This window comes from Shewanella sp. 10N.286.51.B7, assembly GCF_002873615.1.
Lineage (GTDB): Bacteria > Pseudomonadota > Gammaproteobacteria > Enterobacterales > Shewanellaceae > Shewanella > Shewanella electrodiphila.
In genome coordinates, this window is the sequence record NZ_MCUF01000021.1 from 1 (window position 1) to 115,343 (window position 115,343).

Below are 115,343 nucleotides of genomic sequence, written 5' to 3' on the forward strand. Positions count from 1 at the left end.
AATAATACCAAAATTACATTTTGGTATTATTTATCTCGTTGAAGAGCACGGTGCTTTTCAATTCTAGTTCATCCAGGAAGGATAAAGTCTCCAAGGAATCGAGTAAGTAAGTTGTCTCAATGGATTGAGAAAAGTAAGTTCCAAGGAACCGAGCCCAGCAAGACTAGGTTTTAAACAACTTTATTTGGAGTATGTACTATGTCTTATACAGGCAATCAATATATTTATTGGCAAAACACTTGGTTAAGTTCAGATGCTTTATCAGGTGGTTTATATGCCATGACATTCAAGGGCTAACCCATCCTTGATTGAAGCTTTACCCGTATCAACCCTTTTTTCTGTCGCCTCACGGCGATCTTAGACAACAATAAGCTAGTTCTCTATTGCTAGTTTATTTTGAAGTTTTATCACTTAATGGTGATTCAGTTTTCCTATCCCCATACCGGAAAACGATTAAACTTGTCAGCCTACTCATTGAGTAGGCTTTTTTTTACCTGTATTTCACGTTTCCCTCAGTAATCAGTTTATTAAATTGTCTTGCTAGCGAATATGAGTGTTTATATTGTGAATATGGTTAAGCTCCTTATAAATACCTATAATCCTTGTCACTAAAATGTCACCTGTATCAGTTCCTTATCATAGTGAGTTGATCAAGTAAGGCGTGACAACAGCCGTTCCATTCCCTTTTTCAAGGATTAAAGTTTCATGTTAGAGAAACTGTTCAAACTCAAAGAGAATCAATCAAATATAAAACAAGAAGTGGTTGCAGGTATCACGACCTTTTTAACCATGGCCTATATCATTTTTGTTAATCCGATGATGTTGGCGGATGCGGGCATGGATCAAGGCGCTGTTTTTGTGGCGACATGTTTAGCGGCTGCAGTAGGTTGTTTAGTGATGGGCTTTGTTGCCAACTATCCAATCGCGTTGGCACCTGGAATGGGATTAAATGCTTTTTTCACTTACACCGTTGTTGGTGAAATGGGCTATAGCTGGGAAACGGCATTAGGCGCGGTATTCATGTCGGGTATTTGTTTCCTTATTCTGTCTTTAGTGAAAATTAGAGAGTGGATTGTCAATAGTATTCCGATGAGTTTACGTTTGGGTATTGCTGCTGGTATTGGTTTATTCCTTGCCTTTATTGGCCTTAAGGCTGCAGGCATTGTTGTCGCAAGTCCTGCAACCTTAGTGACCATGGGCGACATTACGGCATTTCCAGCTGTGATGGCTGCACTCGGTTTCTTTTTAATTATTGCTATGGTTCAGCGAGGGTTAAAAGCTTCAGTAATTTTAAGTATTTTTATCGTCACAGCGCTGGGGTTAGCGTTTGGCGACGTTAGTTATAATGGCATTGTATCAATGCCGCCATCTATTGCGCCCACTTTCATGAAAATGGACTTATCTAGCGTATTAGAAATCAGCATGATTTCAGTGATATTTGCTTTCTTATTTGTCGATCTCTTTGATACTTCAGGGACATTAGTTGCAGTGGCTCAGCGCGGTGGTTTCTTAGATGAACAAGGCCGTTTACCGAGAGTGAAGCGTGCATTAAGTGCTGATAGTTTGGCAACTATTGCAGGTGCGAGCTTAGGTACCTCTACAACAACCAGTTATATTGAAAGTACTGCGGGTGTGAGCGCTGGTGGCAGAACTGGATTAACAGCGGTTGTGGTCGGTATTTTATTTATCCTTGCATTATTCTTTGCGCCACTCGCGGGTATGGTGCCTGCGTATGCAACAAGCGGTGCATTATTTTATGTGGCTATTTTGATGATGTCTGGTTTGGTGAATGTTGAATGGGAAGACCTCACTGAAGCTGCGCCTGTGGTGATTGTTTGTTTACTGATGCCACTGACTTTTTCTATTGCTAACGCAATTGGCTTTGGATTTATCTCTTACGCTGTCATTAAAGTATTGACTGGTCGCTTTAAAGATTTGAATCTAGGCATTGTATTTATTGCGGTCTTATTCTTAGTTAAATTTATATATGGTTAAATCGTTGAGATGTTGGGTTTAAGTTAACTTTTTGCGTTGATTTTACTCGTTTGCTTTGGATTTTAATCCTCAGCTATTGTTTTTACAGGCTTCATTAAATATATCTTGTTAGCTAAAATAAATCGGTTTATTGATTTTTTGTTAAGGGTTATGCATTGCATAGCCCTTTTTTATGCAGGATCATAATCTATGTCATGAATTTCTTTTAACATAGTTAAGCATTGCTATTATTCTTTAGTCTAATTAGGTATAAAAATCTTCCACTAAAATTGTTTTGTTTGGAAAGGTACCAATGTCTTACCAGCGGGTAGTAGTAAAATTAGGCACCAGTGTGCTGACATCAGGCAGTAATAAGCTTGATAAAGCGCACATGGTTGAATTAGCACGACAAATATCAGCGTTAGTGCGTTCAGGCGTTGAAGTTGTGCTTTGCACATCAGGCGCAATAGCTGCAGGACGAGAGCACCTCCAATACCCCGAACTCCCCGATGACATACCCAACAAACAACTTCTTGCAGCAGTAGGCCAAAGTCAGTTAATTCTTGCTTGGAGTGAAGTGTTTAGCATTTATGGTTTGCATGTCGGTCAACTGTTGCTTACTGGCGCTGATTTACATGATCTTGAAAGATACATGAATGCAGGCGATACGATTAACGTCTTGTTAGAAAACAACATCATTCCAATCATTAATGAAAATGATGCGGTTGCGACTAGTGAGATCAAAGTGGGGGATAATGATAATTTATCTGCCAGAGCTGCATTGCTATGCGAAGCCGATCTGTTAGTGCTACTGACGGATCAAAAAGGTTTGTTCGATGCAGATCCGAGATCAAACCCCAATGCCAAATTAATCACTACCGTAGCCACCATTGACGACAACTTACGTCAGTTAGCTGGCGGCGCTGTATCTGGGCTTGGCACTGGTGGCATGGCGACTAAATTAGAAGCCGCAAACATCGCTAAAAGAGCTGGTGTTGAGGTTGTAATTGCTTCAGGCCATCATCCAGAAGTCCTGACTAAAATTGCTAAAAAAGAAGCAATTGGCACTCATTTTAGTGCGATTAAAAACCCACTAAGTTACCGTAAACAATGGATTTTGGTAGGACCTGCAACAGAAGGGCGATTTAAACTTGATGATGGTGCATGTCATGCGGTGGTTGAAACTGGCAGCAGCTTATTACCGAAAGGTATAGTCAGTGTTGAAGGCGAATTCGAGCGTGGTGCGATTGTGTTATTGACCGATCAATCTGGCAATGAAATAGCTAAAGGCTTAAGCCGTTACTGTTCACGTGCGCTGAAGCTTATTGCCGGCAAACATTCTAACCAAATTGAAGAATTAATTGGTTACGACTATGGCGCTTCTATAGTACATCGAAACGATATGGTTCTATTAGACTGCGAACAATTTAAAGGAAGCAAACATGCCTCATAAAGAATATTTACACACATTAGGCAAGCAAGCGAAAGCGGCAAGTTTTGCCCTAGCGAATTTATCTAGTCAAAAGAAATCTGAATTATTACATTGTATTAGTGAGCAGTTATCACTTAACAGCGAAGCTATTCTTACTGCCAATGCTAAAGATGTCGCAGCGGCTAGAGAAAATGGTTTAACAGATGCCATGATTGACCGCTTGTTATTAGATAACGATAGATTAAGCGGCATAATTGCAGATATTGATAATGTGATTAATCTTGCCGATCCCGTTGGAAGTGAATCAAGCAGTCAGCTGTTAGATAACGGTTTACGCTTAACTCAACGTCGCGTGCCACTAGGTGTTGTGGGAGTGATTTACGAAGCAAGACCAAACGTGACAGTTGATATCGCAGTACTTGCATTAAAAACGGGTAATGCAGTTATTTTGCGTGGCGGTAAAGAAACACTAACTTCAAACCAGGTATTAAGCGACGTCATTCGTAAAGCATTAACCTTGCAAGGCTTACCTGAGAATGCGGTTCAACTTATTAACTCAACCGACAGAGATTTGGTAACTGGTTTATTAACCTTAGATCAATACGTCGATATGATTATCCCGCGTGGTGGGCAAACGCTGCAGCGTTTATGTGCTGAAAAAGCCAGTATCCCGGTGATCTTAGGTGGTATTGGTATTTGTCATTTATACCTAGATAAAATGGCCGACCTGAGCCGCAGTGCAGAAGTGATTATTAACGCAAAAGTTCAGCGCCCAACAGTATGTAATGCGTTAGATACTTTACTGATACATGAAGATGTTGCTGCTGAATTTTTGCCAATCTTATTCAAGCAAATGTCAGCATTAGGTGTCAGTTTTTATACTTGTGATAAAACCAAAACCTTAGTGGATACTCAAGCTTTTGAAATCCATTCAGCTACTGATGAGAGTTACTCAACAGAGTGGTTATCACTGACCTTAGGTGTAAAAGTGGTTACTGACATTGATCAGGCTATCGAACATATCCGCCAGCATTCTAGCGGACACTCTGAAGCGATTTTATCTGACGATATTAATGCCACTTGTCATTTTATGAATCAAGTCGATTCAGCTGCGGTGTATGTGAATGCAAGTACACGCTTTACTGATGGCTCGCAATTTGGACTAGGCGCTGAAGTTGCTGTTAGTACGCAGAAGTTACATGCTCGTGGACCAATGGCACTTGATGCGTTAACCACATACAAATGGTTAGCAACAGGTGACTACACTGCACGTGGATAGTTAGTCTGCTTCTTTTTTACTTAACGTTTGTGATTGATAGTTAAAAAGCACTTCGGTGCTTTTTTGCTTTCTGCCATCTGCCAATTAGTAAGCTTTACTACAAGCCATTAGGGATGTTGTATCAGGTTAGCTGTTATTGAGTAAAAATGAGATGACTTGGGATAGGTGGAATTGATAAACGTAAATACGTGGCATAGCACCAAACGGCAAAACTACTGAGTGTCATTATTATTGCAGCAATCCTTGTCGCTTGGACATATTCCTTCATAAATGGGAAGTATTTGGTTTGAATGCGGTTAGTAAAATAGACCGCTGGAAAAATGAAAACGCAAATATACATGGCTGGGTATTGTGTTGAACTGTCACCGTTGAAATATTCATAAACCATAATCCCTACCGTTATCAATAGACAGGTAATACGTATTCTGGTTTCGACGGCATCACTAAAGTTCCAACGCGGCATTCCCATTGCCAATATCTCCATTGCTTTCTTTTTACTTGTAACATATTAATAACAATTAATCTGCTGCCTGACAACCAGCTTATTGAGTATATGCATGATAGTGCAATATATTAGCAGCTAACTGGCATATTTTACTTTTGAGAAACGATTCAATTTAGGCAGCAGTTTTGGCAATATTTTTTGTAGCATTAAGCCAGATAATATAAAGCACAAGCCAATATAAGTGCTCACAGTTATATGCTCTTTTAATATGACAGATATTAACCCAACAGATAATACTGGGGTGAGGAAAACCAGCGTGGTGATATTGGAAGTCTTATCAGTGGTTTTAAGTGCCATTAACCAAAGCACGAATGTTAAACCCATTTCAAATAAGCCAACATACATCCCAGCCACGAGCGCTGACCAACTGATCGCTTCAATGGGTTGGTGCAGCATCATTGCGGCTGTAACAAAAGGCAAGCCGATTAAAAAACTCAGTAATAAACTAACAATCGCATCGCCGTCATCTTTCGTATTAATCACCCAGTAAAAGCACCAAATAACAGTACTACTTAACACAAATGCGATACCTGTAGGGCTGTCAAAATTAAAACTGGTGAGGTTCCCGCCGCTAGCAATAACGTAAACCCCGCTGTACGCAATAATCGCTGCAAGTACATCTATTTTAGTTAATTTATGGCCAAGTAAAGGTACGGCTAAAATGGGTAATAAAATAGCCCATGTGTAGTTCAGGGATAAGGCTTGTTGAGCGGGCAATAAATCATAAGCTTCAAACAATACGTAATAGTATAAAAACGGATTCAATAGGCCAGTGAATAAATAAAAGAGAGGGCGTTTGATAAATTGCTTAGCGATTAAGCCAAATTTACCTTGGGCGATAACAATGATACCTAAGGCGAAAATAGAGGTGATGACGGCAACAAAAACTAACTGTAATGGGGTGAAATAACCCAACGCTATTTTAAAAGCTGTCGCGACAGTTGACCATAACAATACGGCCAATAGGCCATAAATATAAGCTAGAGAAGTATTCGACACTGTCTTTCCTAATTGAAAATAAAACGTAGGCTAAATAATTTCCGAGATTGTATGCAATATACAAAGTGGATGCACTACTTATTTTCTCATTGCTTAAGATATTTTTAATAAAATTTACGATCTCGCCCTTGTAATTTAGCTCGCTGTCCCAATATATGCAGTAAGGCTGATATGAGAGGTTAAAAAATTAGGACTTGAAATTACAAATCCTGACCCCATATCAACAACCATAAGCAAATTTAGAAACACTAAAATTTATATTTCGGAGATCCTCATGGGCAAAATTATTGGTATTGACTTAGGCACAACGAACTCTTGTGTTGCTGTCCTTGATGGCGACAAAGCTCGCGTAATTGAGAACGCAGAAGGCGAACGTACTACATCATCAATCATCGCATACACTGAAGATGAAACATTGGTGGGTTCACCAGCTAAACGTCAAGCTGTTACCAACCCAACTAACACTTTCTTCGCGATTAAGCGTTTAATCGGTCGTCGTTTTAAAGATGACGAAGTTCAACGTGATGTTGACATCATGCCGTTCAAAATCATTGGTACAGACAATGGTGATGCATGGGTTGAAGCTCACGGTAAGAAAATGGCACCACCACAAGTTTCTGCTGAAATCTTGAAAAAGATGAAAAAGACTGCAGAAGACTTCTTAGGTGAAGAAGTAACAGAAGCAGTTATTACTGTTCCTGCATACTTTAACGATTCACAACGTCAAGCAACGAAAGATGCTGGTCGTATTGCTGGTCTTGATGTTAAACGTATCATCAACGAACCAACTGCTGCTGCATTAGCTTACGGTATCGATAAGAAGCAAGGCGACAATGTTGTTGCTGTATACGATTTAGGTGGCGGTACTTTCGATATCTCTATCATTGAAATCGATAGTAACGATGGCGACCAAACTTTCGAAGTACTTGCAACTAACGGTGACACTCACTTAGGTGGTGAAGATTTTGATAACCGTCTAATCAACTATTTAGCTGATGAGTTCAAAAAAGAGCAAGGTCTAGACCTACGTAATGACCCGCTAGCTATGCAACGTGTTAAAGAAGCTGCAGAAAAAGCGAAAATTGAACTTTCAAGCACCACTCAAACTGAAGTTAACCTACCTTACATCACTGCTGATGCAACAGGTCCTAAGCATTTAGTGGTTAAAATCACTCGTGCTAAGTTAGAGTCTTTAGTAGACGACTTAATTCAACGTTCTTTAGAGCCACTAAAAGTTGCTCTAGCTGATGCTGACTTATCAGTTTCTGATATCAACGAAGTTATTCTTGTTGGTGGTCAAACTCGTATGCCTAAGGTACAGGCTGCAGTAACTGATTTCTTCGGTAAAGAGCCACGTAAAGATGTTAACCCTGATGAAGCTGTAGCTGTAGGCGCGGCAATTCAAGCAGGTGTTCTTTCTGGTGACGTAAAAGATGTATTGTTACTTGACGTTACACCACTATCATTTGGTATTGAAACCATGGGTAGCGTAATGACTAAGCTTATCGAGAAGAACACCACTATCCCGACTAAAGCGAGCCAAACGTTCTCAACTGCTGAAGATAACCAAAGTGCAGTAACGATTCACGTACTTCAAGGTGAGCGTAAGCAAGCTAGCTACAATAAATCTTTAGGTCAATTCAACCTTGAAGGTATTGAGCCTGCTCCACGTGGCCAACCACAAGTTGAAGTGTCTTTTGATATCGATGCAGATGGTATCTTAAACGTATCAGCAACTGATAAGAAAACCGGTAAAGCGCAAAACATCACCATTAAAGCTAACTCTGGTCTAAGTGACGAAGAAGTAGAGCAAATGGTACGTGATGCTGAAGCACATGCTGACGAAGATGCTAAATTCGAAGAGCTAGTTCAAGCGCGTAACCAAGCTGATGGCATGGTTCATGCGACTAAGAAGCAAATCGAAGAAGCTGGCGAAGCACTACCAGCTGAAGAAAAAGAGAAAATTGAAGCTGCAATGGCTGAAGTTGATGCCGCAACTCAAGGTAACGACAAAGAAGCGATTGATAAAGCAACTCAAGCATTAATGGAAGCGTCAGCTAAGTTAATGGAAATTGCTCAAGCGAATGCACAAGCGCAACAAGGTGAAGCTCCTGCACAAGATGCACAAGAAGCTAAGCCTGAAGATGACGTTGTTGATGCTGAGTTTGAAGAAGTAAAAGACGACAAAAAGTAAACTAATTAGTTAGTTAACTTTCAGGCGGGCGTTGAGAGAAATCTCTAACGCCCGTTCGTACAATACCTGCTTGAGAAAACTGAGATTATGTCAAAGCGAGATTATTACGAAGTTCTAGGTATCGGTCGCGATGCTAGTGAACGAGAAGTCAAAAAAGCCTATAAACGTTTGGCGATGAAGTTTCACCCGGATCGTAATCCAGGTGATGAAGAAGCTGAAGCAAGCTTTAAAGAAGTTAAAGAAGCTTACGAAATTCTAACCGATGCCAATAAAAAAGCCGCTTATGACCAATTTGGTCATGCTGGTGTTGACCCTAACCGCGGTGGCGGTGGTCATGGTGGCGCTGGCGATTTCGGTGATATCTTCGGTGATGTGTTCGGTGATATTTTTGGTGGCGGTCGTCGTGGCGGTGGTCAACGTCAAGCAGCAAGAGGCAGTGACTTACGTTACAACCTTGAGCTGTCGCTTGAAGAAGCGGTACGTGGCTTATCAAAAGAGTTACGTATCCCTACACTCGCATCATGTGATACCTGTGATGGCAGCGGCGCTAAAAAAGGCACCTCTGCAACGACTTGTGGCACATGTCATGGCCAAGGCCAAGTACAAATGCGCCAAGGGTTTTTCGCTGTTCAACAAGCGTGTCCGACTTGTCATGGTCGCGGTAAGATCATTAAAGACCCATGTAAGAAATGTCATGGTGAAGGTCGCGTTGAGAAGAGCAAAACATTATCAGTTAAAATTCCTGCTGGTGTTGATACGGGTGACCGTATTCGCTTATCTGGTGAAGGTGAAGCGGGCGAATTTGGCGCACCTCCAGGCGATTTATACGTACAAGTGACGGTACGCGAACATAATATCTTCGTTCGCGATGGCAACAACTTATATTGTGAAGTGCCAATCTCATTCAGTAAAGCAGCCTTAGGCGGCGAAATTGAAGTGCCAACACTTGATGGCAAAGTGAACTTAAAGATCCCAGCAGAAAGCCAAACTGGCCGTATGTTCCGTTTACGCGGTAAAGGTGTTAAATCAGTTCGCAGTCATGCAGTCGGTGATTTGCTTTGTAAGGTTGTGATGGAAACACCAGTTAACCTTAATGAAAAGCAAAAAGAATTACTGCGTGAATTCGAAGCAACGTTGACAGGCGAATCTAAGAAACATAGCCCTAAAGCTGAAGGTTTCTTTGATGGCGTTAAAAAGTTTTTTCACGATTTAAACAGTTAATCGTTGTAAACACATTACGCTGATATTTTGAAAGGCTGATTACCTATGGTAAACAGCCTTTTTTATTGCAATAAAATCACCTTATTGAGCACTTATTAAAAGCGTGATTCAATGAGTTCACATGTTTAATTAGGCGTAATCATATGTCGTTTTCATCATTTTCACTTAACCCTAAACTCGTCGATGCTTTACCTGCTTCAGTGTTGAAACCCAGTGAGATTCAAAAGCAGACAATACCTAAAATCATCCAAGGGCAGGATGTAATGGCATTAGCGCAAACTGGTAGTGGCAAAACCTACGCTTTTGGTTTACCTATTTTGCATAGTATGAGTCAAAAGCCAATTCAGAAACTGAGCCAGAAACTATTGGCTTTAGTTATTGTGCCAACCCGAGAGTTGGCCACGCAGGTGGCTGGGGATTTATCTAGAGTAGGTGCAGACTTAGATCTTCGAGTAGAGGTGGTATGTGGTGGCGAAGATACAGAACTACAAATTGAACGCTTATCAACGCCTGCAAATCTGATTGTTGCGACGCCAGGAAGACTACTGGCGTTAGTTAATCAAGGTGCTGTGGACTTTGCAGCACTAGAACACCTAGTGCTAGATGAAGCTGACCGTTTATTAGATATGGGCTTTATCGCCGATATTAAGTCACTTATTGCACTTATGCCCACAAGACAAACCTTGTTGTTTTCAGCCACCATGCCAGAACCTTTGCTGCAATTTACTCAGCAGATATTAGCTAGAGATGCTATTAGGCTGGAAGCTAATGTGGTTAATACAGCGGTTGAAGATATTACTCAAACCATTTATCACATCAATAAGGGCAGTAAGGCAAAAGCAGTCATTGATCTGATTAAACGTAATAACTGGTCTCAAGTGTTGGTGTTTGTGAATGCTAAAGGTGACGCTGATGCTTTATGTAAGAAGATACATAAAGCAAAACTGACAGCGGCTTCCTTACATGGCGATAAAGACCAAGCATTACGTACAGATACTTTGAACCAATTTAAGGCAAAGCAGTTAACGGTATTAGTGGCAACCGATGTCATGGCTCGTGGGATCCACATTGACGCATTGCCTGTGGTGATTAATTTTGAATTACCTGAGCAAGCAGCTGTGTACATTCATCGAATAGGTCGTACTGCACGAGCAGGGTTAAGCGGTTGTGCAATATCTTTGATATCTCATGCTGAAATGCCAAGGCTTAATGCTATTCGCGAATTAAGCAAGTTATCCGTGCCGGTAAGTGAACTCGAAGGCTTTCCTGTAACGGATAAACCCATCGATCCTAATAGTAAAAGGCCGCCTAAAGATAAACAGGCTAATCGACGGACGGCTAAAAAACGCAGTGCCAGTCAATTTAGTAAGAAGCAGGTACGCTGATACTGAATTTGAAAGTGGACTGTAATATTGCAATGGACTGTAGCTGTAACTGCAACTGGCTAAAGGTGGTATGGCTAAAGGTGCAATCAACGGGTGGAATAGTTTAAAATAATTGCAATTAGATAGGCTTAACGCGTAAACAAGATATTTAAAGGGATGTAATATGAAAAAACTAGTTCTGACATTACTGCTTCCAGTGTTATTAGCAGGTTGTGCAACGACAAAGTCACCCACGGGGCGAAGTCAGGTACTGTTATTTGATAAAACACAAATGACAGAAATGGGCGGGCAATCGTTTGCTGCGATGAAAAAAGAGCAAAAGGTCAGTACAGATAAACAGAAAATCGCTTACGTAAGTTGCATTGCTGACAGGATAACCGCAGAGCTTCCTGATCAATCCTTGCAATGGGAGGTCGTGGTATTTGACTCTGAACAAGTCAATGCTTTTGCGTTGCCTGGCGGTCATATCGGGGTTTACACAGGCCTGTTAACTGTTGCAAGCGATGAAGACCAGCTAGCAACGGTTATTGGGCATGAAGTGGCACATGTATTGGCAAGACACGGTAATGAGCAAGTGTCTCGTGCTCAAATGACCAATACTGGCATGCAATTAGCGGATGTAGCGCTAGGCGCTGGTGGTGTTTCAAATAAAGACATGTATATGGCAGGCTTAGGACTTGGCGCGCAGGTAGGGATTTTATTACCTTTTGGTCGAGATCAAGAAAGTGAAGCGGATGAACTCGGTTTAGAGTTAATGGCCAAGGCAGGTTTCAATCCAGCCAAGAGTGTTATTTTATGGCAAAACATGGCGAAAGCTGGCGGTGAGCAAGGGCCGGAATTGTTCTCTACTCATCCATCTCACTCAAGCCGTATATCTGATTTACAAGCGCTACAAACTAAGGTGACCCCTTTATATCAAGCGGCAAAAAAACAGTCCCCAACACAATGTAAAAAAGGCTAATGAAAAATAGTCATTATCATCGCAGATTAGCGCCCATAGCGTTATAAAGTGTGCTAAACTGCCCCGCAAATTTTAACTGATGAATTGAGAGTAAATACGTTATGTCAGAGTTCAACACAATGGAACAGCAAGCAAGTTACGGTGTAGGTCGTCAAATGGGTGAGCAACTAGCTGCTAACTCTTTCGAAGGTATCGATATCCCTGCAGTACAAGCTGGTCTAGCGGATGCGTTTGCAGGTAAAGAAAGCGCTGTTGCAATGGAAGACTTACAAGTGGCTTTCACTGAAATCAGCCGTCGTTTACAAGCTGCTCAAGAAGAAGCTGCTGCAGCTGCTTCAGCTGAAGGCGAAAACTTCCTTGCTGAAAATGCTAAACGTGACGGTATTACTGTGACTGAGTCAGGTCTTCAGTACGAAGTTATCGCTCAAGGTGAAGGTGAGAAACCAACTCTTGATTCAACAATTCGTGCTCATTACCACGGTACTTTCATCAACGGTGAAGTATTCGATAGTTCTGTTGCTCGTGGCGAGCCAGCTGAATTCCCAGTTTCTGGTGTTATCGCTGGTTGGACTGAAGCATTACAACTAATGCCAGTTGGTACCAAGCTTAAATTATTCGTGCCACAACACTTAGCTTACGGCGAACGTGGTGCTGGTGCTTCAATCCCGCCATTCTCGGCGTTGGTATTTGAAGTTGAATTGTTAGAAATCGTTTAATGATTAACGCCTAAGTTTAACTTAGGCGTTTTTGTATCACTGGGAGAAAGACATGACTGCAAAAGTAAGAGTCGCTGTTGTTGGTGCCAGTGGCCGTATGGGTCGCACATTGATTGAAGCTGCTAAGCAACATGACATGATATATTTAGGTGCCGCAGTTGAACGCACAGGTTCTACACTGATTGGTGTTGATGCTGGTGAGTTGGCTGGCGTGGGTACTATGAATGTTGCGATTACAGATTCATTAGACATAGCATCAGAACATTTTGATGTATTAATTGATTTTACCTCTCCAGAATCGTCGCTTGTGCATCTTGATTGGTGTTCAAAAAATAATAAGGCGATTGTGATTGGTACGACAGGTTTTAATCATGCTCAAAAAGAGATGATTAATGCGTTTGCTGAGCAAACACCTGTTGTGTTTGCTCCTAATATGTCTGTAGGCGTTAACTTAACGCTGAAACTATTAGAGCTAACCGCGAAAGTCATGGGCGATTACACTGATATTGAGATCACTGAAGGGCATCATCGTTTTAAAAAGGATGCACCCTCTGGTACGGCGTTAAAAATGGGTGAAGTGATTGCTGATACCCTTGGCCGAGATCTTGAAGAGTGCGCAGTTTATGGTCGTGAAGGTATGACTGGCGAGCGTGATAGAAATACCATAGGTTTTTCTACTATTCGTGCTGGTGATATTGTTGGCGACCATACGGTGATGTTTGCCGATATCGGTGAGCGAGTTGAAATAACTCATAAAGCGACCAGTCGAATGACATTTGCTAATGGTGCCATGCGTGCAGCCTATTGGTTATCCGATCAGGATTCAGGCTTATACGACATGCAGCAAGTGTTAGGACTCAATTAATATTTAAAAAAACCACCTTCGGTGGTTTTTTTTTGGAAATAAATTTTCCCAAAATAAAATAACTAAGCATAGACGCTTTAACTTAATTCATATAAAATCGCTGGAATTTGCCAAAATTTCGTAAATTGGTAGATTTGTAAAAATTAAATACAAATAATTTCAGTGGCTTGGCTCTTTTTTTTGGAGGTCGCGTTGACACAGTCTGCCTTACTCGTACTCGAAGATGGAACCGTATTCTCTGGCACAGCAATTGGTGCCGATGGACTCACTGTTGGTGAAGTAGTTTTTAATACTTCAATGACAGGCTATCAAGAGATTTTAACGGATCCGTCATATTCTCGCCAGATCGTAACTTTAACTTACCCTCATATTGGTAATACCGGTACGAATGATGAAGATACAGAATCTGATTCAGTTCATGCTTGTGGTCTTATCATTAGAGATCTACCTCTATTAGCCAGCAACTTTCGTAACCAACAGTCATTAAGCGATTATTTAAAATCGAATAATGTTGTGGGTATCGCGGATATTGATACACGTAAATTGACCCGTATTTTACGTGAAAAAGGTTCGCAAGCCGGCTGTATTATGGTCGGCGATATCGATGAAGCTAAAGCATTAGCTGCAGCGAAGGCATTCCCTGGTTTAAAAGGTATGGACTTAGCAAAAGAAGTCACTACCGAGTCTACTTATCAATGGCGTAAAGCAAGCTGGCGTTTAGTCGGTGGTTTACCTGATGAGACTCCAGAATCAGAACTTAAATATAAAGTTGTCGCTTTCGATTACGGCATCAAACGTAACATCTTACGTATGTTAGTTGACCGTGGTTGTGATGTGACAGTAGTACCAGCCCAAACATCAGCGGCAGAAGTATTAGCGATGAATCCTGATGGGATTTTCCTATCAAACGGTCCTGGCGATCCAGAGCCTTGTGATTACGCTATCACTGCCATTCAAGAAATACTAAAAACTGATATTCCAGTATTTGGTATTTGTCTTGGTCACCAGTTGCTTGCATTAGCATCAGGGGCTAAAACCTTGAAAATGAAGTTTGGTCATCATGGTGCTAACCACCCTGTGAGCGATATTGAGAAAGGTAATGTGATGATCACCAGCCAAAACCACGGTTTTGCTGCTGATGAAGCTACACTACCTGCGAACATCAAAGTGACCCACAAGTCATTATTTGATGGTTCACTTCAAGGTATTCACCTTACTGATAAACCTGCGTTTAGTTTCCAAGGCCATCCTGAAGCGAGCCCTGGACCGACCGATGCGTCACCGCTGTTTGATCATTTCATTGAATTGATTGAGCAATCTCGTTCAAACGCTAAATAGTTAGGTCACTCGGAGAAGATAGAAGCAATGCCAAAACGTACTGATATTAAAAGTATTCTAATCCTAGGCGCTGGACCAATTGTCATTGGTCAAGCGTGTGAATTTGACTATTCGGGTGCTCAAGCGTGTAAAGCGCTTCGTGAAGAAGGTTATCGAGTTATCTTAGTTAACTCTAACCCTGCCACGATCATGACCGATCCTGAAATGGCCGATGCAACTTATATCGAACCGATTCATTGGGAAGTGGTTCGCAATATTATCGCTAAAGAAAAACCTGATGCGATTTTGCCTACCATGGGTGGTCAGACTGCACTTAACTGTGCGCTTCAGCTAGAAGCTGAAGGCGTACTAAAAGAATTTAACGTTGAAATGATTGGTGCGACAGCTGACGCAATTGATAAAGCTGAAGACCGTAGTCGTTTTGATACTGCAATGAAAGCCATTGGTCTTGAATGTCCTCGTGCTGGTATTGCTCATACAATGGAAGAAGCACACGGCGTATTAGACCAAGTTGGCTTCCCTTGTATTATCCGTCCATCTTTCACCATGGGTGGCAGTGGCGGTGGTATCGCATACAACAAAGAAGAGTTTGAGGATATTTGTTCTCAAGGTCTTGAGCTTTCTCCAACTAGCGAATTATTGATTGATGAATCGCTAATTGGTTGGAAAGAGTACGAAATGGAAGTGGTTCGTGACCGCAACGATAACTGTATTATCGTTTGTGCTATCGAAAACTTCGATGCGATGGGCGTTCACACTGGTGATTCAATCACAGTTGCACCTGCGCAGACATTGACGGATAAAGAATACCAATTAATGCGTAATGCTTCTTTAGCAGTATTACGTGAAATTGGTGTTGAGACCGGCGGTTCAAACGTTCAGTTTGGTATTTGTCCAAATACAGGACGTATGGTCATCATTGAGATGAACCCGCGTGTTTCTCGCTCATCTGCATTAGCCTCTAAAGCAACCGGTTTCCCGATTGCTAAAATCGCTGCGAAGCTCGCTGTAGGCTTTACACTTGATGAATTAATGAATGATATTACTGGCGGTCGCACTCCAGCATCATTCGAACCTGCAATTGACTACGTTGTGACTAAAGTTCCTCGTTTTAACTTCGAGAAATTTGCTGGCGCTAATGACCGTTTAACTACGCAAATGAAATCAGTTGGTGAAGTAATGGCGATTGGCCGTACTTTCCAAGAGTCATTACAGAAAGCACTGCGTGGCTTAGAAGTCGGTCGTAACGGTTTTGATTCTGTTGTTGATATTTCATTGCCAGAAAGCATGCAGCAAATTCGTCACGAATTGAAAGAGCCTGGTTGTGACCGTATTTGGTACATTGCCGATGCATTCCGCGCTGGGCTAAGCCGTGATGAAATCTTCAGACTGACTAATGTTGACCATTGGTTCTTAGTTCAAATTGAAGATTTAATTGCTCAAGAAGCAAAAGTTTCAGAAGTGGGCATGTCTGGTCTTAACCAAGAATTCTTACTTAAGCTCAAACGCAAAGGTTTTGCCGATTCACGTTTAGCTGAAATCTTGGGTGTGAGTGAAACTGAAGTGCGTAAAATTCGTGATAGCTACGGTATGCATCCTGTTTATAAGCGTGTTGATACTTGTGCTGCTGAATTTGCTACAGATACCGCTTACATGTATTCAACGTACGAAGAAGAATGTGAAGCTCTGCCTTCAACGCGCGACAAAATCATGATTCTTGGCGGCGGCCCTAACCGAATTGGTCAAGGTATTGAGTTTGATTACTGTTGTGTTCACGCTGCATTAGCATTACGTGAAGACGGTTACGAAACCATTATGGTTAACTGTAACCCAGAAACAGTATCAACTGATTACGATACATCTGACCGCTTGTACTTTGAACCGGTTACGTTTGAAGATGTACTTGAAATTGTGCGTATTGAAAAGCCAAAAGGCGTGATTGTTCAATACGGTGGCCAAACACCACTTAAACTTGCTCGCGCTTTAGAAGCAGCAGGCGTGCCAATTATTGGTACAAGCCCAGATGCTATTGACCGTGCAGAAGACCGCGAACGTTTCCAACAAGCGATTCAGCGTCTTGAAATGAAGCAACCTGAAAATGATACTGTAACAACGGTTGAAGGTGCGGTACTGTCAGCTGCACGTATCGGTTACCCATTAGTGGTTCGCCCATCTTATGTATTGGGTGGTCGCGCGATGGAAATCGTTTATGACGAGCAAGATTTACGTCGCTACTTTAATGAAGCTGTTAGCGTGTCGAACTCTTCTCCAGTATTGCTTGATCGCTTCTTAGATAACGCGATTGAAATTGATATTGATGCTGTTTGTGATGGTGAAATCGTGGTTGTTGGTTCTATCATGGAACACATTGAACAAGCCGGTGTTCACTCTGGTGACTCTGGTTGTTCACTGCCGCCGTACAGCTTAAGTGAAGATGTGCAAAACCGTATGCGTGAGCAAGTTGCTAAATTGGCAATGGAATTACGCGTAATTGGTTTGATGAATGTTCAGTTTGCGGTTAAAGATGACGAAATCTATATGATTGAAGTTAACCCGCGTGCTGCACGTACAGTGCCATTCGTGTCTAAAGCAACTGGTATTCCACTAGCGATGATTGCTGCTCGTGTTATGGCGGGTCAAAGCTTAACGTCGCAAAACTTTACTAAAGAAGTGATCCCACCATATTTCTCAGTGAAAGAAGTGGTCTTGCCATTTAACAAGTTCCCTGGTGTTGACCCAATGCTTGGCCCAGAAATGCGCTCAACGGGTGAAGTAATGGGTGTGGGTGACACATTCGCTGAAGCCTATGCTAAAGCGCAGCTTGGTGCTACAGCTGAAGTGCCTAAGTCAGGCCGTGCATTAATTTCTGTGCGTAACAGTGATAAAGCACGCGTCGCTGAACTTGCTGCTGAGCTAATTGAGTTGGGTTATCAAATTGACGCAACTCACGGTACTGCAGTTATTCTAGGCGAAGCGGGTATTAATCCTCGTCTCGTTAATAAGGTACACGAAGGCCGTCCACATATTCTCGACCGTATTAAGAATGGTGAATACACTTACATCATCAATACGACAGAAGGGCGTCAAGCGATTGAAGATTCTCGTCAAATTCGTCGTGGTGCACTACGTTACAAAGTGAACTACACAACGACGCTAAATGCTGCCTTTGCTACTTGTATGGCGCATTCGGCTGATGACAGAAATAACGTGAATTCTGTACAAGAACTACATGAAAGAATCGCTAAAAATTAATTTTGATTAATTTATTGCTGATTTGATTAAAAAGGCTGCATTCGTGCAGCCTTTTTTATTACTATTTTTTGACAGTCACTAGTAACTAAACTCAAGCTTATGTAAGCTTAGACCATCATCATTAGATGCATCCTCAACGCAAGAAACCACATCATTAAAACATTTATGTTGTAAAGATCGTGCGCTATGCGAATTAATCGAGATTTAACTGTGCTGACTTAGGTTGGCACGGGGTGCTTTTGTTTTTAAAGGAGACATAAGACATTATGAATACCGTCCCTATGACGATTATTGGAGCTGAGCAGCTTCGTAAAGAATTAGATGAATTAAAATTTGAGCGTCGCCCGTCAATTACTTCTGCAATTGCTGAAGCGCGTGAATTAGGCGATTTAAAAGAAAATGCTGAGTATCATGCAGCACGTGAAGAACAAGGTATTTGTGAAGCTCGTATTCGCGATATTGAAGGCAAGTTATCGAACGCTCAAATCATCGATGTGACTTCAATGCCAAATTCTGGCCGTGTGATTTTTGGTACTACAGTGACAATTTTAAATGTTGATACTGATGCTGAATCGACTTATCGCATTGTTGGTGACGATGAAGCTAACATCAAAGAGAATTTAATTTCAGTTAATTCTCCTATTGCTCGCGGTCTGATTGGCAAAAGTGTTGATGACGAAGTGGCTATCACTACGCCAGGCGGCACAGCTGAGTATGAAATTACTGCGGTTGAATATATCTAACTGCATTTAATATCAATATTAATTACGACTTAAGATTGATATTTTATAGTTATAAAAAAACCACTGCTAAACAGTGGTTTTTTTAGGTCAGAATGAACATTTGAATCGTATTGACTGCAAGATGAACCCTAGACCTTAAGTTGTTTGACGAAATTATTTTGCTTTTGGAATGGCAACTTTCATTTCAGCAGACTGACGGAAAATAACTAAGGTGTGTCCGATAAGCTGTATTTTGGTTGATTGAGTTTCGCGAATAATCGCGTCAACGACAGCATTTTTAAGCTCTCTATCAGAAGAGCCTACTTTCACTTTTATTAGTTCATGATGAGTGAGTGCACTATCAATTTCAGCCAGCACACCTTCGGTCAAACCATTAGCACCAAGCAGCACTACTGGCTTTAAGTTATGCGCCAGGCCTTTTAAATGCTGTTTTTGTTTGGTTGTTAAGTTCATTTGTACCAACTTTTTGAATGTTACTGTTGAAAAACGGCTATTCTACCCTTATATAAGCTTTATGTAACTCCAAATCGTTACGGAATTTAAATGGCAACGAAAAAACGTTCGGCAAGTTCAAGCCGATGGATGCAAGAGCATTTTGACGATCACTATGTGAAATTGTCTCAAAAGCGAGGTTTACGCTCTCGTGCTGCATTTAAGTTGGAAGAAATCCAACAGAAAGATAAACTGATTAAACAAGGCATGACAGTGGTTGATTTAGGTGCCGCGCCGGGTGGCTGGTCACAAATCGCTGTTAAGTTAGTGGGTGAAAAAGGCAAATTGGTAGCTTGTGATATTTTACCAATGGATCCGATCGTGGGAGTTGACTTTTTACAAGGTGATTTCCGTGAAGAGAAAGTGCTAGATGCTTTACTTGACCGTGTAGGTGAGGATAAAGTGGATGTTGTACTTTCTGATATGGCGCCTAATATGAGTGGTTCAGATGGTGTGGATCAACCAAGGGCGATGTATCTTGTAGAGTTAGCACTAGATATGTGTCATCAAGTTTTGGCACCTAATGGTAGCTTTGCGGTTAAAGTCTTTCAGGGGGAGGGCTTTGACGAATATATGAAAGCAGTTCGACAAGCTTTCACTACAGTTAAAACACGAAAACCAGATTCATCGCGACCACGTTCACGTGAAGTGTATATAGTGGCGACTGGTTACAAGTTATAGTAGTCTAACGATTAATTATCGTGGGTCTTCAAGAGGTCTAGAAATTTGAGTGACATGGCAAAAAATTTAATTCTCTGGGTTGTCATCGCCGTTGTGCTGATGTCAGTTTTTCAGGGTTACTCCCCCTCTTCTTCGTCATCGTCGAAGATGGACTATTCCGTATTCTTAGATAGCGTCAGAAATGGCAATATCAATTCGGTTGAAATCAAAAGTGACCAGCGAACTATTGAAGGAATCAAACGTTCTGGAGAGAAGTTCACCACTATTATGCCAATGTATGACCAAGATTTAATTAATGATCTTGATCGTAAAGGGATTTCAATGAAAGGGCAGGAAGCTGAAGAGTCTAGCTTCTTAACCCAGATATTTATCTCTTGGTTCCCAATGTTACTGCTGATTGGTGTATGGATTTTCTTCATGCGTCAAATGCAAGGTGGTGGCGGTAAAGGCGCAATGTCATTTGGTAAGAGTAAAGCCAAATTGATGAGCGAAGACCAAATTAAAACAACCTTTGCTGATGTTGCTGGTTGTGACGAAGCGAAAGAAGATGTTAAAGAATTAGTTGATTACTTAAAAGAACCAACTCGATTCCAAAAACTGGGTGGCCGTATTCCTACTGGTGTGCTGCTCGTGGGTCCACCAGGTACTGGTAAAACTCTGATTGCAAAAGCAATCGCGGGTGAAGCAAAAGTACCGTTCTTTACTATTTCTGGTTCTGACTTTGTTGAAATGTTTGTTGGTGTCGGAGCATCTCGTGTACGTGACATGTTTGAACAAGCTAAAAAGTCTGCACCTTGTATCATCTTCATTGATGAAATCGATGCTGTAGGTCGCCAACGTGGCGCTGGTGTTGGTGGTGGTCACGATGAACGTGAGCAAACATTGAACCAAATGTTGGTTGAAATGGACGGTTTTGAAGGTAATGAAGGCGTTATTGTCATTGCTGCGACAAACAGACCAGACGTGTTAGATGCTGCATTACTTCGTCCAGGTCGTTTTGACCGTCAAGTAGTCGTAGGCTTACCAGACGTTCGTGGTCGTGAGCAAATCCTTAAAGTTCACATGCGCAAAGTACCATTAGGTGATGGCGTTAAAGCTAGCGTTATTGCACGTGGCACGCCAGGTTTCTCTGGTGCTGACTTAGCTAACTTAGTTAACGAAGCTGCTTTGTTTGCTGCTCGTGGTAACCGTCGCGTAGTCGGTATGGAAGAGTTTGAAAGTGCTAAAGACAAAATCATGATGGGTGCAGAGCGCCGCACTATGGTGATGTCTGAAGAAGAAAAAGAAATGACTGCTTACCATGAAGCAGGTCATGCGATTGTGGGTTGTTTAGTGCCAGAGCACGACCCTGTGCATAAAGTGACAATCATTCCACGTGGCCGCGCCTTAGGTGTGACATTCTTCTTACCTGAAGCAGATGCAATTAGCCAAAGCCGACGTAAACTTGAAAGCCAAATTTCAGTAGCCTATGGCGGACGTTTAGCTGAAGAGTTAATTTACGGCGGCGAGAAAGTCTCTACTGGTGCATCGCAAGATATTAAGTATGCGACGTCAATTGCGCGTAACATGGTAACTCAGTGGGGCTTCTCTGAGAAATTAGGTCCTGTTTTATATGCTGAAGATGAAGGCGAAGTATTCTTAGGTCGTAGCATGGCGAAATCTAAGAATATGTCTGATGAAACTGCTGGTCTAATCGATCAAGAAGTTAAACAGTTAATCGACAGTAACTATGAACGTGCAAATCAATATTTGACTGATAACATGGATATTCTTCATTCAATGAAAGATGCATTGATGAAGTATGAGACCATTGATTCAGAGCAAATTGATGATCTAATGAATCGCCGTGAAGTGCGTCAACCTGCTGATTGGCAAGCTGATGACTCTATGGACGATCAAGACAAAGGCACTCCGGTAACGCCTGAAGCGACTTCGACTGAAGAAACGACTGAAGAGCCATCTGTTGAAAAGCCAGATACGGAACCGAAAACTGACGAATCGCCTGCAAAGTAAGTTGCTGATTTGAAGTTTTAAAAAGCCCCGAAAGGGGTTTTTTTATATTTGTTGAACTAGTGTCATATATAAGTCATATTTTTATAAAGAGACTTATTAGTGTGTAATTTTTGTAGAGCCGTATTATTTGAGATAGCGCTCTATGAAGAGTCAGTATTGAAAATATTTGAGTGAGGTTGTGTGTTTGAAATTAAATCTGGTGATAAAACCTTATCGCTAACTAGCCCAGTGGTTATGGCCATTATCAATGTGACTCCTGATTCTTTCTCTGATGGGGGCCAGCACGCCACCGTAGAGCAAGCTTGCGCTCAGATTGATAAAGTGGTTTCAGAAGGCGCATTGATTGTTGATATCGGTGGTGAGTCAACAAGACCGGGTGCAGAAGCTGTATCTGTTGAGGAAGAGTTATCTCGCGTTATCCCTGTGATTGAATACACGGCTAAACAGCATGATGTTTGGATTTCAATCGATACCAGTAAACCTGAAGTGATGGAAAAAGCAGTTGCTGCGGGTGCACACTTAATTAATGATGTACGTGCATTACAAGAGCCAGGTGCAGTCGCCATGGCAACAAGTTTAGATGTCCCAGTGTGTTTAATGCATATGCAAGGCCAACCACAAAACATGCAAGATGCGCCTCAATATGAGGACGTGATGCAACAAGTCACAGAGTTTTTATCCTTACGAGTGGATTATTGCCTTGCCGCAGGTATGCCGAGAGAAAATATTATTTTAGATCCTGGCTTTGGTTTTGGTAAAACACTTGAACACAATTATCAGCTGCTAGCGAAACTGCCTGAGCTTCACAGTTTACATTTGCCAGTATTAATTGGTTTATCAAGAAAAAGCATGATTGGCGATTTACTGCAACGCGATACTAATGAACGTTTAGCTGGGAGTTTGGCTGGGGCAATGATTGCAGCGCAGCAAGGTGCACAGATCTTACGTGTACATGACGTAAAAGAAACCGTTGACGTACTTAAGGTTATGTCAGCGACCATGGCCAGTTTACATCAGTAAAGTTTCGGTTTAAGCGTTGTCGATTTAAATAGGTTAAATTAGTGTTGATTCACTTAATGTGAGGTACTAATGCAGGACCATAACCAACAAAATAAAGAGCAGCAAGATAAAGAGCAGCGAGATAAAGGACAGCAACAAAGAAACCTGTTTGGCACCGATGGTATTCGGGGGGAAGTAGGCGCTGGAGTGATGACGCCAGAGCTTGCTTTAAAACTAGGTTGGGCTGCGGGCAGGGTGCTTTCACGCAGTGGTACCCAGAAAGTCATTATTGGTAAAGATACTCGCATTTCTGGTTACTTATTTGAATCGGCACTAGAAGCGGGATTGTCTGCGGCAGGACTTAATGTGCTATTGGTTGGCCCAATGCCGACACCGGCTATCGCTTACTTGACTCGCACTTTTAGAGCTGAAGCAGGCATAGTCATTAGTGCTTCTCATAACCCATATTTTGATAATGGTATTAAATTCTTTTCTGCTAATGGCAGTAAACTTGATGATGAACTCGAACTTGAAATCGAAAAAGAACTCACTAAGCCGCTAGTTTGTGTTGAATCCCACCTATTAGGTAAAGCTGCTCGAATAGATGACGCTGCTGGACGTTACATTGAATACTGTAAGGGGCACTTCCCTGCTGAATTAACCCTTAATGGCCTTAAGTTGGTGGTCGATTGTGCTCATGGCGCGACCTATCATATTGCGCCGAGTGTCTTTCAAGAACTCGGTGCTGAAGTAATATGCATAGGTGTTCAACCTAATGGCTTGAACATTAATGACAATGTTGGCGCGACTTCAATGCAAGCTATTTGCGATGAAGTGCTAAAGCATCAGGCTGATGTGGGCATTGCATTAGATGGTGATGGCGACAGGATCATGATGGTTGATCATTTAGGCAATGTGATTGATGGAGATCAAATTCTCTATGTACTTGCATGTGATGCCATAAAAAACAATGAACTCAAAGGCGGTGTAGTTGGCACTTTGATGTCAAATCTTGGCTTAGAATTAGCTTTGGCAGAACTTAATGTGCCTTTTGTTCGTTCTAACGTTGGTGACCGATACGTGATGGAGTTAATGCGACAATATGATTGGCGCATAGGCGGAGAAAATTCAGGTCATATATTAAACCTTGATCACGGCACAACAGGTGATGGGATTGTGGCAGGCATTTTGATGCTGGCTGCGATGCAAAATCAACAAGCTTCTATCGCTGAATTAGTTTCGCCATTAAAAATGTTACCGCAAGTATTAGTCAATGTCCGTTTTGAAGGTGATTCAAATCCACTTCAATCAGAAATTGTGTTATCAATAAAACATGATGTCGAAACTAAGCTCGGTAAAACTGGCCGAGTTTTATTAAGAAAATCAGGAACTGAACCACTCATTCGGGTCATGGTTGAAGGCCAAGATATTGACCTTGTCACATCCTATGCAAATCAAATTGCAGATGTAGTTAAAAAGGTAGGCTTGCAGCAAAGTTGAATATACAATCGACAGCAGTTTTTATTTATTATTTGGTTATTTATTAATATCTAAAGTCAGCGCGTAAAAAAGCAACATTCTGTCATGTTATGACAAATATTCCTGACTTAGCTATTGTAACTTGTTTGGCGGTTCGTTATTATTCACGCCGCTTTCAAAGGAGACAGTAATGGCACTTAGACGTCCTATGGTAGCTGGCAACTGGAAAATGAATGGTAGTGCGCCTTTAGCGCAAGAATTATTCACCAAGTTTGCTACTAAGCTCCAAAATGATTCTGCAGAAGTAGTTTTATGTCCACCTTCAATTTATCTTGAAAGTGTTAGACAACTGCTTGAAGCAAATAAGCAAACCTTAGATGGTGCGCTTGTAAGAATGGGCGCACAGAACCTGAGTCAACACGACTTCGGTGCCTATACTGGTGAAATTTCCGGTAAAATGCTAAAAGATTCAGGATGTCGATATGTGATTATCGGCCATTCCGAGCGTCGTCGTATGTACGGCGAAACAAGTAATATCGTTGCAGAGAAATTTGCTGCAGCACAAAAACATGGTTTAACGCCGATTCTTTGTGTTGGAGAATCAGGTCCAGCTCGTGAAGCAAGACGAACTTTTGAAGTGATTGCAGAAGAGTTAGACATTGTTATCGAAAAGAATGGCACCATGGCTTTTGATAATGCCATTATCGCTTACGAGCCTTTATGGGCTGTAGGTACTGGTAAAAGTGCAACTCCAGAGCAAGCGCAAGAAGTTCATGCGTTTATTCGTAATAGACTCTCTGAAGTGTCTCCATTTATTGGAGAAAATATTCGCATTTTATATGGTGGTAGTGTGACTCCATCAAATGCTGCAGATATATTTGCCCAACCAGATGTCGATGGTGGATTGATTGGCGGAGCTAGCTTAAATTCTAGCGAGTTTTTAAGTTTATGTTCCATTGCGATGAGCGCTTAATATTATGTATGAAGTTTTAATTGTAGTTTACTTGGTTGTAGCAATTGGTCTTGTAGGACTAATTTTAATTCAACAAGGTAAAGGAGCTGATATGGGGTCTTCTTTTGGTGCTGGTGCATCAGGGACGCTATTCGGTTCAGACGGTGCAGGTAATTTCCTGACCCGAAGCACAGCTGTTTTAGCTATTGCTTTTTTCGCTTTAAGCCTTACTTTAGGTAACTTAAGCGCAAACAATTCTAAAAAAGATGATGCTTGGAACGATTTAGGTTCTGCGGTAGAGCAAGTTGAACAAGCTCCTACACAGGCCGAAACATCAGAGACTGAAATCCCTGATTAATTTGCCTCTTAAAAGAAGCAAATAAAGTAAGACCGCAGTCATTGAGTTATCTTAATTTCCTCAATTAAATATGATAACGACTGCAAAAATTTAGTAGTAAGCGGATGTGGCGGAATTGGTAGACGCGCCAGCTTGAGGGGTTGGTGACTTAGGTCGTGTGGGTTCAAGTCCCACCATCCGCACCACTAAATTTTATTAATCATTTTGAAGTTAATTTGATTAAATATTGCAAGCAAAGACGTAAGTTAATATAATTGCGCAAGTTGTCGCGGGGTGGAGCAGTTTGGTAGCTCGTCGGGCTCATAACCCGAAGGTCGTCGGTTCAAATCCGGCCCCCGCAACCAGCTTATTGTTTTTACTTATTTGCAGTAGTGCAATGTAAAGGCAATTAAAAGGTTCTATATTTAAGACCTCGTTATTACGGGGTTTTCTGTTATATGGAGCTTAGTAACTCCGTGATTTTACGGACTTTTCGAGGGCTATTTGCCCTTTTTTTCGTTTTTGGGGGTCATTTTTGGCAACATTAGAAACTAAACTGACAGAAATGCTGACAGTACCTGTTGAAGCGCTAGGTTTTCAACTTTGGGGTATTGAGTTTGTCCATGCAGGGCGTCATTCAATATTACGTGTATTTATTGATGGTGAAAGTGGTATCAATATTGAAGATTGTGCTGAAGCCAGCCGCCAAGTTAGTGCTGTTCTAGATGTTGAAGACCCAATCTCGACAGAATACACACTAGAAGTTTCATCGCCAGGTGTAGATAGGCCACTATTTACGGCTGCGCAATACGCCGCGTATATCGGCGAAGATGCAAAAGTACAGTTAACGATGCCTGTTGCAGGTAGTCGTAATTTAAAAGGTGCTATCACATCAATCGAAGGGCAAATGCTAACGATTAATGTAGATGGTGAAGATTTGATTGTGGCTTTAGATAATGTGCGTAAAGGCAACGTTATTGCGAAGTTTTGATAGTTTCAAGGTGAACGAGGCAAGACATAATGAATAAAGAGATTCTGCTAGTCGCAGAGGCGGTATCAAATGAAAAAGCCGTCCCACGCGAAAAAATATTCGAAGCGCTAGAAATTGCTCTAGCCACAGCAACTAAGAAAAAGTATGAAGGCGAAATTGAAGTTCGCGTAGCTATCGATCGTAAAACTGGCCACTACGACACTTTCCGTCGTTGGATGGTTGTCGATGACCAAGGTGAAGCTTTAGAAAACCCTTACAGCGAAATTACGTTAGAAGCTGCACGTTACGAAGAACCAGAAATTCAACCTGGCGAATTCATCGAAGATGAAATTGACTCAGTTGTTTTCGACCGTATTACAACGCAAACAGCTAAGCAAGTAATCGTACAAAAAGTACGTGAAGCTGAACGTGCACAAATCGTTGAACAGTTTATTGAACGTGAAGGCGAAATTGTCACTGGTGTTGTTAAGAAAAGCACCCGTGAAAGTGTCGTTGTTGATTTAGGTAATAATGCTGATGGCGTTATTTACAAAGAAGACATCATCAGCCGCGAATCTTTCCGTCCAGGTGATCGTGTTCGTGCATTGCTATATGCAGTACGTCCAGAAGCACGTGGTGCACAGTTATTCTTAACTCGCAGCAAGCCTGAAATGATCATCGAATTATTCAGAGTTGAAGTACCTGAAATTTTAGATGAGATGATTGAAATCATGGGCGCTGCTCGTGACCCAGGTGCTCGCGCTAAAATCGCAGTGAAAACTAATGATAAGCGTATCGATCCAATTGGTGCTTGTGTTGGTATGCGTGGCGCACGTGTACAAGCTGTATCTAACGAATTAAGCGGTGAGCGTGTCGATATCGTAATGTGGGATGATAATCCAGCACAGTACGTTATCAATGCAATGGCTCCTGCTGACGTTGCTTCTATCATTGTTGATGAAGACAACCACTCAATGGATATTGCTGTTGAAGCTGACAGTTTAGCGCAAGCTATTGGCCGTAATGGTCAAAACGTTCGTTTAGCAACTCAGTTAACGGGTTGGGAACTTAACGTCATGACAGTGGAAGAGCTTAATGCTAAGCATCAAGCTGAAAGCGCTAAAATTGTAAACTTATTCGTTGAAACTTTAGATGTTGACGAAGATTTTGCAACTGTTCTTGCTGAAGAAGGTTTCACCTCTTTAGAAGAAATTGCCTATGTACCAGAAGCAGAACTGTTAGAAGTTAACGGTTTTGATGAAGATATTGTTGCTGCATTGCGTGAACGTGCAAAAGCAGCTATTTCGACTCGAGCATTAGCAACGGAAGAAGCACTAGATGGTGCTGAACCGGCTGCTGATCTATTAGCGTTAGATGGTTTAGAAAAGCATTTAGCATATGTTCTTGCAAGTAAAGGTGTGTCGACCTTAGAAGACTTAGCAGAACAAGGAATTGACGATTTAATCGATATTGAAGAATTGACAGAAGAAAAAGCAGGTGAGCTCATCATGGCTGCCCGTAATATCTGTTGGTTTGGCGAAGAAGCATAAGTCGATCAACAGGGGGATTTAATTGATGGCAGATACAAGTATAGATAAATTGGCCGCGGAAGTGGGCAAGAATGTAGACAGACTGATTGAACAGTTTGCCGAAGCAGGAATTAAGAAAAGTAAAGCTGACAATGTTTCTGAAACAGAGAAACAAACTTTGCTAGACCATTTAAAGAAGCAGCACGGCGGCGATAAAGAGCCTCAAAAAATGACTCTGCAACGCAAAACCGTTTCTACTTTAAGTGTAAATGCAGGTGGCGGACAATCTAAAGACGTTAAAGTAGAAGTACGTAAAAAACGTACTTTTGTTAAACGTGATGATAGTGAGCTAGCTGCAGAAGCTGAAGAACAAGCTAAGCAACAACAAGAAGCTGAAGCTGCAGCAAAAGCTGCTGCAGAAGCGAAAGCTGTTGAAGATAAAGCTAAAGCAGAAGCTAAGGCTAAAGCAGACGCTGAAGCGAAAGCTAAAAAAGAAGCTGAAGCTAAAGCCAAATCTGAAGCTAAACCAGCTAAAGCTGAAGACCCAGAGTCTGCAGCAGTAAAAGCTGAAGCTGAACGCATTAAAGCCGCGCAAGAAGAAGCAATGACTAAAAAGCAGAAAGAAGAAGCGGCGCAAGCTGCAGAAACTGCTCGTAAGCTTGCTGAAGAAAACTCTAAGCGTTGGGCTGAAGAAGAACGTCAACGTATCGAAGCTGAGAAAAATAGTGACCACCATATCACTACTTCGAAAGCGGCTCGTGCAGCTGAAGATACTTCAGATGCTGCTGATGAGAAGCGTGGACGTCGTGCTCGTAACAAGAGCAATAACAAGAAACGTGGTGGTAAAGGCGGTCGTGATAACCGTAGCAACCATGCGCGTAACAAGAGTACTGCTCCTGAATCAATGGCACATGGTTTCAACAAGCCTGTTGCTGTAGTAAAAGGCGAGATCCGTATCGGTGAGACCGTTTCTGTTGCAGAATTGGCATCACGTATGTCAATTAAAGCCACTGAAATCATCAAGCAAATGATGAAGATGGGCTCAATGGTAACGATCAACCAAATCTTGGACCAAGAAACTGCGCAAATGATTGCAGAAGAAATGGGCCATAAAGTGGTACTACTTCGTGAAAACGAATTAGAGCATCAAGTACTGGGCGATCGTGATGAAGATGATGTTGTACTAGAGACTCGTGCTCCTGTAGTAACTATCATGGGTCACGTTGACCACGGTAAAACATCATTACTTGATTATATTCGTCGTGCAAAAGTTGCTGACGGTGAAGCCGGTGGTATTACCCAGCACATTGGTGCATACCATGTTGAAACCGACAATGGCATGATCACCTTCTTAGATACTCCTGGTCACGCGGCGTTTACGTCAATGCGTGCTCGTGGTGCTAAAGCGACAGATATCGTTGTATTGGTTGTTGCTGCGGATGATGGCGCTATGCCACAAACGATTGAAGCAATCCAACATGCTAAAGCCGGTAACGTACCGTTAATCATTGCCGTTAACAAAATGGATAAGCCAGAAGCGGATCCAGAACGTGTTAAGAGTGAACTAGCTCAACACGGTGTTATGTCTGAAGATTGGGGCGGCGAACATATGTTCGTTAACGTTTCAGCTAAAGCGGGTACTGGTATCGATGAGTTACTTGAAGGCATTCTTTTACAAGCTGAAGTATTAGAGCTTCAAGCTGTTCGTGAAGGTATGGCAGCAGGTGTTGTTATTGAATCTAAATTGGACAAAGGTCGTGGCCCAGTTGCTACTGTTCTTGTTCAAGAAGGTACTTTACGCCAAGGTGATATCGTTCTATGTGGTCTTGAGTACGGTAAAATCCGTGCAATGAAAGATGAGAATGGTAAGAGCATCACTGAAGCCGGTCCTTCAATTCCAGTTGAGATTTTAGGTCTTTCTGGTGTGCCATCAGCGGGTGATGAAGCGACTGTTGTACGTGATGAGCGTAAAGCGCGTGAAGTTGCACTTTACCGTCAAGGTAAATTCCGTGATGTTAAATTAGCACGTCAGCAGAAATCTAAGCTTGAAAACATGTTTGCCAACATGACTGAAGGCGAAGTACAAGAGCTTAACATTGTACTTAAAGCAGACGTTCAAGGTTCACTTGAAGCAATTTGTGATTCATTAACTAAACTGTCTACTGACGAAGTTAAAGTTAGCATTATTGCTCGTGGCGTTGGTGCATTAACTGAAACAGATGCGACATTAGCAGCTGCTTCAAATGCAATCATGGTTGGTTTCAACGTTCGTGCTGATGCACAAGCGCGTAAGACCATCGAAGCTGAAAGTGTTGATTTACGCTACTACAGCGTAATTTACGACTTGATTGATGAAGTTAAAGCGGCAATGACGGGCATGCTTGCTCCTGAATTCAAGCAACAAATCATTGGTCTTGCTGAAGTACGTGATGTATTTAAGTCGCCTAAGATTGGTGCTATTGCGGGTTGTATGGTTACCGAAGGTACCATCAAACGTAGTGCTCCTATCCGTGTTCTACGTGAAAACGTAGTTATCTACGAAGGTGAGCTTGAGTCGCTACGTCGCTTTAAAGATGACGTTAGCGATGTTCGTAACGGCATGGAATGTGGTATCGGTGTGAAGAACTACAATGACGTCAAAGTTGGCGATCAGATTGAGGTCTTCGAGACGGTCGAAGTGGCCAGAACGCTGTAACACAGAAAGGGCGGCGTTAGCCGCCTTTTTTATTTATACAAAGCTATAAGGTATTAATGTTATGGCAAAAGAATTTAGTCGTACTCGCCGTATTGCACAGCAACTCCAACAAGAGTTAGCGATGATTTTACAGCGTGACATGAAAGATCCACGTATCGGTTTTGTTACCGTTAACGATGTTGATGTTTCTCGTGATTTAAGCTTTGCGAAAGTATTTGTTACTTTTTTCGAAGAAGATCAAGAGTTAGTCGATCAAAAAATTGAAGCGCTTACGGCTGCGGCACCATATGTAAGAACCTTGGTTGCTAGTCGCATGAAATTGCGTGTTATGCCTGAGCTTCGTTTCGTCTATGACAGCTCGCTTGTTGAAGGGATGCGCATGTCTAACTTAGTTAGCCAAGTGATTACACAAGACAAAGCTAAGCAAGACAAAGCAAGACATGAAGAGTTTGGAACTGACGATGCTGACGCATCTGAAGAAAAACCTGAGGATAAAGATTAATGGCTCGTCGTCGCAAAGGTCGTTTTATTAATGGCATTGTACTGTTAGATAAAGGTACTGGCATCAGTTCTAACCATGCTTTGCAACGCGTCAAACGTCTTTATAACGCTAATAAAGCGGGTCATACAGGTGCGCTTGATCCTTTAGCTACTGGCATGCTGCCAGTTTGCTTAGGTGAAGCGACAAAGTTCTCACAGCATCTTCTCGATGCTGATAAGCGTTACTTGGTAACTGCTAAGTTAGGTGAAAGAACTGATACCAGTGACTCAGATGGTGAAGTGGTTCAGATCCGTCCGGTTAAGTTTACTCAAGCACTATTAGATGAATCATTAGAGCATTTTCGTGGTGATACCATGCAAGTGCCTTCAATGTTTTCAGCTTTGAAATATCAAGGTCAGCCTTTATATAAATATGCGCGTGAAGGGATAGAAGTTCCGCGTGAAGCTCGACCTATAACGGTTTTTGAATTGTTATTTGTGAGCCTTGAAGGTGATGATTTAACCCTTGATATTCATTGCTCTAAAGGCACTTATATTCGAACAATCATTGATGATTTAGGTGAAATGCTTGGGTGTGGTGCGCATGTCACCATGTTAAGACGTACCCAAGTCGCTGAATATCCTTATGCCAAAATGGTTACGATTGAGCAGTTAACAGAGCTTGCTGAAGGAACGGATAAAGAAGATGAGTCTACTTTTACCGTACTTGATGAGCTGTTACTGCCAATGGATACAGCGGTTGCGAACTTCCCTGAGGTTAATTTACCTGAGGAAAGTGTGCAATACATTATGCAAGGTCAACCTGTACAAGCATCAGGGTTAGAACCTGATGTATTAGTGCGGATGACATCTGGTGAAGACCGTCAGTTTATCGGCATCGGCACCATGAATGATGATGGTTTATTAGCGCCTAAACGTTTGGTTGTTGATCATAGTGCAGATTAGTTAACAGCTTTTATTAACTGTTCTGTGTTTTTTATTGCGATAGTGTCTGAATATAGTTAGAATGTCGCCCCCTCTGGCTGAGTTAGTGATTGGCTAGAGTTAATTTAATTTTTTCTGGAGATAAATATGTCACTAAGTAATGAACAAAAAGCTGCTATCGTAGCTGAATATAGCCGTGGCGAAAACGACACTGGTTCTACTGAAGTACAAGTAGCTTTATTGACTGCGCAGATTAACCATCTACAAGGTCACTTCAAAGAGCACATCCATGATCACCATTCACGTCGTGGTCTATTACGTATGGTTAGCGCACGTCGTAAACTTACTGCTTACTTAAAGCGTAAAGACGTAGCTCGTTATACTGCTCTTATCCAGAAGTTAGGTTTACGTCGTTAATATCGACGTTTAATTTGGGCATGGTTAACATACTCAAATTCAAACCGTGAAAAAGGAGGCTTATGCCTCCTTTTTTATTAGGTATAATTTACCGAAATGTTTAACGTGAAAGTGCTTAAACTTGCTCGAGTTGCTGTATCGGCATTTCTGTTAGGTATTTAGATTCAAACTCTTCCTGCGGCAAAGGCTTACTGAAAAAGAATCCTTGGCCGATTTGACAGTTATGTTGTTGTAACCATTCAAGCTGTTCTTCGTTTTCAATACCTTCTGCAACAATATCTAAATTGAGCTGCTGACCTAACATTAAGATGGTTGATGCTATTGCTGCATCATGGGGTAAGTCGGAAACAAAACCACGATCAATTTTCATGGTTGTGATTGGTAAATGTCTAAGATAAGACAAGGATGAATAACCGGTACCAAAATCATCCACGGCAATACCGAATCCTGCGCTCTTTAGCTGCTCAAGCTTAGCAATTGCCTGATCTACATCATTCATCAAAGATGTTTCTGTTATCTCTATCTCAAGTAGCTCAGGGCGTATTTGGTAGCGTAAAGCTAATTGCTTGATGTCAGAAACCAAGCTGGCATCAGCAAATTGTTGTGAAGCGACGTTCACCGCTATTGGGATAGCGTAGTTGTATTTCTTTTCCCACTCGCGGATAACTTTACAGCTTTGCTCAATCACCCATCTTCCGATTGGGATAATAATCCCAGTTTCTTCGGCAATGGGGATGAATGACATTGGTGATATAAGCTCACCATTTTTTTGCCAGCGGATAAGCGCTTCACAGCCAATGACTCGATTGGTTCTTAAATCTAATTTAGGTTGAAAATAGAGCAAGAATTCATTGTGTTTTAGCGCGTCATGAAGTGATGCTTCGGTCTTTAACCTAACAGCGGCATTTTCTGTCATCTGTTGTTTAAAGAAGGCCCATTGGTTTGAACCAGCCGCTTTAGCGCTATACATGGCAATATCAGCGTGTCTAATTAAATCTTCTGCGCCCGGGCCATCTTCAGGATAGATTGAAATACCAATCGAAGCCGCAGGGTGTATCGCATGTTCATTGAGTTGCACTGGGGTATTGAGTTGTAGTAGAAGCTTATCGACAAAGTCAGCAGCTTGATCTGGGGTTTCAATATCATCAGCCACAATGACAAATTCATCACCGCCTAACCTGGCAACACTGCCTCTATCGCCGACAACAGTTTCTAATATGCGGGCAACGCGGGCAAGAAACTGATCACCAATCGCATGACCTAATGAGTCATTGACGTTTTTAAAGCGATCTAAATCAATGAACAATAATGCGAAATGTCTTTTGTGAACTCTAGCACGCTGAATCGTGACATTGAGAGTTTCCAGTAACAAGGTACGGTTAGGTAAGCTGGTTAACGGGTCTCTGGTTGCCATCTTTCTAAGTTTATTTTGTGTTTGGCTAAACTGTAATAAAATTTGGTTAAACTTCGATGTTACTAGCCCTAGCTCATCATCTTTATGGGCTGCAGACATAGGTAATAAGTTTTCATCAGGTAAATCAGGATCAATTTTATCTATGGCTTCACTGATCCTTGCAATCGGTTGAGTCAAGAACCGATGGAATACAATGGTCAGTACCAACGTCAGCAATAAGGCGCGAGCGAGAGTAGCAATAAAGCCTAATTGAAGTTGATTAAACAGGTTGTTAGTCATCTCTTGTGTATCGTAAAAGATGGTTAACGTACCAATAAGCTGCTGCTTTTTGTTCCCTTCGAAATAGAATGGTCTATATAAAGGACGTGATATTTCGTTTAAATCATTGAACAGAAAATGGCTTAAGTTGTCATAGTTTTCTGAAAACAACTTAGGCTTATTGCTAGCGGTGACAAATAAACTGCCGTCATCAAGGGTAATCACAGCTGAGCTAATATTATCAATCTTGATAATACCTTCGAGTGTTTGTTCGGTTTGTTTATCGTCTAACGCCCAGACAGCATTAGAGGCAGTTTGTTCTACTGAGTTGAGTAACTCTTCTTGCGAAGCGGTAAGTTGCTGCTTAGTCGTGACAACAACTAATGCAATTTCGACGACAAAAATGGCAATCGCAAAAAACAAAGCAGTAAATACAACTAAGTTTGTTTGCTTCCATGTCAGTGACTTAAACCTTTGCGTCATTCAAACGATTCCATTTGTTTTTATTAAATAATCACAGCTTTTATGGGTAACTGGTGCATTTAACATGTTGAACTCATTTAATGTGTTATTTTTATTTAGGGACAACAACAACTAACTGTAGACAAAATAACATTAAAAGTCATTAATTATAGCTGTTACAACTTATATCAATAGGCTATTTTTGTTCAAACAAAAATGGTGTTTCAAACAGTGGAATCTTGTTAGGTTATCTATTCATTGAGTGATTAGCTGTTTTATCGGCTGATAGAAGATTAATTTTAATTATTTTTTAGCGGTATATTGCGATGCGCTTTAACTATTGTAAAAAATTGCAGTATACTTATGCGCGTAATTTAAAGGTCAATAATTAAGGAATGGGTCAAGTGAATCCAATAGTAAAGAGTTTTGAGTATGGTCAACATACCGTCACCTTAGAAACAGGTGTTATTGCACGTCAAGCAGACGCTGCAGTTTTAGCGAGCATGGGCGACACAACTGTATTAGTTACAGTCGTTGGTAAAAAAGTAGCTGATCCTAGCCGTGACTTTTTCCCATTAACAGTAAACTACCAAGAAAAAACCTATGCAGCAGGTAAAATCCCTGGTGGTTTCTTCAAGCGTGAAGGTCGTCCAAATGAAGACGAAACGCTTATTGCTCGTCTAATCGACCGTCCAATTCGTCCTTTATTTCCGAATGGTTTTAAAAACGAAGTTCAAGTGATCATCACAGTCGTTTCTGTTGATCCTCAAATTGAGCCTGATATGGTTGCTATGATTGGTACATCAGCAGCGCTATCTATCTCAGGTTTACCTTTCAATGGCCCTATCGGCGCAGCACGCGTTGGTTACATTGATGGTGAGTACTTATTAAACCCAACAGTTGATCAAGTTGCTGAAAGTGACCTTGACTTAGTTGTTGCAGGTACTGACTCAGCTGTTCTTATGGTTGAATCAGAAGCTAAATCTTTAGCTGAAGAAATCATGCTAGGCGCTGTGACTTATGGTCACGATCAACAACAAGTTGTTGTTCAAGCCATTGCTGAGTTTAAAGCTGAAGCGGGTAAACCAGCTTGGGATTGGACTGCACCTGTTCAAGATGCTGACTTAGTTGCTCAAATTAAAGAGCTAGCTGAAGAAGGCATGACTGCAGCTTACCAAATCGAAGTTAAGCAAGATCGTTATGCTCAAGTTGGCGCTGTTAAAGCAGCTGCTAAAGAAGCACTAATGACTAATAACCCAGATGTTGATGCTCGCGAAGTTGATGGTTTACTTGGCAGCCTTGAGAAGAAAGTTGTTCGTGGTCGCATCATCAGTGGTAAGCCACGTATCGATGGTCGTGAGCCTGACATGATCCGTGCATTGAATGTACTAGCTGGCGTACTTCCACGTACTCACGGTAGTTCATTATTTACACGTGGTGAAACTCAAGCACTAGTAACTTGTACTTTAGGTACTGAACGTGATGCACAAAAGATTGATAGCATCATGGGTGAACGTACTAACCGCTTCATGCTTCATTATAACTTCCCTCCATACTCTGTTGGTGAAACAGGCATGGTTGGATCACCTAAGCGTCGTGAAATTGGTCACGGTAAGTTAGCTTGGCGTGGTATTAACGCTGTTATGCCTTCTGCAGAAGAATTCCCATACAGTGTTCGTGTAGTATCTGAAATTACTGAATCAAACGGTTCAAGCTCTATGGCTTCTGTTTGTGGTACTTCATTAGCATTAATGGATGCGGGTGTACCAATTAAAACTTCAGTTGCAGGTATTGCAATGGGTCTAGTTAAAGAAGGCGACGATTTCGTTGTTCTTTCTGACATCTTAGGTGATGAAGATCACTTAGGTGACATGGACTTTAAAGTTGCTGGTACTCGTGACGGTATTACAGCGCTTCAAATGGATATCAAGATTGAAGGTATCACTAAAGAGATCATGGACATCGCGCTTCAGCAAGCATACGGCGCACGTGTTCATATTCTTAACGTTATGGACCAAGCAATTGGTGGCGCACGTGAAGATATCTCTGACCACGCTCCACGTATCACGACTATCAAGATTAATCCTGAGAAGATCCGTGACGTAATCGGTAAAGGTGGTGCGACTATCCGTGCATTAACCGAAGAAACTGGTACAACTATCGAGCTTGATGACAATGGTACAGTGAAGATTGCATCTTCAAACGGTGAAGCAACGAAAGAAGCTATCCGTCGTATCGAAGAAATCACTGCAGAAGTTGAAGTGGGCCGCATCTACAAAGGTAAAGTTATCCGTATCGTTGATTTCGGTGCGTTTGTTAACATCTTACCTGGTAAAGATGGCTTAGTGCATATTTCACAAATCAGTGAAGAGCGTGTTGCTAACGTTTCTGACCATCTTGAAATGAATCAAGACGTCGACGTTAAAGTGATGGAAGTTGACCGTCAAGGTCGTGTAAGACTTTCTATCAAAGAAGCTAACGCGAAAGAAGAAGCTGCTGCAGAATAACTTCTGACATCAGTTCAACTTAAAAAGAGACCTTAGGGTCTCTTTTTTGTTTTGTGACATAGAGTAATTTTTTATGCTGATTGGCACTTAATGTTACTTCACTTGTCAAAATGCTAGTTGAATCGCTTTTGCAGCAACTTTCGCTCGCTTTATATTAATTGAAGCTAGTGTAAATTCAGTAAATGAAATTTTATCAGTATCTGCATAGCCCTAATGTAGATAGGTTGATATGATGCAAAGAAATTATAGAACCTGATAAGGTATTTAAATGGAACAGAAATTACGTACCACAGTCGTCGCATTATGTGTGGGTGCCAGTTTATTATTGTCAGGTTGTGCTTCTTTATCTGGAAGTGCTGACAGCGCAACTAGCGGTAAGGTGATGGTTGCACCGAATGTCCCAGATTATAAATTAGAAGTCACCTTGGCTAAGCTAAATGAAATCTTAGGCACAATGGAGTTAACCCCAGAGCAACGAGCTCGTTTCCATTATGACCGTGGCGTTATCTACGATAGTGTAGGCTTGCGTTTACTTGCCCGAATAGACTTTCATCAAGCGATTAAACTTCAGCCTAACTTAGCGGATGCTTATAACTTCTTAGGGATTTATTATACCCAAGAAGGTGAATTTGAAAGTGCATATGAGTCTTTTGATGGGGTACTCGAATTATCACCTGAATACGACTATGCGTATTTGAATCGTGGTATTGCATTGTATTACGGTGAGCGTTACGAATTAGCTGCGCAAGATATGCAAGACTTTTTACGCAAAGAGCCTTCTGATGGTTACCGTGCGCTGTGGCTTTACTTAGTTGACTCACCTAGAAACACTGAAACTGCACAACTCGCATTAGTTGAAAACAGAAAAGCATTGAACGAACAAGCTTGGTCAACGGTATTAGTGGATTACTACTTAGGTACACTGACTAAAGAACAGGTTTTTGAGGCAGCGAAAGAGAACTTATCTCAGCCTAAAGAGTACTCAGAGCGTTTATGCGAAACTTACTTTTACTTAGCTAAAAAAGCAGTCGAGCAACAGGATTATGAGTTAGCGATTGATTATTATCGATTAACGCTAGCAACTAACATTTATGATTTTGTTGAACATCGCTATGCACGTATAGAGCTTGCACAAACACAGCAAAAGTTAGCTGAGCAAGCAGCTAAGCAGCCTTAATTATATACGTTAAACCCAGCGTATTAACGTCAGAAACAAAGCTAGTCTCTATACAGAGGCTAGCTTTTTTATTTTATGTCATCTAATAATGCGAAAAGTATGATCATACTTTATAGGCAAAGTATGATCATACTTCAGTCCGTTCACCGAAAAGTTGTCATACTTCCATTCATTATCCTCATGTCAAACTTACAGTTAAGTTTGCATTTACCTTCTCTTATTCTGAATTTATAAAACCATCATTAATCGTTGGAGTCAGAATAAGGTACTAATAATCAGTGTTTTATGATTTTTTCTTTACCTTGGTTATGAGCAAAAAACTAAAATCTGAACAATCATTCAAACATTGAAAGATAAATTTTCTTTGCTTTTGGAAATAAAGTTTTAGCAGTAAAAGAATGTGGCTGAAAAGTTTGCCAACAAGTGTGCTGAATACTTCATACCTTAAATCAGACTTAAGCTTGGATTTTCTATATTAAAATTCTCACAAGTTATTTACAAAGCTTGTTAATGACAAATTGAAGGACTATTAAGTTCTAGTTGAGTTAAACGTGATGTTTCTACTGCTTATAAGCTAGAGGTAAAAATGGAAAGGTGTGTTAAAGCGGTAATCTGTTTTTTGATCGCACTACTTACATCTTTAACTAATGTTTACGCTAACGACTCTTTAACTTTAAGCATGAGCGGTGTAATTGAAGAACGTTGTGTCGTTGGAATTGTAGATTCAATTCCCTTTGATTTTAGCATTGAGCTATCTCACACAGCGAATCTATCAATTGAATGTAACTTGCCTATGCTCATAGCATTGCGTTCTGATTATGGCGGACTGGAGTTAATAGACGGTTCAGTTGAAACAAGCTTAGTGGCTGAATACCAAGTTGAACTTAATATCGACTCTTTAAATTTTTCATTGAAACAAAAGTCTAAAGAGCTAATAGATGAACAAAGATTTATCACCGGAGCAGATATTCCATTTAATACATCTGGAATGATCAAAGTGAGTTTATTTGAGCCATTGAAGTTTGCAGGTGAATATCAAGATACATTGCATATTGATGTATATCCGAATTTCGTTAATAGCGGAATATAAGAATTCTTCTAATGAAGAGAAGAAAACCACCGATTTGTTGGTGAGAACAAATCGGTGTAGCAAAAAACCAATCTGAATATTAAAAAGGAGTTTTACCATGAAAAAGTATACTTTAGCAGCAGCTGCTGTAGCAACTTTATTTGTAGGTTCAGCAAGCGCAGTAGAAGTTAACCTTAGCGGCAACATTCAAGAAGTCTGTGAAGCGAGTGCTACTCAAACATCACTTAGCGATATGTCAACGACTACAATGTCAGGCTTTTCTTTTGTGTGTAATGACCGTGATGGTGCGACAGTTACGATTACAAGTGCTGAAGGTGGATTACAAGGAATTGACTCAGAAGATCTCGTTATCCCTTATGTAGCGACGCTTTCTGTAGGTGGTTTTGGTGACCTAATCTTGGATTTAACAACTGGTGGTAACACCGGTACTAATGATGCTTCACAATCTCGTGACTTTACTGGTGCACAGCTATTAAATGGCGCAGCAGCAACATTGGAGATTAACTTTGGAGCACTAACTACAGGTACTGGTGCTTGGGCTGGTGCATATTATGATCAGTTAACAATTCAAATCTCAGCAATTTAAGACTTTAACAACCTATGCGGGAGAACATCTCCCGCATTATTACGGAATAAAACTTATGGAAAAGTTATCAAATAAACAGTTAACACTCAGTATATTCATTCTCTTTACTTCTTTGTTTCTTATCAATCCTTACGCGCTTGCTTATCAGGTTCAGCCTATGTCTGCTGAAATAAAACCTGTTGGAAAGCAATCACAGTATTCTCTTCGTGTTGATAATACCGATTCATTTCCTGTTTCATTAGAATTTATTCCATGGCTCGTTACTCAAGATGAGTTTGGTAAAAACACCTTAACTCCTGCAGATAATGATTTACTCGTTATACCTATGACAGCGGTTGTTCAGCCAGGAAAGTCACAAACTATTATGGTTCGTTACTTAGGTGAGCCTGTGATAGAGCAATCACAAACTTATTCTATCGAGATTAACCAAGTTACTGTCGCGATGGAAGATGTTTCAGCGTCTGAACTTGGGATCGCATTTAACTTTAAAACGATGCTGAATGTTACGCCTGATGATTCAAAGGCTGAGTTAAACGCAAAGTCTTTTCAATCTCACGGAGATACCTGGAACATTGAAGTTGTCAATAGTGGTAACCGCTTTGCAAAAATTACTGAAATGGAGTGGGTCGTTTCAGATGGTAATCATTCAGTGACGTTAGATCGCGACAATATTAAGAACTTTGTTGTAGGCAAGATGGTGATGCCTAATGCGTCTCGAATTTTTACAGTCAGTCAAATAGATAAAATTGATATGGGTAATGCCAGCGTAAAAATTAAATGGTTACAACAGTAATTGTCATCTCAAGCATTTCAAAAATAGGTCATTGATCTAGATAATACAAGAGCAGTAATAATGAACCCTAAACGGAGTGATGAGATGATTAACCTTAATACGTTTTCCACCTCAATCACTTTTTTATGCTTGGTGATATCACTGTTTATGATGAGTCACTCGTTTGCATTAGAAATATCCCCACTGACACTTGAGTTAAAGTCGGACTCCAGGCCTCAATATCAACAAATTTTTGTTAGAAACCCTTCAAATAAGACGGTTCCTGTTGAAATAAATTTAAACAAAATTGTATTTAACCCTGCTTCAACAGGTAATTCCTTTTCGCTGTTAGCTGTAGAAAATGATAGTGAATTATTGGTTTTTCCTCCTGCATTAGTATTAGAGCCAGGAGAAGTAAAGTCAGTAAGAGTTCAATGGATAGGGACACATGCTGTGAAGCAGTCAGTAAGTTATTTCGTGCGTTTTAGTCAACCGAGTTTATCGCTGCCTATGTCAGAGGATAATTCTCAGGAAAATACGCAAAGTGGAGTTAAGGTTTTTGTGCATTTCAATGCTGTTGTTCATTTGAGTGCGAATGATTTGTTAGCTGATTTAGCCGTTGTTGAAGGTTCAATAGAGTTCAATGAACAAGAACACAAGCTAGCTTTTGATGTGAAAAATAATGGTCAGCGTTACAGTTATTTAAAACCATACCATTTAGCAGTAGTAAACTCAGATGGCTCGACTACTCCATTACTAAATGAAGCCGCCTTTAGCCAGCTAGGGGATATATTCTTTCCTCCTCAAATGATTAAAAAGGTATCTATTCCCTATGAAAAATTATGGGTTCAAGGTACTAAACTCAAAATCAATAATTCACAAAGAGATTAGGAATGTTTAAGTCATCCGTTATCTCAATTTTAATCATGTTGCTTTGTTTATTAACTACATCAGTTATGGGCTCTGAAATAATAAACCCCACAGGTCGAGATATTACCTTAACGAGTTTATTAAGGTTGCATGATACTGTGATTGGTGAAGTTGAAGTGACTATAACCAAAGAACAGCTCATTTTAATGCCTGCAGAAGCAACAATCACACTGCTTAATGCAACTTTATCGGATGAAGTTCTGAGTTCACTGTCTGAGCAACAGCTAGATGGCATGATTAGCCAAGCTATGTTTACCAAGCTCAATATAGGGTTGAGCTTTGAAATGTCTTCGCTGGAGTTAGTGCTTGATGCAAACTCTGAAGATTTAAAAGTAGGGCAAATTGATTTTGGAGATAAACCAACACAACGTTCATTTTTAACGCCCTCCTTATTCAGTGGCTATATTAATTTATCCGCTGGAGCTTCAAGACTCGAGAATAACACTCCCGAGAATGATGTGGGTGTGCAGTATAGTCACACACTCGATGCTGGCTTCAATTATGAGCGTGCAGTATTAGAATATGAATCTATTTATAATGATTATCAAAATCAAAAAGGACTCTATTCAAGGCAAGGAACCCGAATTAATTATGATTTTCCTGAGCAAGGAACCCGACTGACCATCGGAGATTTCTATTCCAGTGGTGCTACTTTTCAAGATGGAGGCGACATGCTTGGGATAGGGATTGCTAGGGATTTTTCTCTTATTCCAACCAAAAATGTTCGACCGACAGCAGCAAGACAATTCACCCTTCAACGTGCGTCTACTGTAGATCTACTGGTTGATGGTGTTGTGGTACGGCGATTAACCTTGGGTGCAGGTTCTTACAACTTACAAGATATTCCTTTAGCTGAAGGAGTCAGTGACTTAGAACTCATCATTACAGATGCATCAGGAAAAGAAGAAAGGATCAGTTTTTCTATCGCTACAGGGATGGATTTATTAAAAGAAGGTGAGTTTGAATATAATTTTAATGGCGGTATAAAAAGTAATATTAGTGATGCTGAACCAGAGTATGAACGAGAAAAATACCTTATTAATGGTGAATTAGAGTACGGCATAACCCCTGCTTATACATTAGGTGGTAACTTTCAGGTTGGGGATAACAGTTACCAATTAGGTCATAGGAGTTTATTTGCTACAGGTATTGGCATTTTTGATATTAAAACAACTTACAGTTATCAGGATGTGTTAGGTAAAGGACTTGCAGCAAGTGTTGGATATGACTTAATTGGTAGTGCGAGTACCGACAGTACTTTTGAGTTTAGTATTTATTACGATTATTACTCGCAATTTTTCATTGGTGCGAGGAATGATATTCTGGTTACACCAGAAGCCCCAATTAACGCTAATCAACATTTTTTGTCCAGCCGTATTAATTATACATTCAACCCGTTTTTAAAAGTTTCACTTACTGGCAATTATGTTCATGCTTATGATGACGCTCAACGCTACTGGACTTTGAGTCCTTCATTATCTGGTTCTATCTTTGATACAGGTGCGACTTGGAGTGCACGAGTTACCCACAAAGAGTTTTTAGATGATAGTAGCGAGTTTTCAGGGCTGCTGACTTTGAGTTGGCCATTTGGAAGTGAATCTAGGGTTATTTCAAGCTATAAAACCGATAATAAAGAAATTAGTTCAGAATATTCTTACCGTAAAAATGTAGGTAACAGTGGCGGAATTTCTATGTTTGCTGGGGCCACTCACTCCGAAACTAATGATATTGATGGTGATGTCGGTATCGATTACGATGCTAATCGCTTTACCTTGAGGGCTCAACATGTCAGCCGTTATAGCGATTTCTCAGAAGATACCAATAATCATGTTACTCAAGCTAAGCTCGCTACAGGTATTGCGTTCTCTGGCGGTCAATTGGCTTTTGGTCGCCCAGTTAGAGAAAGTTTTGCAGTGATAAAGCAGCATAAAAGCATTGAAGATAACCGAACAGAAATTTCTCCTTCTTCAATGGGCGCTAGAGCATATAGTGATGGGCTAGGCCCAATACTTATCCCAGATCTTGCTGCATACAGTGAACAAGTTATCTCTTATGAGGTTGAAGATTTACCTGCTGGGTATGATTTAGGTGCGGGTGTTTTTCCTGTCTACCCAGGCAATGGTCAAGGTTACAACTTACAAATTGGTTCAGAGGCAGCAATTACCTTAATGGGGACACTGCTTGATAAAGAAACTCAGCAACCGATTACATTAGTCGCAGGAAAAGCGGCTTTGGTCGGGCGTGATGATCTTGAACCATTACAATTTTTTACGAATAGAACGGGTCGTTTTGCTATTTCCGGTGTGAGGCCTGGCACATATAAGATTAAATTAAATACACCTACACCACGATACTTCGAACTGGTTATTGATGAAGATAGCAGCGCGTTATTGCGCTTAGGGAAACTCTATGTCGATTAAGCAATTTAAAAATTTTAATCTGTTATTGGTATGTTTTTCATATCTATGTTGTCCGGTCGCGGCTTTAGCATGCACTGCGAAGATTCAATCATTAGACCTTCAAGCTGGAAGTTATGATGATTACGATGTTTTTACTTCAGAAGCATATGGGTTAACTCAACAATATGAAGCCAAGGTGCTTTTTTCAGATGTCGTAGAAGGGGAGGAATGTCTGTTTTATTTTTCGGCATCTACTTTTGATTCAACAACTAAATTAACTTCCTTAAAGAATGAAAGTTTATTTTTTGAGCCAGTTCCTCAGTCATTAGACAGTGGCGTCCAGAATAATCGATGGTTTGGCAAAGTGTCACCCGCAAGTGACCGCTTTAGATTTCAATTACGCTTTCCAAGTCATCAATTTGGTACATATGGTAACTATGACGCATTATTGGAAGCCAAACTTCATCAATTACCTGACGGTGGTCAGGTGATCGATGAACTGCAACAGTTGATTGCCGCTTCTATTGAACAGGCTGCACAAGTGAGCTTTTATGGCGTATCAGATAATACCTATCATCTTGATCTTGGTTATTTATCAACAGGGAAAGTCATCAATGCTTCACCTAATTTATTTGTCAAAAGTACGACTGACTATTCTTTATCTTTTGAATCTATGAATAAGGGGGTCTTGAAACATCAAAATCAACAAAGCCAATGGGATATTGATTATCAGCTTACATTGAACAATATTGAGATAGATTTATCTCATAATGAAAATCAATTTTACGCTAACTCGGCAACGGTAAGCCAAGGTGAACGTCTACCTCTGAAAATTGTCATTGGTGAGACCGAAGATAAATTAGGTGGTATATATACTGATGAAATACATATATATATTAGTCCTGGCGGTTTTGCAGAATAAAACTTGGCTTACTGTAAGTTCTCTTTGACCCAACTCATTGCTTGCAGTCTATTTTTTACATCAATTTTTTTAAAGACTTTATATAAATGAGATTTCACAGTATGTTCGCTTACGAAAAGAATATCAGCTATTTCAATATTGGATTTGCAAGTTGGTAGTAATGCCAATACATCAAGCTCTCGAGATGTGAGTGCCGTTGTTGGTTGTGCGGATGGTTTAAAGTCAGTTCTATAGTGTTGCAAAAGCTCTGTCATGACACTACGTGGCAACCAGTATTCTCCATTGAGAATTTTTTCCATACCAATAATAAACTCTTTAAGAGGGGTATTATTGGCAAAAACGCCACAGCAATTAGGCCATCTTAAGATTTTTTGTTTGTCATGGAAATCATCAGTATTGAGCAGAATTGTTGAAATGTTGCCAGTGTTAGAGGCTAGAATATTTTGCCAGTGAAGGGTTTCGTCTTCATCTAAGTTATTGACATCAATTAATAACAAGCTGTTTTCAGGGCACGATTGAGCCAAAAGCAATTCACATTTTGAGATACGAACTACTTGGTTAAGGTTATCTTTAATAAATTGGCTTAATATTCTATTTTGAATATTGTCGGAGCCCAGCAAGGTTAAGGTATAGATAGTCATAGTCTTAATTTTGTATTTCACTAAGTATCATAGATTAGTCGAATGAGTCATATCCTCTATAAGTGTTAAATTACCAACAGAAGTAATATCCTCTAACCTAAGAGTGATTATAGTTGTTTTTTTGAGCTAAAAATATCTTATTTATATTAAATTACCATGATACTTAGGGAAAAAAATAAACCTAGATAGACTTTGTTTATGTAGGGTACGCTTTACCTAGCCAACTATCCTTGGAAAAGCTATAATTTGCGCCATTTTTATCATGCCAGGGCAAAGTAACTCATGTCAGCTCACACAGTCGAGGTCGATAAACGTCGTACCTTCGCGATTATTTCGCATCCAGATGCCGGTAAGACCACTATTACCGAAAAGGTACTTTTATTCGGACAAGCTATTCAAACTGCAGGTACCGTTAAAGGCCGTGGCTCTAAGCAACATGCTAAGTCAGATTGGATGGAAATGGAGAAAGATCGTGGTATTTCTATCACGACCTCTGTCATGCAGTTCCCATATAGCGATTGTCTGGTAAATTTACTCGATACTCCTGGTCACGAAGACTTCTCAGAAGATACTTACCGTACCTTAACTGCTGTTGACTCATGTTTGATGGTCATTGACTCCGCTAAAGGTGTCGAAGATCGTACCCGTAAGCTAATGGAAGTGACCCGTTTACGTGACACGCCGATTGTGACCTTCATGAACAAATGTGACCGTGATATCCGCGATCCTATGGAAGTGATGGATGAAGTTGAAAATGAGCTGAAAATTGCCTGCGCTCCGATCACTTGGCCTATTGGCTGTGGTAAATCATTCAAAGGTATTTACCATATTCACCGTGATGAAGCTGTTTTGTATCAGTCTGGCTTAGGTCATATGATCCAAGAAGTTCGCACAGTGAAAGGTATTGATAACCCAGAACTAGATGTTGCAATTGGCAGTGAGCTTGCTGAAATCTTACGTGAAGAGCTTGAACTTGTTGTGGGTGCTTCTCATGAGTTTGATTTAGATGCGTTTCTTAGCGGAAAATTATCACCAGTATTTTTTGGTACTGCATTAGGTAACTTTGGTGTTGACCATGTATTAGATGGCTTAACAGAGTGGGCACCTAAGCCACAGCCGCGTGCGACTGAAGCAAAAGTGATTCAAGCTGAAGATGAAAAATTCAGTGGCTTTGTATTTAAAATTCAAGCGAATATGGACCCAAAGCATCGTGACCGTGTGGCATTTATGCGTATTGTTTCTGGTAAATACCAGAAAGGCATGAAGATGCATCATGTACGTGCCGGTAAAGATGTTCGTATTTCAGATGCATTGACCTTTGTTGCAGGTGATCGTGAGCAAGTTGAAGAAGCTTATCCAGGTGACATCATTGGTTTACATAACCATGGCACTATTCAAATTGGTGACACTTTCTCTCAAGGTGAGAAGCTTAAGTTTACCGGTATTCCTAACTTTGCTCCGGAAATGTTCCGTCGTATTCGCTTGAAAGATCCATTAAAACAAAAGCAATTACTGAAGGGCTTAGTGCAACTTGCTGAAGAAGGTGCAGTTCAAGTCTTTAGACCACTTGATACCAATGATCTTATTGTTGGCGCAGTGGGTGTACTACAATTTGAAGTCGTTGTTGGTCGTCTTAAAAGTGAATATAACGTAGAAGCAATCTATGAAGGCATTAGTGTCTCGACTGCTCGCTGGGTATATTGTAAAGATGAGCGTAAGTTAGAAGAATTCCGTCGTAAGTGCAGTACTAACCTTGCACTAGATGGTGGTGATAACCTAACTTATATTGCGCCAACCATGGTAAATCTTAATTTATCAATGGAACGTTATCCTGATATCGAATTTGCTAAGACTCGTGAGAACTAAGCATTAATTCAATATTGGTATAATTTTAAAGGCGGGTAACCGCCTTTTTTATTGTCTGAATTTTAATAAGTGAGCCAATAGCCAGTAAATGTATGCCATCAGTTTTTCTAAGGGAGCGATATGCCATTGAACACAAATAAAACTCTGATTTTATTGCGCTACCTTTTCTTACCTTGGAAGGCTTATATTCGCTGGTGTGACAAGATGGGGCTGACGCTAGAGAATAAAAGAAGTTGTGCCCCTCGAATTGAAGAGCCCCAGCTGAATGTTGATGTTCTTGCTTACATGAAAAAAAATCGAATAAAACCTGAAAGAACCCAATTGAATTGTAATAACAATGATGAGGGGACTGAGCCTTTGAAGGAGAACCTGCATGATTGATACTCATGCACACCTTGACCTTGAGGATTTTGATCATGATCGCGATACGTTATTTAACGAAATGCGAGCCCATGGCATTACTAACGCAATCATACCCGGTATTAGTGAAACGCAATGGTGCAAACAAATTGCGATTGCCGCTGAATTTAATTGCTACTACGCCTTAGGCATTCACCCTTGGTATGTCCCTAACAATATTGATGATTCATTAACTTTATTAGAACAAAAAATAATCGAACATAAAGATAATGCTCGTTTTGTTGCGCTCGGCGAGTGTGGCCTTGATAAATTAAAGCCAAACTTTCCTATGCAATTAGAGTTACTTTCTGGGCAGTTAACAATGTCTGTCAGGTTTCATCTTCCTGTCATATTGCATGCGGTAAAATGTCATCAAGAGTTAATTGAATTATTAATCCGTAACCCCAACCCTCGAGGCGGTGTGATACATGGTTTTTATGGTGGGCCTGAGCTAGCAAAGCGCTATATTGATTTAGGATATAAATTGGGAATAGGGGGATTATTGATGAACCCTAATGCTAAAAAATTACGCAAAACGATCACAGAAATAGACATCAAACATTTCTTAATTGAAACAGACTCACCGAGTATGACGCCATATAATGCACTTGAAAAACGAAATACGCCGCTTCATTTGCCAAAGTTCGTTTCAGAGATCGCAAATTTACAGAAAAAAACAACTGTTTCTATTTTAGAACGATTGAATAAAAACGCCTCCCAACTGTTTGAGCTGTAATTCTTTTTTTTTAAACACAGTTATTAATTAATATTAATGTTGCATAAGATCCTGAAATTAAACTCTAAAAGTATGATCTAATCCACGATTTTCATCTGCTCCTCAGTTATAATCATTAACGGAAAATAGGTGAGTTAACAACAAATATACAAATCGTTAACATAAATAAGGGTGATGATTAATGGATATACTAATGAGTCTAGTAGGTGTGGTTACCATACTAGCAATCGGTTATGCACTATCAAATAATAGAAAAGCAATTAATGTTCGTACTGTTGGTGGCGCTTTAGCTATCCAAGCGTTCTTTGCTGGTTTTGTTCTATATGTTCCAGTGGGTAAAGACATCTTAAAAGGTGTTTCTGATGCTGTTTCTAGCGTTATTGGCTATGCACAAAGTGGTATTAACTTCTTATTCGGCGATTTAGCCCAATTTAAAGTTGGTTTCATTTTCGCTGTTAACGTTTTACCAGTTATCGTATTCTTCTCTTCTCTAATTGCAGTTCTATACTACTTAGGTATTATGCAGTGGATCATCCGTATTATCGGTGGTGGTTTACAAAAAGCATTAGGCACAAGCCGTACTGAGTCTATGTCTGCTACTGCTAACATCTTCGTTGGTCAAACAGAAGCGCCTCTAGTTGTACGTCCATTTATCGCGACAATGACTAACTCTGAATTATTCGCAATCATGGTTGGTGGTCTTGCATCAATCGCGGGTTCAGTATTAGCTGGTTACGCACAGATGGGTGTACCAATTGAGTACTTAGTTGCTGCATCATTCATGGCTGCTCCTGGTGGTCTTATGATGGCTAAACTAATGCATCCTGAAACTGAAGAAGCTAAGAACGAAATGTCTGAGCTTCCTGAAGATCCTGACAAGCCAGCTAACGTTTTAGACGCTGCTGCTGCAGGTGCTTCATCAGGTATGCATTTAGCGCTTAACGTAGGTGCGATGTTAATCGCATTCGTTGGTCTAATTGCAATGATCAACGGTATCATCGGTGGTGTTACTGGTTGGTTTGGTCTTGAAGGTATTACTTTAGAACTTATTCTAGGTTATATCTTTATGCCATTAGCATTCTTAATCGGTGTACCTTGGAACGAAGCACTTGTTGCCGGTTCATTCATCGGTCAAAAGATTGTTGTTAACGAATTCGTTGCATACCTTAACTTTGCTCCTTACTTACTTGATGCATCAGCTGAAGGTTACCAAGTAGTAGCAGAAACGGGTCTGATGATGACTGACAGAACCAAAGCGATTATCTCTTTCGCACTTTGTGGTTTTGCTAACTTATCTTCAATTGCGATTCTATTAGGTGGTTTAGGTGCTATGGCTCCTAGCCGTCGTCATGACTTAGCTAGACTAGGTATCCGTGCTGTTATGGCCGGTTCACTAGCTAACTTAATGAGCGCAACTCTAGCAGGTCTATTCTTAGCGATTTAATCCTAAGATAGGTTTGACGATGAGCTTATTAAAGGCCGTTATTACTCAGGTAATAACGGCTTTTTTTTGTGTGTTTTAGCTAACTTTAACCAAAGTTTAATCTGTTTTTATTTTGTCTGGCATGTCAGTTGCTATGACAAGTTAGTAGTGATTTATATTGATTTAGTCAAAAATTGCAGTTTATTAGACATAAACGTTCTAAGTTGTTAGTGAAAAGTAGAGATATTGTTCACATTTTGGGATTAAGTATTCGTATTTTTACCAATTCTTATTGAGCTTTTATTCATTAGATGTACAATGCAAACGTTTATAAAAATCGCCACCCTCGAAGGTGGTAAATAAATATATATCAATGGGGTTGATAATGAAAAACGTTAAAACTTTAGCTTTAGCTGCTACAACTATCGCTGCAATGTCTGCACCTGCAATGGCTGCTGACCGTGGTGAAGATATCCGTTCTGGCGATTACAGCTGGATGCAGTTCAATGCAATGTATGCATTTGACGAATTACCAAGTGGTGGTGAAAGTGGTCACGACTACTTAGAAATGGAATTTGGCGGCCGCGCTGGTGTTGTTGATTTATACGGTTACGTTGACGTATTTAACTTATTCACTCAAGATTCTGGTGATAAAGGTTACGGCGAAAACAGAATGTTCATGAAGTTCGCTCCTCGTTTCTCTTTAGATGCAATCACTGGTCTTGACCTTTCTGTTGGTCCTATTCAAGAAGTTTACTTCTCTACTCTATTTAACTGGGGTGGCGGTGCTATCGGTGAAGATGTGAATGCATCTTTCTGGGGTCTTGGTGCTGACGTTATGGTTCCATGGTTAGGTAAAACTGGCATGAACTTATACGCTCATTACGACATGAATGGTAAAGACTGGAATGGTTACCAGTTCTCTGCTAACTGGTTCAAACCAGTTCATAACTTTGACAACGGTACTTTCGTAGCGTTCCAAGGTTACGTAGATTACCAATTCGGTGCTGATGACGAATATGGTGATGAATACGTGCCAATGAGTTCTAATGGTGGTGCTGCATACTTCGGTCTACACTGGCATTCAGATAACTACGCTCTAGGTTACGGTCTAAAAGGCTACAAAGATGTATACCTTCTTGAAGATGGCGCAGGTATCGTTGGCCTAGAAACAACTGGTTGGGCTCACTACCTAACAGCAACTTACAAGTTCTAAATTAAACTTGTAAGCGATTGGAGCCACTGAAATAGTGGCTCCAAATTTATTCTTAAATATCCAAAAAAATCTTAAAATATGTTAGTCTTTACTTAAGTACATCGAAAAGTTTGTTAGAATGTATTTAAATAAATATTAACGTCCAAACAGTGGTTTATTTGAACTAACTTTTGATGATTTCGTCATATATGGTTCAACTTAATAGTTTGGATTGATTTGCGCGCTAAAAGGGATTTTTCGCGGAATGGATGGGACAATGTCATTGTTTCACCTCTTCCGGTCTTCAAGGATTCAAGTCGTGGTACTCGTTATCATATTGAATACTTAGTTCAGTAACTTATGAATTAATTTACTGGCAATGCTCGAAGGCCCGGCCTCACAATTAATTTACTGCCAGCTTTACGCATTGCCAAAACAAGATTTTATTAGGTTTTTGTTTCGGAGAGCAAACATGAGTGATTTAAAAAAAGCAGCACAATTAGGTATCTCTTTAATGGATTTAACGACATTAAATGACGATGACACTGATCAAAAAGTGATTGATTTATGCCACAAAGCTAACACAGCTGCTGGCCATACTGCTGCAATTTGTATTTACCCTCGTTTTATTCCAATAGCTCGTAAAACGTTAAATGAGCTGAATTGTGAAGATATCAAAATTGCAACAGTGACTAACTTCCCACATGGTAATGATGATATTGCAATTGCAGTATTAGAAACTCGCGCTGCTGTTGCTTATGGCGCAGACGAAGTTGATGTTGTATTCCCATACCGCTCGCTGATGGCAGGAAATGAATCTTTAGGATTTGAACTTGTTAAAGCCTGTAAAGAAGCCTGTGGCGATGAAGCAATTTTAAAAGTCATCATTGAATCTGGCGAGCTTAAAGATCCAGCTCTTATTCGTAAAGCTTCAGAGCTTTCAATTGATGCTGGCGCAGACTTCATTAAAACATCTACGGGTAAAGTGCCTGTTAATGCAACGCTAGAAGCCGCTGAAATCATGCTTACAGTCATCAGTGAAAAGAACCGCAACGTTGGTTTTAAACCTGCAGGTGGCGTTCGTGATGCTGCTCAAACTGCTGAATTTTTAGGTGTTGCTGAGCGTTTACTTGGCGCTGACTGGATTAGCCCTGCAAGCTTTAGGTTCGGCGCTTCAAGCCTATTAAAAAGCTTATTGCATACGCTTGAACTGTCTGATGCTCCTCAAGGCGCACAAGGCTACTAAATAGAGAGTGGCTAATTAAAGACTTCAAGTTGATTAATCTCGTCATTAGTTAGCCAAACTTGTTTTAACGGTTTTAATTGATAGCATCGATCACCATCGCATTCATGTGATTGGTGCCATCTTGTTAAGGCGGATTGTACAGACTCTAAATGATTAGGGCTTATACATGATGTTGGAGGAAATAGTATGTTTCTCGCTCAAGAAATTATTCGTAAAAAACGTAATGGTGAAGCTCTCAGCAAAGCTGAAATACAATTTTTTGTAGATGGTATTACTCAAAATACTGTCTCAGAAGGTCAAATTGCCGCTTTCGGTATGGCTGTTTACTTTCAAGATATGAACATGGATGAACGTATTGCCTTAACCACAGGCATGCGCGATTCTGGCACTGTATTAAACTGGGATTCATTGTCATTAAATGGCCCTATCATCGATAAGCACAGCACTGGCGGTGTGGGTGATGTTATTAGTTTAATGCTTGGCCCAATGGCTGCTGCCTGTGGCGGTTATGTGCCGATGATTTCAGGTCGTGGTTTAGGTCACACTGGCGGCACACTAGATAAATTCGATGCAATTCCTGGTTACCAAACCGAACCATCTAGTGAATTATTCCGTAAAGTTGTTAAAGAAGCGGGTGTGGCTATTATTGGCCAAACAGGTGATTTAGTCCCTGCTGATAAACGCTTTTATTCAATTCGAGATAATACCGCTACCGTTGAGTCAATCTCGCTTATTACCGCTTCAATTCTTTCCAAAAAGCTCGCAGCAGGGCTTGATGCTTTAGCGATGGATGTCAAAGTAGGTAGCGGCGCTTTCATGCCAACTTACGAAGCATCTGAAGAGCTTGCTCGCAGCATTACTGCGGTAGCGAACGGTGCAGGCACTAAGACGACCGCTCTACTCACAGACATGAACCAAGTGCTGGCGTCTTGTGCAGGTAATGCAGTAGAAGTGCGTGAAGCGATTAATTTCTTAACGGGTCAATACCGTAATCCACGTCTTTATGAAGTCACGATGGGTTTATGTGCTGAAATGCTGGTATTGGGTGGAATTGCCCAAAATGATGCTGATGCACGTAATAAGTTAAATACCGTATTAGATAACGGTAAAGCTGCTGAGATATTTGGTCGTATGGTATCAGGTCTTGGCGGGCCGACTGACTTTATCGAGTCATATGATAAATATTTACCTCATTCGCAAATCATTCGTCCTGTGTATGCAACCGAACAAGGTTTTGCCCATAGTATGGATACTCGTGAGTTAGGTTTAGCCGTTGTCACACTTGGTGGCGGACGCAGAAAGCCTGGTGACAAATTAGATTACAGTGTTGGCTTAACAGAAGTTTGTGCTTTAGGTGATCAGATTACACCTGATAAACCTATCGCCATGATACATGCACAATCTGAAGCGGCATTTGAAGAAGCTTCAGCCGCGGTTCAAAAAGCGATTCACATTAAAGATTCAGCACCAGAGAAAACGCCTGAAATTTATCGCTATATCCGCGCTTCAGATTTATAAGGGAGTGAGATTATGAAACGTACATTTATTATGATGTTGGATTCGTTCGGTGTAGGTGCTGCAACGGATGCTGATAAATTTGGTGATGTTGGCTCAGATACTTTTGGCCATATTGCTCAAGCATGTGCCGAAGGTAAAGCGGATATTGGTCGTCAAGGACCATTAAAGCTACCTAACTTAGCCAAGCTTGGCTTAGGCCATGCGGGTTATGAAAGCACGGGTAAATTTGCTGATGCGTTTGGCGATAATGTCGAGGTTATCGGCGCCTATGGTCATGCTGATGAACTAAGCTCTGGTAAAGATACACCGAGTGGTCATTGGGAAATGGCGGGTGTACCTGTTCTATATGAATGGGGTTACTTTTCTGACTTAACAAACTCATTCCCACAAGAGTTAACTGATAAAATTTTAGCTCGTGCTGGTTTAACCGAGTTTTTAGGCAATTGCCACGCATCAGGTACTACAATACTTGAAGAGCTTGGTGAAGAACACATGCGTTCTGGTAAGCCAATTTTTTACACTTCTGCTGATTCGGTATTTCAAATTGCCTGTCATGAAGAAACTTTTGGTTTAGAAAACCTTTATCGTTTGTGTGAAATCACTCGTGAAGAGTTAGAGCCTTATAATATTGGCCGTGTTATTGCGCGTCCATTTGTGGGTACTGGCCCTGATGATTTCGCTAGAACAGGCAACCGTCATGACTATGCGGTATTACCGCCTGCTCCAACTGTATTAGATAAACTTAAAGATGCCGGTGGTGAAGTGGTGAGTATTGGTAAGATTGCCGATATTTATGCCAACAGCGGTATTACGCAAAAGTTTAAGGCCACTGGGCTTGAAGAGTTATTTGATGCAACGCTTGAACAAGTTAAGCGTGCAGGTGATAACACTATCGTGTTCACCAATTTTGTTGATTTTGACTCTCATTATGGCCATCGTCGTGATATAGCAGGTTATGCCAAAGCGTTAGAGTATTTTGACCAACGCTTACCTGAACTATTGGCCTTGCTGAATCCTGAAGATTTGATTGTATTTACAGCGGATCATGGTTGCGACCCAAGCTGGCAAGGTACTGAGCATACTCGTGAGCGAGTACCTGTGTTGGCATTAGGCGCTGGTTTAGCTGCAGGTTCATTAGGTCGTCGTAATAGTTTTGCTGATATAGGTCAGTCAATTGCGAGTTACTTTGAGCTTGAGCCAATGGAATATGGTGAATCTTTCATTTAACAATGAAACTTACTGTCTTCTAACGATATTATTGTTAATAAATATAGTAGAATCGGTTTGAGTAATTAAGGGGATGACTTAATTACTCATTTTAAAGATTTAAGATAAAAATATAGGGGTTTTTCATGGCTACACCACATATTAATGCTGTTGACGGTGCTTTTGGCGAAACAGTTTTATTCCCAGGCGATCCATTACGTGCAAAATACATTGCTGAAACGTTCTTAGAAAACGTTGAGCTAGTGACTGATGTTCGTAACATGTTTGGCTACACTGGAACTTATAAAGGGACTCGCATCTCTGTTATGGGTTCAGGTATGGGTATTCCTTCTTGTTCAATCTATGCTCATGAGTTAATCAAAGAATACGGTGTTAAAAACCTGATTCGTGTTGGTACTTGTGGCGCGATTAGCACTGACGTAAAAGTACGTGACGTAATTATTGGTATGGGTGCTTGTACTGACTCACAAGCCAACCGTTTACGTTTCAAAGGTCAAGACTTTGCTGCTATTGCAGATTATGGCCTAATGAGCGCTGTTGTTGATTCAGCTAAAGCTCATGGTACTAACATCCGTGTTGGTAACGTTTTCTCTGCTGATTTATTCTACACTCCAGATCCTTCTATGTTCGACACAATGGAAAAAATGGGTGTTTTAGGCGTCGAAATGGAAGCTGCTGGCCTTTATGGCGTAGCACACGAACTTGGTGCTAAAGCATTATGTGTCGTAACTGTTTCTGACCACATCAGAACTGGCGAAAAGACCTCTTCTGACGAGCGTCAAACTACGTTCAATGACATGATTGTTATGACATTGGATGCAGCAATTACTCTTTAATGTAGAGTCTTTGCTCACTAAAAAGGGATAACGTCAGCGTTATCCCTTTTTTGATGTCTCTTTTTAAGCTATACCCTGATACTTAGCTAAAGTTTGTAGCCTGTTCAACTTAATACAGGCTATCGAGTTTTAGATTTATTCTTACTGCTGGTATCTTCAGCTTGTTCTTCTTTGATGTCAGATAGCTCTTGAAACTCTAGTTTTACTGCTTCGTCTTGGCTAATGTCATTCTTGTCAAACCCACTGTCGTTTAAGTCACTGTCCTTAAAGTCGCTTGCATTTAAGTCACTGTCATTTAAGTCAGTGTCATTTAGCTCATCTTCAGCGGTATTTTCAATCATACTATTTTGTAGCAAGTTGCTATTTTTGCGCCCTTGCTTAGCTCTGGTTTTACGGCGATCAAAGTCTGCACGTTTAAAAGATAAGGCTCTTGAAAGTAATAAGCCGATAATGCCCGCTACAATCAACATTGTTTGCTGCAACTTCATATTTTCTTGATATAAGGTTTTAATTTCATCAAAGAAAATGCGCAGATTTAACCGTACTTCAATATAACCTAAGTTATTTTCGCCCTGAAGCACGTTTTCAATCAGTGGCGGGTAAGGGGAGAGAAGTTGCTTAAGTTCCTTGTCATCGGCGTCTAAGTCATCTTCTGAAACAGATTGAGCAAAGGCGAGTCTAACGCCTTGGGCATCATATATATTAACTGACATGACTTTAGGATCATCAATCAGTGCATTAGCAAGCCATTGAAGCTGTTCATCATTTTGCAAAAACATTGCTGGCGCAGCTCCGTTAGCAGCCTGTTGCGCTAGCAGCCTTGCCATGATCTGGGTTTGCGAATTAAGCAATTGCTGGCCGTTATTGAGACTGGATTTCCACAGGTGTGTTAGCCCTATCAGCAAAATAATCGCCAAGACGATTTGAATTAGCCTACTGATTTTTTGACTTTTCTTAAGACCTTTAACAAAAATCACTTTAATCCTTGGTATTTTTTCTATTTAATTAATACTAATCGAAATATTTAATAGTAGATAGTCGCAATCATTGAGGAAATGCAGTCGATGGAAAGTCAGAAAAATATACAAGCTTTAACTTGGTTATTCTCAGGGTTTGATGCGTCTTTTACTCATAGTGATATAACACTGACTCGTTATTTTGAAGATGAGTTTATTAATAATATTCAGATAAAACAGCCGCATCGATTTCGGGTGATATTTGATGAGTCGGCATTTGATGGGATTAGTCAGTGGTTTGAAGGTTTAGAACAAGATTGTTCTATTGCGGTGTTAATGCGCCACAACAGCCTGAAAGGAGTTGAGATTGCTTCATCTTCTCGATTAACCCAATTAATTGAACAGTTTCCTGCTGACATAAATGCCGAGATACTTGAAGTGACTCAAGCATTACCAAGTTTTTTTAAGCCGGGCTTATTGGTCATGGATATGGACTCAACGGCGATTCAAATTGAATGCATAGATGAACTAGCAGCAATGGCGGGTGTGGGCGATGCTGTTTCAGAAGTCACAGAAAGAGCAATGCAGGGTGAGTTGGACTTTGAAGAAAGTCTGCGATTGCGTGTCGGTAAACTTGCTGGTGCCAGTGAAGAGATTATTACGACACTATGTCAGAACTTGCCATTAATGCCAGGGCTTGAAAGCTTAGTTGCTGAGCTTAAACCTAATGATTGGAAGTTAGTATTAGCATCTGGCGGCTTTACGCCTTTTGTGGGCCACTTAAAAGATCTTTTAAAGCTTGATGCTGCTTATGCCAATGAGCTTGTGATAGAAGACGGCAAGTTAACAGGTGAAGTCACTGGTGAAGTGGTAGATGCGCAATATAAAGCCGATGTGATTGATAAAAGCAGCGCATCGTGGCAAATAGCGGCGGGTCAACGAATGGCCATTGGCGATGGCGCAAATGATATCCCAATGGTTAATGCGGCAGACTTTGGGGTCGCTTTTCATGCTAAACCTAAACTGCTTGCGGCCGCTGATGCCAATATTCAAAAACTAGACTTACGTTGTTTAGTGTTTTACTTACAAGGCTAAGCTATTCAATAAACTATACACAAAACTATACAATAAACTGAACTTATCGCGATGGTGCTTTTTATTGTGATGAGGTTTGCTTGGCAATGAGTTTGTTAGGAAAACTGGTGTGCTCTTGCTGGTGAAGTCGCTCTCTAGCATGAGCGACTTATTCAAATAGATTTGATTAAATCTATTTGGCTGATTAGATTTATTACTCTAATTTACTTGTATTTAACACTCGCTGTGTTTACCGTGGTTATATTCATGATGACGGATATATCAAGACTTGTATGCAGCACTCTCATTACCTTCCTTACCGAAATGGAAAACTTCATCTTCGCCATATCAAAGCAAGCCCTTTATCTCAGTCGGGTAGCGATAGTCGTACCCCCATCTTGATGCTTCATGGTGCTATGTCTAATGGGCGCGTTTTTTATAGCCCTTCAGGTAAAGGATTAGGCTGTTATCTTGCTGAGCAAGGCTATGATGTTTATGTACTGGATACAGCGGGTAGAGGGGCGAGCGAGCCAAGAATTGATGCTGATTATCACATGGGACAAACAGAAGTGATTCTAGAGCAGTTGCCTATTGCCCACGCGTTCGTGCTGCAGCATGCTAAAGCACAAAAGGTGCATTGGTGTGCCCATTCATGGGGTGGGGTGTTAATGGCCAGTAGTTTTATTCGTTTAGCTGCTTTGCGCGATCAAGTGGCGTCATTTGTTACATTCGGTAGTAAAAGAACCATTAAAGTGTCGTCATTTAGAAAAACCATGATGGTAGATTTGTTTTGGAATCGCCTCGCGCCGCTAATGACTAAGTATCAAGGCTATCTTGCAGCCGATAAGTATCGCCTGGGAATGGATAATGAAAGCCGGTTATCGTTATTGCAAACTATTGATTGGGTTAGAGGCGACTGGGTTGATGCAGAAGATCAGTTTAATTATAGCGAGGCGGTACAAAATATTAAGTGGCCGAAAAGCTGGTTTATTGCAGGTAAAAAAGACTTTGTACTGGGTAATCCATCAGACGTTAAAGACATGATGAGTGAGTGTGGACTGGAGCATGCTGACTATACTTTGCTTGCCAAGGATAAAGGCTTCAAACAGGATTACACCCACGCAGGAATGCTCACCGATAAATCAGCTGTGACAGATCACTTTCCGCTCGTGAGTGATTGGTATAACCGTTTTTAGGTTTAAAAGGCTTTATGCAGAGCTTAGCTACACTTAGAAATTGTTAAGTTTAATTATTAATTGAATTTTCTATATGTAGCTCAGGGAAGCGAACCTCTACTTCAGCGGTAATATCTAATAGTTCTCCGCTGCCGATGACCTGCCATAGGCGCTCTTCAAGCTGCTTAGCTCTATGTTTTGCATGGATAGTGATATATTCCATTTCACGTCGTATATAGCTCATATCGGTTTTTTCTGTAGCACCGAAGTAAACGCGTAATGCCATAAAACGTCCAACTGATTGGGCATGGTGAATGAAACTAATTTGTGCATTGCGACTATTAAAATCATTCATCAGTTGCGACTGAATATTAATAGCACCTCTTCCTTGACGAGATATTTGCATGAATATTTCAAAGTATTCCACACCATCAATAGGCTTCATGGCTCTGATAGGGTCGATAATGTGCTGTTTAAACTGGGCTTCATCAAATAATGGTGTGAGGTTAAAGCTAAGTGGTTGCGTCGAACCTGCAGCAAAAAGGTGGCTAATTTCATCGTTTTTAGTACCAATACCAATACAAGCTAGTTGTGCCGATTTTTTGGTTTTTTCAACGAAATAAGGCACACCAACAAGTTGTCTTAATAGTAAATTTTTCATTCCGTCAGCGAGCTCTTTAAGCTCACCTTCATCATCCGATAGTTGCTCAAACTTATCTCGGTTGTGGTTAATAAGCTTATTAATAAACTCAACACCAGCATGAGGCTCGTGGCCAACGATGGCTGATAAATGTAATGTTTGATGATTATTACGACTACGGATTAATTGATATGGCAGGTTCTTTAATTCTGTTTTACCCGCGATAGCTTGCAGCTTTGGAAAGTGTAGACTGACTTCAGCAGGACTTGTAAATTGAGTATTATCTTCAAGGGTAAACTGCAAACCTCGAGTGGATATATCATGGGTTATACCACGGCTCTTTTTGCCTTCTTGCTCAATTTCGATAATGGTTTTAAATGCAAAACGAGCTTCTCTTCTACGCTCACTAAATGGCATAGATAAACGCTTAACGGTATTTTTTTTCAGTTTTAGCTGATTAAATATTTTAAGCGAATTGACGTTGTCGCCTTCATTAAACCATGCACGATAATTAGGCCTGACATCTTCATTAGTTAAATCAACGATCTGTAAGATATAACTAAACCTTGCCAATTGTTGTTCGGTCAATGCCGAATACTGGCTTTCATCGCCAGGAAGGGTAGAGGTTTTATAATTTAATTTATGATCAACCTTTTGTTGCGCGACCTTATAGATCCGCCAGCTCTCTTTTGCTGCGCCAAACCCAAAGAATAGCTGCATGGCATTATGTTGTTTCAGCTCATGCAATGAAGCTGAAAAATACTGGGTCACACCTTTGGCTTGGTGGGTAAAGCAAAAGAATAAACTGTGGTCAGTTTCTTCGGGGTATTTAAGTAGGTTAACTAATCGATTATTGGTCAACATGCTGGGCAGTTGACTCACTTCTTTTTCGTCAAGAAAATACTGCAAAATGGGTTGGTTGCCACGACTTAGCAGCTTGTGACTGATAAAAGGCTTACCGTCAGCTACTGATATATACAGCGGCATGTGTGCCAGCATAGGCAAGTAGTGACGCTCAAAACCTAATCCCGTAGCATTAACGATGACATCATTAACATCCACTTTATACCGAAACTTATAGCCACGGATAAGTTGGGTGAGCACTTTATCTAATTCAACGCTATCACCCATGCGCCGTAAACGCATAATAGCGCTGTCATCTTTATTCTGGATATCGACAATTTGATAGTCGACACCGTTTTGCAGGTCTTCAAAAAAGAATTCTTCGTTAAGTTCTAATAGCTTAATTCGCAGTGGTTTGTCTTGGTCAAAGCGATGCTTAGCTGGCAGTCGAACTCTGGCTCCACCAACGGATAGATCTAAGCTCGCACCGATAACGTCTGCACCGCCATCTTGAGAAGCTGAGATACGAATAGAGTAGTTCATTCGTTCTTCACTGCGATTAAAGTAACTTCCCATGACAACACCAGGTACCACTAACTCTGAACTCTCTATGGCAGGTTCTTGCTTATTTAGGCGTAATTGTTCTTTGCGATGTCTATGTTCATTAAGTACGTGCTCATAAACACCGATTGTGTACTTGTTACGATAAATTTGTAGTGCTTGGGCTAAAGAAGCTTTTGCAGGCTCATCAAGAAAGTGACGCTGTTTAGCCACGCTGACTTCTTCGCAGTGCAATTCTGTTTTATCGCGTAAATCAATTATTCGGGTACATATAGCAGAAAGGCGATTGAGTTCCATTTTGAGCAAAAATCGAGTCGAATTAGATTCGTCGATAGTCAGCTTTTCAAAGACATCTTTGAAATCTGGTTCCATCAGTAGCGGTTTGAGTTGTTCTATTAGCTGACTATGGTCTTCTATGCTCATTGGCTCTTTTCAGTTTTGGTGCGAGAACTAGGTGCTAAATATAAGTCTGACTGGTAGTCTTATCGGCTAGCGAAATACTTACTTTATACAAATTTAATTTATGTGTCTGTTAAAGCAAGTAATAAAACTATTAAAATACCATTTTAATGTAGCTTGGTTGATTATTAACCTAAAACTCTTCTTTTGATTAACTTAATGACAGTGAAGCATGGCAAAGAATAAAACAGCGTTTGTGTGTAATGAATGTGGGCAAGACTTTCCTCGTTGGCAAGGACAATGTAGTGCATGCCAAGAATGGAATACGATTTCAGAGGTGCGTATTGCTGCTGTGAAATCATCATCAACTTCTGTTGCTGGTTATGCTGGCTCTGTAGGTGGTGGCTCTAAAAAATTAGCCGAGGTTGAAGAGTTTGAAGCGCAAAAGCGATTAACCGGGATTGGCGAACTCGATAGAGTATTATGTGGCGGGTTAACGACGGGTTCAGTGAATATTATTTCTGGCGATCCTGGCGCAGGTAAAACAACGCTTTTATCTGATCTGATTGCACGTATGTCTCAAGTTATGCCATCGCTTTATTGTACTGCTGAAGAGTCACTATCGCAGTTTAAAAATCGTGTGAATCGCTTAAAGCTTAATTATAACGAAGATAACTTATATCTAATGGCGGAAACCAATGTTGAAGCCATTATTGCAGAGTTAGAAGCCAAGCAAATTAAGTTTGCTGTTATTGACTCTATCCAAGCTGTGGTCTCAGACTTAGCCAATGGTAGTCCAGGTTCACCATCACAAGTTAAAAGCAGTGCCCAAGCGTTAACTCAATACTGTAAACAAAATAACGTCACCATGTTTTTGGTTGCCCATGTTAACAAAAATAATGAAACCGCAGGGCCGCAAACCTTAATTCATATTGTCGACTGTCTCACCCATATTGAATGTAATGACGGCCAGATAAGAACCCTAAGGGCTAATAAAAACCGTTTTGGCGATGTCGATACTGTCGGTATTTTTAAGATGACAGAGCGAGGCATGATAAGTGTCGATAACCCGAGTGAAATATTCCTTTCGGGCTCGACTACTGAGTCACCAGGAGCCGCAATTACCTGTATTCGAAAGGGTAACCGTAATTTATTGTTAGAGATTCAATGTTTGACCACTGAAACTGAAGGCGAGTTTCCACAGCGTGTCTGTGTTGGGTTGAACATGAACCGAATAAAAATGCTCACAGGAGTGCTTCGAAAGCATACCCGTACCAAAATCTTTCATGATACTTACTTTAACCTTGTGGGTGGTTTGAAAATTGATGAGTCAGAGACCTGTATCGATTTAGCACTTGTGACAGCATTATTAAGCAGTCTGAATGATTTTGTCGTACCACGAACCACTTGTATCATGGGTGAGTTAAGTTTAAATGGTGATGTCAGGCCAATTGATAGCGGTGTTCCAAGAGTTAAGGAAGCAGTGCAACATGGCTTTACCGAAATCTATATTCCTCATCGAAATTATCATAAGTCGATGGAAAACTTAGGGGCTAAAATTCACCCGATTAAAACGGTTCATGAATTACTTGAACTGATAAATTAATACACTTGTTTGAATTTTAACTAGGCAAGCGACATCAGAAACGATATTATTCCTTGCCTAATTATTGTACCCGTTAGGACGTGAGCTTTTGCTGTCTAAATCATATTTGATCTTGTTACAGCATGTTCAGCACATGCTCTTTAGGGGGAGCAAGCAATTGTGATGACATAGCAATTGAGAAAACGAATACTCGTGAAGGGATACTTTTACTAATGGATTATGATGTTGTTGCTTAACTTTAAATTATTGTTGATTGCGCTTATCTGCTTTTTTGTTACAGAAGCCTCTGCCAAATCCTCTTCTCCCCAAGTATTACGTTTATATCAAACTGATTACCATTTTCAGTATCATATTGAACTTCTTAAAATGGCACTTGATAAAACTGCCGCCGATTATCCTGAAGCAAGTTTGCAATTCACTGAGCAGGTCACTCAAGGTCGCGGTTTAAAAATGCTTGAGCAGGGTGAAGTCGATGTGGCTTTTCTAGCGTCCAGCAAACAGCGTGAACAAACCTTTATTCCGGTTAAAATTCCATTATTGAAAGGCTTACTTGGATACAGGCTTTTGTTAATTCATCAAGATAATCAACAAAAATTTCTCCAGGTAAAAAACACTCAAGACTTAGGTGAATCATTTGTCGCAGGCTTTGGCAGCCATTGGGCTGATATCGATGTATTACGTCATAATGCATTACCGACACAGGATATTGGCACTGCAAGTAGTTTACATCGAATGTTGCATGCCAAACGTTTCGATTACTTTCCTCGCGGAATCAATGAAGTATGGCAAGAGCAACAACGCATAAGTAGTAAGTTGCCGGAATTAATGATTGAACCGAATATTGCGCTTGTATATAACTTACCAGTGTATGTCTTTGTGAATAAAGAGCTACCAGAATTAGCTGAAAGAATTGAGAAAGGGCTGAATAAAGCCGCGGATGATTTGTCTTTCCAAGAGTTATTTTTAAAGTATTACAGTGACTCTATTTTGAAAGCGAGGTTATCTGAGCGGCAAATTATTTACCTTGATAACCAAGATTACCCACAGACAGAACCAATAGATACTAGCTGGTGGTTATAGATAAGCTTAGTCATCTGCTGAACCTTTTCCGCTATATGCTCACAAGCTGAGCCAGCTCTCGTTGCAGTAATTCTTCATCGCCAATATTAAGTTCAATAATGCGTTTAAGGTGACTAATACTGTCTAGATCAATGTGCTGGCATTCAAGCCCTAAATGATTGGCCTCTTTATGAACAAGGAGCGTGTCCATGCTTAGCACGATATCAGAGTCAGGTAATAAAAAGCTTAATGCCACTTTTTGCCCCTTTATTGCATCGAGTCCATCAGGTGTTGAAATTAAGGCACCCTTGATACTTAAATCTAGAATATCTGTACGATAGCTTTTATCTTCAATCTTGATTGAAGCTGTAGCCGCAAATAATGCACGTGTGAACTTTCTTCTTTCATCCATAAAACATTCCACCCACTTACTGAACTCACAAATTGTAGATGCTGAAGTAAACAGTCATCAGTAATCTGTTTTGATTTATAAAGAATACGCTATCTAAAAATGAATGCCAATAATGACTTAGTTAACGCGCTATGTTGGAACATAGTCATGAGGCAAATGGTTAGTTTGCCGCTTTATTGCAAACGTAAAAAAGGAGCCTAAGGCTCCTTTTTTGTCTGCTAATTATCTAAAGCAAGGTGTTTAGCTGATACTCAATTTGATTGTTGAACTGAGTCAATTATGGCGTTAACCACTAAACTAACAAATGACCACACAGTGCAATCACTGGCAGTGTGACTAAAGTACGTAGAATAAATACCACAAACAACTCAAAGAAGTTTACTGGGATTTTACTGCCAATTAATAACGCGCCAACTTCACTCATGTAAATTAACTGAGTAACAGATAAAGCGGCAATCACAAAGCGGGTTAAGTCTGATTCAATAGAGCTGGCTAAAATTGATGGTAAGAACATGTCTGCAAAACCCACAACGATGGTGGTTGAAGCCACATCAGCTTCAGGTATTTGTAGCAGTTCAAGTAACGGGATAAATGGCATGCCTAAATAATCAAAAATAGGCGTATTTTCTGCTAAAACTAAGGCAACAGTACCAATGGCCATGACCACAGGAATAATACCAAACACCATATCGACGACATTCTTAACACCTTCTTGTAGAACATGTTTAACGCCACCAGCACGAGATGCTTTATTGAGTGCTTGCTCAAAGCCCCAAGACATTACCCCATGTCCCTGTGGGATCATTTCATCATCAGGGTGACGAGGCGTGTTATCTATGTATAAATCTTTTTTCCAGGATAAAGGAGGCAATTTAGGCACAATAATGGCAGCAACAAAACCTGCTAAACAAACCGTTAAGTAAAAAGGCACAAATAAATGTTCAAGCTGAACTTGTGAAATTACGACTAAACTAAAGGTAATTGATACAGCAGAGAAGGTTGTACCGATAACCGCAGCTTCACGTTCAGTGTATAAACGTGTCTCGTATTGTTTGTTGGTCATTAAAATACCAACGCTGCCATCACCTAACCAAGACGCCATACAATCGATAGCACTTCTTCCTGGTAAGTTGAAGATGGGACGCATTAGCTTGGTCAGCATAGTGCCGAAAAACTCTAATAAGCCAAAGTTCAGTAACAGAGGTAATAACATTCCAGCGAAAATGAATACGGAAAATAGCACTGGAAGAAGGTCGTTCAGTACTAATGCTCCAGTATCAGCAGAATAGATTGCCTCAGATCCGATTTCTAAATAGGTCAGTACAATAAATACAGCACCCAAAATACGTACGATTAACCAAAATGGCGACACGTTGAGTAGGGTATTCAAAAAGGCGCTTTCTTGAACCAGTTTAGGTTTAATGATTTTACAAAGTACCGATATGATTGCCATAAACACGACGATACAGGTGACAATCAGCGGTAAAATCTCGGCAAATTGGCTCTGAACCGCTTTAGACATGATAGCAATTGGGATCGTAATTGCGTCGTTATAGCTTATCGGTGTCATGAATAATAACAAACCGATCAGTGACGGAATGATAAAGGTCAGTATTGTCTTTATGTTATGTTTTTGTTTTTCTTGAGTCACTTTATATATGCCTTACCCATTGACCAAATTTTTATGGTTGATTATGTCTAACCGTCCGGTGGGGAAACTGCTGAATGTCCATTCAAAGATGCGTTAAGCGAGGCAAGGTTACCTGCTTATCTAGCCTATGTAAAACTATTCACTTTAACGAATAGTTATTGAGTTATTTTGCTTATCTATATTCTATAGCTTTTGTTGGTAAATGCACGTATTAATTCCTTTGTAATCATAATGTTGTGGCATTGTTTTGTGTGAGTTTTGCGGGTGTTATTTAGGTTGGGTGCGGTTGTTTTAACTTTGAAGTGTTTTCAACTTCGGCAGATTTACGATATTTTATTAAATTAAGTTAGTAAACATTAGACGTGGATAGAGGTTTTATCAATTATGATTAAGTATGATAGAGCCGAATTTACAAGGAACTTACCTAGTTGTGATAATAAATAAAACGGAAAAGATTGCTAGATTAGCTTACCTATTTGGTTTGCTTGGTCTGTTCGGTCTTTTTCTGGGTATTGTAATATCGGTTTTAGTTGAATACATACAGTACGGTGACAAGTACAGTTTATTGCAGTTTTCTCTGAGTGAACTCGGTACTTATAATCGTTCATCCACTGCGATATTGATTAATGGCGGTTTGTTTTTTGGCAGTTTGAGTTTAACCATGAGTTGCATATTTGGTTTACAGATGAGCCAGCGGTTAAGTGGTGGCTTATTATGGTTATCCTTAATTATCACGTTCATTTCTCTTGCGGCTATCGGCTTATTTCCTCTCAATGTGCATCACTTACACATCCAAGCTGTTTCTATCTATATCTACTTTGGATTTTTCAGCGCGGCTTTATGTATTATCGAATGTGCTATAAAACGAAAAGCTGCATTGAGCATGCCGTTTATATTCAGCGGTATTATTTTACTGATCCATGGCGCCATTTTATCCCATGAGTATTGGCGTGAAAGTCTAGGTGCTAAGCCCATATCTGATGGCATGTTGTTTCAAGCGATAGTGTCTCAATCACCTAAACCAGAAGTGTGGTGGTTATCAATTCTATTTTGGTGCAGTATTGTGACGATGTGGCTATGGATGTTGAGTATTTGCCGGTGGTATTTTCTACCCCACCGACAAATGAAGGCTAATTAATACTGTTGACGATTAAGCGCTATTACACTTGCGCTAATCCAGCTTGACCGAACCAGTAGCCATTACATTGTTGAGTGTTGATATGACTGAAAGGCAGTTCGTATTTATCGTCAACCACATCATGAGATAGTGCATTTGTTAGCTCATTGGCAAGATCAAGGCATGCAAGACTACTTGGCGACACTCTAAAGTAATCGACCCCCATTTGCTGCATCGATATTATCTCTTGGGTCAAATCAATATTCGCAGCCGACTGAGTTTGTACACCGTTTAACCTTAATAGCGCTTGTTGTTCTTGGGTTTGAGCTAAAATCCCTTTAGGGTGCTGCTGACAAATTGTTTCGCAGTTATCTTTATTCAAACCAAAATGTTTTGCGGTAAAACAACGAGCCGAATGAGCGAGTGGAATATATCCATGGCCCATGACTTCGACTTCGAAGCTTGCCTTGGTTGGCTCACTAATGACACTTTCTAACCAAGCTTTTGATAATTCATAAGGCATGACAAACCGCTTCATACCCATGGCCTGTAAAATGTCTAAACTGGCACGATTATAGTTATTAATCGTAGGGCCGCAGATAAAAGGAATATTAGCTTGTCTAGCAAGTTGTACGGCTGCCATGTCATTGGCTTCAATACTAAACTCACCATTATCAATATGCTTTTTAAGTTCAGTTAACTCTGACTGTGCTTCAATTAAAGCCATTGTCGATAACACCACGTTTTTGCCATGGCTTTTGAGCATATGTGCCAATTCAAGGTAATCTTTGAATTTTAAAAGGCGGCGGCGACTGCATACTGTTTCACCAAGATAAACAGTATCAATCTGGCTATTCGCAGCCTGTTGATAGAAATCTTCAATAGTGGCTTTATCCCAGCAATAGCTTACTGGCGCGAGAGATATTTTCATTATTATTACCTTACTGCCATTGACGTTCGTATGCGCCTAACGTGGTGACTTGCCCTTCAGAAACTTTAGCGAGTACTTGATTCCATCTAGCTTGCTCTGTAAATGACTCAGGGTGTGTTAAAAAGCTATCAATCGCTTCTCGCCAAACTCGGGTGACTTGCTCTACATAGGCTGGGCTGCGCTGTCTTCCTTCAATCTTTAAAGATTTTATCCCTGCTGATGCTAATTGTGGCAGTAAGCTAAGAGTATTAAGGCTTGTAGGTGACTCAAGTAAGTATTTGGCTTGTGTTTGATTTTCAGCGATATAGCGGCCTTTACACACAACTGGGTAACCTAATTGCTGATCAACATCAGAGGTATCAATGAGTACTTCATTTAAGCGTGTTAAGCATTTATCACCTTGTTCTTGCCATCTCACATGTTTTGCAGGAGAGCACGAACCACCGGTATTGGGTGATTGACCTGTGACATATGAAGATAAGTGACAACGGCCTTCGGCCATAATACATAGGCTGCCAAAGGCAAAAACTTCAAGATCAACGGTACTATTTTTAGCTAAGTCTTTGACTTGCTTTATGGATAGCACCCTTGGCAACACTGCTCGCTCAATATTGAAAGCCTGCTGATAGAAGTCTAATGCGGCTAGATTGGTTGCACTGGCTTGAACTGACAGGTGCAAGGGTAAATGAGGGTAGCGTCGACTGGCGTAATCCAATAATGAGATATCGGCAGTGATCAGCGCATCCATCCCTATGTTGGCTGCTAAATCAATCGCTTGATACCAACGGGATTCTTCACCAGGTTTTGGGAAGGTGTTTAATGTTAAAAATACCTTTCGACCTTGGCTATGTGCCAGTTTAGTGGCTTGTTTTATTTGTTCAGGGGTGAAATTTAGTCCCGCGAATGAGCGGGCATTGGTATCATCTTTTAAACCAAGATAAACCGCATCTGCACCAGCTCTAAAAGCGGCTTTTAATGAGGCTAAATTTCCTGCAGGGCACAAGAGTTCCATATTCTCTCTCTCAAATTTCGATTGAAAGTGAGTGTAAAGTTGAATGACATCACATGATTTGATTTGAAACAGGTTTCAATTGATAAAATGTGAGTAAACTAGCTTAAATTGGAATCTTGTCAGTGTAGGAGTATGAATGTCTTTCGGTTTTTCAGGAAAGGTTGCTAAAAATTTGCTTAATATCGCCCCTAAAGTCGCCACCCAGTCTCTTGCTGTTGTCCCTGAAAAGGTAAAGTTGGATATTCTGGCTAAGATGTTGTCACTTTCGTTAAGTGAACAAATTAAATTTGGTGAGTTAGATTTTCTGCAAGGTAAGTGGGTTGCTATTTGTGTGCAAGACATCGCGCTCAACTTTGAAATTAGTTACGATCAACAGTTATTATTACGTCCTTTGACGCAAGCCGATGTAACGTTTACTGCCAATGTGCCTGAGTTATTACTGGTTGCTGCGGCCAAAGAAGATCCTGACACGTTATTTTTTCAACGTAAGCTGCGTATTGAAGGCGATACCGAACTCGGCCTTGAAGTGAAAAACTTATTGCTCGGTATTGAGCTTGATACGTTACCAGCAGCGGTAAAGCTTAGCATTGAAAAGTTAGCTATCACGCTACAAACGTTACAAGGCTATGCTAATGAGCAGGCAGCCGCAACGGCGTAATATTCAGTCATAATGACTCAGATGAAGAGCGTTAGACATGGGATGAATATAAACATCAAAAAAGGCGCTAATTAGCGCCTTTTTTGTCATGTAGTTTAAGGGTTAAACCTTACCTGTAATGACTTCATATTTATATTGCAGCTCAGCTGGGGTTTCTGCGTGGCTGGGATCAGGATCAATGCAATCAATAGGGCAAACCGAAACACAGGTCGGTTTAGCATAGTGGCCTACGCATTCGGTACATAGCGCAGGATCAATTTCATAGATCTCTTCACCCATGGTGATGGCCTCATTAGGGCACTCAGGCTCACACATGTCGCAGTTAATGCAGCTATCGTCGATTAGTAATGCCATCTAGTTCATATACCTTATAAAATTCATCTGTAACAATTGCTTATGTATATTCCATATAATGGTAAAAATTACCCTGTCCCGACGTTCAATGATTCATACAGCGGATTTTCATGCACTTAACCATGAATAATGACCTGAATGAAGACAAAGACTTAATAAGCGTTGAATGACTGCGCTGATCTAATGCGTTTTAACACGCTATAAATCTTTCAATCGATGATTATATCACACAGAGATAGCCCGCCTAGGGTTAAGCGAGAAATTCACCGGCTAGCGCATGTTTTGCAGTGGAGATTATCGCGACCACTGCTAATTCAATGAAAGGATTCATTTTTGAAGGGTTTGACCCTCTATTTCAGATTATGAAGTGAATGAGTTGGCTACTATTATGTAGCAATTATCATTTAGCTACTATGATTTAACTAAGCCCTCAGAACCACTTTTTGCTGACTTATCGAGAATAAAAAATGGAAGATAAAAGCCCAACCCAGCAACAGTATGATGATGTTTTATCATTTTCAGATCGATTACATCAATCAGGGTGCGCACCATACTCAGTGGCGAAATATACTCAGTCTTATGCGGCTCATCATCAGATAGATATCGCCATTGATGTTACCCCAACTAAAATTGTGACCATTTTCGAGCAACCCACTCAAAAAATGGTGATGCAAACTAAAAATCCACCGTCAGTCAATTTACGCAATTTGGTGGCAACCCTAAAGGCAATACACTCAAAAGAAAACTATCAAGGGGTGCCGAGTTACTCAAATTTTACTTTAGGCATTGCCAACCTATTACTGCCGCCTTGCTATTTGATGCTGGTGGGGAGCACGTATCTTGCGGCAATGATTTCGGTTTTTTTAGGGTTAATCGCCTGGTTAGCTCAACTAATGTGCACCGGGCAGCGAGCAATGCTGGTTGAGTTCATTGTGGCGTTTATTGCCAGTTTTGTGGTGGGGATATTAGCCGCTCAATTTCCTGAGTTACCGGTGTTAGCTTTATGCATCTCATCCATTGTGCTGTTTATTCCAGGGCTTACTGTCACCAATGGTTTAGCTAGTCTTGCCTTAAATGACTTTCGCTCAGGCATAGAGTTATTGGCCCAAAGTAGTTTGGTGGTAATAAAAATATTCATTGGCGTGGTGATGGGCTTAGGCTTATCAAACTTGCTTGTCGGCCATGTAGCCGCTGCGCCATTTATTAATGAAATCCCTTTAGGTTTGCATATTCTGGCGTTAATTGGCATATCGGTTGCGATTGGACTGATTTTTAATGCCAGTTGGCAAGACATTATTATTGGCCTGCCCGCTGCTGCAGTTGGCATGTGGGGGCCACATTGGTTTACCTCTGATTGGGTTATCGGCACTTGGATTAGCACCATGATTATCACTCTTTATGGGCTGTTAGCCGGTAAAGCACGTAAAGTGCCTGCGTTAGTGTATATTATCCAAGGGGTGATCATTTTAGTGCCAGGAAGCCGGATCATCGTTGGTGCCAGTGAGTCATTCTTTGCCACTGCAATATTGCCTATCCCCAGTATTGGTATGTCAGCATTATTGATGTTTTGTTCGATTATGGCAGGGCAGATCATGGTTTATTCTATTTTCAATGACCGCTTTTTGTTTAACCATAAACGCAACTAATCGATATTAATTGAGAAAAACTAAACACATGAAAAAAGCGCCTAATGGCGCTTTTTCGTTGTCATGTTTTATCGACGTTTTTTGATTATCGATTAGACTGTCACATCGCGACGAATTGCTCTGCCAGGCTTAGCATCCATAAGCAATTGTCCCTTATCAATAATCGATTGGCCATTGACTAGTACATGCTGCATACCCACTGAAAGCTTATTGGGCTCAGTAAATGAGGCCATATCTTTAAAGCTATTGAGATCAAATACCACTATGTCAGCATCTTTACCCACTTGCATACGGCCTTTGTTACGCATTTGCGGCACAGCATCTTCGATGATATGACACGCATTGAGGCTGGTGCGCTTCATTGCCTCGACTAAATTGACTTCTTTATACTCAACCACGTATTTATTTACAAAGCGGGCAAAACACCCGACCGAGCGGGGGTGAGCAAAAGCATCGTTAGGCAATGGCCATACATCACCTTCAATCAATTTACCTTTGCTGTCCATCCACGGCATGGCATCAGAGGCAATAGCGGCGTTAGGAAACAACACCGAACGCTTCATCATGCGTAAGTCTTCTTTACTGTCGTCAGGCTTTAAGAAGTGAATAACGATTACTTCACCAGGGTTGGTTTTTCGTAGTTCATCGATTTTGGTTTGGGTCATAGGTACGCCATTGGCTTCCATGTAACTTGCATCGGGAACGCCAAAGCGGTCAATCCATTCTGGGCCAGCAAATAAGGCCGCGCCCACAGGTGTTGAGCCTGCGCCATAGGGGTAAGCTTCAGTGGTAATCGGCAAACCAGAATCAACAGCTTCTTGCACTAGGTCGGCGCAATCATCAATGTCTCGCACCGAGGTACTGTTGAGGTGACAAATATGCATATGTGCCCCAGTGGTGGCGGCTAAACTGATTAACTCTTGATAGGCTTCAAAGCTTGATCTGGGCTCCATGCCGTTGGCATAACGTACATGGGTGAAGGTCGGTACATCAAAACTTTTGGCCAGTTTAGCTAAGCCGTAATACTCTTTATGGCCATAGGCGGGAGCATAACCGCCATTAATACCAATCCCTAAACCACCTTCTTTTAAGCCTTGTTCAACATCAGACAATATCGTATTTAGCTGTGCGTCGGTGGCGAGATCATTTTGCCAATTTTTTAAACTAAAGGCATTCTGAAACCAAGTAATGGTGCCATCTGCGGGCGAAATTTCACTTTCAATTGCCATAATGCGGGCATAGGTCCAAGCTACTGAGGCGCCGTAGTTAATTGGGCGACCTTCTTTAGCTGTGTCATCATAATACTTACCAATGGGTAATAGGCCTGATTCCAACTCAAGGGCGGTGGTGACACCATCGAAGGCTTGAGCTCTGGCTGCGGGTAATTGTTGTCCATGGGCGTGAAGGTCGATAAAGCCAGGGGCAACCACAAGCCCGCTGGCATCAATGACTTTTTTACCTGTGAGCTTTTCTGTCGATATAGCGGCAATTTTGTCGTCTTTAATGCCTACATTGCGTACGGCATCTAAACCCGTTTCGGCATCAATGACACGGCCATTAGTAATCACTACATCAAACGGGCCTGTTTGATTTGGCATTAACTGTGGCTTTTGTGGACCCTTGTTAGTTTCTGCTGTGGCAGTCGATGAAAGTGTTATTGCAGCGGCACCAATAGCCAGTTTTTTCATGGTATCGCGCTTGGTTTGATCAACTTCAGCGGTTAATTTGTCATCTTGATTTAACTCGGACATCATTTACTCCTTTCTCGCCAGTATCCTTGATTATCATGCTATTAATTATCAGCCAAGCATTTACAGCTTGTCATTAACAGCTTTAGTGGGCCGTTTACTGCATAGTCGTTTTATATTTAAACCACTAAGCTAGCTAACTTTTCACGCATTATTTTTTCGTCCATGCCACCTTTGGGGGCAATAAAGACTAAACGGGTTGCTCTTGCTTCATCGTGTTCCCACGGCTCGCCAACAGTGACATTGGCGCGTTGGCCAGTACATTGAAATATACAGCGATGATCAGGTCGATCAGATAAATTTAAAATACCTTTCATGCGGTAGGCATCGACTGAAAACTGCTGTAATAGCGGATAGAGGCTTTGCAAAGACAGCGGCTTGTCGGTTTCGAAGCTAAAAGTATCAAAGCTGTGGTTTACATGGTCATGATGGTTGCATTGGCTGTGGTCATGGTCTGCACCTTGGTGCTGACAAGTATGCTCATGGCTAAGTTTTACTAACCGCTCAGGTACATCAAATAAAATCGGTAGTGCGACGTTTCCAAACTCCATTTCAACCAGTTTGGCAAAAGGGGCTTGGGTTTGGCACCATGCTTTAACTTTTTCCAGCTGCTCAGTTGCCACTAAATCAACTTTATTAACTAGCACGATATCGGCGACTTGTATTTGTTGCTCTGACAAGCTGGCCATTGAACCTTCTAAACTTAAAATATTCTCAGCATCGATAGTGGTGATAATCGCGTTCAATGGCGCGTGTGCTTGTAGTTCAGGATCTTCAAATTGCAATGCCACTTCTTTAGGTTCGGCAATACCTGAGGTTTCAACAATAATATGATCAGGGCGCTCTTCAAGTGCCAGTATGCGCATCACTGAGACCACTAAACCTTCGGCAAGATTGCAACACACACAGCCATTTTCGAGGCTAATCATATTGTCGCTTTGGGATTTTACTAGCTCTGCATCGACATTAATTGAACCAAAGTCATTTACGATAACGGCCATACGCATGCCATCGGCATTGGTTAGGATATGGTTTAACAGGGTGGTTTTCCCGGCACCTAAAAAACCCGCTAAAATGGTCACTGGAATAGGTTTTTTATTCATTGACGTTTCTCTATATGATTTACTTTTTAACGAAAAAGCTCGGTATTACCCGAGCTTTATGATTTTAGGCATAATGGTTATGCAACCACTGGATTACGAACTGCTAAGCCAGGATTTACATCTAAATGCAATTCACCATTTTCGATAATAGGTGTACCATTTACGATCACATGATGCATCCCTTCTGAGAGTGCATTAGGCGCATCAAAGGTCGCTAGCACTTTGATTTCGTCAAGTTTAAATAAGACTAAATCAGCATCTTTACCCACTTGAATACGGCCTTTGTTTTTCATTTGAGGAACACTGTTTTCTAATATTCGACACGCATTTAAGCTCGTACGCTCCATCGCTTCGAGTAGTGTAACTGCTTTGTATTCATTGAGGTATTTACTGATAAAGCGAGTAAAACAAGCAAGCGATCTTGGATGAGCAATAGCATCACTTGGTAATGGCCATACATTACCTTCGATTAATTGCCCCTTAGGATTCATCCATGGCATTGCATCGGATGCAATGGCTGCGCCTGGAAATAATACTGAGCGGTCCATTTTATGGCGATCGGATTTACTTTCATCAGGTTTTAAAAAGTGCATTACTACCACTGTACCTGGCGCATTTGCTTGAAGCTCAGTGACTTTTTCTTGTGTTAAGGCTTTACCATTTGCTTCCATGTAGCTTGCACTTGGCACTCCCCAGCGCTCTAGCCAATCATCACCGCGGAAAACTTCTGCGCCGATCACTGATGAACCAGCACCGTAAGGATAAGCTTCTGTTGTCACCGATAAGCCTGCATCAACCGCATCTTGAACTAAATCAGCACAATCTTCGATATCTTGCACTGAGGTACTGTTAAGGTGACAAATATGCATGTGTGCACCGGTGGTTGCCGATAAACTGATCAGTTCTTGGTAGGCTTCAAAGCTTGATTTAGGCTCTGCGCTATTTAAGTAACGCACGTGGGTATAAGTAGGCATTTCATAGCGTTTAGCTAGCTTTGCTAATTCGTAGTACTCTTTATGGCCATAACCTGGTGCATAGCCAGCGTTAATACCAATGCCCAAACCTCCCTCTTTAAGGCCTTGCTCAACATAGTTTAAAATGGATTTAAGCTCATCTTTTGTCGCAAGGGTGTTTTGCCAGTTATTTTTAGAAAATGCTTGTTGAAACCAAACAATCGTACCGTCTGCTGGAGGCATTGTGGGCTCTTTTGCCGTGATACGAGCATAAGTCCATGCAACAGAGGCGCCGTAGTTAATAGGGCGGCCCTCTTTGGCTGTGTCATCATAGAATTTAGCAATAGGTAGCAACCCCGACTCCATTTCAAGAGCGGTGGTTACACCATCAAATGCTTGTGCTCGTGCAGCCGGAAGCTGTTGACCATGCGCGTGCATATCAATAAAGCCCGGCGCAACCACTAAGCCTGTGGCATCAATGACTTTTTTGCCTTGTAATTTATCTGTTGAAATGGCGGCAATACGATTGCCTTTAAGGCCGACGTTACGAATGGCATCTAATTTAGTTTCAGGGTCAATGACCCGGCCATTTTCAATAACAATATCAAATGGGCCCTTTTCATTGGCCATTAGCTTAATTTGCTGCTCAGTAAGTTTGTCTGATGCGGCTTGCAAAACTGAGGCAAATGGAAGCGCTGCAGTACCAACAGCACCCGCTGCAAGCTTAGTTAGCGTAGTACGCTTTGACTGGTCGACATTGTTAGTGGTTAAATCATTTAGCTTGGTATCGTCTTTCATTTTTTATCCTCATTTATTCATGCAATAAAAATAGTAAAAACTGGCAACATGTGAAACGGCAAGCACCATAAAAGCTACTTTAAACAGCTTTGCTCTAAATTTGGATAATGTAAAGCACACTTTGATGCTTTTGTTGCGCAATCGTGTCTTTGGGGGCGAATAATAAATATTTCAGGGCTTAGGGTTACGGCTTTGTTAGCTTCGGTTGCTCGTATCGCTTTGAGTTTGTTACTGATATTGCGTTAATGATAAAATTTTGCCGCTGTAAAACTTATTACTGATATTAATTAATAGCATAGATTAGAGGAACTCACATTTGAAGGGTCTAACCCTTCAAGTTTTGACCAACCTTGGCCAATAATAAATAAATGATAGGTGATAACTGACTAAATGATAGGTCATGAGTTTTTATATGTAGTAGGCTGGATCTTGAGTGGGCGATAGAGTTGGGTAGGTGATAGAGTTGAGTAGGTGATAGAAGTTGAGTAGGTGATAGAAGTTGAGTGAAAGGTAGAGATTGAGTCAAAGGTAGAGATTGAGTCAAAGTGGTGGCTTGTATTGCATTGGCGGGTAAACACTTTCTCAACAGTCACAGTTATGGCCTAAAAGGCAATAACTGCAACAGCTGAAAACGGATAACCATCCCCTGGTTAGACTGACTTATGTAGCAGGTCTAGGTAACGGGTTCAATCGCTTGATGTGGATTGCGGCTATCTTGCCCTTGAGGCAGATTGCGCATTAAAATTGCTTTATCCAGCTCGACTTCTGCCGGCACAGCTAAGAATACAAAGTGCCCTGAACCTAACCCGGCTTCTACTGATTCACCTTTGCGATTAACTAATTCTGAAATGGTTAAGGTGATATTGCCTTGCGGGGTCATCAATTCAACACTGTCACCGACAGAGAACTTGTTCTTAACGTCAATTTCAGCTGCGCCGGCATCATTGCGTTTACCGGTAAATTCACCAACAAATTGTTGGGTATCACTGATTGAGTAGCCGTAATCATAGTTCTGGTATTCGTCATGAACGTGACGACGTAAGAAGCCTTCGGTATAACCACGATGCGCCAAGCCTTCAAGGTTATGCATTAGCGTGCGGTCAAAATCTTTACCTGCCACAGCATCCTCAATGGCTTGACGATATAACTGTGCGGTTCTCGCTACGTAATAAAAAGATTTAGTACGGCCTTCAATTTTTAATGAGTCGACACCCATTTTGGTTAAACGCTCAACGTGTTGAATGGCACGTAAATCTTTTGAGTTCATAATATAAGTACCATGCTCATCTTCATAAGCAGGCATATATTCGCCTGGGCGTCCTGGTTCTTGCAATAACACCACTTCACTTGATGGCTGACCTGCGCCCAATGTTGGCGGCGTCTCTAACTGCACACTATGTTGGTCAACAAGCCCTTGTGGGTTTACCGCAATAATGTCACCGGTTTCAGTTTGCTTGGCTTCATGGACATCGTACTTCCAACGACAAGCATTGGTGCAAGTGCCTTGGTTAGGGTCGCGCTTATTGATGTAACCAGAGAGTAAGCAACGGCCTGAGTAAGCCATACATAAGGCACCATGAACGAAGACTTCTAATTCAATATCAGGACATTGCTGACGAATCTCTTCAATTTCATCAAGAGAGAGTTCACGAGATAAAATAACGCGCTTAATACCTTGCTGCTGCCAGAATTTAACTGACGCCCAGTTAATCGCATTGGCTTGAACAGATAAATGCACGGTTTGATCTGGGAAGGCTTCACGAACCATCATGATAAGACCTGGGTCTGACATGATGACCGCATCGGGTTTCATATCTATCACTGGTGCCATATCGCGGATATAGGTTTTTAGCTTTGCATTATGTGGAGCAATGTTACTCACTACATATAGCTTTTTATTTAATGCATGCGCTTCTTGGATCCCCATCGCGAGGTTTTCCATTTTAAAGTCATTGTTTCTAACGCGTAAGCTATAGCGAGGTTGACCTGCATAAACCGCATCTGCACCATAGGCAAAGGCGTAACGCATGTTCTTTAATGTTCCTGCTGGAGACAATAGCTCTGGTCTAAACATAATCACTCTCAATTTGATGGAAATTCACGCATAGCGCGGGGGGCGGCATTTTACTTAAGTATGGTTGGTTAATGCAAATAATTCCTCTGTGATTGTGGGGTTTGTCTAAATTAAGGAAGGCTAAACAATTGACAAGCATTATAAAGATTAGTGCTTTTTCTTTATTCTAATAAATTACATAGCTGATATACTCCACACAAAGCAATAACAAAAAAACTACAGGCGGTATGCATGACAACGGAACACCAACTACTGGTCGGGCTATTAAAGAAGCTTAAAGATGACGCTCTTGTGCTTCCAACACTGCCTGAAGTGGCCATGCGGGTGCAGGAAGTTGTAGCGCAGCCAGACTCAAGTTTGAAGCAAGTTGGCGATATTATTGGCCAAGATGCTGCTATTTCAGCTCGTATTATTAAAGTAGCTAACAGCGCCTTATATAGCCGAGGTAACAAAGCTGAAAATATCAGTGCAGCCGTGAATAGAATTGGTTTGATACAAATTAAATCTATCGTGACTTCTGTGGCACTTGAGCAGTTATTTATCTCAACCAATGAAATGGTCTGGGAAGTGATGGATGAAGTATGGCAAACCTCTATCGAGGTGACCGCATCTTCAGGGGCAATGTTAGCGATTTATAATAAGCGCAATCCAACTAAGAAGTTAGATCCTGAAACGTTAACACTTGCTGGCCTTGTTCATAATATTGGTGCGTTACCTGTGTTGTCGGAAGCTGAATCCAAGCCTGATGCATTTACCAGTATTGAACAATTACGTGGGTTAGTGCGTAAAATGCAAGGACCTATAGGGCGTGCAATTTTAAAAACATGGGATTTTGCCCCTGAGGTCATGGAGGTCGTAGAGCGTTGGGCTGATTTACATTACATGCCAGAGAATGTGACTTACTTAGACTTTATTCGCTCAGCGGCATATTACACTGGTGAATTAAGAGCAGGGGTGGAACTTGAGCAGCGTTTAGATATTTTCGCAACTCGTGGGCTACCTGTGACGCCAGAAGATTTAGAGAGTGATGAGTTTTTAGAAGTTTATCATTCCATTAAGCAAAGCTATCAATAAAAAAGCGATTACGTGTGTTAGTTAAAAGCGATACACTCGACTATTAACAATAACTTATATAAGGAGCGGTAAATTGTGTTAAGCATTGAAATTATCATTGTGCTTTTTATTGCACTTATTCTGTTATTAGGAGTTGTGTTAGGCGGTTATTTTCAGCAAGGAAAGTTTATTGCTGAATTAACCCAAACCTTAGAATCTAATTCTGCTGACCATTCACCATTAAATTTCAAACATACCCCAAGAGCATTTAAACCTCTAGTACGTAACCTGAATCTGTTTCAGCAAAGTAATCCTATTACTCTTGAGCGAGACAAGCTGACGGGTCTATCGAATCGGGTTGGCTTTAAACGAAAAATGTTTGCCAAAATGCCAGCGACAGAAGGGATGTTAGTGCTGGTGGATATCCAGCAGTTTCGGTTTGTGAATGATTTATTCGGCTTTATTTTTGGTGACCAGTTACTGAAATCTTTTGCCAGAAGAATTAAGCTGTTACCTAACCCCCCTCAGTTTGTCTCGCGTATGAACGGTAATGAGTTTTTACTGTTTTATCCTAAAGCCATTTCCATTTCTGAATTAAACTACGTCAAACAGCATCTACAAAAGTCGTTTGAGATCGAGCAAACCCCCATTAGCATTAAAGTTCAGTTAGGCGTACTTGAGTTACATGAGCACCATGCGGATGTGAGCTTGATGCTTCGAAGATTAGATTTAGCACTAAAAAAAGCCAAAATTAGCCACCAAGACATTGCCTTTTATAATCAAGATGATGATAAAGCGCAGTATCGCGAATTAATGATCATTAATAGTCTCCCTAAAAGTTTAAAGCAGAACCAGCTCCATATGGTTTATCAGCCTAAACTCGACATTAGCACGGGAAATTGCTCGCAAGTTGAAGCGTTAATTCGTTGGGAACATGAAGGTTTAGGTAATATTTCACCAACGGAATTTATCCCACTAGCTGAGCATACAGGCGTGATCAACTTAATCAGTCAGTGGGCATTAGAGCAGGTACTTCAGCAACAAGTTAAATGGCTGCAGCAAGGGATTAATATAAAAGTCGCTGTTAACCTATCGACCAAAGATTTAGAGAATCAACACTTACCCATCGATATAAGTAATTTGCTGATGCAGTATAAGGTGCCAGCAGAGAACTTGATGATTGAAATTACTGAAAGTGCCTTGATGCTTGATTTAGCTCGAACCATTGAGACGCTAAAAGAAATTAGAGAGTTAGGAGTTAAAATTGCTATTGATGACTTTGGTACTGGCCACTCTTCATTAGCCTACTTACGTCACTTACCCATCGATGAAGTTAAAATTGATAAAGCTTTCTTAGATGATTTTAATTGTGATTTACAAGCGAATAAAATCGTCAAAACAAGTATTGATTTAGCTAAAAGCCTTGGCTTTGATGTGACGGTAGAAGGGGTTGAAACCAAAGATGTTTTTGATACCTTGATTGAATTTGGTACTGATACCATTCAAGGTGAGTATGTGAGTAAACCTCTTATTGCCTCTGAATTAGAGCTGCGTTTCTCGCAGCTCATTCAAAAACCTTTTGTGACAGCTCCAATCACCCATTAATCGATTTATTGAGCTTATATCATCAAAGTTATTAACGTCATTTAGCATAATTGATCTCAAGTTTAGCTAAACTTTTCAGTGAGTTGTTCAATTAACTTGATTGGCATTGGTGCCATTTGACGCTGCTGATTCATGCAAACCATTTCGATGGTTGCTGTCACCGCAGGCTTCTTCGCATTAGGGCGCCAAATCTCTTGCTGCCACACAGTGCGGTATTTACTTTCAAAGTAATATTTAGTTCTGACATCGATAATATCTGCAAACTCAACCCCATCATGGCAAAGCATATCTGTTCGATATACTGCAAACCCTAGTTGCTGCTCTTGCCATAAAATATTGAGCACATTAGCGCCAATGACATGTTCTCTGGCCCGTTCAAAATACTTTAAGAAGTTGGGATGATATACCACCCCTGAAAAGTCAGTATCTTCGTAATATATTTGCACAGGGAAATGGAAGGTAGGGCTGTATTCAATTGTTTTTTGAGTCATCATCATTGCAATGTCAGAATTTATTAATGCTATTGTCGCTTATTTGAGTCGGTTTCTATAGCGCTAATTAATAAGGATTGTTGTCATTCAACCTCATCAGACCACAGCTGCGAGTTTTGGTGGCTTAGTTTATATGACTTAGTTTAGGTGATTTAGTTTAGGCTGCGTCTATTGACGAGGATTTCGCTAGCTGTTGGCTCGGTTACCGCAGGGCTAAATAAATATCCCTGACCAGTCAGGCAGCCTAATTCAATAAGCTTGGCTCTTTGCAAGTCAGCTTCAATACCTTCTGCGACAATATCCATATTAAGCTCAATACCTAATTGAATGATATTTTTTAATACTATTTCAGTTGCTTGGTTGTCTAATAAATTTTTGAGAAAACCCTGATCAATTTTTAAGGTATCTATCGGGAAATGGGTAAGGTAATTTAATGATGAAAACCCTGTGCCAAAGTCATCTAAAGCAATTCGTACGTTGAGTTTCTTGAGTTGCTTAAGCACGACTTCAGCGGTGTCGAAGTTTTCAATCAATAAGGACTCGGTTATTTCTAATTCGAGTTTTTCAGCTGGAAACCCCGTTTGAGCTAAAATTTCGGCGATATGCTCACAAATATCAGGTTGAGAGAGTTGTATTGGCGATATATTGACTGAAATATTATCTTTTAATAATCCTTGTTGATGCCATTTTTGCCCATCAGTGCACGCTTGTAAAAGTACCCAATAGCCAATTTCAATAATTTGGCCATTGCTTTCAGCTTCAGGGATAAACTTCACTGGTGATATGAGCCCTTCCGTTGGGTGATACCATCTTAATAAAGCCTCAAACGAACAGACTTCACCATTAACCATATTGACCTTAGGTTGATAGTGAACTTGAAATTGCTTATTGATGAGAGCATTTTTCAATTGCTGCTTAATGGTGGTTTTTTCAAGTAGTGCTTGTGATAACGACTCATTGAAAAAATAAGCGCCATTGCGGCCAGCATGTTTAGCGGCGTACATGGCTGTGTCTGCATGTTTTAACAATGTTTTACAGTCAACGCCATCTTCAGGGAAGCAGGCGACCCCTATGCTTGCTGAGCTCGTTATCCAGTGTTCCTTTATTTGATAACCTGTATTAATGCTGGAGCGGATCTGCTCAATAATATTGATGAGTTTAGCTTGAGTGCCAGGATGTTGAATAATGATAGCAAATTCATCCCCGCCTAATCTTGCCAGTAAATCCTCTTCTTTAAGGGTGTTTGATAAACGTTTACTGACTTCAATAATCAACTCATCGCCAATATCATGGCCCATAGTATCATTCACTTCTTTAAAATAATCTAAGTCTATGAACACGACTGCCGCAGGTTTTTGTATATCATTGACTGTTAATTCGAGTTTTGCATTAAAACGAAAACGATTTGATAGGCCAGTTAAACTGTCAAAGTTGGCTCGATTACTGAGTTCGGTAATTTTTTGATAACGGGTATATAGATAAAGAATCGCGAGGAAAGCACAAATAATGATTAAGATAATAATGGCGTAGAACCACCAAGCTTGTTTGACCTTAAAATCAAACGAAGCGACATTTGGACTCCAGCGACCATCGCTATTACTGCCTTGGGCAACAAAAGAATAGTGACCTGCATTAAGGTTGGTGTAAGTCGCTGAGGTATGACTGCCTGCATAGATCCATTCGTCATCAAAACCCAATAATCGATAACGATATTGATTCCTATACGGGGCGGTAAAGTCCATTGATGCAAAGGAGAATTGGACAATATTTTGTTCATAGTCCAATTGAACATCACCGATTTTTTGGTTGCTGTTAGGGCCTAAAAACTGTTCATTGGCAATCAGTGCAGAAGTGATATGGACTTTGGGTTTGAAGCGATTACTTTTGATGGCTTTAGTGTTAATTTTATACAGGCCATTATTAGAGCCTAGGTATAAATTATCGTTTTTCATCGCTATCGCAGAATCAGTAAATGAGCTGCCTTTTTCGTTAGTCGCACTTGGGTACTGTGTTACTTCAAAGGTATCAATATTCATTCTGGCGAATTTGGATTGCGAAGTAACCCAGACAAAACCATCTCGATTACCGGTAACTCCTCTTAAGGTGTTGCTGGTAAACCCTTGCTCTTTATTGAAGTATTTAATTTCAACAGGATCTTGCCACATTTCTCCCATTTCGATACGTGCGAGGCCCAATCCTTGGGTGGCAACCCAAATATGGTTATTTTCATCTTGATAAAGTTTAACGGTTCTTATGTTTTCTGTTTCTGAGCCAAGCGATAAATGCTTAACCTCGAAAGTCTCAGGATTCACTCTGTAAATGGCATTGGTTGTTGCTAACCATAATTCGCCATTATGGATAAATTGCTTATCAAAAGTGAAGTTGCCTCCTGCGGCATAAGAAAAGTCATGTTCTGTCAGTAGTTGCTGTTTAATTCCTTCTTGAGGATTAAACAGGATCAGCCCCACATCTAAGTAACCCGTGATCCAAACATCGCCGTTATTATCAGGCAGCGCCAAATAGAAAGGACTATTAGGGAAGTCATGAGGATTATCTAGCGCGTTACTATAGTGGGTTAAGGTTTCATTAAGTGTGTTAAATACCGACAAACCATTTGCACTGGCAATCCAGAGATTTTCTTTATCGTCTTTAATTGCACTGTATGGCGACGAAATTGATGCGTCTTCAATTGGGTTTAATTTTATCGCTTCTGTTTTATCGCTGATGAGATTTATTTTTTCTGATGTTGTTACCCAGACATCTTTGCTTTTATCGGTATTAATCCAATAAGTGAAAGGGCTAGATAATTCAGGTGAAAATGGGTGGGGTCTAAAAATTCGAGTGCCATGCTTAAACGGGGAGTAGTACGATGCCCCCATTGTTGTGGCGAACCAAATGCCGCCTGATTGATCAATCTGCAATTCACCGACAATATTATCTGCAATAGAACTAGGGTTGTAGGCTTGATGTTGTAGGTGGGTATAGCTCATTGTGTCTAATGTGACTTTTGTAGCGCCTTTGTCATGGGCTAGCCAAAGGGTATTGTCATTTTCAAGGGTGAGGTCATATATCGTATTTGATATAATTTGATCGATAGAAGGGTTATTTTCATCGATTACATAGGCAACTACTTCCATGGTTTTAGGGTTGAAATCGATTAAACCTTGTTGATAAGTTCCTAACCAAACTTGCTCGTCAGATATCACTTCAACGGCATTGATTGATCCTGTCATAACCTTATTGGTATCAGGATCTAAAGATGTGACTATATCTAACCGCTGGGTGTCCATGTTGACTGTCGTGAGTCCATAGTCTGTAGCAACCCATAGTGTATCTTTGTAATCACTAAAAATACTGTAAATGGAAGTATCGTATTGCTGACCATCTTCGTCAAAAAGTGAAAAACCCGTGAAGGTGTTTGTTTGCGAATTATATAGACTAATTCCTGCACCTGTACCTATCCAGATATTGTCATGCTTATCTTCATATATTCGCGTTACCCAACTAGAGCCAAGATTATTTTGACTGGTCTGCATATTGTGCAAAACCATTTCATTAGCAGGTGTTAGCTGATTGAGTCCATCTTCAGTACCGATCCAAATATTGCCGGCTTTATCTTCATAAATATCGGTGACATAGTTGTTTGAGATGTGATTCTTTTCATTAGGCGAAAACTGAAAATGAGTGAAGTTGATACCATCGTATCGGCTTGCACCACTGTCAGTGCCAAACCACATATAACCGCTTCGTTGTTGGTGAATAGTAGTAATACTAGAGGAAAGTAAGCCATCACTTACATTGAGGGTTTCAAGCTGGAATTGCTCAGCGTAGGCTAGTGAAAATATGCCGAAATTGACACAAATAGCAATGATAAAGCTATGTAGGTTGCTTGCCCGTAGAAACATCAACTTCTCTGCTATTTAGGGTGATTACTATTACGTAATTGTTACATAAAAAAATGCTCTATGGAATCCTGTATAGCAGATGACTTTGTTCGAACTCGCTTTGTTAACTTGATGTTAACATCTGATTTTAAAAGAAATATTTTATAGTTAAATTTTTAATGATGATTTAAATACTATTCAATAGCTTAAGCAATATATCTTCAATGTTTGGACTCATATCATGCAAATTAAACCTGAAATTAACTAACAGAAAACTAGAGCAATAAGTTTGATTCGATCGGGATATGACTGCCTATCACATCCAGCAATGATTTCGCTGTAAGAGCAGCGACACTGATCACCTGTGTATCGCAAGCATATTTCTGCGCAACTTTTGCCATCAATAAATCAAAGTCACCGTCACCTGAAAGCAGAATGACCTTATCAACGTGCTCAGCATAATCTAAAACGTCGATGGTTATCCCGACATCCCAATCGCCTTTTGCACTGCCGTCACTACGTTGAATATAGGGTTTGAGTTTAACCTCAAAACCAATGTGCCTCAGTGCATCTTGAAATTTGACTTGGCCATCATCTGCAGGGGCTATGGCATAAGCAAAAGCATACTCTACTTGAGCTTGTTGGCTCAGCATTTTAAAAAGCGCACGATAATTAAACGAGCGACCATAAGCCTGTTTACAGGTGTAATAGATGTTTTGTACATCAACAAATACCGCGATTTTTTCCATTATTACACCTGTTATTCCGTTATAAATGCTGACTAGTCAGGGATTGCTCGGATCTCGTCGGTAGCAAACCTAAAATTCACTACGTGCTTTTTTGCTTTTGAAGTTCAATAGCATCATTGAGTTGTTGTTCAACAAACCCTGGAGAGTGAGTCGCACCAGATATCAATCGATACATGGCAGGGATCACTAATAAGGTCACTAGAGTAGCAAATGCCATTCCAAAGAACACTACTGTACCGACTGCAATTCGACTTTCTGACCCTGCACCTGTTGACATAATCAATGGGATTGCACCAATAAGGGTGGTAAATGCGGTCATTAGAATAGGTCTTAAACGTCTAGCTGAAGCATCAATAATAGCTTGCTCTAATTCAAGACCTTTGTCTCTAAGCTGGTTGGCAAACTCAACAATCAAGATACCATTCTTAGTCACCATACCAATCAACATAATCATGCCGATTTGGCTGTAAATATTAAGGCCTTGCCCAGTTAGGTATAAGCCTAAGAATCCACCAAATATTCCCATTGGTACGGTAAACATAACCACTAATGGGTTAATAAAGCTCTCAAATTGCGCAGCAAGAACTAAATAAGCGACTAACAAGGCTAAGCCGAATACAATAAAGATGCTGCTTTGGTTTTCTTTAAAGTCTTTTGATTCACCGGTATATGACACTGTGATATCACTTGGCAGCATTTCAATGGCTTTAGCGTCAAGAAAATCTAATGCTTCACCTAAAGTATGTTCAGCGCCTAAGTTTGCTTTTAGGGTGATCGATTTTTGCTTATTAAGATGACTTAATTTTTGTGCTGAAGCGACCTCGTCAATTTGAGTAATGGTATCTAAGGTGATCAGCTGGCCTGTTGCTGTGCGCATATATATCTGACTTAAATCAGCGACGCTGTTAAAACTGTTTTCATCACCGCGAAGATAAACATCATATTCTTCACCGCGCTCAATAAAGGTCGTTTCACTGCGGCCACCTAGCATGATTTCCAAGGTGTCAGATACCTCTGTAACACTGACGCCAAGCTCTGCTGCACGTTCACGATCAACGGTGACCAATAACTCAGGTGTTGTTTCTGCATAGTCAAGATCTGCACCTTCTAATATTGGGCTTAAGTCGGCCTCAAGTTGCAGTTTTTGTGCCCAGTCAAATAGTTCGTTGTAGTCAGAACCACCTAAAACAAATTGCACTGGCTCGCTAGATTTACCTCTAAAACCAGGCAGCATAGGGCGAACCATCACATCGGGAATGCCTTCAAGAGACTTAGCTACAATACCGAGTGCCTGTTGGGCATTGATAGAGCGATCTTTCCATTCTTCTAATTGAATAATGACAAAACCGGTTTGGTCACCAGCACGACCGCCAAAAGCGGGCGCCTGAGTACTGAATGATTTAATAAGACCATTACCCAGCATCGGCATTAATCTTTGCTCTACAATGTCCATATTGGCAGCCATGCGATTATAACTGGTGCCTTCAGCGCCTTTGATGAAGGCAAAAATCACTCCACGGTCTTCTTGTGGCGCAAGTTGAGCTGGAACTTGATTCAATAACCAGCCACTACCTACAAGACAGGCAATAATCACAACAGGCGCCGCGAAACGGTATTGAACTGCCTTTGAGACGATAGCGCGGTATTGCTGCTCAAGCTTATCAAATACTCCATCAACCCAAAGGTTAAAACGGTTAGGTTTAACATTGGCTTTAAGTAATTTACTGCCAAGTACAGGGGTTAAGGTGAGGGCGATAAGCGAGGAAAATAGCACTGATACGGCCAGCATTACCGAAAACTCAGTAAATAGTAACCCGACCATGCCCTCCATAAAGGAAATAGGTAGAAATACCATTACCAGTACAGCAGTGGTTGCCATGACTGCAAATCCAACTTCCCGCGCGCCTTTGTAGGCCGCTAAAATTGGCGGTTCGCCTTTTTCAATATGATGGAAAATATTCTCGACGACGACGATGGCGTCATCTACGACTAAACCAATGGATAATATTAAGGCCATTAAGGTTAATAAATTAATAGAAAAACCGAAGGTATTTGCCGCGATAAAGGCTGAAATAAGTGACACTGGCACTGTTACAGCAGGGATTAAGGTCGCACGTACTTGGCCAATGAAAATATATAACACTAAAATCACTAAAATGGCGGTGATAATAAGCGTGTTATAAACTTCATCAATTGAGCGAGAGATAAAAATGGTGGAGTCGTAATCGACCACTAAAGCTGTGCCATCAGGTAAAAAATCTTGGATTCTATCCACTTCTTTATGGACTAATTTGGCTACATCAAGCGGGTTAGCATCAGACTGAGCAATAATGCCTAAACTGATGTTAGTGACACCATCACTTTTAAACGTTGAGTTTTCGTTCTCTGCACCGATAAATACATCAGCGACGTCTTTTAGATAAATAGGACTGCCATCTTCTGCAGTACGTACAACCAAATAATCAAAATCATCTGGATTATTATAAAGTCTGGCCGTTCTCACAGTCATAACAGTGGTGTCATTACGGACCTCACCACCTGGGGTTTCAACATTTTCAGTATTTAAAGCAGAGACGATATCATTGGCAGACACGTTACGCCCGGCCATAAGTTCAGGCTTTAACTGAACGTACATGACTTTATATAATCCACCAGTGATTGAAATAGAACTCACTCCGGAAATTAAGTTAAATCTGTCCTCTAGCACCCGTTGGGAGTAATCAGTTAACTGGGTCCTATCCATCGTCGATGAGCTTAAATTGACATAGATTGCCGGCTCCCCAGAGCCATTGTCTTTAGAGACCACAGGATCGTTAGCTTCATCAGGTAAGCGTCTTTGAGCGCGTGCGACAGCATCGCGAACATCACTTACCCCTTCGGTTAAATTCCAGCCTAATAAGAAGGTTACAGTAATGCGCGACATGCCATTGCGGGTTACTGAGGTAATTTCATCAACACCACTGATACCGGTTAATTCATCTTCAATGGTGGTGGTGATCTGGCTTTCCATAATGGTTGCCGAGGCGCCATCATAGGTGGTCATTACAGTTACCACAGGGCTTTCTACATCAGGCATTTCTCTCACTGATAATTTTGACAGTGAAACAAGGCCAAATACCCCTAATAGCAAACTCAGAACAATCGCAACAACAGGGCGTTTAACTGATACATCAGAAAGCCACATTAACTTTTCTCCTGTTGAACTTCAGCTGTTGGGTTACTCAAAGATCCTAAGATTGATCCATTTTCTGAATGCATGTCTGAATCAACAATTGAATCATCTTCTTCATGGGCTAGCTTTTCCGCAGTACCTTGTTGCTCTAATACGTCTACTGAGACGCCATCACGCATATTAACTAAACCTTGAACGACAACAATATCACCAACGCTTAACCCTTCAGAGATCAGGACTTCATTATCAATACGGGCGCCGAGATTGACTTCAGTGCGCTTAGCAATGTTTTGGCTATCAACAAGATACACAAATCTTTTGGTGCCAGAGTATTCAATGGCTTGAACTGGGATGACAGGTTCAGAAACCGCAGGGAAGCTAAGCGTGGCCGCCATCATCATGCCAGGTTTTAACTTGTTATCTGGATTAGCAAATTCTACTCGCACACGTAAGTTTAAGGTGTCTTGATTAATACGCGAATCAATTGCGACTATTTCACCGTTAAACTCATGAGATGGCCATGCACGGCTTTGTGCTGACACTTTCATACCATTAGATAATAATGATAAGTAATGCTCAGGAACTTGTAAGTCGAGTCTCATGGTTGAAAGGTTGTCAAAAGACAGTAATTCGGTACCGACAGAAATCATCTTGCCAACGCTAAAATCGATTAAGCCTGCAGAGCCTGAAAATGGGGCATTAAGTGAGTGGTAATCTAAATCAGCTTGGGCTGCAGCCAATCTTGCCGCAGCAATATCAACACTGGCACGTTGAGCATCAATTTCGGTTTGAGTAATGGCATTGCTTGAGATGAGTTTAAGGAATTCCTTTAACTTTCTTTTTTCATCAGCAAGATAAGCGGCAGCTTCTGCTGTTGCTGCTTTGGCTTTTGAATCGTCTAGCTGAACCATCACTTGTCCAGCTTGAATGTCTTGATCGGGTTTTATCAAAATGTCACTAATTTTCCCGGCAACTTGAGAAGAAATAAAAACAGATTGTTCAGCATCAAGTTTGCCAATTAACGACAGTGATTGTGATAGTTCATGTTGATCGACAATACCTGTCACAACAGGAATAGTTTTTTGGGCTTTTCCCTTTGCATGAGGCTTGGCTTTATCTGCTTGAGATAAACCACTAAAAGACACAACAGCAGCGATAAGACTGCTTACTATGATAAGAAATGCCAGTTTTTTCATTTTTTGACTCTAAGAAAGATCAACAGACCGATTGCTGAATTAGGGTCTATTTTAATGAAAAAAAGTCATATAAGGGTAAAGGAATGTAAAGCTAAACATATAAGATTGTAAGGAAACATGCTGATAACATAAGTGTTTATCAAAATGATCTTAAATGTTGTTTGCCGATCTTACTTGTTACCAAATATATACAGTTGAATCTTTTTTTTAGTCAATAAGTCGTGTTTGAAAGGTAATGAGTAATTTATTTTTTCCAATAAAAAAGCCACCTTTTAGATAAGGTGGCTTGATGCTAGTAACTGGTTTTTACAGTTTCTCAGAAGGCGTTGAATCAAAGCTTTTATTTTGCTCTGTCGTTGTTGGTTCAATTCCCATGAAGTACTCATACCCTTTGTCTTGTAGGGTCTTCTTAGGTTTATTTACAGTAGCGTTAGCTTGATTGTTAACTAAGCTAGGCTGCTTTGGCTTCATCTTCATGGTTTGCTTTTTATGCTCGTTATCAGGCAAAGTAACCATGTCACTATTATGAGAATTGCTATTAAAGTTATAGCTAAACACACCGTTGCCCTGAATAAACTCAACACTGGATTTATCTTCAGAATGATAAGAAGCTAAAATGCCATGTTGGCCTAATGGCACTTCATGAAACAGTTCACGACCAGTACCAATTTTAACCCCATCTATAAACCAATCGGCAGCAACATTACTGACCAAGGTTATCATCGCAGATTTGAGCCCAAGTTGTTCATTGATTAATGAGTCGATTTTACTGTTATAAGATGGTTTGAATGCCATTTTAATTTTGTAATTTAAATTGCCACTCATATTCATGCTGGCATCAACAACATCGTAGGACAACAGCACACTTCGTTCATTTAAAAACGGGTCGGTTTTAATTGTATTGGTCACAATGTAATTTTCTGAGTCTTTTAAACAATCGTTAATAGACTGAAACTTAGAACATAAAGTTGAACCATCTAAATCGACAGATTGCACAGTATCTGGCTTAGATACATCTGCAATAACACGTTTGGTTATTTCACTTTTGAGTGCGGCTAGCTGTTCGTCTTTATTAGTACGAGTACTGTTGATGATATCGTACTCAGCCATGATTGATTTGTACTCTCGTTTTAGAGACTTGCCATCAATATCATACTTAGTTTCAAGTTGATCGACTTTAAGGACTAAAGTTTCGAGCTCTTTATAAAAGGAATCGAGATTAGCGCGAGATAAAATTCTTGTTGGCAGTTTAGAAACTAAATGCTCATATTCTGTTTGCTTACTCTTAATTTCAACGCTCAATGCATGATAATCAGATTCTTTCTTCTTATGAGTCGATAATTTATCGTTCGCAGAAATAAGTAAACTATCAATATTATACTTTTGCTCAATTTCTTGAAGTTTTTGCGTCTCACTACTAGAAATGATCTCTAAACCAAATGAGCTACTTGCATAAAAACATAATAAAATAAAAGTAATTTGACTATATCTCACTGATTCCTCCATTTTTAATTGATTTTTTGGTGTATAGCTTACGCTATAACAATTGGTCAACAGTTAGGTGATCCGTCAATAATTTTATAGTACTTAAGTTAATTTGTCTTTACAAATAGATTGTGGATTTTTGACGCTTTTTTACAACCCCCTCAAACTGTTTTGCAAGATGAATCAGTTACGGCACTCGCTTGATGCTGGTCGTTACCTTTAAATGTTACTTAAGTAACTATTAATGTTGAGTATATTTTATTTTTATCATACAAGGTGAGAATAGTTTATAGCTTGAGCATGATAGGAGTGAGTTCAAGGTCTAAAACATGAGGTTAATGAGTGATTGCAGCAAAAATGTTAACTTAACGCCAAAAGTCATTTTTATGACATTGCCTTATTTGAACTTATATTTTTAGCCGCTACAGCCTGATTTTTGTGCTAAACATAGAAAAGCCCCTGTTTAACAATACCTCGAGCGAGAGAGCATTATTACATGGGGCTTTAATATCGTATGAACAACTCAATTTACAACAATTAAATTGCGCACTTTTTGTGATGCCTTATTTAGCGATGCGCTTGTACTTCAGGCGATGAGGCTCAATGGCTTCGGTACCTAAGTGTTCTTTTAACCAAGCTGTATATTCAGTGTAGTTACCTTCATAGAAGTTAACTTGTCCTTCATCGCGGTAATCAAGAATATGGGTTGCGATTCTGTCTAAGAACCAACGGTCATGTGAAATAACCATGGCACAACCAGGGAACTCTAAAAGAGCTTCTTCTAATGCACGCAGTGTTTCAACGTCCAAGTCATTGGTTGGTTCATCGAGTAATAATACGTTGCCGCCAGCTTGCAATAATTTAGCAAGATGGACTCGGTTACGCTCACCGCCTGATAAAGTGCCAATGATTTTTTGTTGATCGCCACCGCGGAAATTAAAGCGGCCTACGTATGCACGACTCGGGATCTCAGTATTGTTGATACGCATGATATCTTGACCGTCTGAAATCTCTTGCCAAACTGTGTTCTTATCATTCATTGAATCTCGGAACTGTTCAACAGAGGCTATTTGCACTGATTCGCCGACTTCAATGCTGCCGCTATCCGGTTGCTCTGCACCTGAAATCATCTTGAATAGTGTCGATTTACCTGCACCGTTGGCGCCGATGATACCGACAATCGCGCCTTTTGGAACAGCGAAAGTTAAGTCATCAATCAATACTCGGTCACCATATGATTTGGTCAGGTTATTTACTTCAATAACCTTATCACCTAAACGTGGCCCAGGTGGAATGAATAACTCATTGGTTTCATTTCGCTTTTGGTAATCATTGGTGTTCAATTCTTCAAAGCGAGCCATACGGGCTTTGCCTTTTGATTGACGACCTTTTGAACCTTGGCGTACCCATTCTAATTCTTTTTGAATGGTTTTCTGGCGCGCACTTTCTGTGGAAGATTCTTGCTGTAGACGAGCATCTTTTTGCTCTAACCAAGATGAGTAGTTACCTTCCCAAGGAATACCTTCACCACGGTCGAGTTCTAAAATCCAACCTGCAGCATTATCCAAGAAATATCTATCATGGGTAATAGCCACAACGGTGCCAGTATAGTCTTGTAAGAAACGTTCAAGCCAAGCGACTGATTCAGCATCCAAGTGGTTGGTTGGTTCATCGAGTAACAACATGTCTGGCTTTTCAAGCAGTAAGCGACAAATAGCGACACGGCGACGTTCACCACCCGAAAGTACTTCGATTTTTTCATCCCAATCAGGCAGACGCAGTGCATTGGCTGCTCTATCTAATACCACATCAAGATTATGAGCATCTTGAGATTGAATAATTGCTTCAAGCTGCCCTTGCTCTTTTGCAAGCGCATCAAAATCGGCATCTGGTTCAGCATAAAGTGCATAAACTTCATCTAAACGTGTAAGGGCATTTTTAGCTTCGCTTACGGCTTCTTCGATAGCCTCACGGACGGTTTGAGATTCATCCAGCTTAGGTTCTTGAGGAAGGTAGCCGATTTTTAAATCTTGCATCGGGCGAGCTTCACCTTCGATTTCAGTATCTAACCCTGCCATGATTCTAAGCAGAGTAGATTTACCTGAACCGTTTAAACCCAGTACACCAATCTTGGCGCCAGGAAAAAAACTAAGGGAAATATCTTTAAGGATTTGTTTTTTAGGTGGAACAATCTTGCCCACTCTAAGCATGCTATATACAAACTGAGCCATATTTATATCTCTTTGACTAAGATTCGGACTAGGAAATTTAATTAATTCTACTTCAATCTCGCCGTAACTGAAAATCGAACTTTTGTCATTGAAGGTTTATTCCACACCGATAGGTCAAAAAACTACTTAACAAAAACAACCGAATAAAGTAATAATCGTCTACAACATAGTTGTAACAACCCGATTTATGGATAGAAAGAGGGACAATCACTGATTGTTGGTGATATCAGGTTAATTTTTCAAAATATGTTAAGGGATTAAAGTGAGCACGATACAAAGGAAGGCTTTAAAGAGAATATTACTATGTAATTCGTTGTTTTCTGTTTCAATATTCTGCTTGTGTAGTCAAGTTAATGCCCAAGAACTCCAAGCAAAAGAATACAGGTCTTTATTCATTGAAAAAGACCAACCAACCGCTGTTTTCGCCATTAACAGCAAAGATGAAAGTTCAGATAAATCCTTTTATTCAGCAGTTAATCAATCATATTCAAATGAAGTCAATCAACTTAATTATGAGCCATCAGGTTTAGTCATAAGCTCTATCACTGCAGGAAAAGACATTAGAAGTATTAGTGGGCCTGATTTACAAAAAGGTGAAACTCTTATCACAGATACTGAGCTAATAGATAAAGACTGGTGGGGAGCATTAATTGAAATTTCTACGGTATTAGTCATTGGCGAGGTACTTTACCTGACCAGTGAAGAAAGTATGGAAGGAGATTTTGATTACGAAATTGAAGGCAATGCAGGGCAATATTTTGCAGATAGAATTGTGACAACTGATGCTTGGAAACTTGATGACAACAAGGTAGGCATGAATTGGGGGCATACCTATGCTGGCGCACTGTATTATCAAGCGTTTCGTAATTATAACTTTAATTATTATGAATCTATGGCGGGTAATTTTATCGCATCGGCAGTCTGGGAAGTCTTTGCTGAATATAAAGAAGTGGTAAGTGTGAATGATCAAATCGTTACAACATTTGGTGGTGCAGTATTGGGTGAAAGCTTATTTCAAATATCTGAAATGTTAGATTCAAAACAAGGTTGGGTTCCAACGGCTTTTAGTAGTGTTTTTAATCCGGCTAAAACCATTAAAGGTTGGTTTGGTTATGATAACCCACAACGGTTTAATCGAACATACGCCAAGGATACGTTCAACATCTATACAGGTGCAATGTACTCCAGCAAAAAGCAGGCTGATATTTCTACGACTTCTTTAATATTGGGATTAGAGGCGAGTGTTGATAGCGTTCAAGGAAAATATGATGCTTTATCTGCGACACCTAGCCAGGTCGATTTAAACATGGAACTGGGGGTTTCTAACGAAGGGATTGAAGATTGGCAAATGGATTCTTCGATTTTTTTAGGTGGCTGGACGAGCGATGTTAATACCATATTAGATTCTGAAAATAGACGCCAGACTTGGTTTATTGGCCCATCCATGGGGCTGGAATATAGCAGTCTGGGTCAAGATGAAGAGGAAGATTTTTACGCTGCAATCAATGTGATTGGTGTATCTGCTGGAACGCAATGGTTTGTTGATGATGTTTCGATAAGTATCAGAGGCGACCTGTTTGGTGATTTTAGTATGGTGAAACCCTTTGCAACAAAAGATTATCGCCAAAATGGAGGCCATTTTTGGGGGACAAAATCGGTGCTTTGGGAAGGTGGCTATGGATATGCTTTAGGCCATACTGCCAAATTAGCACTAGAGGCGAATTATAAACAATTGTTGCTCGGGGTTAAGTTTCAAAGTCAACGCTGGGACTCTATAGATGATAATGAGTTTAATCGAAGCAGTGATTGGAATCCAAACGTCAGTGACCTAGATTTTAAAGATGCACGTGATAGGTATGAAGTTTATCTCGATGTTCCTTTAACGAATACTATGAGTATCAGTATTCACCATGAACGTATCGATCGAAGTGGCACATTAACCGGAATTGAAAACTTGGCCATTGTCAATCGAAATGATGAAACAGAAAGTCGCAGTAGTATTCACTTTACTTATCAATATTAGCCGATAAATCATTGCCTGTATCATAGATTAGACTATCTAGTTTTTGTGATAAATTGAGCTGTAGAGCTTAAATATTTTGCTGATTAATATTTTAGAAAAGAGTTTTCTTAAAATTGTCACAAGGTTATGAAACTAAGAGTTAATTTGGATTTTTCTATGAAATACAATTACTGAAAGCTGCTGCAGCTGAAAATTTATAGATGGCAAATGGTACTCATAATGAATTGCAAGTAATTTCATGTTTCAAATGCTGGGATTGTGATCAATTGCGCTGTATCATACCGCGCAACCCTACTATAAGAATTAACAGCTGGAGTGAGCAATGCTAAAGAAAGCTATGAATATCGCAGATTATGATCCACAACTATTTGCAGCAATTGAAGATGAGACTCGTCGCCAAGAAGAGCACATTGAATTAATCGCATCAGAAAACTATACCAGCCCACGTGTTCTTGAAGCTCAAGGTTCACAGCTAACTAACAAGTATGCAGAAGGTTACCCTGGTAAGCGTTATTACGGTGGTTGTGAGCATGTGGATATTGCAGAAGAGTTAGCTATTTCTCGTGCAAAAGAATTATTCGGCGCTACATACGCTAACGTACAACCACATTCTGGTTCTCAAGCAAACTCAGCTGTTTTCATGGCACTGCTTCAAGGCGGTGATACTGTTTTAGGTATGAGTTTAGCCCATGGTGGTCACTTGACTCATGGTTCTCACGTTAGCTTTTCTGGCAAGTTATATAATGCTGTTCAGTACGGTATCGATGAAACCACAGGTAAGATTGATTACGCTGAAGTTGAACGTTTAGCCGTTGAACATAAACCAAAAATGATCATTGCTGGTTTTTCTGCTTATTCAGGTATTATCGATTGGGGTAAATTCCGCGAAATCGCTGACAAAGTAGGTGCTTACTTATTTGTCGATATGGCGCACGTTGCTGGTCTTGTTGCTGCAGGTATCTACCCGAATCCACTGCCACACGCTCACGTTGTTACAACGACAACTCATAAAACGCTTGCTGGTCCTCGTGGTGGTTTGATCCTTTCAGCTGTGAATGATGAAGACATTTACAAAAAGTTAAATTCGGCAGTATTCCCTGGTGGCCAAGGTGGTCCTTTAATGCACGTTATTGCTGCTAAAGCGGTTGCATTTAAAGAGGCACTAGATCCTGAGTTCACCACTTACCAAGAGCAAGTTGTTGCGAATGCTAAAGTGATGGCAAAAACCTTCATTGAGCGTGGTTATGATGTTGTTTCTGGTGGTACAGACAACCACTTATTCTTGCTAGATCTAATCAGCAAAGATATGACAGGTAAAGATGCCGATGCTGCGCTAGGTAAAGCTAACATCACTGTTAACAAAAACTCAGTACCAAATGACCCACGTTCACCATTTGTTACTTCTGGTTTACGTATTGGTTCTCCAGCAATCACCCGTCGTGGTTTTACTGAAACTGAATCTGTTGAGCTGACTAACTGGATGTGTGATGTGTTAGATGACATCACTAATGAAGGTACAATCGAGCGCGTTAAAAACCAAGTGCTTGAGTTATGTGCTAAGTATCCTGTTTACGGGTAATACTGTTTACAGGCAGTGCTGTTAACAGGAGTACTGCTGCATTTTTGTCTAGCAAAGATGCTTGTATGTTGTTTAATAATATTAGCGAGCATTTCAACATCAGCTTAGACATATCATCCATATGAACTAAGTAGGATAATCTTAATGATAAGGTTAACCTTATAAAGTAAATAGGATAAACTTTAATGGCTGTAAGTACTTTGTGCTTACGGCCATTTTATTTTTATTTCAGGAGCGAATATGCATTGCCCATTTTGTAGCGCGACAGATACCAAAGTGATTGATTCTCGTCTTGTGGCTGATGGCCATCAAGTCCGTCGTCGTCGGGAATGTACATTGTGCCATGAACGCTTTACCACCTTTGAAGGTGCAGAATTAGTCATGCCACGGGTCATTAAACAAGATGGCACCCGTCAACCGTTTGATGAAGATAAGCTACGTGGCGGTATGCTGCGTGCGGTTGAAAAACGTCCGGTATCGATTGATCAAATTGAACAAGCACTATCTAAGATTAAATCGACCTTACGTGGTACAGGTGAGCGCGAGATTGACTCTGCAATGATTGGCAACCTGATGATGGAACAATTGATGGTATTAGATAAAGTAGCGTACATACGTTTTGCGTCTGTTTATCGCGCCTTTGAAGACGTTTCACAGTTTGGCGAAGCCATCGCTAAATTACAAAAGTAATTCCTGTTTCCATTTTTTATACCGCAGAGGCCATTTGCTGCGGCTATTTCAAGTAGGTGTTTATGTCTCAGTGGTCAGTAGTTGATGTTGAAATGATGAGCCTTGCCATTTCATTGGCAGAGAAAGGGCGCTATACCACGCGTCCAAATCCAAATGTTGGCTGTGTCATTGCTGTAAACGATCACATTATTGGCCAGGGGTACCATATTAAAGCGGGTGGCCCACATGCTGAAATTCATGCTCTTCAAGATGTACAGACGAAGCAAAATCAAACAAAACTATCATCGGCTACTGCTTATGTCACCCTTGAACCGTGCAGTCATTATGGCCGAACGCCGCCCTGTGCTTTAGCCTTAATCGAGGCAGGGGTTAAACGGGTTGTGATTGCTGAAGTGGATGCGAACCCACAAGTGGCTGGCAATGGAATCCGTTTATTAAAAGAAGCGGGCATTCAAGTCGACATAGGTTTGCTAACTGAGCAAGCTAAGCTATTAAACTTAGGCTTCACCAAGAAAATGACCACGGGCCTGCCTAGAGTTACGATTAAACTGGCAGCCAGTATTGATGGCAAAACTGCGCTTTCAAATGGTGTTTCCAAATGGATCACTGGACCTGATGCGCGCGCTGATGTTCAAAAGCTTCGCGCCCGTCATTGTGCCTTAGTGACAGGCGTTGAAACGGTATTGGCTGATGACCCATCATTGAATGTGCGTTATGAACAACTTGGCAGCTTGAAAAACTCAGTTTCGGCCGCAGATCTACAACAACCTCTAAGGGTGATTTTAGATAGCCGCGCAAGGCTAACAAGTGAATTCAAATTATTTGATATCCCATCGCCTATCCTGTTGGTTTCTTGTGTCGACTACGCCGCAGAAGTAAGAGAAAAATTTAACAATCATGTTAGTTGTATCACTATTGCCGCAAATGAAGATGGACGCGTTGATTTACATGCGTTATTTACTTACTTAGGTAAACAATGCAACTCAGTTTTGATTGAATCAGGCGCATCCCTTGCGGGTAGCGTGTTAGATGCAAAGCTTGCTGATGAACTCTACCTTTATCAAGCAATGAAAATTTTAGGTAGTCACGGGCGTAATTTATTACAACTGAATGACTATCAAAGTATGGAACAAATTCCTGAGCTACAATTAGTCGATTCGCGCCGCATAGGTGCTGATCAACGTATGATATTTAGTCTCTAGCAGAATCAACTTGCTTAAATAGGCTGTAATTGCTGGCACGAGCAAGCACTGGCCAAGTTGATTAAATTGAACCGAAATTAATACAAGTGAGTCATTATGTTTACCGGCATTATTGAAGCCTTAGGCACATTAAGAAAAATCGAGCGTAAAGGTGATGATATACGCCTAAACGTAGCAAGTGGTCATCTGGATTTATCTGATGTGAAGTTAGGCGATAGTATTGCCACTAACGGTGTGTGTTTAACTGTGGTCCAATGCCTTGCTGACGGATACGTTGCTGACATTTCGGCTGAAACCGTGGCACTGACAGGCTTTGCTAATTATCACGTTGGTCAAAAAGTTAATTTAGAAAAAGCGGTATTGCCGACAACTCGCCTTGGCGGTCACATGGTCAGTGGTCATGTAGATGGCATAGCCGCTGTTGAGCAAAGAAGTGTCCGCGGAAAAGCGATTGAATTTTGGTTAGCGGCGCCAGCTGAGCTTGCTCATTACATTGCTCATAAAGGTTCAATTACCATCGATGGCGTTAGTCTGACAGTGAATGAAATAGATGGGCACCGCTTTCGATTAACGATTGTGCCGCATACAGCATCTGAAACAACACTTACAGCATTACAAGCGGGTGATAAGGTCAACATTGAAGTTGATTTGATTGCTCGTTATTTAGAGCGCTTAATGAATCCTGAAAAGCCAACAACTTCAGGTGGTGGGGTCACTATGGAAATGCTCGCCAACGCTGGATTTATGCGATAACCCTATTTTACCCTTTATTGCAAATATCGGGAATAACAACACAAAGGTCTTAACATGGCACTACATAGTATAGAAGAGATCATCGAAGACATTCGCCAAGGTAAAATGGTTATCTTGATGGACGATGAAGACAGAGAAAATGAAGGCGATTTGATTATGGCTGCCGAAAAGGTGACGCCAGAAGCAATTAACTTTATGGCGACTTACGGTCGTGGTCTAATCTGTCAAACTATGACTAAAGAGCGTTGCCTGCAACTAAACTTGCCATTAATGGTGACCAATAATAACGCTCAGTTCTCGACAAACTTTACCGTGTCAATTGAAGCGGCAACCGGTGTAACAACAGGTATTTCAGCTCACGATCGCGCAGTGACAGTTCAAGCTGCAGTGGCAAAAGAGGCTAAAGCGGCTGACTTAGTTCAACCTGGACATATTTTTCCATTGATGGCACAAGATGGCGGTGTGTTAACTCGCGCAGGTCATACAGAAGCTGGCTGTGATTTATCGCGTTTGGCCGGACTTGAGCCGTCTGGAGTGATTGTTGAAATCCTCAATGATGATGGCACTATGGCGCGCTGTCCTGATTTAGAAGTATTCAGTGAAAAGCATGGTATCAAAATGGGTACTATCGCTGATTTGATTGAATATCGTAATACCAAAGAAACCACAGTAGTGCGCGAAGCAGAATGTAAATTGCCGACACGCTTTGGTGAATTTAACATGGTGACTTTCAGAGATACCATCGATAACCAATTACATTATGCGTTAGTTAAAGGTGATGTTGAACAGAACTGTTTAGTACGCGTTCATTTACAGAATACGTTTAACGATTTATTACATTCAGAACGAGATCAAAAGCGCAGTTGGCCACTTGATAAGGCCATGGAACGTATTGCTTTAGAAGGCGGCGTTTTAGTCTTGTTAGGCCATGAAGAACATTCAAGTGAAATGCTAGCCAAAGTCAAAGCCTTTGAAGCTGAAGATAATGGTCAAGCACCTACAGCGGCTAAATGGGAAGGAACCTCTCGTAAAGTCGGTATCGGCTCACAAATTCTATCTAGTCTTGGTGTTAGCACAATGCGTCTATTGAGCTCGCCGAAACATTACCATTCGTTATCAGGCTTTGGTTTAGAAGTTACTGATTACATTGCAGAATAATTCACTAATTTAGTGAAGTTAACATTTATCATTAATTGCACAGGACTCAGGGCATTTTGCTGTGGTATTATAGCGCCACTTTTGCCCAGAGCTGGGTGCTTTAGCTAATTTAGGTAAGATAATGAACGTAGTTCAAGGTAATATCGAAGCAAAAAATGCCAAAGTGGCGATCGTTGTGTCGCGTTTCAACAGTTTTTTAGTTGAAAGTCTGCTTGATGGCGCAATAGATACACTAAAACGTTTTGGTCAGGTTGAAGATGACAACATTACTGTTGTTCGTGTTCCTGGCGCTGTTGAATTACCACTTGCTGCACGTCGTGTTGCTGCTTGTGGAAAGTTTGACGGTATCATTGCACTAGGTGCAGTGATTCGTGGTGGTACTCCGCATTTTGATTTAGTTGCAGGTGAATGTAACAAGGGTCTAGCTCAAGTTGCTTTAGAATTTGATATCCCAGTTTCATTTGGCGTGTTAACCACAGATACTATTGAGCAAGCAATTGAACGCTCTGGTACTAAAGCAGGTAATAAAGGCACAGAAGCTGCCCTTGGCCTACTTGAAATGGTTAACGTTCTGCAAGAATTAGAACAACAGTTGGTATAGTAGTAGGAAAAGTAATGAAGCCTTCAGAGCGCCGTAAGGCACGCCGTTTAGCTGTTCAAGCTATTTATTCGTGGCAATTAAGCAAGAATAACGTTGCTGATGTTGAACATGAATTTTTAACTGAGCAAAACATTAACGGTGTTGATGTAGCTTATTTTCGTGAATTGCTATCAGGTGTAGCCACGAAAGCAACTCAACTTGATGATCTTCTAAAACCTCACTTAGATCGTGATATTGAAGATGTATCTCCAGTTGAAAAAGCCATTGTGCGCTTAGCTGCATATGAATTAACTTATCGTAAAGATGTGCCATATAAAGTGGCTATCAACGAAGGTATTGAGTTAGCGAAAGCGTTTGGTGCCGACGACAGCCATAAGTTTGTCAATGGTATGCTAGATAAGCTTGTTACTCGCAAGTAATAAATGAAAACGGTATCTTCGGATACCGTTTTTGTATCACTCAGATACTTCTATAAAACATATAGGTGGGCGGGCAACCGTACCAGATTTATCGTGAAAGAATTCCAAATTATTGAACAATTTTTCCGTGATAAAGGCCAACAGCGCCGTGATGTTCATCTCGGTATTGGCGATGATTGCGCCATAGTGCAACCAGCAGAAAATAAATCCATCGCGATCTCTTGCGATACTCTCGTCGAAAATATTCACTTTTTGCCAACCATGCCAGCTCACGAGTTAGGTTATAAATCTGTGGCTGTTAATTTGTCAGATTTAGCCGCAATGGGCGCAGACCCTGCATGGATGACATTAGCGCTCACTCTACCTGATGTTGATAACCAATGGTTACAAGAGTTCAGTGAGGGCTTATTTGAAGCTGCAGAATATTATAGCGTCAGCTTAATTGGTGGAGATACCACTCGTGGCCCTCGATGTATTAACATCACTATTCACGGTCAAGTGCCTACGGGTAAAGCATTAAACCGCAGTGGCGCAAAAATCGGTGATTGGATTTATGTGACAGGCACGTTAGGCGATTCAGCCTTAGGTTTAGATGTATTGCTGGGCAACAAAGAAGTTGATCTGCAATATAAAGAATTTTTGATAAACCGACATTATCATCCAACGCCTAGAATTATTGCCGGTCAAGCTCTGCGTTCATTGGCTACCAGTGCCATTGATTTATCTGATGGATTAAATTCAGATATAAAGCATGTTTTAAAAGCCTCCAATGTCGGTGCGATTATTGATGTCAATGAATTGCCTTTATCCAAATCACTTCTTGAGTCTGTAGGTAAACATGAAGCAATTAATTACGCACTCACAGGCGGTGAAGATTATGAGCTATTATTTACAGTACCAGAAGCCCAGCGAGGCGCATTAGATACAGCCTTACTCCACGCCGGAGTTAAGTTTGTCAAAATAGGCCAAATTTGTGCCGGTGATAAATTACGACTTGTATCTGATGGACAACCTTTTGAGTTAGACGCGAAAAACTTTGAGCATTTTTAATGAAATTTTTATCTACTGATCCGGCAGTATTAAAGCTGTCTTTAAAAAATCCAGTACACTTTTTAGCGCTGGGTTTTGGTAGTGGTCTTGCTGCGAAAGCACCGGGTACATTTGGCACCCTTGCCGCTGTGCCATTGGTTTATTTAATGAGCCACTTAAGTCTGACTGCTTTTATTATTATTACTCTCATCAGCACGCTGGTGGGCTTTTATATTTGTGATAAAGCTGCAAAAGATATGGGCGTACATGATCATGGCGCCATTGTTTGGGATGAAGTTGCAGGCTTAATGATTACCATGATAGCTGCGCCTGCTGGGCTTATATGGCTTGTCATCGGTTTTGCATTGTTTCGTTTTTTCGATATCCTTAAACCTTGGCCTATCCGTTGGTTAGACGCAAAAGTTCATGGCGGATTTGGGATTATGATTGATGATGTATTAGCTGGTATCTTTGCTCTAGTTTGTTTGCAGGCGATTTATTATTTCGTGTAGAGCCATCTAAACAGCTATTGAAAGCAACATTACTTTCAGTAAATTAAAATTTCGTTTCAATAAGTAAAAATAGAAAAGCCCACATTAAGTGGGCTTTTTTGTTTGATAAATAAGTGCCGATTGCGGCTTGTTATCGAGCAAGATTGACTTAATCAGTGTAAAAGCTCTCGCGCATTTGCGAGTGCATTTTCAGTGATAACATCACCCGCCAGTAACCTTGCTAACTCACTGATGCGCTGCTCTTTATCAAGCGGTTTCATTTGAGTCTCAGTGCCACCACTTTTGGTAAACTTGTTCACTAACATATGTTGATGACCATTACCGGCAACTTGCGGTAAATGAGTCACACAGATAACTTGGGTCGATTCCCCCAAACTACGAAGCATTCGACCGACAACCGCTGCTGTCGGGCCAGAAATACCCACATCAACTTCATCGAATATTAATGTTGGGGTTGAAACTTTTCTAGCCGTGATGACCTGAATACCTAAGCCTATTCGAGATAACTCACCACCTGATGCCACTTTAGCAATAGGTTGTAAGGGCTGGCCTGGGTTGGTGGTTACTTGAAATTCTATTTGATCGCTGCCCATTAATGACTGTGACTCAGGATTAAAGTTAACCGCAATATTGAACTTGCCTTTAGGCATATTTAGCTCGTGTATTGACTGAGTTACCAGTTTATTGAGCTCTTTGGCATAACGTTGGCGGCTTTGGCTGAGTTTCTGTGCGTTTTTAATATAAGCGAGTTTACTGTCATCTAATTGTTGCTGAATCTCATCTAGACGGCTTGCATCGCTACTGAGCTCTGATAGTTCAGCTTTTAACTGCCCGTGGTGCTCAGCTAGATATTCGGTCTGCACATGATGCTTGCGAGCCAGTTGCATTGCTTTAGATATTCGCTGCTCAAGAAAGGCAAAATGTTCAGGGTCTAACTCAATTCTACTGAGATAATCCTGCACTTCACTAGTGCTTTCTTGGACTTGTATCAAAGCTTCATTGAGCATTTCTGCAATGTTTTTAAGTGTAGGATCAAAGCTCTGTAAGCTGTCAGCGACTGTCACAGCGCGGTTAAGCAAAGATTCAATATTATGTTCGTCATCTTCACTGAGCAATTGGAGTGCGCTTTGACAACTTTCAATTAAGTCGGTGCCGTTTGCTAAGCGTTTATGTTCTTGCTCTATTTGTTCAAACTCGCCAGGTATTAAAGCAAACTCATCTAATTCTTCAACTTGATATTGCACCAGTTGTTTTCGAGCAATACGCTCTTGTTGATTCTGTTGTAATTGTTTGAGTTCATTTTCAACATTTTTACAGCGCTGATAACTTTTAGTCACGCTATCAAGCAATAACTTATGATTGGCGTAGCTATCGAGCAGTGTGAGTTGATGTTCACTTTTTAGCATTGCGTGGTGTGCATGTTGCCCATGGATCCCAACAAATAATTGCCCAAGTGTTTTTAACTGCGAAAGTGGTACAGGGTTACCATTAATGTAAGCGCGAGAACGCCCATCGGCACTGATGGTTCGACGTAATATACATTCATCTTCGACATCAAGATCGTTATCTTCAAGCCAGCGTTTGGCAAATGGCACATCATCTATTGTAAAGCGTGCGCTCACTTCAGCTTTGTTGGCACCTGGTCTCACTGTATTGGCATCAGCGCGATTACCTAAACATAAACCTAAGGCGTCTATTGCAATCGATTTACCCGCACCTGTTTCACCTGTAATGCTGGTCATGCCGGCTTTAAAGTCGAGTTCAAGAAAACGTACAATCGCGAAATTATTAATGCTTAATTGGCAAAGCATAATCAATCCTTGTGTGAATAATCATCAAACCACTGTATTTATAAACAGTTTACACTGTTTTTTTATACAGTAAAGTACTGGTTGTTGATTTTTGTTATAAGGATTTTAATCTCCATGTAAACAATAATATAAGCTGGCTCAGTTTATGTTGTGGAGTAACTTCTCAATAATAGGCAGTGTAATAAAGGTGGCGATAGTACTGATTAAAATGCATTTAGCACTGGCTAAACCATAGGTTTGATAGCGTTGGGCAAGTAAGTAAACACTCGCTGCAGTAGGAAGCGCCGCCAAAATAACGCCCATGATAAGCAACTCAGTATCAACATTAAAATACCGTAACAAGGCGTATGCGATAATGGGCTGAAATACCAGCTTTAACATATTTAGCACGGTCATTTCGATAGCAATGTGGTGTCTAGTTTCTGAAGGCTCTTCGCCGCCATGCATGGCTTTGGCTAACACCATACCGATTGCAAACAGCGCACACGGGCTAGATGTATTACCGATAAGTCGCATCATCACGCTTAGACTATCAGGTATGGGAAGCTTAACAGCGGAGGCTGCAACCCCCAGGGCGCAACCAATAACAATTGGGTTACTGCTGAGCGCATTGAGCATGATAATAATGGGATGACGTTTTTGCTGCTTATTAATGGCCAGCTCCATGCTTACCATCACAAAGGCAAACATGACAATTGATAATAAACTGGCAATCGCAGCTAATGTAATTGCATGGTTGTTTCCTGGATAGAGCATCATCATCAGAGGAATACCGATAAAGGCTGTGTTACCAAAACTGGTATTAAGCCCCCTGATAGCAGCTAATGCAGGTTGCTTCTTATCAGCTGATAACGAGATGACAGCAGTGACAAAATAGGTAACGAGCATTGTAATGCCAAATGATGCAATAAACCCCCATTGTAAAATTTCATCAATGTCAGTTTCGGCTAAGGCAATAAACAGTATTGCAGGGAAAGCAACATAGTAAACATATTCATTAAGGGTAAAGTCAGTATCATGTGGCAAGACTTTAAGCTTTTGTATAATAAAGCCTAAAAGCATGATTCCGAAAACGGCAATAAGAGGGGTAAGAATACTGGGCATCCCTCAATCCTTGTTAATGAGTAAAGTGATAATGATAGGCGCTAGTCGTGAGTGTTTTGCGATTCAAGCATAAAATACTCAATCATAATGTTGTAAATATTAAGGTGAAACTAATCGAGCGCAACCTTCAATAGCTTGTAGGTAATACAAGAAGTTTTGGCTGTAAGTTGAATGAGTCATAGCCTTTAATTTCGATTCTATTAAATGAGTCTACTTGAAATAACGTAAAAGAAAATGCGATTAAGGTCTTACTTTAGATGATAAAAACCTTCAAAGAAGTAAAGGGAGTGTTGCTGGCATCACTCCCACTATTAACTCTGATTAAACAGCGTCACTTTTAGCTATTTACTGAGCGCTAATGCCAATATTTGATACACCAGCATCGACAATTTCTTTGCGTAACTCTTTAATAAATTCAGCAGATATTTTTGGATTAGCTTCAACAATATCCAACAACATCCCTTGAAGCTCTTTCTCTTCTTTCATAACAGGATGATTGAAAACAAACTCTTCGACTACTTCTTCGTTTAGCTCGTCTTGAAGTTCTTCAACACTGATTGCTTCGATATAATTGGCTACAGTGCTTGAAGACAGCTTACTGATGTTAGTAATATCTTCTTCTATTTTACCTTGAATGCCGCCTAGAAGCGTTGTTAATGCCACAGCTGCGTCCATTGCTGGATAGACACCATATGCTTCAAAGTCACTTGGCTCAGGCGTGTTGTCTTCAAGACGTTGTAAATGGATATCGTAGTTAAATTTAAACTTTTTATCGTACTGAGATTGCCAAAGCAAATCTAATACAGTGCTGAGCATTTTTGGCTCACCAAACTCACATACTTCAGAAAAAAGTTGGTAGTTTGGCAGCATACGCTGACAAAGTGCGGTCGCAAATAATTGCTTTTGAGGTAAAGATAACGCTTTTAAACGTTTAAAAAAGCCGGGTTGATTACTCATTGGGAACATCCGCTGATAACTGTGATATCACTTGATTTGCTGCTGATTCTACCTTAGTTAGCTCGTCAAGTAACTCTAGTATTTCCGGTTCTAGATCATCAAGGCTGATTTTTTTCTTCAGTGATGATTCTATCTCTTGGCAAAGCTTTTGGGTATTGGGCACGCCGCAGTAACAACTGGCGCCATGTAACTTGTGTACCGTTTGTATCATGAGTTGATGATCCGCATTTTTGATGGCGGTTTCGATGTCTATGATAGTGCTAGGTAATGAGTCCACAAGCATTTGCAGCATTTCAATTGCCAAGTCTGGTTTTTGATTGGTTTGAGCTAAGCATAGTTCCCAATTCAAGGTGTGCATATCAAAGTGGGTAAACTTAGGTTTATTGATCCAGCGATTAATCACGCCCTTTAGCGCTGCTTCATCAATCGGTTTTGGCAAATAACCATCCATACCACTACCTAAAATCAATTCTCGTTCTTCCGCAATGGCGTGAGCTGTGACCGCAATAATTGGCGTATTTCTATTTTGTGACTCTTGGCGAATATATTTGGTTGCAGTAATGCCATCGGTGCCAGGCATTTGAATGTCCATAAAGATGACATCAAAGGATTGTTGTTTAGCGTATTTGACCGCATCATCACCGTTATTGACAGAAATGACATTAACGACAATTTCTTTTAGCAATGTGTCGATGAGTTTTAGGTTGGCAATGTTGTCATCAACAGCGAGCACGCTTAAATTCTTGCGCTCGAAAACAACCTCTTGGCTAACTTCTGTTAATAATGCCGTTTGGGTTGGCGGATGGATAAGCTGATTGGCTAAATCATAGTCACTGATTGGCATGCTCATCAAAATATCAGTATTAGGGCGTAATGCCTGATTGAGTATTTCTTGTTGTTCTATGCAGTCATGGAGCAAAACTAAGCAAGCCGTTTTTTCTCTCGCAATTTTTAAGAACTCGAGTAATTGTTCGTTATCATTAAAGCCATGACAACTAATCAAAATATAGTCGTAATGAATTTTGCTTGACGAAAGTGTTGACGCTAAATGGTTAACTTGACCTACAGAAGTTAAATGTAAGCCCCATGCCTCAAAGCGACGATTGAACGTATCTCGGGTCAATTCACGAGCTTCAAACAACAATAGCGTTTTATCACGAAGGGAGTCTAAATGAAGTACTTCTCCAATATGGAATTGGCTAAGTTCTAGCGGCAGCATAAACCAGAACGTGGACCCTTTGTTCGGCGTGGATGTAAACCCAATTTGACCGCCCATTTGGTTTATTAAGCGCTTGGTAATGACGAGCCCAAGCCCAGTTCCGCCAAAGCGTCGCGAGATTGAAGAGTCAGCTTGACCAAATGCCTGGAATAAATATTCTTGCTGGCTTTCATCAATACCGATGCCGGTATCTATGATTTCACAACGTAAGGTAATGTTTTCATCTTTTTGGCCAACAAGATGAATCTTTAACACCACACTACCTTGGTCGGTAAATTTAATCGCGTTGCCGATTAAGTTTGTCATGATTTGGCCAACACGCATGGCATCACCACTGACACTTTCTGGTACGTTATCATCTATATCAATGACTAATTCGATTTTTTTCTCTTGAGCGCTACCCGATACAATACTGACCGTCTCAGAAATGGTTTCTCTTAATGCAAATGGCATTTTCTCAAGCACCATTTTACCCGCTTCAAGTTTAGAGAAATCAAGAATGTCGTTAATGATACCGAGTAAGTTACTGGCACTGCGCTCAATGGTTTTGATGTAGTCAAGCTGACTTGAATGCAAAGGGGTTTTGATTAACTGCCTAGAGAAACCAATCACACCATTAAGCGGTGTGCGTAGCTCGTGAGACATGTTTGCTAAGAACTCTGATTTTATTCGGCTGGCTTCTAATGCGCGTTTTTTAGCTAAGTCTAATTCAACGTTTTGAATTTCAATTTGTTCTAAGGTTTCACGTAAATCAGAAGTTGCTTGATCGATATTTTGCTGCATTTCATCGTGGTATTCAGATAAGGAGCTCGCCATGGCATTGATACCACGTTTCAATAAATCAAGCTCGCCAATAAGCTGGCCATCTAATCGAGTATCCAGTTTGCCTTCGCGAATTTTAGCCACCACTCGTACCATTTCAGTAATAGGGTAGTTAACGTGTTTTACTAATCTAAACGTGAAAAATAAGTTCAACTGCACACCAATCAAAACGATGACAAATGCCGCTATCGCAGCGCGATGCTGCTCGAGTAAGGCGTTTTCCTTATTCAACAATATCGAGATATAGCCCAAGATCTGCTGACCTTCAGCATTAGTTATCGTAGGGGGGACGTTTTTTGCAGGAGAAGCAGTAGCGATATAATTGGTATTTTGTTGATTGATGCCAGTATGGGAAATAATGGGTACACGGATCACCATAGTGTCATCAATGGTTTCGTACTGACTAGCAATCAGTGACTCAAGCGCTCTGGTATAGCGCATACTTTCAAAATCTTTGTGATAATGGGAGGTGACGAATAATTGGTTATCATTGTCAAAAATCGCAATTGAATGAATTAAAGATGAGTTACTCAGCTGCGATGCTGCCAGTAATCGTTTGCTGGCTTCTCTGTCTTCAGTCGCTAAGCCAAACTCACTGGCAATGGCCAAAGGTTCGACAATACTTCGACCTTGGGCTATTAAGGTTTCTTCAAGTTCATAAAAACGGTTTATGGTGAAGTAACTTCCAAGTAGAATACCCACCATAACAGTAGGCGCTAACGCAAGTACGAGCACCCAAGAACGGAGGCTGTATTTGGTCATGTTGTTAGCAGTATTCATCGTGAAGTTATTATTCCTAAAGACTTTTATTCATTATGTTGTCTAGATTGCCAGAAATACAGCACTCTTGACTAGTGATTTATTCAAAACCAGAGGCCAAAATGGCGCAATTTTTTAAAGCAAAACCAAACAAGACTAAGCAGTTATCAGCAAAGTTGAGTTTAACGGTAACACAACTCGATCACCTCGGTGCAGGTATTGCACAACATAACGGGAAAGTCGTGTTTGTACCGGGTGCGCTTCCTGGTGAAACAGTGACAGCTCAATTGACTGAGCAAAAGAAAAAATATGCCAAGGCCAAATTATTTAAGGTTGATAAATCAGCACCTCATCGCGTAAACGCTAAATGCCCACATTATCAGCAATGTGGAGGCTGTGATTTACAGCATATGGACATAGAAGCACAGCGTGACCATAAACAATTAGCGTTAACCAATTTAATGAGTAAATTGGCCATTAATGTCGATTCAACGATGGTAGCTGACGCCGTCATCGGTGAAGAGTGGCATTATCGACGTCGTGCTCGTTTAGCGACATTATTTGATAAAAAAACCAAGAAATTACAACTAGGGTTTCGGGCTGCTAATAGCAGTGACATTGTTCAAATTAAACAGTGTGACGTACTTGCTAAGCCTCTATCAGCATTAATTACACCGTTTACAGAACTGCTCAATCAATTACAGGCTAAAACGACCTTAGGCCATTTAGAACTCACAGAAGCTGAGAACGGTTTGTTTGCTGTATTGCGAATAACTAAAGCATTAAAACCCGCTGATGAGCAATTACTGATTGATTTCGCCGCATCGCATAACATTAACTTGCTTGTGCAAGATAATGATAGTCAAGTTCATGGGTTATATTCAGTGCCGTCAAATACTGCTTCAGATGATACGGCATCAGACCAAGCAGGAATTGAGTTGCCACAATACAGTTTAGCTGATGGGCAAGTGGATTGCCGCTTTAGCCCAGGTAATTTTGTTCAGGTTAATGCTGATATTAATCAACGAATGGTTGCGCAAGCTATTGAATGGCTAGCCCCCCAAGCGAATGAGCGTATTTTAGATTTATTTTGTGGTGTTGGTAACTTTAGTTTGCCACTGGCTACCAAAGCTGCAGATGTTATTGGTGTTGAAGGCGTACCTGAAATGGTGGCTCAAGCAAAACAAAATGCACTGGATAATAATTTAACCAACTTAAGTTTCTTTCATGCCGATTTGAGCGCTGATTTATCAGAAGCATCATGGCTTGGACGTATCGATAAGTTACTGCTTGATCCTGCCAGAGCAGGGGCATATGAAAGTTTACAATGGCTTTCTAAAATGAAGCCTAAGAAGGTCGTTTATGTGTCGTGTAATCCAGCAAGTTTAGCCAGAGACAGCCAAGTATTGATAGAACAAGGCTATAAATTAAAACAATTGATGATGCTCGATATGTTTCCTCAAACACATCATATTGAAGCCATGGCCTTGTTCGAAATAAAGTGAATCATCGCTTAGGTGTACTATGTGTTGCCTGTAGAACATTCGTTAGTAACTTGATGCTTTATTATTGATATCTGATATACGCTAATCTTGTTTTAACTAGAAAACGATGAAACATTGTACTGATATCGGTTTTTTAAGTAAGAATTTGTAAAATGATTAATAATAATTTGACATAGATTACTGAACATTCAAGATGATTCTTTTGTAATAATGTAGAGCGCATCTGCAATAACCAGTTTATTGAACTTTTAAGCTGGTTTGTTAGTACTGGTAGCAATTAGGTACCAATAAGGAAGTTAATTATGGTCTCAGTTCGAGAAGCACATTTTAATTCAGCCGATTTCAATATCGACGAATGGGTGACGCGTTATATTGATAATGCCGAGGAAGCCCAAATGTTGCTGGATCTTATTAAACAGTTAGATGCGCTGCCAACTCCTTCACCTGATGTACATCGCGGTTTATTAGATCGTGCTCGCGAAATGGTCGAAATCCTTGCGCCTTTAAACATGGACATCGAAACGCTCCAAGCCTCTTTGTTATTCATCGTGCATGATGAAGGCATTTTGTCGATTGAAGATATTGAAGAAAAATTCGGTAAAAATTTAGGTAAGCTTGTCGCCAGTGTGGTGACAATGGAAGCGATTGGGGCATTAAAAGTCAGCCAAGATTCTCGTACTGCAGAGCCGCAAATAGACAATATCCGAAAAATGCTTTTGGCAATGGTAGAGGATGTTCGTGCTGTAGTGATAAAACTTGCTGAGCGTTTGCGTTTACTTCGAGAAATTAAAAATGTCGATGAAGAAACGCGTGTGCTTGTAGCCCGTGAAGTCGCAGACATTTATGCGCCATTGGCAAACCGATTGGGTATAGGTCAACTTAAATGGGAGTTAGAAGATATCTCATTTCGCTATCTTCACCCCGTTGTCTATAAAGATATTGCGAAACAACTCGACGGTAAGCGTGTCGACAGGGAAGTATTTGTCGATAAATTTGTGACCCAGTTACAAGAGCGATTAGATGCTGATCAGATCCGCGCTAAGGTCTATGGCCGTCCAAAGCATATCTACAGTATCTGGCGCAAAATGAAAGGCAAAGATCTTAAGTTCGATGAACTGTTTGATGTACGTGCAGTGCGTATTGTCACAGACCGACTTCAGGATTGTTATGGCGCATTAGGTGTCGTTCATACGCTTTGGCATCATATCCCACGTGAATTTGATGACTATGTGGCTAATCCTAAACCCAATGGTTACCAGTCAATTCATACCGTCGTCGTAGGCCCTGAAGGTAAAACGGTCGAAATCCAAATCCGTACAGAAGCCATGCACCAAGATGCTGAGCTTGGCGTTGCAGCGCACTGGAAGTATAAAGAAGGCACAGCTGGTGGTAAGCAAAGTGGCTATGAAGAGAAAATTAACTGGTTACGTAAAATTTTACTCTGGCAAGAAGATGTTGCTGAAACCGGTAATTTAGTTGAAGAAGTACGTAGTCAGGTTTTTGAGGACCGAGCATATGTTTTTACCCCTAATGGCGAAGTGGTTGATTTACCGCTAGGGTCAACGGTGCTTGATTTTGCTTATTATATTCACTCGCATGTGGGACATAAGTGCATTGGCGCTAAAGTGGATGGTCGTATCGTGCCGTTTACTTATCAAGTCGAAACGGGTGAACGCATTGAAATTATTACCTCAAAGCACCCTAACCCAAAACGTGATTGGTTAAACCCTAATTTAGGCTACATTAAGTCGTCGCGTTCTCGCTCTAAAATCCAACATTGGTTCAAGCAACAAGATCGCGATAAAAATATGGTTGCAGGTAAAGAATTACTTGAAGCTGAATTGACGCGAGTATCGTTAAAAATTAAAGATGCTCAAGTCGCGGTAGAACGATTTAACATGAACAGTATGGATGACATGTTAGCAGCGATTGGCGGTGGCGATTTACGTCTTAATCAAGTGGTTAACTTTATTGAAACCAGCTTGCGTAAAGAGCCAAATTCAGAGCAAGAAATTGTTGAAGAAATCATTAAACGCTCGCATACCAGAGCGCCTCGTAAAGGTAAGGGGCAAGTTGAAGTGAATGGTGTGGGTAATCTACTCAGCCA

89 protein-coding genes and 2 tRNA genes (1 of these 91 running past the window's edge) are annotated in these 115,343 nt (G+C 40.7%); 64 read left to right on the plus strand and 27 right to left on the minus strand.

The window, feature by feature from the left end:
- Window positions 1-705 precede the first annotated feature (705 nt).
- The 3 genes from BCU84_RS04295 (at window position 706) to BCU84_RS04305 (ending at window position 4,685) form a co-directional block, all read left to right on the plus strand.
- The gene (locus BCU84_RS04295) at window positions 706-1,995 is read left to right on the plus strand and encodes an NCS2 family permease (protein WP_102526876.1); all 1,290 of its coding nucleotides are present in this window, start codon (window positions 706-708) and stop codon (window positions 1,993-1,995) included.
- Between the two features lie 292 nt (window positions 1,996-2,287).
- Window positions 2,288-3,427: a glutamate 5-kinase gene (proB, locus tag BCU84_RS04300; RefSeq protein WP_102526877.1), complete on the plus strand. Its 1,140-nt coding sequence runs from the start codon at window positions 2,288-2,290 to the stop codon at window positions 3,425-3,427.
- A complete protein-coding gene (locus BCU84_RS04305) occupies window positions 3,417-4,685 on the plus strand; it encodes a glutamate-5-semialdehyde dehydrogenase (RefSeq protein WP_102526878.1) in 1,269 nt (422 codons plus the stop codon). The genes proB and BCU84_RS04305 overlap by 11 nt, the downstream gene beginning before the upstream one ends.
- Before the next feature lie 133 nt (window positions 4,686-4,818).
- Here the strand turns inward: BCU84_RS04305 and BCU84_RS04310 are convergent, their stop codons facing one another.
- Window positions 4,819-5,169: a hypothetical protein gene (locus BCU84_RS04310; protein WP_241906356.1), complete on the minus strand. Its 351-nt coding sequence runs from the start codon at window positions 5,167-5,169 to the stop codon at window positions 4,819-4,821.
- Window positions 5,170-5,265: 96 nt separating this feature from the next.
- A complete protein-coding gene (locus BCU84_RS04315; RefSeq protein WP_102526879.1) occupies window positions 5,266-6,189 on the minus strand; it encodes a DMT family transporter in 924 nt (307 codons plus the stop codon).
- Between the two features lie 274 nt (window positions 6,190-6,463).
- Between BCU84_RS04315 and dnaK the strand changes: the two genes are divergently transcribed.
- From dnaK to greA, 9 genes are all read left to right on the plus strand, one after another.
- Complete coding sequence (dnaK, locus tag BCU84_RS04320) at window positions 6,464-8,383, plus strand: molecular chaperone DnaK (protein ID WP_102526880.1); 1,920 nt, start codon at window positions 6,464-6,466, stop codon at window positions 8,381-8,383.
- 87 nt (window positions 8,384-8,470) lie between these two features.
- A complete protein-coding gene (gene dnaJ, locus BCU84_RS04325; RefSeq protein ID WP_102526881.1) occupies window positions 8,471-9,604 on the plus strand; it encodes a molecular chaperone DnaJ in 1,134 nt (377 codons plus the stop codon).
- A gap of 143 nt (window positions 9,605-9,747) precedes the next feature.
- Entirely contained in the window at window positions 9,748-10,989 is a 1,242-nt protein-coding gene (locus BCU84_RS04330) for a DEAD/DEAH box helicase (protein WP_102526882.1), read from the plus strand.
- 163 nt (window positions 10,990-11,152) lie between these two features.
- On the plus strand, window positions 11,153-11,950 hold the full coding sequence (locus BCU84_RS04335; protein ID WP_102526883.1) for a M48 family metallopeptidase: 798 nt from the start codon (window positions 11,153-11,155) through the stop codon (window positions 11,948-11,950).
- Window positions 11,951-12,051: 101 nt separating this feature from the next.
- Window positions 12,052-12,666, plus strand: a complete 615-nt coding sequence (locus BCU84_RS04340) for an FKBP-type peptidyl-prolyl cis-trans isomerase (protein WP_102526884.1) — start codon at window positions 12,052-12,054, stop codon at window positions 12,664-12,666.
- A gap of 52 nt (window positions 12,667-12,718) precedes the next feature.
- Window positions 12,719-13,531: a 4-hydroxy-tetrahydrodipicolinate reductase gene (dapB, locus tag BCU84_RS04345; RefSeq protein ID WP_102526885.1), complete on the plus strand. Its 813-nt coding sequence runs from the start codon at window positions 12,719-12,721 to the stop codon at window positions 13,529-13,531.
- A 180-nt stretch (window positions 13,532-13,711) separates the two neighbouring features.
- The gene (gene carA, locus BCU84_RS04350; RefSeq protein WP_102526886.1) at window positions 13,712-14,869 is read left to right on the plus strand and encodes a glutamine-hydrolyzing carbamoyl-phosphate synthase small subunit; all 1,158 of its coding nucleotides are present in this window, start codon (window positions 13,712-13,714) and stop codon (window positions 14,867-14,869) included.
- 27 nt (window positions 14,870-14,896) lie between these two features.
- The gene (gene carB / locus BCU84_RS04355) at window positions 14,897-18,121 is read left to right on the plus strand and encodes a carbamoyl-phosphate synthase large subunit (RefSeq protein ID WP_102526887.1); all 3,225 of its coding nucleotides are present in this window, start codon (window positions 14,897-14,899) and stop codon (window positions 18,119-18,121) included.
- A gap of 266 nt (window positions 18,122-18,387) precedes the next feature.
- Window positions 18,388-18,864 carry a transcription elongation factor GreA gene (gene greA / locus BCU84_RS04360; protein WP_102526888.1) on the plus strand — a complete coding sequence of 159 codons (477 nt, stop codon included), beginning with the start codon at window positions 18,388-18,390 and terminating at the stop codon, window positions 18,862-18,864.
- 153 nt (window positions 18,865-19,017) lie between these two features.
- Here greA and yhbY read toward each other — a convergent pair whose 3' ends face one another.
- On the minus strand, window positions 19,018-19,317 hold the full coding sequence (gene yhbY / locus BCU84_RS04365) for a ribosome assembly RNA-binding protein YhbY (RefSeq protein WP_055023703.1): 300 nt from the start codon (window positions 19,315-19,317) through the stop codon (window positions 19,018-19,020).
- A gap of 90 nt (window positions 19,318-19,407) precedes the next feature.
- On the opposite strand from yhbY, the gene rlmE reads away from it, so the two are divergent.
- From rlmE to rpsO, 14 genes are all read left to right on the plus strand, one after another.
- Entirely contained in the window at window positions 19,408-20,037 is a 630-nt protein-coding gene (rlmE, locus tag BCU84_RS04370) for a 23S rRNA (uridine(2552)-2'-O)-methyltransferase RlmE (RefSeq protein ID WP_102526889.1), read from the plus strand.
- Window positions 20,038-20,082: 45 nt separating this feature from the next.
- Window positions 20,083-22,050 carry an ATP-dependent zinc metalloprotease FtsH gene (ftsH, locus tag BCU84_RS04375; RefSeq protein WP_102526890.1) on the plus strand — a complete coding sequence of 656 codons (1,968 nt, stop codon included), beginning with the start codon at window positions 20,083-20,085 and terminating at the stop codon, window positions 22,048-22,050.
- 180 nt (window positions 22,051-22,230) lie between these two features.
- Window positions 22,231-23,070 carry a dihydropteroate synthase gene (gene folP / locus BCU84_RS04380; RefSeq protein ID WP_102526891.1) on the plus strand — a complete coding sequence of 280 codons (840 nt, stop codon included), beginning with the start codon at window positions 22,231-22,233 and terminating at the stop codon, window positions 23,068-23,070.
- 69 nt (window positions 23,071-23,139) lie between these two features.
- Window positions 23,140-24,549, plus strand: a complete 1,410-nt coding sequence (glmM, locus tag BCU84_RS04385) for a phosphoglucosamine mutase (RefSeq protein ID WP_102526892.1) — start codon at window positions 23,140-23,142, stop codon at window positions 24,547-24,549.
- 169 nt (window positions 24,550-24,718) lie between these two features.
- Window positions 24,719-25,501 carry a triose-phosphate isomerase gene (gene tpiA / locus BCU84_RS04390; RefSeq protein WP_102526893.1) on the plus strand — a complete coding sequence of 261 codons (783 nt, stop codon included), beginning with the start codon at window positions 24,719-24,721 and terminating at the stop codon, window positions 25,499-25,501.
- Window positions 25,502-25,505: 4 nt separating this feature from the next.
- A complete protein-coding gene (gene secG, locus BCU84_RS04395) occupies window positions 25,506-25,838 on the plus strand; it encodes a preprotein translocase subunit SecG (protein WP_102526894.1) in 333 nt (110 codons plus the stop codon).
- A gap of 100 nt (window positions 25,839-25,938) precedes the next feature.
- A tRNA-Leu gene (locus tag BCU84_RS04400) sits at window positions 25,939-26,023 on the plus strand.
- An 82-nt stretch (window positions 26,024-26,105) separates the two neighbouring features.
- A tRNA-Met gene (locus BCU84_RS04405) sits at window positions 26,106-26,182 on the plus strand.
- Window positions 26,183-26,352: 170 nt separating this feature from the next.
- Window positions 26,353-26,808 carry a ribosome maturation factor RimP gene (rimP, locus tag BCU84_RS04410; protein WP_102526895.1) on the plus strand — a complete coding sequence of 152 codons (456 nt, stop codon included), beginning with the start codon at window positions 26,353-26,355 and terminating at the stop codon, window positions 26,806-26,808.
- A gap of 29 nt (window positions 26,809-26,837) precedes the next feature.
- The gene (gene nusA, locus BCU84_RS04415) at window positions 26,838-28,337 is read left to right on the plus strand and encodes a transcription termination factor NusA (protein WP_102526896.1); all 1,500 of its coding nucleotides are present in this window, start codon (window positions 26,838-26,840) and stop codon (window positions 28,335-28,337) included.
- 25 nt (window positions 28,338-28,362) lie between these two features.
- Entirely contained in the window at window positions 28,363-31,011 is a 2,649-nt protein-coding gene (infB, locus tag BCU84_RS04420) for a translation initiation factor IF-2 (RefSeq protein ID WP_102526897.1), read from the plus strand.
- A 61-nt stretch (window positions 31,012-31,072) separates the two neighbouring features.
- Entirely contained in the window at window positions 31,073-31,513 is a 441-nt protein-coding gene (gene rbfA, locus BCU84_RS04425) for a 30S ribosome-binding factor RbfA (protein ID WP_102526898.1), read from the plus strand.
- A complete protein-coding gene (gene truB / locus BCU84_RS04430) occupies window positions 31,513-32,457 on the plus strand; it encodes a tRNA pseudouridine(55) synthase TruB (protein WP_102526899.1) in 945 nt (314 codons plus the stop codon). Before rbfA ends, truB begins: the two co-directional genes overlap by 1 nt.
- A 126-nt stretch (window positions 32,458-32,583) precedes the next feature.
- Complete coding sequence (rpsO, locus tag BCU84_RS04435) at window positions 32,584-32,853, plus strand: 30S ribosomal protein S15 (RefSeq protein WP_055023715.1); 270 nt, start codon at window positions 32,584-32,586, stop codon at window positions 32,851-32,853.
- A 115-nt stretch (window positions 32,854-32,968) separates the two neighbouring features.
- Here rpsO and BCU84_RS04440 read toward each other — a convergent pair whose 3' ends face one another.
- Window positions 32,969-35,008 (minus strand): EAL domain-containing protein, encoded by a 2,040-nt coding sequence (locus BCU84_RS04440; RefSeq protein WP_102526900.1) that lies wholly within the window; start codon window positions 35,006-35,008, stop codon window positions 32,969-32,971.
- A gap of 383 nt (window positions 35,009-35,391) precedes the next feature.
- Here BCU84_RS04440 and pnp point away from each other — a divergent pair, with 383 nt between their 5' ends.
- From pnp to BCU84_RS04480, 8 genes are all read left to right on the plus strand, one after another.
- Window positions 35,392-37,494 (plus strand): polyribonucleotide nucleotidyltransferase, encoded by a 2,103-nt coding sequence (gene pnp / locus BCU84_RS04445; RefSeq protein ID WP_102526968.1) that lies wholly within the window; start codon window positions 35,392-35,394, stop codon window positions 37,492-37,494.
- Window positions 37,495-37,762: 268 nt separating this feature from the next.
- Entirely contained in the window at window positions 37,763-38,671 is a 909-nt protein-coding gene (nlpI, locus tag BCU84_RS04450) for a lipoprotein NlpI (RefSeq protein WP_102526901.1), read from the plus strand.
- A 586-nt stretch (window positions 38,672-39,257) separates the two neighbouring features.
- The gene (locus BCU84_RS04455) at window positions 39,258-39,761 is read left to right on the plus strand and encodes a hypothetical protein (RefSeq protein WP_102526902.1); all 504 of its coding nucleotides are present in this window, start codon (window positions 39,258-39,260) and stop codon (window positions 39,759-39,761) included.
- Between the two features lie 97 nt (window positions 39,762-39,858).
- Entirely contained in the window at window positions 39,859-40,347 is a 489-nt protein-coding gene (locus tag BCU84_RS04460; protein ID WP_102526903.1) for a hypothetical protein, read from the plus strand.
- A 55-nt stretch (window positions 40,348-40,402) separates the two neighbouring features.
- A complete protein-coding gene (locus BCU84_RS04465; RefSeq protein ID WP_102526904.1) occupies window positions 40,403-41,140 on the plus strand; it encodes a pilus assembly protein in 738 nt (245 codons plus the stop codon).
- 84 nt (window positions 41,141-41,224) lie between these two features.
- Window positions 41,225-42,010 (plus strand): hypothetical protein, encoded by a 786-nt coding sequence (locus BCU84_RS04470; protein ID WP_102526905.1) that lies wholly within the window; start codon window positions 41,225-41,227, stop codon window positions 42,008-42,010.
- A 2-nt stretch (window positions 42,011-42,012) separates the two neighbouring features.
- Window positions 42,013-44,469, plus strand: a complete 2,457-nt coding sequence (locus BCU84_RS04475; RefSeq protein WP_102526906.1) for a fimbria/pilus outer membrane usher protein — start codon at window positions 42,013-42,015, stop codon at window positions 44,467-44,469.
- Window positions 44,459-45,370: a hypothetical protein gene (locus tag BCU84_RS04480; RefSeq protein ID WP_102526907.1), complete on the plus strand. Its 912-nt coding sequence runs from the start codon at window positions 44,459-44,461 to the stop codon at window positions 45,368-45,370. The genes BCU84_RS04475 and BCU84_RS04480 overlap by 11 nt, the downstream gene beginning before the upstream one ends.
- An 8-nt stretch (window positions 45,371-45,378) precedes the next feature.
- Here BCU84_RS04480 and BCU84_RS04485 read toward each other — a convergent pair whose 3' ends face one another.
- Window positions 45,379-46,032 (minus strand): LuxR C-terminal-related transcriptional regulator, encoded by a 654-nt coding sequence (locus tag BCU84_RS04485; protein WP_102526908.1) that lies wholly within the window; start codon window positions 46,030-46,032, stop codon window positions 45,379-45,381.
- A gap of 261 nt (window positions 46,033-46,293) precedes the next feature.
- Between BCU84_RS04485 and prfC the strand changes: the two genes are divergently transcribed.
- The 9 genes from prfC (at window position 46,294) to deoD (ending at window position 56,457) form a co-directional block, all read left to right on the plus strand.
- Window positions 46,294-47,877 carry a peptide chain release factor 3 gene (gene prfC / locus BCU84_RS04490; RefSeq protein ID WP_102526909.1) on the plus strand — a complete coding sequence of 528 codons (1,584 nt, stop codon included), beginning with the start codon at window positions 46,294-46,296 and terminating at the stop codon, window positions 47,875-47,877.
- A gap of 120 nt (window positions 47,878-47,997) precedes the next feature.
- On the plus strand, window positions 47,998-48,258 hold the full coding sequence (locus BCU84_RS04495) for a hypothetical protein (protein WP_102526910.1): 261 nt from the start codon (window positions 47,998-48,000) through the stop codon (window positions 48,256-48,258).
- Complete coding sequence (locus BCU84_RS04500) at window positions 48,251-49,012, plus strand: TatD family hydrolase (protein ID WP_102526911.1); 762 nt, start codon at window positions 48,251-48,253, stop codon at window positions 49,010-49,012. Before BCU84_RS04495 ends, BCU84_RS04500 begins: the two co-directional genes overlap by 8 nt.
- Before the next feature lie 181 nt (window positions 49,013-49,193).
- On the plus strand, window positions 49,194-50,456 hold the full coding sequence (locus BCU84_RS04505) for a NupC/NupG family nucleoside CNT transporter (protein ID WP_102526912.1): 1,263 nt from the start codon (window positions 49,194-49,196) through the stop codon (window positions 50,454-50,456).
- A 364-nt stretch (window positions 50,457-50,820) separates the two neighbouring features.
- Window positions 50,821-51,651: an outer membrane protein OmpK gene (locus BCU84_RS04510; protein WP_102526913.1), complete on the plus strand. Its 831-nt coding sequence runs from the start codon at window positions 50,821-50,823 to the stop codon at window positions 51,649-51,651.
- Between the two features lie 451 nt (window positions 51,652-52,102).
- Window positions 52,103-52,876 carry a deoxyribose-phosphate aldolase gene (deoC, locus tag BCU84_RS04515; RefSeq protein WP_102526914.1) on the plus strand — a complete coding sequence of 258 codons (774 nt, stop codon included), beginning with the start codon at window positions 52,103-52,105 and terminating at the stop codon, window positions 52,874-52,876.
- A gap of 186 nt (window positions 52,877-53,062) precedes the next feature.
- The gene (gene deoA / locus BCU84_RS04520) at window positions 53,063-54,394 is read left to right on the plus strand and encodes a thymidine phosphorylase (protein ID WP_102526915.1); all 1,332 of its coding nucleotides are present in this window, start codon (window positions 53,063-53,065) and stop codon (window positions 54,392-54,394) included.
- A gap of 12 nt (window positions 54,395-54,406) precedes the next feature.
- Window positions 54,407-55,621 carry a phosphopentomutase gene (locus BCU84_RS04525; protein ID WP_102526916.1) on the plus strand — a complete coding sequence of 405 codons (1,215 nt, stop codon included), beginning with the start codon at window positions 54,407-54,409 and terminating at the stop codon, window positions 55,619-55,621.
- 125 nt (window positions 55,622-55,746) lie between these two features.
- Entirely contained in the window at window positions 55,747-56,457 is a 711-nt protein-coding gene (gene deoD / locus BCU84_RS04530; RefSeq protein ID WP_102526917.1) for a purine-nucleoside phosphorylase, read from the plus strand.
- 119 nt (window positions 56,458-56,576) lie between these two features.
- On the opposite strand, the gene BCU84_RS04535 is transcribed toward deoD, so the two are convergent.
- A complete protein-coding gene (locus tag BCU84_RS04535) occupies window positions 56,577-57,434 on the minus strand; it encodes an AhpA/YtjB family protein (protein ID WP_102526918.1) in 858 nt (285 codons plus the stop codon).
- A gap of 87 nt (window positions 57,435-57,521) precedes the next feature.
- Here BCU84_RS04535 and serB point away from each other — a divergent pair, with 87 nt between their 5' ends.
- On the plus strand, window positions 57,522-58,508 hold the full coding sequence (gene serB / locus BCU84_RS04540; RefSeq protein WP_102526919.1) for a phosphoserine phosphatase SerB: 987 nt from the start codon (window positions 57,522-57,524) through the stop codon (window positions 58,506-58,508).
- Between the two features lie 272 nt (window positions 58,509-58,780).
- Complete coding sequence (locus BCU84_RS04545; RefSeq protein ID WP_102526920.1) at window positions 58,781-59,683, plus strand: alpha/beta fold hydrolase; 903 nt, start codon at window positions 58,781-58,783, stop codon at window positions 59,681-59,683.
- 49 nt (window positions 59,684-59,732) lie between these two features.
- On the opposite strand, the gene BCU84_RS04550 is transcribed toward BCU84_RS04545, so the two are convergent.
- On the minus strand, window positions 59,733-62,129 hold the full coding sequence (locus tag BCU84_RS04550; protein ID WP_102526921.1) for a PilZ domain-containing protein: 2,397 nt from the start codon (window positions 62,127-62,129) through the stop codon (window positions 59,733-59,735).
- A gap of 208 nt (window positions 62,130-62,337) precedes the next feature.
- Between BCU84_RS04550 and radA the strand changes: the two genes are divergently transcribed.
- Window positions 62,338-63,711: a DNA repair protein RadA gene (radA, locus tag BCU84_RS04555; RefSeq protein WP_102526922.1), complete on the plus strand. Its 1,374-nt coding sequence runs from the start codon at window positions 62,338-62,340 to the stop codon at window positions 63,709-63,711.
- A 222-nt stretch (window positions 63,712-63,933) separates the two neighbouring features.
- Window positions 63,934-64,791 (plus strand): diguanylate cyclase, encoded by an 858-nt coding sequence (locus tag BCU84_RS04560; protein ID WP_102526923.1) that lies wholly within the window; start codon window positions 63,934-63,936, stop codon window positions 64,789-64,791.
- Window positions 64,792-64,822: 31 nt separating this feature from the next.
- Here the strand turns inward: BCU84_RS04560 and BCU84_RS04565 are convergent, their stop codons facing one another.
- Together BCU84_RS04565 and BCU84_RS04570 are read right to left on the minus strand one after the other, a co-directional pair.
- Window positions 64,823-65,182, minus strand: coding sequence for a PilZ domain-containing protein (locus BCU84_RS04565; RefSeq protein ID WP_102526924.1), 360 nt, complete (start codon window positions 65,180-65,182; stop codon window positions 64,823-64,825).
- A 292-nt stretch (window positions 65,183-65,474) separates the two neighbouring features.
- Window positions 65,475-66,833: a YjiH family protein gene (locus BCU84_RS04570; RefSeq protein ID WP_198589526.1), complete on the minus strand. Its 1,359-nt coding sequence runs from the start codon at window positions 66,831-66,833 to the stop codon at window positions 65,475-65,477.
- A 430-nt stretch (window positions 66,834-67,263) separates the two neighbouring features.
- Here BCU84_RS04570 and BCU84_RS04575 point away from each other — a divergent pair, with 430 nt between their 5' ends.
- Window positions 67,264-67,971 (plus strand): hypothetical protein, encoded by a 708-nt coding sequence (locus tag BCU84_RS04575; RefSeq protein WP_133146617.1) that lies wholly within the window; start codon window positions 67,264-67,266, stop codon window positions 67,969-67,971.
- Window positions 67,972-67,993: 22 nt separating this feature from the next.
- On the opposite strand, the gene BCU84_RS04580 is transcribed toward BCU84_RS04575, so the two are convergent.
- A complete protein-coding gene (locus tag BCU84_RS04580; RefSeq protein ID WP_102526926.1) occupies window positions 67,994-68,881 on the minus strand; it encodes a U32 family peptidase in 888 nt (295 codons plus the stop codon).
- A 10-nt stretch (window positions 68,882-68,891) separates the two neighbouring features.
- On the minus strand, window positions 68,892-69,893 hold the full coding sequence (locus BCU84_RS04585) for a peptidase U32 family protein (protein ID WP_102526927.1): 1,002 nt from the start codon (window positions 69,891-69,893) through the stop codon (window positions 68,892-68,894).
- A gap of 136 nt (window positions 69,894-70,029) precedes the next feature.
- Between BCU84_RS04585 and BCU84_RS04590 the strand changes: the two genes are divergently transcribed.
- Window positions 70,030-70,551 carry an SCP2 sterol-binding domain-containing protein gene (locus BCU84_RS04590; protein WP_102477172.1) on the plus strand — a complete coding sequence of 174 codons (522 nt, stop codon included), beginning with the start codon at window positions 70,030-70,032 and terminating at the stop codon, window positions 70,549-70,551.
- Window positions 70,552-70,653: 102 nt separating this feature from the next.
- Here the strand turns inward: BCU84_RS04590 and BCU84_RS04595 are convergent, their stop codons facing one another.
- The gene (locus BCU84_RS04595) at window positions 70,654-70,905 is read right to left on the minus strand and encodes a YfhL family 4Fe-4S dicluster ferredoxin (protein WP_055023738.1); all 252 of its coding nucleotides are present in this window, start codon (window positions 70,903-70,905) and stop codon (window positions 70,654-70,656) included.
- 467 nt (window positions 70,906-71,372) lie between these two features.
- On the opposite strand from BCU84_RS04595, the gene BCU84_RS04600 reads away from it, so the two are divergent.
- Entirely contained in the window at window positions 71,373-72,551 is a 1,179-nt protein-coding gene (locus tag BCU84_RS04600; RefSeq protein WP_102436178.1) for a threonine/serine exporter family protein, read from the plus strand.
- A gap of 92 nt (window positions 72,552-72,643) precedes the next feature.
- Here the strand turns inward: BCU84_RS04600 and BCU84_RS04605 are convergent, their stop codons facing one another.
- The 4 genes from BCU84_RS04605 to yegQ all read right to left on the minus strand — a co-directional run bounded on the left by BCU84_RS04605 (window position 72,644) and on the right by yegQ (window position 79,227).
- Window positions 72,644-74,302, minus strand: a complete 1,659-nt coding sequence (locus BCU84_RS04605) for an amidohydrolase family protein (RefSeq protein ID WP_102477174.1) — start codon at window positions 74,300-74,302, stop codon at window positions 72,644-72,646.
- A gap of 116 nt (window positions 74,303-74,418) precedes the next feature.
- A complete protein-coding gene (locus tag BCU84_RS04610; protein WP_102436176.1) occupies window positions 74,419-75,402 on the minus strand; it encodes a GTP-binding protein in 984 nt (327 codons plus the stop codon).
- Window positions 75,403-75,479: 77 nt separating this feature from the next.
- Window positions 75,480-77,153, minus strand: a complete 1,674-nt coding sequence (locus BCU84_RS04615) for an amidohydrolase family protein (RefSeq protein ID WP_055023742.1) — start codon at window positions 77,151-77,153, stop codon at window positions 75,480-75,482.
- A gap of 673 nt (window positions 77,154-77,826) precedes the next feature.
- A complete protein-coding gene (gene yegQ / locus BCU84_RS04620) occupies window positions 77,827-79,227 on the minus strand; it encodes a tRNA 5-hydroxyuridine modification protein YegQ (protein ID WP_102526928.1) in 1,401 nt (466 codons plus the stop codon).
- 231 nt (window positions 79,228-79,458) lie between these two features.
- Between yegQ and BCU84_RS04625 the strand changes: the two genes are divergently transcribed.
- Entirely contained in the window at window positions 79,459-80,301 is an 843-nt protein-coding gene (locus BCU84_RS04625) for an HDOD domain-containing protein (protein ID WP_102526929.1), read from the plus strand.
- 75 nt (window positions 80,302-80,376) lie between these two features.
- A complete protein-coding gene (locus BCU84_RS04630; RefSeq protein WP_229368932.1) occupies window positions 80,377-81,885 on the plus strand; it encodes a bifunctional diguanylate cyclase/phosphodiesterase in 1,509 nt (502 codons plus the stop codon).
- 62 nt (window positions 81,886-81,947) lie between these two features.
- Here the strand turns inward: BCU84_RS04630 and BCU84_RS04635 are convergent, their stop codons facing one another.
- The 7 genes from BCU84_RS04635 to ettA all read right to left on the minus strand — a co-directional run bounded on the left by BCU84_RS04635 (window position 81,948) and on the right by ettA (window position 95,093).
- Window positions 81,948-82,376 (minus strand): thioesterase family protein, encoded by a 429-nt coding sequence (locus tag BCU84_RS04635; protein ID WP_102526970.1) that lies wholly within the window; start codon window positions 82,374-82,376, stop codon window positions 81,948-81,950.
- A gap of 152 nt (window positions 82,377-82,528) precedes the next feature.
- A complete protein-coding gene (locus BCU84_RS04640) occupies window positions 82,529-86,281 on the minus strand; it encodes an EAL domain-containing protein (protein WP_102526931.1) in 3,753 nt (1,250 codons plus the stop codon).
- Window positions 86,282-86,535: 254 nt separating this feature from the next.
- Window positions 86,536-87,009, minus strand: a complete 474-nt coding sequence (locus BCU84_RS04645; RefSeq protein WP_102526932.1) for an NYN domain-containing protein — start codon at window positions 87,007-87,009, stop codon at window positions 86,536-86,538.
- A 79-nt stretch (window positions 87,010-87,088) separates the two neighbouring features.
- Window positions 87,089-90,193 (minus strand): multidrug efflux RND transporter permease subunit, encoded by a 3,105-nt coding sequence (locus tag BCU84_RS04650; RefSeq protein ID WP_102526933.1) that lies wholly within the window; start codon window positions 90,191-90,193, stop codon window positions 87,089-87,091.
- The gene (locus BCU84_RS04655; protein ID WP_102526934.1) at window positions 90,193-91,377 is read right to left on the minus strand and encodes an efflux RND transporter periplasmic adaptor subunit; all 1,185 of its coding nucleotides are present in this window, start codon (window positions 91,375-91,377) and stop codon (window positions 90,193-90,195) included. The genes BCU84_RS04650 and BCU84_RS04655 overlap by 1 nt, the downstream gene beginning before the upstream one ends.
- A 306-nt stretch (window positions 91,378-91,683) precedes the next feature.
- Window positions 91,684-92,871 carry a hypothetical protein gene (locus BCU84_RS04660; RefSeq protein ID WP_102526935.1) on the minus strand — a complete coding sequence of 396 codons (1,188 nt, stop codon included), beginning with the start codon at window positions 92,869-92,871 and terminating at the stop codon, window positions 91,684-91,686.
- Between the two features lie 554 nt (window positions 92,872-93,425).
- Window positions 93,426-95,093, minus strand: a complete 1,668-nt coding sequence (ettA, locus tag BCU84_RS04665; RefSeq protein ID WP_102526936.1) for an energy-dependent translational throttle protein EttA — start codon at window positions 95,091-95,093, stop codon at window positions 93,426-93,428.
- A gap of 313 nt (window positions 95,094-95,406) precedes the next feature.
- Here ettA and BCU84_RS04670 point away from each other — a divergent pair, with 313 nt between their 5' ends.
- The 10 genes from BCU84_RS04670 (at window position 95,407) to BCU84_RS04715 (ending at window position 105,059) form a co-directional block, all read left to right on the plus strand.
- Window positions 95,407-97,116, plus strand: coding sequence for a DUF3943 domain-containing protein (locus BCU84_RS04670; protein WP_102526937.1), 1,710 nt, complete (start codon window positions 95,407-95,409; stop codon window positions 97,114-97,116).
- A gap of 322 nt (window positions 97,117-97,438) precedes the next feature.
- Window positions 97,439-98,695: a serine hydroxymethyltransferase gene (gene glyA, locus BCU84_RS04675; RefSeq protein ID WP_102526938.1), complete on the plus strand. Its 1,257-nt coding sequence runs from the start codon at window positions 97,439-97,441 to the stop codon at window positions 98,693-98,695.
- 240 nt (window positions 98,696-98,935) lie between these two features.
- Entirely contained in the window at window positions 98,936-99,385 is a 450-nt protein-coding gene (gene nrdR, locus BCU84_RS04680) for a transcriptional regulator NrdR (RefSeq protein ID WP_102526939.1), read from the plus strand.
- Window positions 99,386-99,447: 62 nt separating this feature from the next.
- Window positions 99,448-100,587 carry a bifunctional diaminohydroxyphosphoribosylaminopyrimidine deaminase/5-amino-6-(5-phosphoribosylamino)uracil reductase RibD gene (gene ribD / locus BCU84_RS04685; protein ID WP_102526940.1) on the plus strand — a complete coding sequence of 380 codons (1,140 nt, stop codon included), beginning with the start codon at window positions 99,448-99,450 and terminating at the stop codon, window positions 100,585-100,587.
- A 96-nt stretch (window positions 100,588-100,683) separates the two neighbouring features.
- Entirely contained in the window at window positions 100,684-101,340 is a 657-nt protein-coding gene (locus tag BCU84_RS04690) for a riboflavin synthase (protein ID WP_102526941.1), read from the plus strand.
- Between the two features lie 54 nt (window positions 101,341-101,394).
- A complete protein-coding gene (gene ribBA / locus BCU84_RS04695) occupies window positions 101,395-102,498 on the plus strand; it encodes a bifunctional 3,4-dihydroxy-2-butanone-4-phosphate synthase/GTP cyclohydrolase II (protein WP_102526942.1) in 1,104 nt (367 codons plus the stop codon).
- Window positions 102,499-102,619: 121 nt separating this feature from the next.
- Window positions 102,620-103,099 (plus strand): 6,7-dimethyl-8-ribityllumazine synthase, encoded by a 480-nt coding sequence (gene ribE / locus BCU84_RS04700; RefSeq protein WP_055023789.1) that lies wholly within the window; start codon window positions 102,620-102,622, stop codon window positions 103,097-103,099.
- A gap of 14 nt (window positions 103,100-103,113) precedes the next feature.
- Window positions 103,114-103,518, plus strand: coding sequence for a transcription antitermination factor NusB (nusB, locus tag BCU84_RS04705; RefSeq protein ID WP_076543020.1), 405 nt, complete (start codon window positions 103,114-103,116; stop codon window positions 103,516-103,518).
- 93 nt (window positions 103,519-103,611) lie between these two features.
- Window positions 103,612-104,568 carry a thiamine-phosphate kinase gene (gene thiL, locus BCU84_RS04710; protein ID WP_102526943.1) on the plus strand — a complete coding sequence of 319 codons (957 nt, stop codon included), beginning with the start codon at window positions 103,612-103,614 and terminating at the stop codon, window positions 104,566-104,568.
- Window positions 104,568-105,059: a phosphatidylglycerophosphatase A gene (locus BCU84_RS04715; protein WP_102526944.1), complete on the plus strand. Its 492-nt coding sequence runs from the start codon at window positions 104,568-104,570 to the stop codon at window positions 105,057-105,059. The genes thiL and BCU84_RS04715 overlap by 1 nt, the downstream gene beginning before the upstream one ends.
- Before the next feature lie 152 nt (window positions 105,060-105,211).
- Here the strand turns inward: BCU84_RS04715 and recN are convergent, their stop codons facing one another.
- From recN to barA, 4 genes are all read right to left on the minus strand, one after another.
- On the minus strand, window positions 105,212-106,870 hold the full coding sequence (gene recN, locus BCU84_RS04720) for a DNA repair protein RecN (protein WP_102526945.1): 1,659 nt from the start codon (window positions 106,868-106,870) through the stop codon (window positions 105,212-105,214).
- 138 nt (window positions 106,871-107,008) lie between these two features.
- Window positions 107,009-107,974 (minus strand): AEC family transporter, encoded by a 966-nt coding sequence (locus tag BCU84_RS04725; RefSeq protein ID WP_102526946.1) that lies wholly within the window; start codon window positions 107,972-107,974, stop codon window positions 107,009-107,011.
- 345 nt (window positions 107,975-108,319) lie between these two features.
- On the minus strand, window positions 108,320-108,931 hold the full coding sequence (locus tag BCU84_RS04730) for a YjaG family protein (protein ID WP_102526947.1): 612 nt from the start codon (window positions 108,929-108,931) through the stop codon (window positions 108,320-108,322).
- Window positions 108,924-111,752, minus strand: a complete 2,829-nt coding sequence (gene barA / locus BCU84_RS04735) for a two-component sensor histidine kinase BarA (protein WP_102526948.1) — start codon at window positions 111,750-111,752, stop codon at window positions 108,924-108,926. Before barA ends, BCU84_RS04730 begins: the two co-directional genes overlap by 8 nt.
- A gap of 101 nt (window positions 111,753-111,853) precedes the next feature.
- Between barA and rlmD the strand changes: the two genes are divergently transcribed.
- On the plus strand, window positions 111,854-113,236 hold the full coding sequence (rlmD, locus tag BCU84_RS04740) for a 23S rRNA (uracil(1939)-C(5))-methyltransferase RlmD (RefSeq protein WP_102526949.1): 1,383 nt from the start codon (window positions 111,854-111,856) through the stop codon (window positions 113,234-113,236).
- 302 nt (window positions 113,237-113,538) lie between these two features.
- Window positions 113,539-115,343, plus strand: the 5' portion of a protein-coding gene (gene relA, locus BCU84_RS04745) for a GTP diphosphokinase (protein ID WP_102526950.1). It continues 403 nt past the right edge of the window; 1,805 of the gene's 2,208 nt are visible here — the first part of the coding sequence; its start codon is at window positions 113,539-113,541; the stop codon falls past the right edge of the window.

Bases quoted from the DNA above. Each gene is read 5' to 3' on its own strand.
- BCU84_RS04295 (WP_102526876.1), top strand. From the start codon at position 706: ATGTTAGAGAAACTGTTCAAACTCAAAGAGAATCAATCAAATATAAAA.
- proB (WP_102526877.1), top strand. From the start codon at position 2,288: ATGTCTTACCAGCGGGTAGTAGTAAAATTAGGCACCAGTGTGCTGACA.
- BCU84_RS04305 (WP_102526878.1), top strand. From the start codon at position 3,417: ATGCCTCATAAAGAATATTTACACACATTAGGCAAGCAAGCGAAAGCG.
- BCU84_RS04310 (WP_241906356.1), bottom strand. From the start codon at position 5,169: ATGGAGATATTGGCAATGGGAATGCCGCGTTGGAACTTTAGTGATGCC.
- dnaK (WP_102526880.1), top strand. From the start codon at position 6,464: ATGGGCAAAATTATTGGTATTGACTTAGGCACAACGAACTCTTGTGTT.
- dnaJ (WP_102526881.1), top strand. From the start codon at position 8,471: ATGTCAAAGCGAGATTATTACGAAGTTCTAGGTATCGGTCGCGATGCT.
- BCU84_RS04330 (WP_102526882.1), top strand. From the start codon at position 9,748: ATGTCGTTTTCATCATTTTCACTTAACCCTAAACTCGTCGATGCTTTA.
- BCU84_RS04335 (WP_102526883.1), top strand. From the start codon at position 11,153: ATGAAAAAACTAGTTCTGACATTACTGCTTCCAGTGTTATTAGCAGGT.
- BCU84_RS04340 (WP_102526884.1), top strand. From the start codon at position 12,052: ATGTCAGAGTTCAACACAATGGAACAGCAAGCAAGTTACGGTGTAGGT.
- dapB (WP_102526885.1), top strand. From the start codon at position 12,719: ATGACTGCAAAAGTAAGAGTCGCTGTTGTTGGTGCCAGTGGCCGTATG.
- carB (WP_102526887.1), top strand. From the start codon at position 14,897: ATGCCAAAACGTACTGATATTAAAAGTATTCTAATCCTAGGCGCTGGA.
- greA (WP_102526888.1), top strand. From the start codon at position 18,388: ATGAATACCGTCCCTATGACGATTATTGGAGCTGAGCAGCTTCGTAAA.
- yhbY (WP_055023703.1), bottom strand. From the start codon at position 19,317: ATGAACTTAACAACCAAACAAAAACAGCATTTAAAAGGCCTGGCGCAT.
- rlmE (WP_102526889.1), top strand. From the start codon at position 19,408: ATGGCAACGAAAAAACGTTCGGCAAGTTCAAGCCGATGGATGCAAGAG.
- glmM (WP_102526892.1), top strand. From the start codon at position 23,140: ATGCAGGACCATAACCAACAAAATAAAGAGCAGCAAGATAAAGAGCAG.
- tpiA (WP_102526893.1), top strand. From the start codon at position 24,719: ATGGCACTTAGACGTCCTATGGTAGCTGGCAACTGGAAAATGAATGGT.
- secG (WP_102526894.1), top strand. From the start codon at position 25,506: ATGTATGAAGTTTTAATTGTAGTTTACTTGGTTGTAGCAATTGGTCTT.
- nusA (WP_102526896.1), top strand. From the start codon at position 26,838: ATGAATAAAGAGATTCTGCTAGTCGCAGAGGCGGTATCAAATGAAAAA.
- infB (WP_102526897.1), top strand. From the start codon at position 28,363: ATGGCAGATACAAGTATAGATAAATTGGCCGCGGAAGTGGGCAAGAAT.
- rbfA (WP_102526898.1), top strand. From the start codon at position 31,073: ATGGCAAAAGAATTTAGTCGTACTCGCCGTATTGCACAGCAACTCCAA.
- truB (WP_102526899.1), top strand. From the start codon at position 31,513: ATGGCTCGTCGTCGCAAAGGTCGTTTTATTAATGGCATTGTACTGTTA.
- rpsO (WP_055023715.1), top strand. From the start codon at position 32,584: ATGTCACTAAGTAATGAACAAAAAGCTGCTATCGTAGCTGAATATAGC.
- BCU84_RS04440 (WP_102526900.1), bottom strand. From the start codon at position 35,008: ATGACGCAAAGGTTTAAGTCACTGACATGGAAGCAAACAAACTTAGTT.
- nlpI (WP_102526901.1), top strand. From the start codon at position 37,763: ATGGAACAGAAATTACGTACCACAGTCGTCGCATTATGTGTGGGTGCC.
- BCU84_RS04455 (WP_102526902.1), top strand. From the start codon at position 39,258: ATGGAAAGGTGTGTTAAAGCGGTAATCTGTTTTTTGATCGCACTACTT.
- BCU84_RS04460 (WP_102526903.1), top strand. From the start codon at position 39,859: ATGAAAAAGTATACTTTAGCAGCAGCTGCTGTAGCAACTTTATTTGTA.
- BCU84_RS04465 (WP_102526904.1), top strand. From the start codon at position 40,403: ATGGAAAAGTTATCAAATAAACAGTTAACACTCAGTATATTCATTCTC.
- BCU84_RS04470 (WP_102526905.1), top strand. From the start codon at position 41,225: ATGATTAACCTTAATACGTTTTCCACCTCAATCACTTTTTTATGCTTG.
- BCU84_RS04475 (WP_102526906.1), top strand. From the start codon at position 42,013: ATGTTTAAGTCATCCGTTATCTCAATTTTAATCATGTTGCTTTGTTTA.
- BCU84_RS04480 (WP_102526907.1), top strand. From the start codon at position 44,459: ATGTCGATTAAGCAATTTAAAAATTTTAATCTGTTATTGGTATGTTTT.
- prfC (WP_102526909.1), top strand. From the start codon at position 46,294: ATGTCAGCTCACACAGTCGAGGTCGATAAACGTCGTACCTTCGCGATT.
- BCU84_RS04495 (WP_102526910.1), top strand. From the start codon at position 47,998: ATGCCATTGAACACAAATAAAACTCTGATTTTATTGCGCTACCTTTTC.
- BCU84_RS04500 (WP_102526911.1), top strand. From the start codon at position 48,251: ATGATTGATACTCATGCACACCTTGACCTTGAGGATTTTGATCATGAT.
- BCU84_RS04505 (WP_102526912.1), top strand. From the start codon at position 49,194: ATGGATATACTAATGAGTCTAGTAGGTGTGGTTACCATACTAGCAATC.
- BCU84_RS04510 (WP_102526913.1), top strand. From the start codon at position 50,821: ATGAAAAACGTTAAAACTTTAGCTTTAGCTGCTACAACTATCGCTGCA.
- deoC (WP_102526914.1), top strand. From the start codon at position 52,103: ATGAGTGATTTAAAAAAAGCAGCACAATTAGGTATCTCTTTAATGGAT.
- deoA (WP_102526915.1), top strand. From the start codon at position 53,063: ATGTTTCTCGCTCAAGAAATTATTCGTAAAAAACGTAATGGTGAAGCT.
- BCU84_RS04525 (WP_102526916.1), top strand. From the start codon at position 54,407: ATGAAACGTACATTTATTATGATGTTGGATTCGTTCGGTGTAGGTGCT.
- deoD (WP_102526917.1), top strand. From the start codon at position 55,747: ATGGCTACACCACATATTAATGCTGTTGACGGTGCTTTTGGCGAAACA.
- serB (WP_102526919.1), top strand. From the start codon at position 57,522: ATGGAAAGTCAGAAAAATATACAAGCTTTAACTTGGTTATTCTCAGGG.
- BCU84_RS04545 (WP_102526920.1), top strand. From the start codon at position 58,781: ATGCAGCACTCTCATTACCTTCCTTACCGAAATGGAAAACTTCATCTT.
- BCU84_RS04550 (WP_102526921.1), bottom strand. From the start codon at position 62,129: ATGAGCATAGAAGACCATAGTCAGCTAATAGAACAACTCAAACCGCTA.
- radA (WP_102526922.1), top strand. From the start codon at position 62,338: ATGGCAAAGAATAAAACAGCGTTTGTGTGTAATGAATGTGGGCAAGAC.
- BCU84_RS04560 (WP_102526923.1), top strand. From the start codon at position 63,934: ATGTTGTTGCTTAACTTTAAATTATTGTTGATTGCGCTTATCTGCTTT.
- BCU84_RS04565 (WP_102526924.1), bottom strand. From the start codon at position 65,182: ATGGATGAAAGAAGAAAGTTCACACGTGCATTATTTGCGGCTACAGCT.
- BCU84_RS04580 (WP_102526926.1), bottom strand. From the start codon at position 68,881: ATGAAAATATCTCTCGCGCCAGTAAGCTATTGCTGGGATAAAGCCACT.
- BCU84_RS04585 (WP_102526927.1), bottom strand. From the start codon at position 69,893: ATGGAACTCTTGTGCCCTGCAGGAAATTTAGCCTCATTAAAAGCCGCT.
- BCU84_RS04590 (WP_102477172.1), top strand. From the start codon at position 70,030: ATGTCTTTCGGTTTTTCAGGAAAGGTTGCTAAAAATTTGCTTAATATC.
- BCU84_RS04595 (WP_055023738.1), bottom strand. From the start codon at position 70,905: ATGGCATTACTAATCGACGATAGCTGCATTAACTGCGACATGTGTGAG.
- BCU84_RS04600 (WP_102436178.1), top strand. From the start codon at position 71,373: ATGGAAGATAAAAGCCCAACCCAGCAACAGTATGATGATGTTTTATCA.
- BCU84_RS04605 (WP_102477174.1), bottom strand. From the start codon at position 74,302: ATGTCCGAGTTAAATCAAGATGACAAATTAACCGCTGAAGTTGATCAA.
- BCU84_RS04610 (WP_102436176.1), bottom strand. From the start codon at position 75,402: ATGAATAAAAAACCTATTCCAGTGACCATTTTAGCGGGTTTTTTAGGT.
- BCU84_RS04615 (WP_055023742.1), bottom strand. From the start codon at position 77,153: ATGAAAGACGATACCAAGCTAAATGATTTAACCACTAACAATGTCGAC.
- yegQ (WP_102526928.1), bottom strand. From the start codon at position 79,227: ATGTTTAGACCAGAGCTATTGTCTCCAGCAGGAACATTAAAGAACATG.
- BCU84_RS04625 (WP_102526929.1), top strand. From the start codon at position 79,459: ATGACAACGGAACACCAACTACTGGTCGGGCTATTAAAGAAGCTTAAA.
- BCU84_RS04635 (WP_102526970.1), bottom strand. From the start codon at position 82,376: ATGACTCAAAAAACAATTGAATACAGCCCTACCTTCCATTTCCCTGTG.
- BCU84_RS04640 (WP_102526931.1), bottom strand. From the start codon at position 86,281: ATGTTTCTACGGGCAAGCAACCTACATAGCTTTATCATTGCTATTTGT.
- BCU84_RS04645 (WP_102526932.1), bottom strand. From the start codon at position 87,009: ATGGAAAAAATCGCGGTATTTGTTGATGTACAAAACATCTATTACACC.
- BCU84_RS04650 (WP_102526933.1), bottom strand. From the start codon at position 90,193: ATGTGGCTTTCTGATGTATCAGTTAAACGCCCTGTTGTTGCGATTGTT.
- BCU84_RS04655 (WP_102526934.1), bottom strand. From the start codon at position 91,377: ATGAAAAAACTGGCATTTCTTATCATAGTAAGCAGTCTTATCGCTGCT.
- ettA (WP_102526936.1), bottom strand. From the start codon at position 95,093: ATGGCTCAGTTTGTATATAGCATGCTTAGAGTGGGCAAGATTGTTCCA.
- glyA (WP_102526938.1), top strand. From the start codon at position 97,439: ATGCTAAAGAAAGCTATGAATATCGCAGATTATGATCCACAACTATTT.
- nrdR (WP_102526939.1), top strand. From the start codon at position 98,936: ATGCATTGCCCATTTTGTAGCGCGACAGATACCAAAGTGATTGATTCT.
- ribD (WP_102526940.1), top strand. From the start codon at position 99,448: ATGTCTCAGTGGTCAGTAGTTGATGTTGAAATGATGAGCCTTGCCATT.
- BCU84_RS04690 (WP_102526941.1), top strand. From the start codon at position 100,684: ATGTTTACCGGCATTATTGAAGCCTTAGGCACATTAAGAAAAATCGAG.
- ribBA (WP_102526942.1), top strand. From the start codon at position 101,395: ATGGCACTACATAGTATAGAAGAGATCATCGAAGACATTCGCCAAGGT.
- ribE (WP_055023789.1), top strand. From the start codon at position 102,620: ATGAACGTAGTTCAAGGTAATATCGAAGCAAAAAATGCCAAAGTGGCG.
- nusB (WP_076543020.1), top strand. From the start codon at position 103,114: ATGAAGCCTTCAGAGCGCCGTAAGGCACGCCGTTTAGCTGTTCAAGCT.
- BCU84_RS04715 (WP_102526944.1), top strand. From the start codon at position 104,568: ATGAAATTTTTATCTACTGATCCGGCAGTATTAAAGCTGTCTTTAAAA.
- recN (WP_102526945.1), bottom strand. From the start codon at position 106,870: ATGCTTTGCCAATTAAGCATTAATAATTTCGCGATTGTACGTTTTCTT.
- BCU84_RS04725 (WP_102526946.1), bottom strand. From the start codon at position 107,974: ATGCCCAGTATTCTTACCCCTCTTATTGCCGTTTTCGGAATCATGCTT.
- BCU84_RS04730 (WP_102526947.1), bottom strand. From the start codon at position 108,931: ATGAGTAATCAACCCGGCTTTTTTAAACGTTTAAAAGCGTTATCTTTA.
- barA (WP_102526948.1), bottom strand. From the start codon at position 111,752: ATGAATACTGCTAACAACATGACCAAATACAGCCTCCGTTCTTGGGTG.
- rlmD (WP_102526949.1), top strand. From the start codon at position 111,854: ATGGCGCAATTTTTTAAAGCAAAACCAAACAAGACTAAGCAGTTATCA.